The 115,343-nt window shown below is 48.8% G+C and carries 104 protein-coding genes (2 of these 104 only partly in view); 59 read left to right on the plus strand and 45 right to left on the minus strand.

All coding sequences use genetic code 11. The features are described from left to right. Nucleotides 1-234, plus strand: partial view of a PBP1A family penicillin-binding protein gene (locus tag ACES2G_RS15540; protein WP_347357638.1) — the final stretch only. 2,139 nt of this gene lie to the left of the window's left edge; 234 of the gene's 2,373 nt are visible here — the last part of the coding sequence; the start codon falls outside the window, past its left edge; its stop codon occupies nt 232-234. 130 nt (nt 235-364) lie between these two features. Then, a complete protein-coding gene (locus ACES2G_RS15545; RefSeq protein WP_374000696.1) occupies nt 365-1,198 on the plus strand; it encodes a DUF6279 family lipoprotein in 834 nt (277 codons plus the stop codon). Nucleotides 1,199-1,207: 9 nt separating this feature from the next. Here the strand turns inward: ACES2G_RS15545 and ACES2G_RS15550 are convergent, their stop codons facing one another. Then, nucleotides 1,208-2,149: an MBL fold metallo-hydrolase gene (locus ACES2G_RS15550; RefSeq protein WP_347357640.1), complete on the minus strand. Its 942-nt coding sequence runs from the start codon at nt 2,147-2,149 to the stop codon at nt 1,208-1,210. An 86-nt stretch (nt 2,150-2,235) separates the two neighbouring features. Next, entirely contained in the window at nt 2,236-2,496 is a 261-nt protein-coding gene (locus ACES2G_RS15555) for a 2Fe-2S iron-sulfur cluster binding domain-containing protein (protein ID WP_347357641.1), read from the minus strand. Nucleotides 2,497-2,691: 195 nt separating this feature from the next. Here ACES2G_RS15555 and ACES2G_RS15560 point away from each other — a divergent pair, with 195 nt between their 5' ends. Continuing rightward, entirely contained in the window at nt 2,692-4,662 is a 1,971-nt protein-coding gene (locus ACES2G_RS15560) for a hypothetical protein (RefSeq protein WP_347357642.1), read from the plus strand. Between the two features lie 57 nt (nt 4,663-4,719). Here ACES2G_RS15560 and ACES2G_RS15565 read toward each other — a convergent pair whose 3' ends face one another. Further along, the gene (locus ACES2G_RS15565; RefSeq protein WP_374000698.1) at nt 4,720-8,436 is read right to left on the minus strand and encodes a DPP IV N-terminal domain-containing protein; all 3,717 of its coding nucleotides are present in this window, start codon (nt 8,434-8,436) and stop codon (nt 4,720-4,722) included. Nucleotides 8,437-8,553: 117 nt separating this feature from the next. After that, nucleotides 8,554-10,800, minus strand: a complete 2,247-nt coding sequence (locus ACES2G_RS15570) for an ATP-binding protein (protein ID WP_374000699.1) — start codon at nt 10,798-10,800, stop codon at nt 8,554-8,556. A 211-nt stretch (nt 10,801-11,011) separates the two neighbouring features. Here ACES2G_RS15570 and ACES2G_RS15575 point away from each other — a divergent pair, with 211 nt between their 5' ends. The 5 genes from ACES2G_RS15575 (at nt 11,012) to lspA (ending at nt 17,263) form a co-directional block, all read left to right on the plus strand. Then, a complete protein-coding gene (locus ACES2G_RS15575) occupies nt 11,012-12,295 on the plus strand; it encodes a radical SAM/SPASM domain-containing protein (protein WP_347357645.1) in 1,284 nt (427 codons plus the stop codon). Nucleotides 12,296-12,511: 216 nt separating this feature from the next. Beyond that, nucleotides 12,512-14,317, plus strand: a complete 1,806-nt coding sequence (locus ACES2G_RS15580; RefSeq protein ID WP_374001909.1) for an ATP-binding protein — start codon at nt 12,512-12,514, stop codon at nt 14,315-14,317. Beyond that, a complete protein-coding gene (locus tag ACES2G_RS15585) occupies nt 14,310-15,833 on the plus strand; it encodes a sigma-54-dependent transcriptional regulator (protein ID WP_374000700.1) in 1,524 nt (507 codons plus the stop codon). Before ACES2G_RS15580 ends, ACES2G_RS15585 begins: the two co-directional genes overlap by 8 nt. Before the next feature lie 335 nt (nt 15,834-16,168). Next, complete coding sequence (locus tag ACES2G_RS15590; protein ID WP_347357647.1) at nt 16,169-16,696, plus strand: hypothetical protein; 528 nt, start codon at nt 16,169-16,171, stop codon at nt 16,694-16,696. Nucleotides 16,697-16,756: 60 nt separating this feature from the next. Continuing rightward, the gene (lspA, locus tag ACES2G_RS15595) at nt 16,757-17,263 is read left to right on the plus strand and encodes a signal peptidase II (protein ID WP_374000701.1); all 507 of its coding nucleotides are present in this window, start codon (nt 16,757-16,759) and stop codon (nt 17,261-17,263) included. 9 nt (nt 17,264-17,272) lie between these two features. Here the strand turns inward: lspA and ACES2G_RS15600 are convergent, their stop codons facing one another. Further along, nucleotides 17,273-17,803 (minus strand): response regulator, encoded by a 531-nt coding sequence (locus tag ACES2G_RS15600; RefSeq protein WP_347357649.1) that lies wholly within the window; start codon nt 17,801-17,803, stop codon nt 17,273-17,275. A gap of 1 nt (nt 17,804) precedes the next feature. Beyond that, nucleotides 17,805-19,025: a sensor histidine kinase gene (locus ACES2G_RS15605; RefSeq protein ID WP_374000702.1), complete on the minus strand. Its 1,221-nt coding sequence runs from the start codon at nt 19,023-19,025 to the stop codon at nt 17,805-17,807. A gap of 240 nt (nt 19,026-19,265) precedes the next feature. Here ACES2G_RS15605 and ACES2G_RS15610 point away from each other — a divergent pair, with 240 nt between their 5' ends. The 4 genes from ACES2G_RS15610 to ACES2G_RS15625 are packed head-to-tail and all read left to right on the plus strand — an operon-like array spanning nt 19,266 to nt 22,596. After that, complete coding sequence (locus ACES2G_RS15610; protein ID WP_374000703.1) at nt 19,266-20,339, plus strand: hypothetical protein; 1,074 nt, start codon at nt 19,266-19,268, stop codon at nt 20,337-20,339. Between the two features lie 9 nt (nt 20,340-20,348). Beyond that, nucleotides 20,349-21,221 (plus strand): metal ABC transporter substrate-binding protein, encoded by an 873-nt coding sequence (locus tag ACES2G_RS15615; RefSeq protein ID WP_347357652.1) that lies wholly within the window; start codon nt 20,349-20,351, stop codon nt 21,219-21,221. After that, nucleotides 21,218-21,787, plus strand: a complete 570-nt coding sequence (locus ACES2G_RS15620) for an ATP-binding cassette domain-containing protein (protein ID WP_347357653.1) — start codon at nt 21,218-21,220, stop codon at nt 21,785-21,787. The genes ACES2G_RS15615 and ACES2G_RS15620 overlap by 4 nt, the downstream gene beginning before the upstream one ends. Continuing rightward, nucleotides 21,784-22,596 (plus strand): metal ABC transporter permease, encoded by an 813-nt coding sequence (locus ACES2G_RS15625; RefSeq protein WP_374000704.1) that lies wholly within the window; start codon nt 21,784-21,786, stop codon nt 22,594-22,596. The genes ACES2G_RS15620 and ACES2G_RS15625 overlap by 4 nt, the downstream gene beginning before the upstream one ends. Here ACES2G_RS15625 and ACES2G_RS15630 read toward each other — a convergent pair. Then, nucleotides 22,581-24,008 carry a cyclic nucleotide-binding domain-containing protein gene (locus tag ACES2G_RS15630; protein WP_374000705.1) on the minus strand — a complete coding sequence of 476 codons (1,428 nt, stop codon included), beginning with the start codon at nt 24,006-24,008 and terminating at the stop codon, nt 22,581-22,583. The two genes, ACES2G_RS15625 and ACES2G_RS15630, sit on opposite strands and share 16 nt — an antisense overlap. Before the next feature lie 105 nt (nt 24,009-24,113). On the opposite strand from ACES2G_RS15630, the gene ACES2G_RS15635 reads away from it, so the two are divergent. Next, on the plus strand, nt 24,114-24,878 hold the full coding sequence (locus ACES2G_RS15635; RefSeq protein WP_347357656.1) for a prolipoprotein diacylglyceryl transferase: 765 nt from the start codon (nt 24,114-24,116) through the stop codon (nt 24,876-24,878). Here the strand turns inward: ACES2G_RS15635 and ACES2G_RS15640 are convergent. The 5 genes from ACES2G_RS15640 to ACES2G_RS15660 are packed head-to-tail and all read right to left on the minus strand — an operon-like array spanning nt 24,834 to nt 30,386. Beyond that, nucleotides 24,834-25,649: a hypothetical protein gene (locus ACES2G_RS15640; RefSeq protein ID WP_347357657.1), complete on the minus strand. Its 816-nt coding sequence runs from the start codon at nt 25,647-25,649 to the stop codon at nt 24,834-24,836. The two genes, ACES2G_RS15635 and ACES2G_RS15640, sit on opposite strands and share 45 nt — an antisense overlap. Continuing rightward, on the minus strand, nt 25,643-25,909 hold the full coding sequence (locus ACES2G_RS15645) for a hypothetical protein (RefSeq protein WP_347357658.1): 267 nt from the start codon (nt 25,907-25,909) through the stop codon (nt 25,643-25,645). The genes ACES2G_RS15640 and ACES2G_RS15645 overlap by 7 nt, the downstream gene beginning before the upstream one ends. Beyond that, complete coding sequence (locus ACES2G_RS15650; RefSeq protein WP_347357659.1) at nt 25,906-27,477, minus strand: hypothetical protein; 1,572 nt, start codon at nt 27,475-27,477, stop codon at nt 25,906-25,908. The genes ACES2G_RS15645 and ACES2G_RS15650 overlap by 4 nt, the downstream gene beginning before the upstream one ends. Beyond that, a complete protein-coding gene (locus ACES2G_RS15655; RefSeq protein ID WP_347357660.1) occupies nt 27,474-28,634 on the minus strand; it encodes a hypothetical protein in 1,161 nt (386 codons plus the stop codon). Before ACES2G_RS15655 ends, ACES2G_RS15650 begins: the two co-directional genes overlap by 4 nt. A gap of 3 nt (nt 28,635-28,637) precedes the next feature. After that, nucleotides 28,638-30,386 carry a hypothetical protein gene (locus tag ACES2G_RS15660; RefSeq protein ID WP_347357661.1) on the minus strand — a complete coding sequence of 583 codons (1,749 nt, stop codon included), beginning with the start codon at nt 30,384-30,386 and terminating at the stop codon, nt 28,638-28,640. 266 nt (nt 30,387-30,652) lie between these two features. On the opposite strand from ACES2G_RS15660, the gene ACES2G_RS15665 reads away from it, so the two are divergent. The 11 genes from ACES2G_RS15665 to ACES2G_RS15715 all read left to right on the plus strand — a co-directional run bounded on the left by ACES2G_RS15665 (nt 30,653) and on the right by ACES2G_RS15715 (nt 41,765). Then, nucleotides 30,653-31,393 carry a hypothetical protein gene (locus ACES2G_RS15665; RefSeq protein ID WP_347357662.1) on the plus strand — a complete coding sequence of 247 codons (741 nt, stop codon included), beginning with the start codon at nt 30,653-30,655 and terminating at the stop codon, nt 31,391-31,393. 46 nt (nt 31,394-31,439) lie between these two features. Beyond that, nucleotides 31,440-31,661, plus strand: coding sequence for a DNA gyrase inhibitor YacG (locus tag ACES2G_RS15670; protein WP_347357663.1), 222 nt, complete (start codon nt 31,440-31,442; stop codon nt 31,659-31,661). Nucleotides 31,662-31,821: 160 nt separating this feature from the next. Beyond that, nucleotides 31,822-32,094 carry an HU family DNA-binding protein gene (locus ACES2G_RS15675; protein ID WP_374000706.1) on the plus strand — a complete coding sequence of 91 codons (273 nt, stop codon included), beginning with the start codon at nt 31,822-31,824 and terminating at the stop codon, nt 32,092-32,094. 91 nt (nt 32,095-32,185) lie between these two features. Continuing rightward, nucleotides 32,186-33,175, plus strand: coding sequence for a 6-phosphofructokinase (pfkA, locus tag ACES2G_RS15680; protein ID WP_374000707.1), 990 nt, complete (start codon nt 32,186-32,188; stop codon nt 33,173-33,175). 86 nt (nt 33,176-33,261) lie between these two features. Next, entirely contained in the window at nt 33,262-34,383 is a 1,122-nt protein-coding gene (locus ACES2G_RS15685) for an ABC transporter substrate-binding protein (protein ID WP_374000708.1), read from the plus strand. Nucleotides 34,384-34,398: 15 nt separating this feature from the next. Next, a complete protein-coding gene (locus ACES2G_RS15690; RefSeq protein ID WP_374000709.1) occupies nt 34,399-35,301 on the plus strand; it encodes a branched-chain amino acid ABC transporter permease in 903 nt (300 codons plus the stop codon). After that, complete coding sequence (locus ACES2G_RS15695; protein WP_347357667.1) at nt 35,301-36,272, plus strand: branched-chain amino acid ABC transporter permease; 972 nt, start codon at nt 35,301-35,303, stop codon at nt 36,270-36,272. Before ACES2G_RS15690 ends, ACES2G_RS15695 begins: the two co-directional genes overlap by 1 nt. Then, complete coding sequence (locus ACES2G_RS15700) at nt 36,253-37,029, plus strand: ABC transporter ATP-binding protein (RefSeq protein ID WP_374000710.1); 777 nt, start codon at nt 36,253-36,255, stop codon at nt 37,027-37,029. The genes ACES2G_RS15695 and ACES2G_RS15700 overlap by 20 nt, the downstream gene beginning before the upstream one ends. Next, nucleotides 37,026-37,739, plus strand: a complete 714-nt coding sequence (locus tag ACES2G_RS15705; protein ID WP_374000711.1) for an ABC transporter ATP-binding protein — start codon at nt 37,026-37,028, stop codon at nt 37,737-37,739. The genes ACES2G_RS15700 and ACES2G_RS15705 overlap by 4 nt, the downstream gene beginning before the upstream one ends. A gap of 417 nt (nt 37,740-38,156) precedes the next feature. Beyond that, nucleotides 38,157-38,426 (plus strand): hypothetical protein, encoded by a 270-nt coding sequence (locus ACES2G_RS15710; RefSeq protein ID WP_374000713.1) that lies wholly within the window; start codon nt 38,157-38,159, stop codon nt 38,424-38,426. A 168-nt stretch (nt 38,427-38,594) separates the two neighbouring features. Then, nucleotides 38,595-41,765, plus strand: a complete 3,171-nt coding sequence (locus tag ACES2G_RS15715) for an RCC1 domain-containing protein (RefSeq protein ID WP_374000714.1) — start codon at nt 38,595-38,597, stop codon at nt 41,763-41,765. Here the strand turns inward: ACES2G_RS15715 and ACES2G_RS15720 are convergent. The 19 genes from ACES2G_RS15720 to ACES2G_RS15810 all read right to left on the minus strand — a co-directional run bounded on the left by ACES2G_RS15720 (nt 41,757) and on the right by ACES2G_RS15810 (nt 63,375). Further along, nucleotides 41,757-42,998, minus strand: a complete 1,242-nt coding sequence (locus ACES2G_RS15720; protein ID WP_374000715.1) for a hypothetical protein — start codon at nt 42,996-42,998, stop codon at nt 41,757-41,759. The two genes, ACES2G_RS15715 and ACES2G_RS15720, sit on opposite strands and share 9 nt — an antisense overlap. Further along, complete coding sequence (locus ACES2G_RS15725; RefSeq protein ID WP_374000716.1) at nt 42,982-45,138, minus strand: hypothetical protein; 2,157 nt, start codon at nt 45,136-45,138, stop codon at nt 42,982-42,984. Before ACES2G_RS15725 ends, ACES2G_RS15720 begins: the two co-directional genes overlap by 17 nt. Nucleotides 45,139-45,222: 84 nt before the next feature. Next, the gene (locus ACES2G_RS15730; protein WP_374000717.1) at nt 45,223-46,635 is read right to left on the minus strand and encodes an ATP-binding protein; all 1,413 of its coding nucleotides are present in this window, start codon (nt 46,633-46,635) and stop codon (nt 45,223-45,225) included. Between the two features lie 3 nt (nt 46,636-46,638). Then, complete coding sequence (locus tag ACES2G_RS15735; protein WP_374000718.1) at nt 46,639-47,289, minus strand: response regulator transcription factor; 651 nt, start codon at nt 47,287-47,289, stop codon at nt 46,639-46,641. Between the two features lie 261 nt (nt 47,290-47,550). Then, nucleotides 47,551-48,834, minus strand: coding sequence for a flagellar hook protein FlgE (locus tag ACES2G_RS15740; protein WP_374000719.1), 1,284 nt, complete (start codon nt 48,832-48,834; stop codon nt 47,551-47,553). A 184-nt stretch (nt 48,835-49,018) separates the two neighbouring features. Further along, nucleotides 49,019-49,450, minus strand: a complete 432-nt coding sequence (locus ACES2G_RS15745) for a TIGR02530 family flagellar biosynthesis protein (protein WP_374000720.1) — start codon at nt 49,448-49,450, stop codon at nt 49,019-49,021. Continuing rightward, nucleotides 49,450-50,454 carry a flagellar hook assembly protein FlgD gene (locus ACES2G_RS15750; RefSeq protein ID WP_374000721.1) on the minus strand — a complete coding sequence of 335 codons (1,005 nt, stop codon included), beginning with the start codon at nt 50,452-50,454 and terminating at the stop codon, nt 49,450-49,452. The genes ACES2G_RS15745 and ACES2G_RS15750 overlap by 1 nt, the downstream gene beginning before the upstream one ends. 62 nt (nt 50,455-50,516) lie before the next feature. Continuing rightward, nucleotides 50,517-52,337 (minus strand): flagellar hook-length control protein FliK, encoded by a 1,821-nt coding sequence (locus tag ACES2G_RS15755; RefSeq protein ID WP_374000722.1) that lies wholly within the window; start codon nt 52,335-52,337, stop codon nt 50,517-50,519. Nucleotides 52,338-52,370: 33 nt separating this feature from the next. Next, nucleotides 52,371-53,183 carry a magnesium transporter MgtE N-terminal domain-containing protein gene (locus ACES2G_RS15760; protein WP_347359265.1) on the minus strand — a complete coding sequence of 271 codons (813 nt, stop codon included), beginning with the start codon at nt 53,181-53,183 and terminating at the stop codon, nt 52,371-52,373. Between the two features lie 3 nt (nt 53,184-53,186). Continuing rightward, nucleotides 53,187-53,636, minus strand: a complete 450-nt coding sequence (gene fliJ, locus ACES2G_RS15765) for a flagellar export protein FliJ (protein WP_347359266.1) — start codon at nt 53,634-53,636, stop codon at nt 53,187-53,189. Nucleotides 53,637-53,656: 20 nt separating this feature from the next. Continuing rightward, the gene (locus ACES2G_RS15770) at nt 53,657-54,985 is read right to left on the minus strand and encodes a FliI/YscN family ATPase (RefSeq protein ID WP_374000723.1); all 1,329 of its coding nucleotides are present in this window, start codon (nt 54,983-54,985) and stop codon (nt 53,657-53,659) included. After that, nucleotides 54,985-55,770 (minus strand): FliH/SctL family protein, encoded by a 786-nt coding sequence (locus tag ACES2G_RS15775; protein WP_347359268.1) that lies wholly within the window; start codon nt 55,768-55,770, stop codon nt 54,985-54,987. The genes ACES2G_RS15770 and ACES2G_RS15775 overlap by 1 nt, the downstream gene beginning before the upstream one ends. Beyond that, nucleotides 55,757-56,791 carry a flagellar motor switch protein FliG gene (fliG, locus tag ACES2G_RS15780; RefSeq protein ID WP_374000724.1) on the minus strand — a complete coding sequence of 345 codons (1,035 nt, stop codon included), beginning with the start codon at nt 56,789-56,791 and terminating at the stop codon, nt 55,757-55,759. Before fliG ends, ACES2G_RS15775 begins: the two co-directional genes overlap by 14 nt. Beyond that, on the minus strand, nt 56,791-58,440 hold the full coding sequence (gene fliF / locus ACES2G_RS15785) for a flagellar basal-body MS-ring/collar protein FliF (RefSeq protein WP_347359269.1): 1,650 nt from the start codon (nt 58,438-58,440) through the stop codon (nt 56,791-56,793). Before fliF ends, fliG begins: the two co-directional genes overlap by 1 nt. A gap of 25 nt (nt 58,441-58,465) precedes the next feature. Continuing rightward, nucleotides 58,466-58,801, minus strand: coding sequence for a flagellar hook-basal body complex protein FliE (gene fliE / locus ACES2G_RS15790; protein ID WP_262552912.1), 336 nt, complete (start codon nt 58,799-58,801; stop codon nt 58,466-58,468). Between the two features lie 79 nt (nt 58,802-58,880). After that, complete coding sequence (flgC, locus tag ACES2G_RS15795; RefSeq protein ID WP_347359270.1) at nt 58,881-59,324, minus strand: flagellar basal body rod protein FlgC; 444 nt, start codon at nt 59,322-59,324, stop codon at nt 58,881-58,883. 3 nt (nt 59,325-59,327) lie between these two features. Further along, on the minus strand, nt 59,328-59,741 hold the full coding sequence (flgB, locus tag ACES2G_RS15800) for a flagellar basal body rod protein FlgB (RefSeq protein ID WP_374000725.1): 414 nt from the start codon (nt 59,739-59,741) through the stop codon (nt 59,328-59,330). Next, on the minus strand, nt 59,738-60,580 hold the full coding sequence (locus ACES2G_RS15805) for a sigma 54-interacting transcriptional regulator (protein ID WP_347359272.1): 843 nt from the start codon (nt 60,578-60,580) through the stop codon (nt 59,738-59,740). Before ACES2G_RS15805 ends, flgB begins: the two co-directional genes overlap by 4 nt. Nucleotides 60,581-60,588: 8 nt before the next feature. After that, nucleotides 60,589-63,375, minus strand: a complete 2,787-nt coding sequence (locus ACES2G_RS15810; RefSeq protein ID WP_374000726.1) for a tetratricopeptide repeat protein — start codon at nt 63,373-63,375, stop codon at nt 60,589-60,591. Nucleotides 63,376-63,783: 408 nt separating this feature from the next. On the opposite strand from ACES2G_RS15810, the gene ACES2G_RS15815 reads away from it, so the two are divergent. The 8 genes from ACES2G_RS15815 to ACES2G_RS15850 all read left to right on the plus strand — a co-directional run bounded on the left by ACES2G_RS15815 (nt 63,784) and on the right by ACES2G_RS15850 (nt 71,884). Beyond that, nucleotides 63,784-64,269 (plus strand): hypothetical protein, encoded by a 486-nt coding sequence (locus tag ACES2G_RS15815; protein WP_347358257.1) that lies wholly within the window; start codon nt 63,784-63,786, stop codon nt 64,267-64,269. Then, a complete protein-coding gene (locus ACES2G_RS15820; protein WP_347358258.1) occupies nt 64,269-65,057 on the plus strand; it encodes an ABC transporter permease in 789 nt (262 codons plus the stop codon). Before ACES2G_RS15815 ends, ACES2G_RS15820 begins: the two co-directional genes overlap by 1 nt. After that, nucleotides 65,054-65,800 (plus strand): ABC transporter ATP-binding protein, encoded by a 747-nt coding sequence (locus ACES2G_RS15825; protein ID WP_347358259.1) that lies wholly within the window; start codon nt 65,054-65,056, stop codon nt 65,798-65,800. The genes ACES2G_RS15820 and ACES2G_RS15825 overlap by 4 nt, the downstream gene beginning before the upstream one ends. Next, a complete protein-coding gene (locus tag ACES2G_RS15830; protein ID WP_347358260.1) occupies nt 65,800-66,615 on the plus strand; it encodes an MlaD family protein in 816 nt (271 codons plus the stop codon). Before ACES2G_RS15825 ends, ACES2G_RS15830 begins: the two co-directional genes overlap by 1 nt. Nucleotides 66,616-66,744: 129 nt before the next feature. Next, nucleotides 66,745-67,041 (plus strand): hypothetical protein, encoded by a 297-nt coding sequence (locus ACES2G_RS15835; protein WP_374000727.1) that lies wholly within the window; start codon nt 66,745-66,747, stop codon nt 67,039-67,041. Between the two features lie 101 nt (nt 67,042-67,142). Continuing rightward, nucleotides 67,143-67,982: a trypsin-like serine protease gene (locus ACES2G_RS15840; protein WP_347358262.1), complete on the plus strand. Its 840-nt coding sequence runs from the start codon at nt 67,143-67,145 to the stop codon at nt 67,980-67,982. Between the two features lie 101 nt (nt 67,983-68,083). Beyond that, the gene (locus tag ACES2G_RS15845; RefSeq protein ID WP_347358263.1) at nt 68,084-69,301 is read left to right on the plus strand and encodes a hypothetical protein; all 1,218 of its coding nucleotides are present in this window, start codon (nt 68,084-68,086) and stop codon (nt 69,299-69,301) included. A 12-nt stretch (nt 69,302-69,313) separates the two neighbouring features. Next, complete coding sequence (locus ACES2G_RS15850) at nt 69,314-71,884, plus strand: hypothetical protein (protein ID WP_374000728.1); 2,571 nt, start codon at nt 69,314-69,316, stop codon at nt 71,882-71,884. Between the two features lie 7 nt (nt 71,885-71,891). Here ACES2G_RS15850 and ACES2G_RS15855 read toward each other — a convergent pair whose 3' ends face one another. Then, the gene (locus ACES2G_RS15855; RefSeq protein ID WP_374000729.1) at nt 71,892-72,287 is read right to left on the minus strand and encodes a DUF721 domain-containing protein; all 396 of its coding nucleotides are present in this window, start codon (nt 72,285-72,287) and stop codon (nt 71,892-71,894) included. 23 nt (nt 72,288-72,310) lie between these two features. On the opposite strand from ACES2G_RS15855, the gene trmFO reads away from it, so the two are divergent. Further along, nucleotides 72,311-73,633, plus strand: a complete 1,323-nt coding sequence (trmFO, locus tag ACES2G_RS15860) for a methylenetetrahydrofolate--tRNA-(uracil(54)-C(5))-methyltransferase (FADH(2)-oxidizing) TrmFO (RefSeq protein ID WP_347358266.1) — start codon at nt 72,311-72,313, stop codon at nt 73,631-73,633. A gap of 31 nt (nt 73,634-73,664) precedes the next feature. Here the strand turns inward: trmFO and ACES2G_RS15865 are convergent, their stop codons facing one another. Then, complete coding sequence (locus tag ACES2G_RS15865; protein WP_347358267.1) at nt 73,665-74,282, minus strand: thymidine kinase; 618 nt, start codon at nt 74,280-74,282, stop codon at nt 73,665-73,667. Between the two features lie 275 nt (nt 74,283-74,557). On the opposite strand from ACES2G_RS15865, the gene mltF reads away from it, so the two are divergent. Beyond that, nucleotides 74,558-75,937 carry a membrane-bound lytic murein transglycosylase MltF gene (mltF, locus tag ACES2G_RS15870; RefSeq protein WP_347358268.1) on the plus strand — a complete coding sequence of 460 codons (1,380 nt, stop codon included), beginning with the start codon at nt 74,558-74,560 and terminating at the stop codon, nt 75,935-75,937. A gap of 85 nt (nt 75,938-76,022) precedes the next feature. Further along, complete coding sequence (locus ACES2G_RS15875) at nt 76,023-76,532, plus strand: hypothetical protein (RefSeq protein WP_374000730.1); 510 nt, start codon at nt 76,023-76,025, stop codon at nt 76,530-76,532. 30 nt (nt 76,533-76,562) lie between these two features. Here ACES2G_RS15875 and glmS read toward each other — a convergent pair whose 3' ends face one another. Next, nucleotides 76,563-78,449 carry a glutamine--fructose-6-phosphate transaminase (isomerizing) gene (gene glmS / locus ACES2G_RS15880; RefSeq protein WP_374000731.1) on the minus strand — a complete coding sequence of 629 codons (1,887 nt, stop codon included), beginning with the start codon at nt 78,447-78,449 and terminating at the stop codon, nt 76,563-76,565. 8 nt (nt 78,450-78,457) lie between these two features. Further along, the gene (gene glmU / locus ACES2G_RS15885) at nt 78,458-79,852 is read right to left on the minus strand and encodes a bifunctional UDP-N-acetylglucosamine diphosphorylase/glucosamine-1-phosphate N-acetyltransferase GlmU (protein ID WP_374000732.1); all 1,395 of its coding nucleotides are present in this window, start codon (nt 79,850-79,852) and stop codon (nt 78,458-78,460) included. A 58-nt stretch (nt 79,853-79,910) separates the two neighbouring features. On the opposite strand from glmU, the gene ACES2G_RS15890 reads away from it, so the two are divergent. The 4 genes from ACES2G_RS15890 to ACES2G_RS15905 all read left to right on the plus strand — a co-directional run bounded on the left by ACES2G_RS15890 (nt 79,911) and on the right by ACES2G_RS15905 (nt 84,635). After that, nucleotides 79,911-80,606, plus strand: a complete 696-nt coding sequence (locus tag ACES2G_RS15890) for a M14 family murein peptide amidase A (protein ID WP_374000733.1) — start codon at nt 79,911-79,913, stop codon at nt 80,604-80,606. Then, nucleotides 80,606-81,286: an HAD hydrolase-like protein gene (locus ACES2G_RS15895; RefSeq protein ID WP_374000734.1), complete on the plus strand. Its 681-nt coding sequence runs from the start codon at nt 80,606-80,608 to the stop codon at nt 81,284-81,286. Before ACES2G_RS15890 ends, ACES2G_RS15895 begins: the two co-directional genes overlap by 1 nt. Beyond that, on the plus strand, nt 81,274-83,130 hold the full coding sequence (locus tag ACES2G_RS15900) for a histidine kinase dimerization/phospho-acceptor domain-containing protein (RefSeq protein ID WP_374000735.1): 1,857 nt from the start codon (nt 81,274-81,276) through the stop codon (nt 83,128-83,130). Before ACES2G_RS15895 ends, ACES2G_RS15900 begins: the two co-directional genes overlap by 13 nt. 101 nt (nt 83,131-83,231) lie before the next feature. Further along, nucleotides 83,232-84,635 carry a sigma-54 dependent transcriptional regulator gene (locus ACES2G_RS15905; protein WP_347358275.1) on the plus strand — a complete coding sequence of 468 codons (1,404 nt, stop codon included), beginning with the start codon at nt 83,232-83,234 and terminating at the stop codon, nt 84,633-84,635. Nucleotides 84,636-84,672: 37 nt separating this feature from the next. Here ACES2G_RS15905 and ACES2G_RS15910 read toward each other — a convergent pair whose 3' ends face one another. Continuing rightward, nucleotides 84,673-85,401, minus strand: coding sequence for a transporter substrate-binding domain-containing protein (locus ACES2G_RS15910; RefSeq protein WP_347358276.1), 729 nt, complete (start codon nt 85,399-85,401; stop codon nt 84,673-84,675). A 150-nt stretch (nt 85,402-85,551) separates the two neighbouring features. On the opposite strand from ACES2G_RS15910, the gene ACES2G_RS15915 reads away from it, so the two are divergent. Further along, nucleotides 85,552-86,049, plus strand: coding sequence for a hypothetical protein (locus tag ACES2G_RS15915; protein WP_347358277.1), 498 nt, complete (start codon nt 85,552-85,554; stop codon nt 86,047-86,049). Here ACES2G_RS15915 and speB read toward each other — a convergent pair whose 3' ends face one another. Beyond that, nucleotides 86,050-86,982 carry an agmatinase gene (speB, locus tag ACES2G_RS15920; RefSeq protein WP_347358278.1) on the minus strand — a complete coding sequence of 311 codons (933 nt, stop codon included), beginning with the start codon at nt 86,980-86,982 and terminating at the stop codon, nt 86,050-86,052. A 96-nt stretch (nt 86,983-87,078) separates the two neighbouring features. Here speB and ACES2G_RS15925 point away from each other — a divergent pair, with 96 nt between their 5' ends. The 5 genes from ACES2G_RS15925 (at nt 87,079) to ACES2G_RS15945 (ending at nt 91,395) form a co-directional block, all read left to right on the plus strand. Further along, nucleotides 87,079-88,062: an A/G-specific adenine glycosylase gene (locus tag ACES2G_RS15925; RefSeq protein ID WP_347358279.1), complete on the plus strand. Its 984-nt coding sequence runs from the start codon at nt 87,079-87,081 to the stop codon at nt 88,060-88,062. Beyond that, on the plus strand, nt 88,059-89,087 hold the full coding sequence (locus tag ACES2G_RS15930) for a TolB family protein (RefSeq protein WP_374000736.1): 1,029 nt from the start codon (nt 88,059-88,061) through the stop codon (nt 89,085-89,087). Before ACES2G_RS15925 ends, ACES2G_RS15930 begins: the two co-directional genes overlap by 4 nt. Next, the gene (locus ACES2G_RS15935) at nt 89,084-89,680 is read left to right on the plus strand and encodes a hypothetical protein (RefSeq protein WP_347358281.1); all 597 of its coding nucleotides are present in this window, start codon (nt 89,084-89,086) and stop codon (nt 89,678-89,680) included. Before ACES2G_RS15930 ends, ACES2G_RS15935 begins: the two co-directional genes overlap by 4 nt. 131 nt (nt 89,681-89,811) lie before the next feature. Further along, on the plus strand, nt 89,812-90,933 hold the full coding sequence (locus ACES2G_RS15940) for a hypothetical protein (protein WP_374000737.1): 1,122 nt from the start codon (nt 89,812-89,814) through the stop codon (nt 90,931-90,933). 123 nt (nt 90,934-91,056) lie between these two features. Then, nucleotides 91,057-91,395, plus strand: coding sequence for a hypothetical protein (locus tag ACES2G_RS15945; RefSeq protein ID WP_347358283.1), 339 nt, complete (start codon nt 91,057-91,059; stop codon nt 91,393-91,395). Nucleotides 91,396-91,446: 51 nt separating this feature from the next. On the opposite strand, the gene hemB is transcribed toward ACES2G_RS15945, so the two are convergent. Continuing rightward, nucleotides 91,447-92,433, minus strand: a complete 987-nt coding sequence (hemB, locus tag ACES2G_RS15950; protein ID WP_347358284.1) for a porphobilinogen synthase — start codon at nt 92,431-92,433, stop codon at nt 91,447-91,449. Between the two features lie 122 nt (nt 92,434-92,555). Here hemB and ACES2G_RS15955 point away from each other — a divergent pair, with 122 nt between their 5' ends. From ACES2G_RS15955 to hemH, 9 genes are read left to right on the plus strand one after another with little or no spacing between them, the layout of a single operon-like run. Next, a complete protein-coding gene (locus ACES2G_RS15955) occupies nt 92,556-93,467 on the plus strand; it encodes a hypothetical protein (RefSeq protein WP_347358285.1) in 912 nt (303 codons plus the stop codon). Further along, nucleotides 93,458-94,966: a hydroxymethylbilane synthase gene (gene hemC / locus ACES2G_RS15960; protein ID WP_374000740.1), complete on the plus strand. Its 1,509-nt coding sequence runs from the start codon at nt 93,458-93,460 to the stop codon at nt 94,964-94,966. Before ACES2G_RS15955 ends, hemC begins: the two co-directional genes overlap by 10 nt. Then, entirely contained in the window at nt 94,954-96,234 is a 1,281-nt protein-coding gene (locus ACES2G_RS15965) for a glutamate-1-semialdehyde 2,1-aminomutase (protein ID WP_374000741.1), read from the plus strand. The genes hemC and ACES2G_RS15965 overlap by 13 nt, the downstream gene beginning before the upstream one ends. A gap of 1 nt (nt 96,235) precedes the next feature. Beyond that, nucleotides 96,236-97,111, plus strand: a complete 876-nt coding sequence (locus ACES2G_RS15970) for a HAMP domain-containing sensor histidine kinase (protein WP_347358288.1) — start codon at nt 96,236-96,238, stop codon at nt 97,109-97,111. Beyond that, the gene (locus ACES2G_RS15975; protein ID WP_347358289.1) at nt 97,108-97,782 is read left to right on the plus strand and encodes a response regulator transcription factor; all 675 of its coding nucleotides are present in this window, start codon (nt 97,108-97,110) and stop codon (nt 97,780-97,782) included. Before ACES2G_RS15970 ends, ACES2G_RS15975 begins: the two co-directional genes overlap by 4 nt. Continuing rightward, nucleotides 97,779-98,798 carry a uroporphyrinogen decarboxylase family protein gene (locus ACES2G_RS15980; RefSeq protein ID WP_347358290.1) on the plus strand — a complete coding sequence of 340 codons (1,020 nt, stop codon included), beginning with the start codon at nt 97,779-97,781 and terminating at the stop codon, nt 98,796-98,798. The genes ACES2G_RS15975 and ACES2G_RS15980 overlap by 4 nt, the downstream gene beginning before the upstream one ends. Further along, entirely contained in the window at nt 98,795-100,144 is a 1,350-nt protein-coding gene (gene hemN / locus ACES2G_RS15985; RefSeq protein ID WP_347358291.1) for an oxygen-independent coproporphyrinogen III oxidase, read from the plus strand. Before ACES2G_RS15980 ends, hemN begins: the two co-directional genes overlap by 4 nt. Beyond that, nucleotides 100,141-101,358, plus strand: a complete 1,218-nt coding sequence (locus tag ACES2G_RS15990; protein WP_347358292.1) for an FAD-dependent oxidoreductase — start codon at nt 100,141-100,143, stop codon at nt 101,356-101,358. Before hemN ends, ACES2G_RS15990 begins: the two co-directional genes overlap by 4 nt. Beyond that, nucleotides 101,351-102,373 carry a ferrochelatase gene (gene hemH / locus ACES2G_RS15995; RefSeq protein ID WP_374000742.1) on the plus strand — a complete coding sequence of 341 codons (1,023 nt, stop codon included), beginning with the start codon at nt 101,351-101,353 and terminating at the stop codon, nt 102,371-102,373. The genes ACES2G_RS15990 and hemH overlap by 8 nt, the downstream gene beginning before the upstream one ends. On the opposite strand, the gene ACES2G_RS16000 is transcribed toward hemH, so the two are convergent. Together ACES2G_RS16000 and ACES2G_RS16005 are read right to left on the minus strand one after the other, a co-directional pair. After that, nucleotides 102,370-103,050 carry an LrgB family protein gene (locus ACES2G_RS16000; protein WP_374000743.1) on the minus strand — a complete coding sequence of 227 codons (681 nt, stop codon included), beginning with the start codon at nt 103,048-103,050 and terminating at the stop codon, nt 102,370-102,372. The two genes, hemH and ACES2G_RS16000, sit on opposite strands and share 4 nt — an antisense overlap. Continuing rightward, nucleotides 103,047-103,403, minus strand: a complete 357-nt coding sequence (locus ACES2G_RS16005) for a CidA/LrgA family protein (RefSeq protein ID WP_347358295.1) — start codon at nt 103,401-103,403, stop codon at nt 103,047-103,049. The genes ACES2G_RS16000 and ACES2G_RS16005 overlap by 4 nt, the downstream gene beginning before the upstream one ends. A gap of 105 nt (nt 103,404-103,508) precedes the next feature. On the opposite strand from ACES2G_RS16005, the gene ACES2G_RS16010 reads away from it, so the two are divergent. From ACES2G_RS16010 to ACES2G_RS16020, 3 genes are all read left to right on the plus strand, one after another. Next, entirely contained in the window at nt 103,509-104,423 is a 915-nt protein-coding gene (locus ACES2G_RS16010; RefSeq protein WP_374000744.1) for a hypothetical protein, read from the plus strand. 141 nt (nt 104,424-104,564) lie between these two features. Beyond that, nucleotides 104,565-105,872, plus strand: a complete 1,308-nt coding sequence (locus tag ACES2G_RS16015; protein WP_347358218.1) for a D-alanyl-D-alanine carboxypeptidase — start codon at nt 104,565-104,567, stop codon at nt 105,870-105,872. A 13-nt stretch (nt 105,873-105,885) separates the two neighbouring features. Continuing rightward, complete coding sequence (locus ACES2G_RS16020) at nt 105,886-106,557, plus strand: ankyrin repeat domain-containing protein (protein WP_347358219.1); 672 nt, start codon at nt 105,886-105,888, stop codon at nt 106,555-106,557. A gap of 77 nt (nt 106,558-106,634) precedes the next feature. On the opposite strand, the gene ACES2G_RS16025 is transcribed toward ACES2G_RS16020, so the two are convergent. Both ACES2G_RS16025 and ACES2G_RS16030 read right to left on the minus strand, forming a co-directional pair. Further along, complete coding sequence (locus tag ACES2G_RS16025; RefSeq protein ID WP_347358220.1) at nt 106,635-108,266, minus strand: DEAD/DEAH box helicase; 1,632 nt, start codon at nt 108,264-108,266, stop codon at nt 106,635-106,637. A gap of 65 nt (nt 108,267-108,331) precedes the next feature. Next, nucleotides 108,332-109,147 carry an alpha/beta fold hydrolase gene (locus ACES2G_RS16030; RefSeq protein ID WP_374000745.1) on the minus strand — a complete coding sequence of 272 codons (816 nt, stop codon included), beginning with the start codon at nt 109,145-109,147 and terminating at the stop codon, nt 108,332-108,334. Between the two features lie 152 nt (nt 109,148-109,299). On the opposite strand from ACES2G_RS16030, the gene ACES2G_RS16035 reads away from it, so the two are divergent. Both ACES2G_RS16035 and ACES2G_RS16040 read left to right on the plus strand, forming a co-directional pair. After that, complete coding sequence (locus ACES2G_RS16035) at nt 109,300-110,505, plus strand: poly(A) polymerase (RefSeq protein WP_347358222.1); 1,206 nt, start codon at nt 109,300-109,302, stop codon at nt 110,503-110,505. 145 nt (nt 110,506-110,650) lie between these two features. Further along, nucleotides 110,651-111,412, plus strand: a complete 762-nt coding sequence (locus ACES2G_RS16040; RefSeq protein WP_374000746.1) for a cyclic nucleotide-binding domain-containing protein — start codon at nt 110,651-110,653, stop codon at nt 111,410-111,412. A gap of 16 nt (nt 111,413-111,428) precedes the next feature. On the opposite strand, the gene ACES2G_RS16045 is transcribed toward ACES2G_RS16040, so the two are convergent. The 3 genes from ACES2G_RS16045 to ACES2G_RS16055 form a co-directional block, all read right to left on the minus strand. Beyond that, nucleotides 111,429-113,456: a prolyl oligopeptidase family protein gene (locus ACES2G_RS16045; RefSeq protein WP_374000747.1), complete on the minus strand. Its 2,028-nt coding sequence runs from the start codon at nt 113,454-113,456 to the stop codon at nt 111,429-111,431. 193 nt (nt 113,457-113,649) lie between these two features. Further along, nucleotides 113,650-114,711, minus strand: a complete 1,062-nt coding sequence (locus ACES2G_RS16050) for a chemotaxis response regulator protein-glutamate methylesterase (protein ID WP_347358225.1) — start codon at nt 114,709-114,711, stop codon at nt 113,650-113,652. 19 nt (nt 114,712-114,730) lie between these two features. Then, nucleotides 114,731-115,343, minus strand: the 3' portion of a protein-coding gene (locus ACES2G_RS16055; RefSeq protein ID WP_347358226.1) for a protein-glutamate O-methyltransferase CheR. Its footprint extends 257 nt past the window's final position; 613 of the gene's 870 nt are visible here — the last part of the coding sequence; its start codon lies beyond the right edge, outside the window; it ends in the stop codon at nt 114,731-114,733.

Raw genomic sequence — 115,343 nt, forward strand, 5'->3', positions numbered from 1 at the left:
TATGACAACAATCTGCCCCACAAATTGACCGGATCTAATGGTGCCGTGCCAGTGTGGACTCAATTTATGAAAAAGATGGGCACCCGTTTTCCAGCCGATGACTTCCCGTGGCCGGAAAATACCGTGAAAGTCACGCTGGATCAGCAGACGCTACAGTCGCTGAATGCTTACAAGGAAGGTGATCCTACGCAAGTGGAACTCATCTTTGACAAAGCCAAGTCGCCAGACCTTTGAACGGAAGTTTCTTTTAAGCACCCGGGCCGAACTCCTTCCTCTGATAAGATCGCAGGAAGGAGTAAAAAACAATCCGGGTCCCCCATCTTGATTTCATCATCTCCGAAGAACTCGCAAACAAAAATTTTCAATGAACAAAATGCTGGCTGTTTTGTGCCTTGGGTTTCTGAGTTTAACCGGATGCAATCAAATTGGCTTGGCCTTCCGCTGGGCTGACACCTACATCGCTTCAAAGGTCGACGACTATTTTGATATCTCCTCCAAACAAAGTGCTTCTTTGAAAAATGGACTCAAAAAAGATCTCAATGAACTAAAAACTGATCTCTTACCCCAGTGGGTGGCACGTTTTCGCGGCATTCAGTCCGAAGTTCAAAAGGGGCATCTGAATCCTGAACGCACGCAGTTTTACTTTGATCTATTCATGAAGGACATTGATCACATCAATGTCAGATTCTCAGATACAGCGAACCTCTTCATTTCCAACACCAACAATGAACAACTGGAATACTTTGCCAAAGCCTTCCAAAAGAAGACGCAAGACGACCTTCAAAAGTTTCAAAAAACCGCCCAATACCAGAAAGAAATGCGGGGAAAGTATCTGGAGTACTTCGAGATGTTTCTGGGCTCTTTAAACCAAGAGCAACAAAAGTTGATCGACACACACCTGGCCGACTCGCCCTTTCCAGGGGAACTGAAAGCCCGCAGCAAAGCCCACGTCATCTCCCTTTATCTTCAGGGCAATAAATCAACAGAGCACCGCCGGAAGTTTTTGAGAGAGTACTATAGCAATCCGACGGCTTTTAGCTTGCCCGAATACCAGACAGCCTATCAGGACTATCAACATCAACTGAAAAATCTCGTAATTAAAATGATGTCGACGATCACCGACAAACAGAAAAAGAACCTCATTGAAAATTTGAACGAAAAGACCGCTCAGTTAGAGCGCATTGCCAAAGCGGGATAACCTCCCGCCTTAGATTACTATCTCCAGACCTTCATGCGCAAAGTCCCATTCAACCTCGGGCAGAACACCCTTGTTCGCAGAGGCGAAACGCTGACGGGATTCATAGTATTCCCTGGTCTGGCGCTTAAGCTCCATGACCTGTTCAATACGTGCCCCAGGGTCGTGGTGAGCAAAAAGAACCTTTTGAATTCCTTCGCGAAGCGCAATATCCAAGCCCACCTGGGCAGCACTGTGTCCCCAGTTGGCTTTTTCCGCCAGCTCCGGAAGAGTGTATTGCGCATCGAAGTACATCAAATTGACATTTTGATAAAGCGGCAGATCCTCGCCCAGCTCTTCTCGAGTGATACGGGTTCCTTCCGTATCCACGCAATGAGCGTAGGCCTTTCCACCAGATTCCACCTTCAAACCCCAACATGGATCTGGATGATCCAGCTTAAACGGTGTCAGCGTCATATCGTCCAGTTGGAACGGCTTGCGCGGCTCCAGCACATGGAAGAAGATCTTGGCCTTTAGCGCTTCAAATGGCACCGGGAAGTACGGACGGCAGAAAATCCCCCGTATCAGCTTTTCAAGCTCTGGCTGAACCGCATAGTAATGAACTTCACAGCCCGGGATAAAGTGGGGAGTGAAGAAGGGCAATCCAATCACATGATCCCAATGGAAATGAGTCATGAAAATATGGAAAGGACCTTTCGCACGGCCCGTGGTCCCGGTCATGATCTGTTCACTCAGATTACGAATACCACTTCCGCCATCCAGAATGATCTGGCCTTTGCCGCTTTGGATTTCCACACACGTTGTCGCAGCTCCATAGCCACCAATATTCGGAATCTCCAAGCTTTGAATGTATCGAGAAATCTGTGAAGGGTCGCGATAGCCTGCCGAGAAGAAGTTTCGAAGAACTCCTTCTATGTGGTACGTCCAATCCATCGGTGGAGGAGCGGAGGGCAAAGACCCCCGTACGCCCCAAAATTTAATCGTAAGAGACATATGTAGATAACAGAATGAACTGTTTAGAAACACGAATCAAATACATATTATTTGGTCGGGCTTTTGTCGTAATTCACGATCACCCGTTCAGACGATGGTTGGGCCTGACAGGTCCGAACAACTCGACTTCCCTCGTGGTCTTCCGTGGTGGACCCTTCTTCTATCACAGCTTCGCAGGTTCCGCAGTGACCCTCCATGCAGGAGTAAGGGGGATTCAGTCGGTTGATCAGCGCAATGTCCAAAAGACTGCGTCCAGCCTCCCCTTCGACCTCGATCTCTTTTTCCCCGATTATGTAGGTAATCTTCATGTAAATATCACAACACCCCCCTCCCGCGGGGACAACCTCTTTCTAGTGCTGGGCATAATTTAGGCAAAACCCCCTTCTAGTAGAGTTTTTGCTTTGTGTTTTATGGGAATCTTTACTATTTCTCTTGCGGCGCTGTAACCCGTTTTTTTTCGAACGGTCCTGACAGCCTTGTTCATGGATGTAAAAGGAGAGCTTATGATGCTCAAAAAAAGTTTCCTGACGGCAGTCTTGGCCGCTGGATTTTCTGTTCTGACCGCAGTTCCTGCCTCCGCTGGCTGGGAAGTTCTAAAGCCTGCAAATGCCTGGGAAAAAATTAAGAAAGAAGTCGCCAAACAAGAAATCGGCGGTTCTTTGACTTTGGTGAACGCCGATATCATCGATGGCATCTCCACTTCTCTTCGCTACAAAATTGAATCTGAACCATCCTATGTGGACGGCTACTATACACGCATTGATAAATACATGATGAACATGGGTGTGAATGTCGGCGACCTAATCAACGACATGGACAGCCCTGTCAGCTTTGGAATTGATAAAGGCACCGAGATCATCTTTGCCCGTCAGTTCAAATCTCAAAAAGATTCCCTTCTGTCCCTGCCCTATACGATGAGAAACCTGCCCCTGACCGCTGAAAAAGCCATCACTCGCCTGGTTCCCGGCGACTTTGTGGCTTTCGAAGGCAAGTTGAATGTGGTTCTGTCTTTGGGCTATGACACCCTTAAAGGTTCCTTTGAAGCGGGTGCTTCCACGCACGCGTATCTGTCAGGTAACTTCATGGTTCATATGTTCCGTATGGCCGACAACAAGATGCGCGTAAAACTTATCGCCGTTCGCGGTGAAGGCGTCGGCGCCAATGCGGGCGTTGAAATCGAGGACTTTGAAGTTCTGGGCATCAGCCTGATCGACAGCCGCCTTGAAAAATGGCTCAGCTTCACTCCGCTTAAAGCTTCCGCTGGCCTGGGTAAGAACGACGTGATCATGCTGGATTATGTGTTTGATCTAAACAACCCGCAGGCCGCTCAAGCTTACGATGGCTTGCTTCAAAATAAAGTGATGTTCAAGGACGTAAAGATCCTGAACCCTCTGGCGTCCCGCACTGATCTGCAAAACCAGCTTCTGGCGGACCTGTCAGATGTGGAACAGATCGCTTTGGAAGACTCTACCATTCCGGCACAACAACGCCGTATTGATCGTATCTTCAAAGGCTCAACAGCCGGCATTCACCGCGATGCACGCACCAAGTTCAGCCTGACTCTTTTGAAATTCGAAGCCGGTCGTGCCTATGGCGAAAACAAGGTTCTTTCCTTCGACAAGTACGATCAACAGCAGCACTTCCTGCTGGATACTTTCTCCAAATACAAAAAGAGCAAAATCTTGTTTGGCCTGTTCGGGGAACAAACCCTGAATTCATCCAACCTTCTTTTCACTGCTGACAGCAAATGGGCTCCTGCGCGCTTTGTGACCCTGACCTCCAGCAATGAAATGAAAATGCGTGATGTTTCCAAACATGACTTCCGCGAAATTCAAAAAATCGTGCAAGAGACTATCGGCGACAAAGAGTTCAACAAAATTCCTTGGAACAACTGGTCCTTTGCCAACGGCAAAATCGTGAACGGTTACTTCAAGCAGGAAGTCTTCTTCAACCCTGAAGCATTGAGCATGCTTCCGCACCTGAGCAAAGAAGCCCTGTCTGCGCGCTTTGAAAAGTACATTGCCAGCAAGACCCGTCCTCGCTCGGGCCCATCCATCCGCGCCATCATCCCTAAAGGCTCTATCGCCAACTGGATGGCAGCGTTCACTGGCGATATTCGTCGCGTAGGCGCACGTCTGGCGGTGGTTATTGATCCGAAGACCACTGTGGAAAAGCGCTTTGAAGCTTTTGACGATCTTCAGGAAATGGGCATCTGGAGAGAGCGTGGCATTGGCTTCCTGATGTCTTTGATCCCAGAAGCCTCCCAACACCAGCTTCTGCGTTATGAGATGATCCTGTCTGCCAAAGGAGTGACACCAATTCAGTATGGCTTTGGTTCTTTCGCTGAAGAAAAGTTGTACCGTTCTTTGATGTACATCCAGAACATCATCCACAACCGCAGCTTCGACCTGCGCCTGTATGCTGATGAAAATGGTGAGTTCCGCACTCACACCAAGCCAGCTCCTTTGATGTAATCTGAACTTTAAAGTAGAAAATAAAAATCCCGGCTGCTATGCAGACCGGGATTTTTTTTAGAAGGAATCAACAAACATCTCCAACACCTGAGAGTTATAGGCGTCACTGCTGAACATGACATGATTCGCGGTGGCGGCAACACTGTTCCAGACGCCGGTATTTCCTTGCAGGCCGGGCATATGATTCTTCAAACCGCTGCCATCGCCTTTCACAGAGTAAAGGCTCATCACCCCATCCTTATCGTGGTCAGCCCGGAAGAACACCCGGTCCGCCAAAGGCCACACATACGTGTCATAGATATCCGCATGAGTGTTCAAGCTGATCAGCTTGCGGCTTTGCGTTCCATCCCACTTCACCGCATACAGATCCCATTTGCCAACAGTCTCTATCAGGCCCGTGTACACAATGGTCTTATTGGTGTCATTCAGGAACTTCACGGCCGTGCCATTGTTGGCATTGACCTGGCCCCCAGCATACGGAGCCTGACTGATCTTGCGCAAGTCCGACCCATCCAGATTCATACTGTACAGCTCGTAGATCTCTGGGGAGGACTCACTCAGTGCAATCAATCGTTTGTTCGCCCCCTCAACCAGAGTTTGATACAGCGACGTGTGTGATGTCGCCGGAAGTGCCGGATTCATATCAAATACCGTCTGATCAGAAATACGGAAGCTTTTTAAAACTGTTCGCCCGTCGGTAACAAAGTCACCGGCAACAATCACATACTCCGAATCCTCAGAGAACTGGCAGTTCGTTACCATGCGGGTCGTATTCACACCCTGAGCAGCCATATAGTTCACACCGGTTGGATTCGCCACGGACACCACCTTGGCGTCATTGCGACTATCAAGTGCCGTTTCACCCCAGTAACAGACCCATTGTGAATCCGGAGAAATAACAAAGTTGGCCATATCCAGGGAACCACTGATATTGGTATTGAGCTTGGTCACCGTCCCGCTGCCATCCACCGCCAGCTTATCCACTTCAACCTGCTCATCCACCCGATAGTCCCACCGGACCACGGCGTAGCTGCCATTCGGGGCCACATCCCACACGGAAATAACGACATTATGCGAATAATTCGGCGTCAGTTTTTTGCTGTCTGTTCCATCTAAATTCACAGAATACATGTCCTGAACTGAATCCGTCGTGATGTCCCCGATATAGTAGATCTTCTGCGTGGCCTCGTTAAACTTCACAGCTGTGACAGCTCCGTTTGGATTGGTGATCGGGACACTGACTTTTAATGGAGACCCACCACTGGAGTCGCCAACATACAGCTCCGACACTCCTGCCGTATCCTGGTCCGCGATATAAATGACTTTTGCACCGTTGGCAGTAAAGACGAACTGCCCAAGCTTACCACCACCAGAGACATAATCCTTGGTCACTCGCTGTAAGTTGGAGCCATTGGCATCAGTCGCATACAAATGCATCTCTGCATCCACGGACGGATTTCCCCGGAAGAGGAACTTCGTGCCATCGACTGAAGGGGTGGCCCCCGCATAGTCGCCAGAGCGGACCACGGGCATATTGACCTTAACAGGCGCACTGACCACCAAAGACAAACTGGACTTATACAAGCCATACACCAGATCAATGGTATCATCTGAAAGCATCAGAACGGTATTGCGATTCCAGTCAAAGAAGTATTGCAGGTTTCCAGAAAGAACATCTCCTTCGACGTTGCTGATCGGAGGACTCAACTTACGCGTAGAACTTCCGTCCACGGCAGACAAATACATTTCGTATTTGCCGTCGACCTCCATATCAGAAATATATGCCACCCGATCACCCTGCGGACTGACCTGCAAGATCGGATAGTTGCGAATGATTGAAGGTATCGACTGAGTCGTCAAAAGCACAGGACTTCCAGATCCGTCGGCATTGCTCGCATAGAGATCAAATTTCATCTCACCAGCAACAGTCGGCGTCACTCCAGACAGATCGGCTTGATAAATCACCTTCTGACCGTTGGGAGTAAACATCATCGCCGTGTCATTGTATCCCTGATAAAGCCCGTTGCGTGTGACTGTCGCCGTCGTCAGACGCACCAAGTTGCTGCCATCGGGATTTGCAACATGCAAATCAAAACGAGTCGCAACCAAAGCCTGGGAAAAGGCAATTTTTGTGGAATTATCAGACCAGACAAAACTGCCTAAGTCCATCGAGGTCGATGCACACGGCACCGTCACGCGGGAATCGGTACGAGTCTGCAAGTCATAAACAAACAACTCCAGACACGTCGCCATGGCCCGATCCGTGCGATAAGCGATGTAGCGCGAGTTCGGGCTGAACAGACCGATCATTGACATCCCGTTGAACGTGGATCCTGTCAGGTCAATCACTTCCCCCGTGACCAGCGACGCCACTGCCAGTGCCATTCCTCCCGTAGAGAACGTTTTGTTCTCACGATAAATGACCCACTTGCTATCAGGGCTGATCGTGTAATCCGACTGCACCGCCTGAGCCGCAGCCATCGCAGGCCCTAAGCGACGCAGATTGGTACCGTTCACATTAATTGCATAAAGGTTGATGGCTTCATCAATATCTTTATCCATACGGAAGACCACGGTGGAGCTGTCTGGCGAAATTTTGAAGTCCCGCACATCTCCTCCTGCGACCATGGCTCCATTCAATTTTGTCTGGGCGCCATTCACAACGTTGATCGAATAAAGATTAAATTCATTATCCGTGGCTTCAATATCCCCCATGGCAATAACCGTGTTTTCATCTGGAGTCAGACTGTAGGTGGTCACCCCACCGACGGGATTGATGGCCGTCGGTCCCAGCAGAACTCTGTCGCCGCTGCCATCAAGCTTGACGGAATGCAGTTCTTTCAGCTGAACACGGCCCACAGAGGATCGGACGTACAAAGCCCGATTGTGCTTGGGGACCGGCGTGATAACTGCCCCCACATCTACACCCCATTGTCCAGACATGGGATTTAGTCGGGTTAAGCCCGTCCCATCATAGTTCACGAGCCCCAGATCCCCGAGATCATCGTTTCGCAAAGGCGACACTAGCAGAACTCGCCCGGAATCCCCATAACGAGTCATCAGTCGTACGGCCGGATATCCTGTCGACGTCACGTCAGCACTGATGCGCTGCCATTGTGGATAGCGAATAGACACGGACTTGGTTTCAGAAATGTTCCCAGCAGAATCAAAGTGCTGAATATAAAAATCAATGGAGCTTGCCGTCTGTGAAGACAGATCCAGACGCAGTTCCCACTGCGAAAGCGAAGAGCACACGGCAAAATGTTCGGAAGGAAGAGATGTTGCAATCTTCACCAGATTCAACGGCTCTGAACATGCCCCGCTGATAGGATAGTTGGCTCGCAGGGATGATGCCACATAGTTGTCAGCGCTGTCGGGTGCATTCACCGTCACCGTGGGCGGTGTCAGATCCACAACGATCGTCTTTGAATCCAGGGACGTCCTTCTGATCTCAACTTCATTCTGAGAGACTGTCATTAAAACAGATCCCTCGCCCAGGCCATCCAAATCCACAATCAGTTCAAAAGTTTTCGTCGCATCACAAAGAGCTTCAAAAGTTCCTCGCCCTTCGATTTCAATTTGCACCGGATCGCCGACATGCTGACACTGACCTTTGATAGGATAAGAGCGTATATTTGAAGAATTAATTGCCTTGTTCATATCATCCAGAACAAGGAAAAGCTGGTTACGACTGGTCAAGTCCTCCAGATTTGCATCCAAAGAACAACCACTAAACAGAAACAACGCAAGTACGTACAAAGTCCAATTGTTCATCTATGAACTTATCGGAGTTTGGACGCAATTCTAAAGAAAAATGTCCCCCATTTGTCTCGCTTTAATATATGAAAAGCACACCAAGAACCATCACTGTCCTCGAAAACCCTCAAAAGCTCATTTTCTCAAAGAGAATTTCATATATGACAATCGGCTCTTGCTAATACAAATAGCATTATGTCTCTCAAGAAGACTTTTCATCTCTGGAAAATCATCTAAAGAAGTAACAAGAACAATCTTCACTGCACAATTTGGGTCAATTTTCTCCAGCAGATCCAGACCAGTTTCGTCATCTGAGTTAATGGATAAGTCGATAAATACAGTCCATTCTTGAGAGGCCCGTCTGATTTTATCAATATATGACTCCGCATCTTTTAAGCTCTGGCAACGTATAAAGTTAATCTGACCATTGCCATCAGTGCTAGCCAGATGACGATACAATTCTCCACCTTCTTCGAAGACAAGTACATTTTTGGACGTCTTAAATGTAACGCACGGAACCTCTAGAGGTAAGGCTATCTCGAAGACTGCTCCTTCTGATGAGCTTGAGAACGCCACAGTTGCCCCATATACATTCAATTCCTCTTTAACCTGGTATAAACCAAGCCCTGTTCCAGATTTCTTGCCATGGGTCACCCCCTCTTGAAAGAGCCTTCCAGCAATCTCAGCAGATATTCCTGGACCATTATCTCTAACTACAAGAGCGATAGAGTTCACGTCTGATTCGGCTGTCAAATTGATCTTTCTGGACCTCCCCATCACAGCCGGTGCTTCCAGCGCATTCATAATTATATTCGACATGCATCGCTGAAGAGAATACTTCGGGACAAAGCATTTTAGATCCTCTTCTAGATCGACCTCAAATACACAGTACGGATATAGCTGACGGAAGGATTCTACCAGCTCCTTGGTCGCCAAAGAAATATCTGTTTTTCCTTCAACACTTGAAGAGACCTCCTTATAGGAAGTCAACGCACTATCCGCAATTCCCTGCAGGCGCAGGGTTGACTCTCGCATTAATGCTTCCAAATCTTCGGAGACCTGCCCCTTGATAAAGCGCGTAGCCATTTGTAATGCCATTAAAGGATTACGAATATCGTGTGAGATCTTCGCCGCAATTTTTAGGCTGGCATCGGCGCGGGCAGCTCTCAGTACAAACCTGTTCTTAATTTTCTGTTGTTCAATATAACGAATTTGCTCCAATTTTATCTGATCTGCTTTTCGCAAAAATCGTAAAAACAGAAAAGGAACTCCAATATACTGTAGTATTATTATACCTAGTGCAGCTCGGGCAAAATCCAGCATCACACTGAATACTGCAAATGACACTATACTTACAATCCAAGTCACGGCTAAGGCTCCAAAAGAAGCACAGAGATATGCCAGAGGCCTTTCTGAAAATAGCCACAAAAGGACTAGCTGTGTAAACAGGACAACCATCAACCACAATTGATTCAGAGGCCTTCCTGGAAGCTTCACGTAAGAAGCGGCTTTTAAATTTGAATACACCGTCGAAAGATAAGATGGTTCCGAATAGTAATGCTCCGTCGTCTCATCAGGGAAAAAGTCAAACCTGCTAAAGGGATGAATCCCCAACAAAGAGGAATGCGCATCCCGAGTGCCAACAAAAACAATTTTACCTTTTACCCTCGACAGCTCTTCTCTGGAAACTTCCAAATCCTTCATTGATGATTCAGAATAGAATCTGAGGTAGACCTGAATAGAGTTGAAAAGCTTAAAGCTCCCTTCCATGCGCTCCAGTGCTGGCAACTGCAGCCCCATAACGTCTGAAAGCCCCACAAGCTCATCATCATAGTCGACACCATTCATACTAAGAACCAAGCGTCGACTCTTATTGTCTTTTCCGCCGAGCTTAGTATCAATGGCGTATTTATTCCCTATTTGCCGACTAAACGCACTGAATGGTTCAGTATTATTGAAAGCTCCTCCAGTCGGCTGCCCCCACCTTGAATAGTAGAAAAGATTTGGAATCTTCTCACTTTCCTTTACAAACAAATCCAATGCTTTGCGGCTTCCCTTAATCTCCGGGGTGCCAAGAGCTAAAACTATAGCTCTTGGCTTCTCTTTAGAGATTTCTTTTAGGGTGGCAGTAACATCTTCAACGGCCAATCCCTCATCGCCGTTATGGCCCCGCTTGTAAGAAGAAAGGGTGACTTCGACGACTTCGCTTTTGAATGGATATTCCGGTGCAGTTAAATAGCCGCTCAGGTCTAAGTTAAGGCTATCAAGGGAATCCATTTTAATACTCAACAAAGCCAAGGCACCGAGAGCGGAGAAAAGCAAAAGGCTTCCTCCTATGACGAGGAGCTTGAATGGGGGATGAGAAAATGATCTATTTTTCACATACGTCCTATCGGATCTTTGCAGGACTGGATTAAGTCCTCTACCTACCAACTAGACAACTCTGAAATAGTTTCCTTTTGCCCCCACCCGAGGGCCCTTGGGGCCCAAAATACACCACCGAGCCACAACGTAAGATATTGAAATTACAGGACATAATTACAGACCCCCGCTGCCTCATTATGGAACACTTATTGCAAATACCCGAGTGACTATGGAACAAAGACGATACAAGGACATTGTGGCATTTAAATGGGGACAAGGATCTCCGTTGGCATTCCATGCCCGAAACCTCGAAGTCGCCGAAATTTCCGAAGACACTTGGAATGAAATGTCCAATTCTGAACCTTCTTTGTCCGGGGCCTACAATGCGCTGACCACGTGGGAGATTGAAAACAACCCCGAAGTAAAATCGGGCAACGTGTCCGTTGGTATTCGCAGCCTTACCATCAACGTTACTCAAATCTGCAACCTGAAATGTACCTACTGTGCTGCGGGTGGAGATGGCACTTATGGTTCGGCACAAACCAAAATTAATGTCGAAAAAACTCTGCCTCAGATTAAACTATTCCTGGAGCGCCTCCCCGAGGGCAGCAGCTTCAATATCACATTCTTGGGTGGCGAGCCTCTACTATATCCGGATGGTATTCAGGAAATCGGCAACTATGTTCAACTGATGACAGCTGGTCGTGACATTACAACTCGCTTTTCCATCGTGACAAATGGAACTCTTTTTAATGAAAAAACTCTGAATATACTTAAACAGCTCAAAGCGAACATCACCGTAAGCCTTGACGGACCAGCTGAAATCAACGATAAAGCACGCCCAACTAAAAACGGTGTCGGTAGCACTTCTCTGATAGTTGAAGGATTAAAACTGCTGGAGTCCTCCAGAAGTGATTTGGGCTCTTTGACATTGCACGGAGTTTTCAATCGCAACAATCTGGAAATTGTAAGGGCCCATGAGTTTTTCCAGTCACTAAATGCAGACCGCTATGAGTTCACATACTCAGTTGAAGAAAACGACGACGCCAGCAATCGAAACTATGTTGAGCAAATGAACAGCATAGCCGCTAAGGCCTACTCTCTAGGCGGCGAAACCGAGCTGCGCAAGATCGCTCTCTTCAACCAGTATTTCAACGCCTTGGACAACCAGCAACAGACTGAAAACTTCTGCGGTTCAGGAAAGTCATTTCTGGTCATGGATGCCAAGAACAACCTTTTCACCTGCCCTTGGGAAGTTGGGAATAAAGAAGAAAAAGTGGGTGAAAACACCAACGTGGACTTCGCTCGCATGGAAAATGAAAGCGCTCCTTTGATTGAAAAGAACAACTGCCAAAGCTGCTGGGCACGTTTTATGTGCGGCGGCGGATGCATGTTCATTCACAAAAAAGGCACTGGCAACAAGCATCAAAAGGACGGTCAGTTCTGCTACCGCACCCGCACCTTGCTTGGAACTACTTTTATGTATTATAAACTAAGCAGGGCCTCCTGCTAGAGGACTATATGGAACAACAGACTCATATCAAAAAAATCAAACCTCAAAAGCCCAAGCCTAACACAAATCCAAAAGCTGGGCCAGGGGGCGGCGACACTAGTGGCGGCGGCTGTATCCCGGTTCGTTAAAAGACAGGATATCATGGCTCTCCCTCCCTCTCTTGACGAGAAATCAGGAACTTCAACGAAAAGTTCACTTAAAGCTCTTGCGCTGCGAATGCTCTTTGCAGTGGGGATTTCATTTTTCATTGCGCAGACAAATCTAGAATATATCGAGTCATACCTCTATGATCTTCGGGTTCGGGCCAAAATTGGCGACACCGTTTCCGACAATGTTGAACTGATTTACATCACACCACAGACGGTACAACTCTATAAAGGTTTCCCCTCCGCCAAAGAGCAAATAGCCCTCCTTCAAGCGTTAGCCACCCACCGAACTAAAGCCATCGCATATGATTTCATTCTCGATGAGACCCCGGGAAGCATTAATGACAAGAACGCTTGGGAAGCTGCCATCATTTCTACGCCCCACGTATATGTTGCTGGACGCACTACCCAGATGAAGGGGGAAGAAGATCAACTCTTCCTTGCGGATCCTTTGGAAAAGGTAGCTACGATTCCTGCGCCGAAAACAACTGACCTAGTAAACTTCGCCAAAGACGGGGTCACGCGGCGTATGATTCTGACCTACCAGGATCAAACGATGTTGCCAGTCCGCTTGGCAGCACTTGTAAATCCACAGGCCGCCGATCTTCCAAGCTTAAGAGGGCTATTTGATTTCTATGGAACAGATCAGGCATACATAGACTTCCACGCGGCAAAATCCTATCCGTCGACATCATTCGAGTCCATTCTCAACGGACAGGCAGACCTTTCCCGCTTCAAAGACAAAATAGTCATTGTCGGAACAGACCTTGGCCTGAACGAGGCCGAATACATCACTACGCCATTCAGCCGTGACGTAATGGCCATGACCCGCATCGAGATGCAGGCCAATATCATCGACACTTTGATTAAAAACTCCGCCCCTATTAAAGTCTCCAAATACATTAGCTGGCTCTTCATTCTGATAGCATCGATCTTAACGACTCAGGTCGTTCTAACAATGAAGCCAACACGAGGTCTTCTGGTATTGGGAGCCACACTAACTGGCTTCATCCTTATCTCCGCTATTGCCTTCTGGACTCTGGGTTTGTGGCTTCCTATGGCAGCCCCTCTCTTGACCATCCTCTTGTGCTATTACTTCTTCATCCCCTACCGCCTGATCGTCGAAAACCGACGCAGTTGGGAGTACTACCAGAAGAATAAACTGCTAAGTCAGGTGGAAGAACTTAAGACGAACTTCATTTCAATGATGTCCCATGACCTGAAGACACCGATTGCGCGTATTCAGGGAATGACCGATGTGATCCTGTCGGACAATATCGCATTGAGCACCCAGCAGCGCGAGGCTGTCGATACGATCAAACATTCTTCCGATGATCTTTTGAAATTCATCAATGCGATCTTAAGCTATGGCCGTATTGAAAGTCAGGGTGTGCAACTGAACCTGCAAAGCAAGGACATCAATAACCTGCTTCAAGAGGTTATCCGCAAGCATGAGTTCCTTGCCAAAGTGAAACGTATCCAGATCGTGTCTGAGTTGGAGCCGATGTTCCCGGTGCCGGTGGACCCTGAGCTGATGAAACAGGTCTTCTCAAACCTGGTTGAAAACGCCATCAAATACAGTCCTGAAGACACGAAAATCATGGTTAGCAGCGAAGAGACCGACACCAAGGTCATCGTTCAAGTGGCCGATCAGGGCCCTGGCATCCCTCAGGATGAGTTACAAAACATCTTTATGAAATTTTTCCGCTCTAAGAACGTGAAGTCCTCGCCGATCAAAGGCTCTGGCCTTGGATTGTACTTGGCGAAATATTTCACGGAACTGCACCGGGGAAGTATTTTTGTAGAATCTTCCCATGGTAATGGATCGACTTTTACGGTAGAACTACCAATCGAGCAAGGGGGTACACATGCTTAAGGTTTTGGTTGTTGATGACGATCAGGGCTTAAGACTTTCAGTAAAGTCCGCTTTATCAGTCACACAGCGCTTCGAAGTTGATGAAGCTTTCGATGGCGTCAATGCCATGGAGAAAATCAAAGCTGGTGATAAGAAGTATGATGTTGTGATTCTGGACGTGGACATGCCTCGCATGAACGGTTTGGAAACCCTTCGCCAGATCAAAGAGCTTGATCCAGGGACGATTGTTCTGATCATGACTGCGCACGCAACCCTGAACGACGCTATCCAGGCAGTTAAAGACGGCGCCTTCAACTATCTGCAAAAACCAGTAGCTGGTGATGACCTGATCGCCTTGATCGACAAAGCCGTTAATGCACACACCCTGATTTCCAATATCGCAGCTTCTGCACCTGTCATGGTTGAAGAAGGCCGTAAAATCATCGGTCACACTTCCCAAATGCAGAAAGTCTTCAACATTATCCATCGTCTGGCTAAAGTTGAAACCCCGGTTCTGATCCGTGGCGCCTCCGGTACGGGTAAAGAATTGGTGGCTAAAGCCATCCATTTCAACTCGGCCCGTAAAGACGAAAAGTTCGTTGCGATCAACTGTTCTGCCATCCCGGAAAACCTGTTCGAGTCTGAATTGTTCGGACACGAAAAAGGTTCTTTCACTGGCGCTGATCAACGCAAAATCGGTAAATTCCAATTTGCTGAAGGCGGCACCTTGTTCTTGGACGAAGTCGGCGACATGCCACAACTGATGCAGGTGAAAATCCTGCGTGTACTTCAGGAAAAGCTGTTCACTCCCGTCGGTTCCAATCGTGAATTCCCAACCAATGTTCGTATCATTGCGGCCACCAACCGTCCGTTGGAAGACATGATCAGAGCAGGAACTTTCCGTGAAGACCTGTTCTATCGTTTGAACGTTGTACCTATATTCCTGCCTGCTCTGGCTGAACGTAAAGATGACATGGAACACATGGTGAACATCTTTATCCGCAAGTTCAACCAGGCTCACGGTAAACGCATTAACGGCATTGCTCCGGATGCGATGGCGGTTCTGAAAAAGCATTCCTGGCCGGGAAATATCCGTGAACTTGAAAACGTGATCGAACACGCTTTCGTTCTGGAAATGACCAACATCATCACGATCGCTTCTTTGCCGGAAGCTTTGTTGATGGCGACAGGTACGAATCTGATCGATATTCCTCCAGCTCAGGAGACAGCCCAAACCGTTGCGGCAGCAGGCCTTGGATCTGCGGCTCAGGCACACGCCACGCTGGGTGACGACGAGGACAGTGACTTGAGTCTGGACTCTGATGATATGGAAGATAGCTATATCGTTCCATACTCTGGTGAAAATCTGGATTTCAACGCGCAGAAAGAAGCCTTTGAAAAAGAATTTATCATCAAGGCTTTAAAGACCTTCCGCGGACGCATCAACCAGACAGCATTGCATGCGAACATTCCCAAGAAGACGCTTCTGCGTAAGATCGAAAAATACGGAATCGTTGCCAAAGACTATTCCAACTAAGTTCACACACAAAACTGCCGGGACCTCCCGGCAGTTTTCTTTTAAGCTGGGTTTCGCGCGAAACACATCTGCCCGGCAAACTTCAGAATTCCAAAGACAAAAAGGCGAATCTCTCTTGCGTTCCGCTGAACACGAAAAGACTGAAATCAAGAAAAAGTTTTTCATAAACAGAGCCTTTCTGCGTCGCCTCTAGTTTTGTAATAGGCAGACAGGCCCCCTATCTAGAGGTGCGTATTTTTTGAGCACATAATGTTTGGAAATAGCCCCTAGTCTGCATTGACTCAAAGTTATGAACTCTGTAGTTTGGGCTCCCTCACCCGCGGAGTTTTTAATTAATGACCATGAATCCGTTGCCACCACAGGCATACACGAAAGAGACGATGCTCAAGGCCTACCAGTGGCTTATGGTGCAGAATAGCTCTATCAAGGAGATGGCAACGACTCCGGATATTCTGGTCAGTTTGTATCTGAAAGCCACTCGCGATGGTGATCATTCTTTGGAAAGACCTTCCATTCAGAATTTCAAAAATGAGCTGAAAAGTCTGGCAGGTATGATGGGCGAGCTCGACAGACCTGTCATGACAGCCGCCGCCGCTGCTGCCGTTCAGGCACAACCGATGATGACTCCTGCTCAACAGATGGTCGTGGCAACACCGGCACCTGTTGCTCAAACCCAAGTGTCCTACACCGAAAAGACACTAACGACGATGTCTCACACCCAGGATCTTGTCGATCTGCTGGATTGCGGCTCCAAAGCCATGATTCAGGAAGTCAAAGGTGAGTTCAACCTGAGTTCCGATCTGGAAGCCCTTCGCATGCTGATCAAAGTCGGCTACAGCCGCTCCAAAGCCCTTCTGAAGTAAGCTTATATCTCTACGAAATCATTTAATATCCGGCAGGAGTTGGGCTATACTGCCCCCCATATGAAGAACAAATATATTTGGCTTGTGCTTATTTCCGGCTTCTTGGTAGCCATGGATCAACTGGTGAAGGTGTACGTACACACCCATTTCCACCTGGGTGAGTCCGTGATCGTAATCCCGAATTTCTTCAATCTAACATATGTAAGAAACTTCGGTGCGGCCTTCGGGTTCCTGGCTGAAAGCCATCCTTCCTTCCGTGAGATCTTCTTCCTGTCCATGCCACCGATCGCACTGGTGATCATCCTGGGCATCCTGCGTGGAGTGAAAGACACTGACACAAAGCAAATCATCGCTCTTTCCAGCATCTTTGGTGGTGCGATTGGAAACTACATCGACCGCGTGCGCTTCCGTTACGTGATCGACTTCCTGGATTTCCATTTGTACAACCGCTGGAGCTGGCCTGCATTTAATATCGCAGACATGGCCATCGTTGGTGGCGTAGGACTTCTGCTTCTGTTGATGTTCCTGGAAAATAAAAAGAAAGAAAAAGAAGAAGGCGCCACATAGGCGCCTTTTTTATTTGCGGGGGATGTTTTTGCGGAGCTTTCTTTGCAGGCTCTGACGATGCAGGCCCAGCTTCTTCGCGGCTTGAGTGATATTGCCTTCAGAACTTTGCAGAACATAGTCGATATATTCGCGCTCCATACGCGCCAAAGAGATCTCTTCTTCCGGCAGCTCCGTTTCACTTCCCTGCTCAGCGAAAGCTCGCAGAATCATTTCAACGGTCACAGGCTTGGCGATAAAGTTGTGCGCCCCTAGTTGCATGGCTTTCACTGCCGAAGCCACACTGCCAAAACCACTCATCATAACCACTTTGACTTCAGGGAAACGACTTTTAAGCTCTTTCAGAAAATCCAAACCGTTTTCACTGCCCACACGCAGATCCAACAACGCCCAGTCCAGACGAGGAACTTCCGACCATTGCGGGGTTTCGGCAAAGGCTTTGACTTGAAAACCGCGCTCTTGCAGTTCTTCTGTCAGGACCTCACGAAGGCCCTTGTCATCTTCCACCAGCAAAATTGTTTTAGCTGTATGCAGTTGTTCCATCTTATCTCTCCTCCAAAGGCAGGCGGATTTGTGCCGTTACGCCTTTTCCAGAAGTGTTATTGGCAATCGAGAAATCTCCCCCCGAAGCCTGCGCCATCATTTGCGCGGAATAAATACCCAGTCCGTTACCGGCCTCTTTACCAGTCACAAAAGGCTCTCCCAAGCGGGACAGAATCTCTTGCGAAATTCCAGACCCCTTGTCGACCACTTCCAGCACTGCCCACGCGTCCTTCTGATACAGGCGAACATACAATGTCGCCTCAACTCCAGAAGCTTCCAAGGCATTGTCCAAAAGATCAAATAACGTCTGAGAAAAAGCCAGGGTCTGCAATCGACATGGCAAGCTGTCTGTTGTCAGGTGCGTTTCCACTTTAACCACAGGATTTTCTTTTTCCCAGACAGCCACCAGATCTTTCACCAAAGTTTGCAACTCAACATGTTGCAATTCACTTTGCGAAGAACGGGAAAAGACCGAAGCCATGTGCTGAAACACGTCCACGCATTCATCCAAAGAGCTTTGCGCCTTTTGCAGTTCTTCCCGCGCGGAAGTCACGTCTGTGTCCAGCTTACGAAGGCCCCTTTCCATACGAAGCTTCAGGGAGTTCATCGGTGTTGCCAACTGATGCGAAAAACCCGCCGTCAAGGCACCCAAAGATTTCAAACGATCCGCCTGATGCTGACGATCCTGAAGCAGGCGAATACGACGTTCTTTTTTTGCCAACAGCGCAGAGAAATAATGACTGACAAACCAAGAAGCCGTGATCAACACCCACTGCGAAAGAAAGCGCAATGACAGCTCCGAGAAATCAATGCCCACAGTGTTTTGCGCATCCAGATAAGTTTCATACTGCAAAATCAAAAGTAAAAATAAGACGGATGCCCCAAACAGGTAGGAGGCTTTTTTTCTAAGCAGCATTCCACCCAAGAAGGAATGAATGCACAGAATACTGACAAACGGATTATTGGCAGAGCCACTTACAAACAACAGCCCCACCGCCGCCAGCAGATCCACCCACAAGTGAACCAGAACATGCTTCTGACCATATTCTTCTTTTTTCGGCCAAATACCCTGCCCCAGAACATTTAAAACTCCCAACAGCACCAACACGGCGATGATGTATGGGAAGTGCCGCTTATCTAAATAACCCCACTTCAAGAGTGGGATCGTTCCAAGCAACAAACAGACAATGGCAATCCAGCGAAAACGAATCAATCCAGGCATGCCCCCGTTGTAGCTGAGGCCCCTGAGGTCCGCAACCGCAGACTCTGAAATGCAACGATTCGCTGCCCCTCAATATGCCACGCTCAATTTTAGTAATATTTAATAATTTCAATACCTTAATTTCCATCCCCAGCGGTTCAGTTCTCAGTCCACTTTCTAAATGCAAATATATTGCATTTAGAAAGTGGCGATGCTAGAAGCTGAATAACAGACAACTTTACTCATCAAAGGATGCCCCGAATGAGATCTTTAGTACTTATCCTTTTGCTAGCTTCGGCCCCCCACGCTCACGCCCAAATTCTGCAGAACATGCAGTCAGCGGCAGCCTTGGACTTTGTCGCCCCTTTGCACTTTGAAGATTCGACAGAAAACAAATTGGATGTCCGCTCTGCTGAACTGATTTTCTTCGGCCCACTTGATCCGACCTTTGATGCCACTTTGAACTTTGCGGCTCACAATGAAGAAGGTGAGTTCGTTGCCGAAGTGCATGAGGCCTATGTCGGCTCCAGCAAACTTATTCCCAACTCAAGATTCCGCGCCGGAAAGTTCTTCTTGGGTGTCGGTAAATTGAATCAGACCCATAGACACGATTGGGCCTTTGTCTCCGCTCCCCGAGTACAATCAGATTTCTTTGGCGAAGAAGGCGTTGCTGACACCGGAGCGGAGTTTTCAACTCTGCTGCCGACAGAAGCCTATTGGGACATCACAGTCGGAGTGACCAACGGATACACCTATGGAAGCCATGACCATCACGACGAACATGGTCATGGCGGAAGTGAAAAACCTCATGTTCCCACGCACTATCTGCATGCTGTGAATTTTGTAGATATGGGTGAAAGTGGAGCCTTACAGTGGGGCGCCAACTATCTGGGCAGAACCGACGCTGAGGAACTAAAAACCCAACTGTATGGTTTTGATTTCGTATTTAAGAAGACTGAAGGAAAAACGACCCGGCTTCTGGTGCAATCAGAACTCTGGTATCGCAATCAAAGCGGCCCGGGCCTTGAGACGACAGAAGAGATCGGCGCCTATGTATTCCCACAAACAGCTCTTTCCGAACGGCTCTTCCTGGGTCTGCGTATGGATCTTTTCTCAGAGCTCAACCGCACATCTGTCAGCGATGGTTCCCGACAAGGAAATCTGAACTATGCAGTCGTACCGACTTTGACATTTAAAAACAGTGAGTTCTCGTTGTTACGTGTGGCTTACACTTATGATAATCAAACTTATCAGGGTGAATCCGATACGATCAACCAGAAGCTTGAATTCCAGTGGGTCGCAATTCTGGGTGCACACCCGGCGCATTCCTTCTAAAGGACATCTATGAAATATCTTATTTGTACACTTTTCAGTCTTGCTCTTTCCGCCGAAGCCAAAATCAAAGTTGTCACGACAACTCCGGATATTGCCCAGGTGGTTCGCGCGATTGGCCAGGATCAGGTCGAAGTGCAAAGCCTGCTGAACGGTTCCGAAGATCCTCATTTTGCCGAAGCTCGTCCCGATTATATTCTCAAGGTCAACCGGGCTGACATTGTCTGCGCTATGGGATTGGAGTTGGAAGTGGGCTGGCTTCCCAAAGTGCTCAGTAAATCCGGAAACAGTAAAATTCAAGACGGTGGGGCCGGTTCCTGCTTTCTTGGAAAAACTGTCAAACCTCTGGAAATTCCCAAAGGAATTGTTGATCGCTCTTTGGGGGATGTTCATGCCCACGGCAATCCGCATTTCAATCTGGATCCATTGAAGCTGGCCGAAGGCGGTCAGGAAGTTGTGCGTGTACTATCAATAGCGCTGCCTTCACAAGAAGCCTTCTTCCAGAAGAATTATGATACGTTTAAAAAGACCATGGCAGATCTGCACGCACAAGTGGCCAAGAATCTTCCCAAGATCAAAGTGATGGAATACCACAAAGAATTTACTTACTTCTTCAAATCTTACGGACTGGAGTCTGCGGGTTCTCTTGAAGACAAGCCCGGAATGCCACCGTCAGCGGCCCGAATGGCTCTGGCAGCCAAAATGGCCAAAGAGCAGAACGTAAAAATTTTGCTGGCAAGCCCTTCCGCTCCCCACAAAACTCTGGAAAGATTCCAGGAACTGTCCGGAGTCAAAGTGGTGACTGTTCCCTCTTACGTGCAAACAAAAGGTGAAGCGGTCTCTGTCGAAGCTCTGCAAAAGATTTTAGGAAATGCGATTCAATGAAGTCCTTGCTGCAAGTTGATAAAGTCCGGGTTCTGAGCCCTGAAGGCAACTTCCTTTCTCCCGAGATCAGTTTTGATCTTGGGGAAGGTGAAGTGTTGCTTTTAAAAGGTGAAAATGGCTCCGGCAAAAGTTCTTTTTTGAAAACTCTTCTGGGTCTGCATAAGCCGTTCAAAGGAACATACAACTTCCATGTGCCCCTGCAAGAGGTGCAGTATCTGCCTCAATTAGGAAATTTACATTTTCACCTGCCACTGACCCTGCAGGATGTTCTGGGCACACCGTCCCCCAACGAAGGACTGCTTAAAAATCTGGATCTGAATAAAAAGTGGAATACAGCCAGCGGCGGGGAAAGACAGAAGATCCTTCTGACCTCGGCCCTGGCTAAAAAACCTCGTCTGCTGATTCTGGATGAACCGTTCAACCACGTCGATCAGGAATCCGGGCATATTCTGGAAGAAGCTTTGAACTTCTTCTTGAATGAACACCCACAAAGCTCACTGATTCTGGTGTCTCATCGCCCTTTGAGTTCCGTCTGGAAAAACCTTCGCTCTTTGGAGATTCGATGACATCGCTTCTGCCTCTTTTACAAATCTATAAATGGTCTCTGCCTTCCTCTGTCATCATGGCAGGTGTTCTGGCATTGATCGGGGCACAATGGACCGCCCGGGAAAAAAGCGCGCAGATCTTTGTTCTGGGACAAGGAGCTTCCTTGGGAATTGTCCTGGGGCTTGTCATCAACATTCTGCTGGAAACTGATTTTCATGGTATCAGTCTGCTGATCGGACTTTCTTTGGGTTGGGTCACACTGTTGTTGACTGATTTATTTATTAGATCCAAGTCCGACCGCAATCATATCTATCTAACCTTGTTCGTCTTCTTTCTGGCACTGACCTATCTGATCAGCTATATGACCCCAGCATTGGAAAGTCATATTGCGGCCTCTTACTTTGGTGATCTGGCGGTGATGAGTGACGCCGGTGCCATCGGCTGTCTGCTGGGAGCATCGCTTTTTGGAGCTTTCCTGCTGAGCAACTGGCGGGATCTGTCGCTGCGATCCTTCCAACTTGCAAATCACAGTGCCATTCACCGCAATTGGAAGAACCATCTTTTTGATCTGGGCACTTTACTGCTGACCACAATGGCCATTCAGAGCATGGGCTACCTGTACACGATGGGAAGTCTGTTCATCGCAACCAGCTTCGCCGCTTCACGCAGCCACAATCTCAAGAGCTATCTGGTTAAAATGTTAGTCATTGCTTTGGTTGGCAGTGGTTTGGGATTTGTTGTTTCTTTGCAATCCACAAATCTACCCACAGTGCCTTGTGTTTTGCTGGGGCAGATGCTGATAGGATTGCTGCTTTATACGAAGAAATAATGGAAAGAAGGCTGTGCTTCACGCTTTTGTCCGTCGATATTAAACAGACAGATCACTTCGGTGCGCACGCCTTTTTTTACATTGAATATAGTTAGGTCTGCATTTTCGATAATCTGATGCAGCCCACGCCCAGCGCCGCCTTTGTCAGCATTCATGCTACCCGCCTGACCGCCATAACAACTCATAAGATAGTCGATGATAATATCTTTGGTCAGAGATCCAAATGGATCTTTTACCGCAACAGCCAAAAGCACTCCATCGCTGGCATAACGCAACTGGGATTGCTGGTGGGTATCCAACTGCACTTCTTCTTTACGGGAAACATGATTGAAGATGGACTTCCCCTGGGAATCCACAGGGGCATCATAGATCGCATTCATCAGCATTTCTTCAACGACTGTGTTCACCCGATCCAGGACCGTCGAGCGCACACCCATTTTTTTGAAATACCCATAAAGATCTTCACGCAGACCCTCACGTTGGTTAGAGCAGGACACCAGCTTATTCTGGACCTCTACCCCCCAAGTCAGATATTTTTCGATACCAAAAAGGTCTTTATTCAGCAATTTTCCTAAGGCAGTCAGGATATAGCGAATCGTGACATTGCGATCTTCGGCATCCCGGGAAACAATATGATCCACATGGCGGTTCGTCTTAAGGATCTGCAGGTTTCCTTGCACATCCTTACTGGTCAGCAGAACAGAGTAATTAGCGGCCTTCTTGTCGTGGACCTCTTTTAAGATCTCAACACAGCCTTCTTCGCACAGAACCAGATCGTATTTATTCTCAGCCAGGAATTGACGGGCTGATTCCGAGTCATTGGCAATATCCAAATGGACACCCGTGCCCCCCAATGCCATGCGCACTGGAAGCTGCTGTTTTTTATCCGGTTCTACCAACAAAACTCGTCCACCGACTTTTTCAATTTTCTGCTGAGCTTCGTGAAGTTCACGATTCAGAATTTCAAACAGGCGGGCCTTTTCATTGGTTTTCACCAGGCGCTCGGTCAGCACATTGCAATAGATCTGAAAAAGAAGAGCTTGAAAACGGTCTTTGTCTTTCGGATGCACATGGGCAAAGTCTTCTGTACGAATAACAAAGCATTCCACCGCAGTCAGCGCCTTCACCGTAGTCGAGGTCGGATTTTTAGTGATGACACTCATTTCACCGAAAACTTCACCCGGTGTGTCCAATGTGGCAATCACTTCAGAGGCTAGCGAAACTTCCACTTTGCCTGTTCGCAGAAAGAACAAGGAACTGTTTGTTGCACCCTCTTGCAAAAGAACGGTTCCGGCCGCAAATGACTCGGTATGAATCATAACAGACGTTTGCAAAAGCAAGTCATCCGTAAAGGATTTGAAGAAAGAGAAATCCCGAATTTCTTTGGCAATTTCAGCCGGATGCAATTTCATATAGGAACTATTATGTATTTAGTTACAGCCCCTTGACTAGAATCGTCTTGAATATTTCCTGTAATGAAAGAAAATTAAGTCTATCGTCGGTATAGCGGAGGAAGCTTGTTTCCCACCATCTCAATTTCACCCAATCTTTCCATTCCGACCTACTATCTCATTCTGAGTCTCACCGTTTGCCTGGGGCTTCTATGGGTCACTCGCCGCGCAGATCAGCGTGAGCTTTCCCGCAAGGTGGCTCTGGACCTTAGTCTCATCATCATGGTCAGCGGCTTTATTGGCGGACGACTTTTCCACGTCTTTTATGAAAGCTTCCCTTATTATCAGGAAGACTATCTTCGCATTCTCTATTTCTGGAATGGTGGCTTTGTCTTCTATGGTGGGGCGATCCTGGCCACCTTATGCAGTGTTATCTATTTAGTCTTTATGGCTCGGGTTCGCCTTGAAGATTATCTGGATTTATTTGCACCCGTGATGTCACTCTCCTATATGCTAGGTCGAATGGCCTGTCTCCTTGCGGGTTGCTGCTATGGAAAAACCTGTGAACTTCCCTGGGCTGTTGCCGGACGCCACCCCACTCAAGCCTATGCTTCTTTGTGGGAACTGGGTGTCTTGTTTGTTTTATTGGGAACAGAATCTATTGCCAGACCTCTTCGCCCTCGTTGGCTGCAAAATCCGGGCAGCATCTTTTTCCTATGGATGGTTTTGCATGGACTGGGTCGACTGCTGATGGAGTCCTTCCGCGATGATTTCCGGGGTCCTTCACTGGGGCTTTCGGTTTCAAGCTGGATCAGTGTGCTGATTGTGGTTCTGGGATTATTCCTGCTAGTTCGGAAGCCAGCAGACCGGGGGACGACAGGTCCCGCCTAACTGACATTGTGCCCCTGCCGTATAGGTATCCAGACGGCATTGCACAGATGGATAGACATTACGTAAAAGCTCCTTCGAAGCAGGAGCTGGCGTCAGCAACGAAACTGGAGCCGATTTTTGAGAATCATATTTCTGAAAGAATCGAACCATTTCCAAACCCACTTGGGCTGTTCTGGCACAAAGTTGATTGCCTTCACAAACAGACAGCGCTTCGGTACTGACCTTTGTCGCCAACTCGGGATGGGCCTTTAGAAATTCAGGAATGCATGTTCTGCCCGCGAAGAAGTCGGACTGCCCTTCAGAAGAAGACCACTCAGCACCTGTGAATGTTTGGCGGGGCTCTTCCCCCATCGTGTGCCCGATCTCATGACATAAAATACCAGCCAGAACTTCCAAAGAAGCCCCTGGTGCCCGCACAAGTCCACCCCATAAGATCACCTGAAAGTAAGTGCCTTTATCCATCGAGCCACCCGCAAAATACGGATTCTCCCAGTCGTAAGAGATCACCAGAGGTTTTCCTGTCGTATTATAGACAGGCATTATGTACTTGCTTTGAAATTCTGCGATCAACTGACGATATTGATCTTCTGTCACACCAGAAACATTTGGACTGCCCGGTGGAAGATAAAAGTACCCCGCATCCTGCGCAAACGAAACGCTGGAAGATCTGGCCTTCAACGGCTTTTGCGTTTGCACCATCACAAAAAGAGTCACCAGAAGTACCACAGCAAGAATATAGGGATTGATTTTTTTTGATTCCTTACTCAACACTTTTGATCTCCGTACAATGACTGTAGTAAGTCAGGTAAATCCAATTGCAATACCTGAGAGCTGACATTATCTCCAAATCTCTCACGCAACTTCACAAGAATCATCTCATCGTCATAGGGTGAATCAAGATCGGTCAAAGATGCATCATCAGAAAGATAAAGGGGTCTTAAATCCTCATCAGGACACAAGAGAAGCACGAGCTCTTCAAGCTGCATGGACCGCTCGCTCAATTTTTTATCGCTGCTTAATGAGAATTTCATTTCCACTCCTTAGCGGCAGACGGATTTAGAGGAATGTCACGCCCCTTCTTCAAACGGTTACGAATTTCATTGTCGCTCAATCTTCCTACAGAGATAATCTTATAAGAGTCCGGCTCAACAGATATACGTAAATTCAAGTCACCCATATCTTTATAGATATTGATGCGACCATTATACCCCCGGTGAGCATTCAAGTCCCAGACAACAAAGGCCTTTGGATCTTTGGCAATCCTGTTCAGGTCATCGACTGTCAACTTACCCTTGAGACCTTCAAGCCTATCCAAAGACAATTGCATGCTAGCACGGTCAATAACCTTAAAGTCCACTTCAGACTGATTTCGAATGATGCTTTTAGCGACTGGCGAATCGGCCAAGCCGTCGGCACCTTTGATAAGCGTCTTAACCTCTTCAACTCCTTCGCCGACCATTCGACCCATTTTTGACCAAAGCACCCGATTTCCAGCCAGCATACCAAGCGCAGACAAAACACGTTCGCCAGTTCCAAGGTTCCGCCCACCCGGCATGCAGTTTTCTGCTCCAGTGACTGCCTCACAGGCGTCAATCAGGTCTCCTGCAGGTGTAAAACGAATCCCCATCGCCAAAGCTTCCTTGAAAAGCTCTGGATGCGTAAGAAGATAACGCCCCACCTTTGCCGCAGACATATCGGACAGAAGATCACCAAGATTTTCAGTATCCGCCGACTCCAAGGCCTTTCGTTGCCGTTGTTCTTCTGCAGAAAGCTCGGCCAAGGTTGATGGATCCTGCAAAGACTCCCGTAATGCGCTGGCTTCAGCCGGCAAAACACCGTCCAAATCAGTAGCCTGCTGTTGTGCCAAGTCCTTATTCGTCTCAGCCAACAACTGCTCTGCGACTGTCTGTGGAGTCAGTACCTCGTCAACACCAGACCGAGTATCGAGTCGATCTTTAAGCTCCTCAAGCTCAGCAAGTTGCTTTTTACTTATCTGTTCTGACTCAAGATCAGCATGCTCATTCTGGCCACGCGGACCTTTCAACAAACTGGACTCGGCAGCCTTCTTCCGAAGAGAATTCTTAAGATCAGCCAGACGCCTACGACTGTCTTCCAAATTATTCCGAGCGTTACGGATTTCCTGCCTACGCAGATCGAGACGCTGCTGTTCAATCCTAGTTTGCAAACGACCATCCGAAGAGCACACCTCACCATCGCAAAGGCCAATTGGAATTGTTGTGCGATCACCCGTGTTCGGAGCTGAAAAATAACCGATACTTGTCCAAGATGACCCATTCATCGAGAATTCTACGGAATATTGGAATTTGCAAGTTTCGCCATTATGGAACTCACGGTAGCTGGCGCTGATTTCGGTCGTACCACGGTTAGAATTTAAATGCGACCTTGACAGATCAACAACCAACGGATGACCTAAAGCGTGCGAAAATTTGACCAATGAGGTGCCGTTGGAAGACATATTGACATTCCAATGATGGGCCGTGTTCGGTTGCTGAACCGTGATACGCACTCGCCCGTAACTTGAAGCCCACGTTACAGCGCCGAAAAGCACAATCAAAAGGAAGATGAACATCTTCTTCACTTTTTCACCTTGCTGACCTTCTGCAGAGACAAGACTTCAAGGTACAGAATTTCACCCTTCAATTGCATCGGAAGGCCCGAATGCTTTTCTGTGTCTTTCAACCATGACTCTAGCTTCTGCATAGTCTGACCAGCCCCTGGTTGCGCTACCTTCTTCAGCCCGCTTAGCTGTGCACGCAAAGCCGTTTGAAGCGCTCTATAGCTGTACACTGACTCGGACTTCGCGGCCAAAGCGCTGGCCTTTTCCAGCAAAGCGAGATCTCTACCAAGCTCTTCCTGGACTAGCTGAGCATTGGCCCCTAGCTTCGAAGCCAAAGCCTTCAGACGCAGGGCTTGGGTATTCAAATCATCTTTTACGATTAGATAAACTCCCTGAGCCAATAAAATACGGTACGTCCTTAACAACTCCGTGAGCTGACTTTCGTCACGGAACTTGGAATACACCGCTTGAATCTGCACAGCCGTTACTTTCTCAGACTTTACCTGCGTCAGATTTTCGTAAAAATCTACGCCGCTTTTGTCCAGGCGCAACCGAGCCATTGCCATTCCAGATTGCACATTACGAGCTACCTCCTGCATGTCACGAAGAGACTTCCAATCCGGCTGACTGGATAGATAGAGAGCATCTGGATACTTTTCAAGATAATCAGCTACAAGAGTACGCACCTCTGCGGATCGAGACTGTTTAGCAAGATGAAACAGCTTCTTTAATGGATGGTCCTCGGGAAGAACCGTTTTTGTCCGAAATGAAAGCTCGAGACGAGAGATCTCTGTCGTCAATATCGTTAGACGGCTGCTCCAATCAATAAAGGCCTTGCTCTCCTCGTCAAAGGAACCCTTGAATCTACTAATATCCGACGTCAAAAACCCCAGACGTCTTTTAATGTCCGAAACACTTTGATATACGTCATGGTAGTCTTTCAAGAAGGACGAAGACTTCTTTTCAGTCTCCACAATCAGATTTTGAATTGCTGCCAACTCCTGAGTTTCGGCCTGAAGTTCCAGTATCTGCATACGGCAATGATCAACAACCTCTGCCTTGGCTCTTTCACCATGTTTACCTTTTAATGTCCGCTCATCCGGATCAGAATAGCAGTCCGCATGCGCATGCAAAGATCCAGCAAGAACTAAAAAGAGTATGCGCGAAATAAGCTTCATGAACTACCTCGACCTAGGGGCTGGAATCGGCATAGGCCCACCAGAGGACGGAGGTGCCGGAATACAACCAGGACACGGCAGGTGGACAACAACTTCTGGTGGTGGAATCTTATACACCTCATCAATTTTAGACAATTCTTTCATCCCTTTACGGATATCTGTAAGAAGTTGCTCCAACTTTGTACGGTAGTGGCTCTTCACCTTGCGAAGAACTGCAAGACGATCTTCGGTATCCTGGAACAATGAGTTTGTAAGTTCGCTAAGGAGGTTGCCACGCAAGTCCACACTAACAAATTCTGAATTCTCACTGAGGAATGAAATTAGGGATTCTACAGTTCTATCAATATTAGCCGTATCGCTCAATTCAACATCGTCCACAGCCCTTAATAGTGCTCCGATACGGCCCTGATAAATACGCAGCTCTGGCAAATCTCTTTTGAGCATGCGATACATATCTTCGCGATGACGGGCATATGGCAACTTTTGGATCGCATGTGCAGATAGCTGCACGAACTGCCCCCCCTGCCCACTCCAAAGCAAAGGCTTCAAAAGCAATGCAGCTCCATCCACATCGAAGCTTGCTGCCAAGCCCATCATTCTTTTTAAGTGGTCTGATAGAGCCAAGTCGTTTTCAAGAGCGACACCTGTAATAGCTCTGTTTAAATGTTGTAACATAGACTGCTGTGAAATCTGCCCAGACTGTGAATCCATTTCCAACAGCTCTTCGATTTTGGCGCGATGTCTACCAAGACTTTCAAGAGTTTCCACAGAAAGACGCAGGCCACCTTCTCCTTTTATGACTTTCATGCGCATACCCTGAAGCTCCTCCTCGCCCGCAATAGAAGCCTTGATCCTTTCAAGAACTCCATCTGAATAGGCATGTAGTATCCATAAGCTTCCACCAAGGTATCCTCCTTGGCTTTCGAGAGCCCTTTCGACATCGATATAGTTCCTTTTAACCATGTCACGGAAAGAAGGTGACTCGCCAAGAGCCCTTGCAACCTCCTCACCAAAAGACCACCCTTGAAGTATCTTCTTCAGCATTCCTTCTTCTGCTATTTTCTTTTGCGAATCCGGCAATGTAGCAAAGTACTTCTCAAAGACCCCTGGCCGAAGAAGCATTACATGATCAACAAAAATCAAAGTGCGATATGGCTCCCTAAACCATAAAGTGGCATCCGGTTCTGTCGAAAAGGAGTATACGCCAGCACTTCCATCAATATTATAGAAGGGAGGCCGAGCCTCCGAGCGGAATGCTCTTGCATAAGAAATATAGTCCGGATCATAGCTCTTATCCAAAAGGTTAATCTCAATTGTGTTCAACAGAAGCGCCTGATAGAAGTTTCCCGCACCGCTGTACCACTTTTTATTCTTAATAGTGGACAATCGCGATGCTTGTTCTCGCAAACAGCGCAGTTTCTGATCCGCGGTATCTCCAGAAGAAATATCGATAGAGTCACATGTCACGCATTGCTCAACAGCACGACGACGCCATTGCCCACGATCATTAAGATCTCGGGCATTTTGGATCTTTCTGTCCACCTCTTCCATATCTAGGAGGCCATCAGCTGCCACCGCGGCAGTGGGGTTAACGACGTAACTTTTGCAGCGAATTAGATCCCTCACCAGTCCAAAAGTTACCCCTGAGTTTACCGAAGGAATAGATGGCTCAGTACGAGACATGGGCCGGTTCGCAAATGAAATAGTACTAAATCCACTAACTGCAATAAGAAGCGCCAACGCATTTTTCATCTAAACCTCTCCGTCTCAAAATAGGACAGAAAAAAATCTCGGTTTCCATTGAACTCAGCAATAGATGCGCCAACGTACAGGCCCGACTAATGGGTTTAAAGGCGCTTACGTTGAGCCGAAGTGACGCAAAGTGGCTGCACCAAGAAAAAATGTAAACACCTCAAAAGCTTCAGATGCTCTTAATTTGCTCCTCACCACGCGGTGCCGATGGCACGACTCCTGTATTGCATCCTTAGTGAAGAGAAGTATCGAGAGAGAGGTTTATTATGAAAAAGCTTTTAGCTTCAATGATCGCGATCTCCACAGCGCTGTTTATGGTGGCGTGTGGAAAAAGTGGTGGTGATTCCAATAACAACACTCCGACTTGTGCTAACGGCACGATCTGGAATGGCAGTGCTTGTATTTTACCTAATGGTGGCACCGGTGGTGGCAACATAGTAACTACAACTGTCGGCTTTGCTGATGGCAGCACACGCTATACCATAGCTAATAGAGATTTTGCTGGAAGCCTTAGAATAACAAATAGAAGTGGGTATAAAGAATTCCTTAGAGAGGCCTTAGCAATTTGCGACAGAAACAGTCACATCTGGGGTAGAGACTATGGCCTTGCTAATTGCGACACATGGACATCAGGAACTCTCTTCTTGAGCTTCACAATTGGTCCTAATATGATTCCAGCAGTTGTTCTTAGAGCTTATCCCCCAGCAGCTTCGTACTTTAGCTATGGCTTTAGCTTTGGAATCGACGCAGCTGGCATGGCGCACAACCCACTGTATTTGAATAACCAGAATACATTTAGCCTTATTCCCGATAAAGAAGGTAATCATAGCCAAGCTTTTGAGATTCGGGCAAATGGCGCTGCAGACAACTTGTCTGGTAGATACCTAATCCAAATCCAGGCTCATAAGGGAACTTTAGCCAATAGCGAAATTCAGTATGACCTGGCTTACAAAAATGGAAAACAGAACGCAGTATTTGCTACTGGAACACTTAAGCGTTTCCAATAAACTCTGCGTCTTGCTTCAATAGCAGGACATGGAATAAATTTCGACTATGACCGAATCTCAATCTCGACAGGTCAAATGCCCGCAGTGCGGGCGTTTGGCTTTGTACTCAACAGAAAATCCTTTCCGCCCTTTCTGCTCTGAAAGATGCAGACTGATTGATCTTGGTGAATGGGCCAGCGAATCCTACAGAATCCCAGCCAAAGACTCTTCAAGTGATGCTTTAACTTCCCTTGATGACGATGACTATCCAGGTGAAGACAAACACTAGAATCCGCACAGAGAGCCGCAGTCAGAGAGCTTTTCACATTTTGCTATTGACGAATTTGCCTTTTTGTCTTTTCATGAGGCTGTCATTGGATGACGAAGAGTTATCATCAAGATTTTAATTACAACGAGAGACACACAAATGTGTCCAAAGAGGAGTTCACATGAACAAAGCACAACTCATCGAAAAAATCGCTGGCGAAACTAAAGTTTCTAAAGCTCAAGCAGAAGCTATCCTTGATTGCGCAGTAGAAAACATCAAGAAAGCTGTTAAAAAAGGCGACGACGTTAAACTTGTTGGCTTCGGTACTTTCACTAAAGCTAAACGTAAAGCTCGCACTGGTCGCAACCCACAAACTGGTAAAGCGATCAAAATCCCTGCTGCATGGGCTCCGAAGTTCCGCGCAGGTGCTGAATTCAAAGCTATGGTTAAGTAATTAGCCAGAACTTTCGATTTCCTAAGAAGGCGTCCCACAAGGACGCCTTTTTTATTTTGTCTATAGCTCAAAGCTCCGGTAGCCTCTTTTCATGGCTCAATTTCAAAAGCAAATTCAAAAAATTGGTGTGTACACAAGCGGTGGCGATGCGCCCGGAATGAATGCGGCGATTCGCGCTGTGGTTCGTGTCGGTATCTCTCAAAAACTTGAAGTTTACGGCATTCACAATGGTTACGTTGGAATGATGGAAAATAAAATCGAGCCTCTGCAGCTTCGTGATATGGCCAACATCATCCAGCGCGGCGGCACCATTCTTAAAACAGGCCGTTCGACTGATTTCATGCGCCCCGAGGGACGCGCACGTGCCGCGGCCAATGTTAGGGCTGTCGGGATTGACGCCTTGGTCTGCATCGGCGGTGATGGTTCATTCCGCGGAGCTCACGCACTTTGGGAAGAACATCAGGTTCCTGTTGTGGGTGTTCCTGGCACTATTGATAACGACATCTTCGGCAGTGATAAAACGATCGGATTTGATACAGCTGTGAACACAGCACTAGAGGCGATTGACCGCATTCGCGACACAGCCGCCTCTCACGATCGTCTTTTCATCGTGGAAGTCATGGGCAGAAACTCGGGCTTCATTGCTTCTCATGTGGGACTTGCTGGTGGTGCTGAAGAAATCTTCACTCCTGACGCCAACACCACCGTGGATAAAGCCATTGATCGCATCGTTGATGCCAGAGCCCGCGGAAAAACCAGCAGCATTATCATCACCGCTGAAGGGCAAAAACCGGGACGTGCTTACGATCTCGCGGATGCTATTCGCAAAAAATCCGGCATGGACGCGAAAGTCTGCATCTTGGGACACCAACAGCGTGGAGGTTCTCCGACGGCGGCGGATCGTATCCTTGCAAGCCGCATGGGAGCTGCTGCTGTGGATACGCTTTTCAAGGGCTACTGTGATGTGATGATCGGAACTGAAGGTGAACGACTTATTCAGGTGCCTTTGGATCTTGTGACGAAGAACGAGAAGAAGAATCAGTTGGATTTGATTTCTTTGGCCAGCGTTCTGGCGACTTAAAACTTCCTCACGTTTTATCTTGACCTCTGCTGTAGATGTTTGAATTCTATAGGATATTCCGTTCAAGCAACCACAGCGAGGTCCTCATGAAAAATCTTTTCCTAGCATTGCTTTTGACTCTTCCGCTTCTTAGCGGATGTACCAAAAAAGAAAATGAAATTGTTATCGGCGAATACGACTCCCTGACCGGAAGTGATGCCACCTTTGGTTTGAGCACCAACAAAGGAGTTCGCCTGGCCTTGGATGAAGTCAATGCCGCTGGTGGAGTTAAAGGCAAAAAAATCAGCCTGATCACTTTGGATGATCAGGGAAAAAATGAAGAAGCTGCTTCTGCCATCACTCGCCTGATCACACAGAATAATGTTGTTGCGATTCTTGGCGGCGTTGCCAGCGGTCGCTCTAAAGCCGCTGCTCCGATTGCACAGTCTCACGGTGTTCCGTTTGTCTCTCCGGCCTCGACAAATCCTGATGTCACTAAAGTTGGCGACTATGTCTTCCGCGTTTGCTTCATTGACCCCTTCCAGGGGTTGGTGATGGCGAAGTTTGCCAGCGAAAATCTGAAAGTGAAAAAAGCCGCGATTTTGCGTGACGTGAAAAATGACTACAGCGTCGGTTTGGCTGATGTGTTCTCTGCTGAATTCAAAAAACGTGGTGGCGAAATTGTCACCGACTTGAGCTATCAAGCCGGCGACATCGACTTCAAAGCCCAACTGACACAGATCCGTTCAAAAAATCCTGATGCGATTTATGTGCCGGGGTACTACACCGAAGTGGGCCTGATCGCCCAGCAAGCTCGTCAACTTGGCCTGAAAGTTCCACTGATGGGTGGAGACGGCTGGGACTCTGACAAACTTTACGAGATCGGCAAAGAGGCTATCAACGGCAACTACTACTCCAACCACTACACAACCGAATCCACCGATCCGGCAGTGACTGAGTTCATCAAGAAATTCAAAGCTAAATACAGCGAAACGCCAGATGCTTTGGCCGCTTTGGGTTACGATGCTGCGAAAATCCTGGTTGCAGCGATCGAACGTGCTCCCGACTTGTCAGGCAAAGCCATTCGTGATGAACTGGCTAAGACAAAGGACTTCCCCGGTGTGACTGGGAAAATCAGCCTGAATGAAAACCGTGACGCCGTAAAAAGTGCCGTGGTGATTCAGGTGGACGGTAACAACCGCAAGTTCATCACCACCATCAACCCGTAACCCGTAAGGACAGACATGCAGGATTTCATACAGCATCTGATCAATGGAGTGAGCCTGGGATCTATTTATGCCTTGATCGCTCTGGGTTACACGATGGTCTATGGAATCCTGAAAATGATCAACTTCGCCCACTCTGACGTATACATGGTGGGCGCCTTTGCCGCGTACTACTTCGCTCGCTGGATCGGAATTGAAAATGATCCGGGCTTGAGCACCCTTCTGACTCTGATTGTTGTTTCCATGATCTGCTGCAGTCTTCTGGGACTGGTCATTGAACGTCTGGCTTATCGGCCTTTGCGCAACTCTCCAAAATTAAATGTTCTGATCACTGCTATCGGTGTCAGCTTGTTCCTGGAATATTCCGGACAGGTTATTTTCGGTGCCGATCCCAAAGTCTTTCCTGAAGTCATGAAAGATTTTGTGATCTTCAATATCGGAAATGTTGAGGTCCGCTCTTTCGACATCACGGTTCTTGCCGTGGGCATTGTCGCCATGCTGGCTTTGCAATTCCTTCTGTTTAAAACCAAAATCGGCCGCGCCATGCGCGCGGTCAGTGCCAACCCTATGGTCGCCAGCCTGATGGGTGTGAATCCGGATCGCATCATTGCCTTCACGTTTGTGGTGGGATCTTCCCTGGCCGGTGTCGGCAGCGTTCTGGTCGGCATGAAGTATCCGAAAATTGATCCTCTGATGGGAATGATGATCGGACTTAAGGCCTTCGTGGCTGCTGTCCTGGGTGGTATCGGCAATGTGGGTGGCGCTGTCATCGGTGCCATGATCATGGGGCTTTCCGAAGAAATGGTTGTGGCCTATCTTTCAAGCACCTATCGTGACGCCTTGGCCTTTGGAATTCTGATTGTCATCCTGATCTTCAAGCCCGCTGGCCTTTTGGGCAAATACTCTGTGGAGAAGGTGTGATGAAAGCACTCAAGAATCCTGCCTTGGCTCTGTTGGGTTTGTGTCTTCTGGGTGTCGCTCTGAACTTCAGCGTGAATGCCTATATCCAGTTGATTCTTTTGTTTGCAGGCGTGAACTGTCTTATGTCGATGAGTCTGAATCTGGTGAATGGTTACACCGGTCAGTTTTCATTGGGGCACGCAGGCTTTATGGCTATTGGCGCCTATTTCTCAGCCTATGCTTCCACTCGCTGGAGTTTTGCTCCGCCTTCCTTATTGATCGTGCAGTACTTTGTTTTCACTTTGGGTGCGGGCCTTGTTGCCGCTGCTGCCGGTTTTTTAGTGGGCCTGCCTTCTTTGCGACTGAAGGGTGACTATCTGGCCATTGTGACTTTGGGTTTTGGTGAAATCATCCGTGTGGCCCTGCTGAATATGGATTTTTTAGGTGGTCCTCGGGGTCTTTCTGGGATTCCTGGATTTGGTTCGTTCCTTTGGTCGTTCTCGTTTGCTTCTTTGTGGATTGTGATTTGTTTCTTCACCATCTGGCGAGTCATGAGATCCAGTCACGGGCGCGGCTTCCTCAGCGTGCGTGAAGACGAGATCGCGGCTGAAGCCATGGGAGTCAACACCACTCGCATGAAGGTGAAAGCTTTTGTGCTATCCAGCTTCTTTGCCGGTGTGGCCGGGGCCTTGTTTGCGCACTTTACTAATTTTATTAATCCGTCCTCCTTCACCTTCCTGCAAAGTGTGAATGCCGTCATCATGGTGGTTCTGGGGGGCATGGGCTCCATGACCGGATCTATTGTGGCAGCGATTATTATTACGGTGCTGCCGGAAGCTTTGCGCCCCTTGCAGGAACTGACCGGTGTGGATTTACGTATGGTGATCTATTCCCTGTCTTTGATTTTGATGATGATTTTGCGACCAAAAGGTCTTTTCGGCGATATGGAACTCGGCGATGTTTGGAGAAAATATGTCAGACGTTCTGCTTGAGGCCCGCAAGATCACCATGCGTTTTGGCGGTTTAAAGGCCGTTGATTCGCTGGAGTTCCAAATCAAAAAAGGTCAATTGGCGGGCTTGATCGGTCCAAATGGCGCTGGCAAAACCACTGTGTTCAACATGCTAACTGGCGTGTATCAACCAACTTCGGGTGAAGTTCTGCTGGAGGGGCAAAGCCTGCAAGGTTTGGCACCTTATGAAATTTCCCATCGTGGCATCACCCGCACCTTCCAGAATATTCGTCTTTTTAAAAATCTGACTGTTCTGGACAATGTTCTGATCGCAGGCCATCAGCATGTCAAATACGGACTTTTCGATACACTTCTACAGACCGAAGACTTCCGCACCGATGAAAAACGCCTGCAGGACAAAGCGATTGATCTTCTGAAGATCTTCCATTTGGAAGAAAAAGCCCACAAGCCCGCAAACTCCCTGCCTTATGGCGAACAGCGCAAGCTGGAGATTGTCCGAGCGCTGGCAACAGATCCCAAGATCATCCTGCTGGATGAACCTGCTGCCGGGATGAACCATTCAGAAACCCACCACCTGATGGAAACCATCGCCAAGATCCGTGAAGAATTTAAGCTGACAGTGCTATTGATCGAACATGATATGAAACTGGTTATGGGCATTTGTGAAAACATCATCGTTCTGGATCATGGCGTGAAAATCGAAGAGGGAGCTCCGGCCCAGGTGCAAAGCTCTGCGAAAGTGATTGAAGCCTATTTGGGCGTGGAGGAAAAAGAATGAGTTCTCCAATTTTGAAAGTCGAAAATCTGGATGTCTTCTACGGGTCCATTCATGCCCTGAAGGGCATTAGCTTTGAAGTCAACCAGGGTGAAGTTGTTTCGTTGATCGGCGCCAATGGGGCCGGCAAAACCACCACTTTGCGAGCAATTTCAGGAATTGTCCCAAGCACTGGGAATTTGCACTTCAAGGGTCAGGACCTGAAGAAGGTCGCCACCTTCCAGCGTGTAGGACTTGGAATCGCCCAGTCCCCGGAAGGCCGGGGCGTCTTCCCACAAATGAGTGTTCTGGAAAACCTGGAAATGGGCGCGTATTCACGCAAGGACACAGCTCAGATCAAAAGTGATCTGGATATGTGCTTTGAACTTTTCCCTCGCATGAAAGAACGCATCTCACAAATGGCCGGAACCCTCTCTGGAGGCGAACAGCAGATGCTGGCAATTTCGCGCGCCTTGATGGCGAAGCCTCAACTCTTGCTGCTGGATGAGCCTTCTTTGGGATTAGCTCCTCTGATTGTCGCGCAGATTTTTGATATCGTTAAAAAGCTGAATCAGGAAGGCATGACCATCCTGCTGGTCGAGCAGAATGCCAGAATGGCGTTAAAGATATCGCATCGGGCTTACGTCTTGGAGTGTGGTCGCGTCGTGATGCAGGATCTCGCCAAAAATCTTTTAAACAACGACGATGTTCGCAAGAGTTATTTGGGAACATAAAGATTGTCTTCTAATGAGACAGTGACGAACCGCCGTTAATCGGTCTCTGAATAAAACCGAATAAATATACATGAGTATATTTTTATTCTTTTTCTCAGCGCTTCTCCTTTGCTCCTGCGTAAACAAAAATGCTGTGTCATTGACGTTTTCCAGTGGCAATACTCCCACCGCATCGCTGAAGCTGAATAACGACCTGCCGTACACAACAGATCGATCCATCTCTGTACAAATTGATTCCTCTCAAGAAATTGAACTTATGAGCTTCGCTTTGGGGTCCACTGCTTTGCTGGGGGTCGGACAATGGTATTCTAGGCACCGCCCCCACTGATACTGCCGTCCCCGTGTCCATGGACACCATCACCGACTCAGGAAAAATTGAGCTCAGCATCGGTGAACGACAAGCCTGCTACACCATGAATGGGGGGGGCACGCTGCTGGGGCGCCGATACCTTTGGACACTTCTCACCCCCACTTTCACCCCCTGTTCCTTCCGTAATTCCCAAAGACGTCTTCGCTTTTGCAAACGGTAAAGTAGTACAAATCTCTGTCTCAAGAAATTATGCCTGTGCTGTTACGTCCATGGGCGATCTGCGGTGCTGGGGTCGAAACTCGCACGACCGTTCCGCAACCCTGTTCCATAACCATGACACCTTCTATCAGTCAGAGCCTGGCTTTGTTTTAAAGTAGCCCTAATCCTGGTCCAGCCCTAGGTCATCAAAAAGGAGTCTCAATACAAGACATTCGCAAATTAAGACTTAACACCTCCCCCTGAATACCGAAAAGACATATATGATCCAGGGCGTTCTCGTAGTCATCTTTGCAATGCTTCATCTCTCTTGTACAACCAAGAATGACATGTCGTTAATTTTCTCAAGCGAAAACACGCCTACTGTCGCCCTGGTTTTCAACGAAGGTAACGCCTATACCAGCCAGACATCCCTTCCACTAAAGATCACAGCATCACGCGAATCCTCGGAAATGACTTTTGCCAACAGCGCCGTATGCTCTGACATCTGGGAACCATTTGCCTCTTCACGCACGGTAACCCTGCCAAACGTGGAGGGTGAGCATTTTGTATCGGTTAAAATTCGTACCAAAGATGGTTTCACCAGCGCTTGTGTGAAGACCAAAGTGGTTCTGGATAAAACAGGTCCGACAGTCAGCGACTCCATGACTTTGTTCAATAGTCGCTCTTTGACGACCCAGTCGCCTCGACTGCTGCCGCCAGTGACAACGGATATTCATTCCGGAGTCGCAAAATATGAAATCAAACTTGTTAAAACCACCGGAACAACTGTCATCAAAGACTGGGCCGTCAAAGATAAAGAGGCTCTTTATTTCGATGGTCTCACGCTGCCGGATGTAGAAGGTGACACCTACTACTATCTGATCCGCGCTACAGATAATGTTGGAAACGTCAGTCTGGAGAAACAATCACCCAACTTTATCGTTGGCCCGATAGTCACCTTCGGAGGAACCAATTCCTACAATCAGACAAACTCCATGGGTGAGACAACCCTGCAGCTTTCACGAAGCAGCACCAGCAGCACAACCATTTCATTGAAGGCCGTCTCGGGCTCTGCGATTGCCGGCCTGGACTTTCTTTACCCGGACATTATACCCACAGAGGTTACGATTCCTGCGGGTGCCACGACTGCGAAAACTTATTTTTCGATAATGACTTCGGTTTTACCTGGACCAACCAAGAGCTTTGATATGCAGGTCACAGCTGCTGTGAATGCGGTTGCTGCCACACCTTCTACCATGAAGGTTGATTTGACGAATACCAACGCTTCTGTCACAGCACAAATTGCCTCGGGCTATCGCGCCGTACGTGGCGCCAGAGGACATATGTGTGGCGTGCGCACAGACAATAAAATGGATTGCTGGGGCTCGACAATGTACGCCACCGGTTCCACTTTCCTGGAACTCACGGCAAAAGAAATCACCGGGGCAGCTAACATCAAAGACATCGCCGAAGGGTATGCCGATCATACTTGCTATATCGACACCGCCAACAACCTCTTCTGCTTTGGTCCCAATGGGTATCGCCAACTTGGAAACGGCACAACGACTCCTTCATCCACCCCTGTTCAGGTACCGGGCAGTAACTTTAAAAAAGTAGCCGTTGGTGTGAACTTCACCTGTATCATCGATTCCACCGACAAAGTTCAGTGTTTTGGAAGCAATAGCGAAAGTACCGCCGGACAACCCGCATCGACCTCTGTCAACACTCCCACGGTCCATGCTTCAATCACAAAAGCTCTGGATATTGCCGCTGGCTATCGAATTGCCTGTGCTATTGATGAAGTTTCCGGAGTCCGCACAGTCAAATGCTGGGGTAAAACTGAAAGTGCATCCAATCATATTCCTGTAACAATCACGGGGTTGCCTGCCGACATTTCATCTCTTTCTGTCAATGGCAGTGTAGCTGCTGATGTTCGACACGGCTGCGGATTGTCTGAGCAAGGATTGGTTTACTGTTGGGGCAGCAACTTCCGCTCCCGTCGGGGACTTGCAAGTGGTGCTGTGACATGGACATCCGCAAACCCCGTCAGCCTGCCAGTCAAAGCCGTCAAAGTTCAGGCCGGCACTGATACTAGCTGTGCTGTAGGCGAAGATAAGAATCTTTATTGCTGGGGGTCTGGCCTTCCCTCTACACAAAGTGCCAATCAATACCAGGAAAGCTACGTCCCGGTAAAACTGAACATCGCCGGTGACCTGGTCACAGACCTCCAACTGACTGAAACCAGCAGCTGTGCTGTGATCACTTCGTCTCGGATAAAATGCTGGGGCGTCAATAAACGCGGCGAAATGGGCAACGGGCAAATGGCTGACACCTCCCGCACAACAGCCTTAAATGCCGCAGCTTCCTTCGACAAATACACTCAAGTTGCAACGGGTCTTTTCACCACTTGTGCTCTAAAAGCAAATAAAACGGTCACATGCTGGGGCAATAATGATTGGGGGCAATTGGGTAATGGCTCTCATAGTACCTATTCTCGTCCACAGTATACACTGCCCATCTCAAGTATTAAAAAAGTTGTCGGCCACTCTTCTCACTTCTGTGCGCTTACAACTGGCGGGGGCGTTTACTGCTGGGGTGCAAACTCTAACGGCCAAATCGGAAACAATCTCGCCACAACACCTACTGATAAAGTTTTAGCGCCATTTCTAATTCCGGCAAACTACACCAATGGCGGCACGGGATTGGCTGCAGGGGTCAGGGATATCGCCGTGGGTTACAATCATAGCTGTGCCATCACGGCCCTCGGAGGGCTTACTTGCTGGGGGAATAATTCTCGCGGAGAAGTGGGTCATACCGACACCGCCAACTCTTTCAGTTTTCCTCAGAACATTGCCAGTCTGTCTTCCGGGATTGAAAGCGTCGCATTGGGCATCAACAACTCTTGTGCAGTCAAAAATAGTGGCGCCACCAAACAGGTCTATTGCTGGGGAGTCAACCAGAACAACATGCTTGCGGGAACAATTCCTGCTGGCACCTTTACATCAACTCCACAGCTGATTGATACAATCACCACCACAAAGGAAATAAAAATCTTTATGGGCTATGAAGGTGGCTGCTATATTCACGACGGCACAACAAAGTGCTGGGGCTATCGCAATATCTTTAAAGCCATGCCTGTCGATGTTGCCTATGATACCTATATCAATGTCCCGACGGCGGTTCCAACTCTGAGCGGAGCCACCGATTTAGCGCTGAATCTTTATACCGGCTGTGCGATATTCTCTACGGGCAAGGTCAAATGCTGGGGAGCAGATCACAGTGGTATCGTAAGGCCAGGACTGGATTCATGGGCCTGGATTGGAACTCCGGAAGAACCTCCGGCAACTCAGTATGGTCAGGTGACCGCAATGGCCCTGGGTATGACACTGAATTATACAATCCCTATACACGCTTGCGCCGTGACTTCTTTAGGAGATCTCAAGTGCTGGGGCTCTAGCACCTATGGAGAAGGCCATGACCGCTACTTCCATCAGGATCCAGGTTACGTTCTAAAATAACCATCCATAACGAACTTCCACATGGGTTTCAAAGATAGAAACATTGGAATTGTCTTTATCATCAGAACCCGTGTGCTTCCCCTGGAAGAAACTGCCATAGGTATAAACACCCACGGATCTTTCATATCCCAAAGGTCTGGCTAAGCCTAAAGATCCAGAAACCCCAAAGCCACTGTAGGTATGATCCAACCCCATATAGAGCGGATGCACACGCAGCGAAACATCTGTGTACCATTTGTTATTATGCGAAAACAGCTCTGCATAGCCACCCGCTGTGGCACTGATATGCTGCCCGATTCCGATGGCACCTTCTGTTGCGCTCTTCACGAAAGAATAAGGTCGACGTTCAAAATCACCACCCAGCAAATACCCATATTGAACCTTGAACAGCGGATTGCGATAGGTCCAATGACGTTTGGTGAGGGCCACATCCCCTTTGATATCATAAATCCGCTCTGTTCCGGATGTTCCCAATAAATTACTGAAAGAAAAACTACTGGTATAGCCCATAATCCGGATAGACCGCTCCACCTTCCAGTTCCACCGGCGTTCAAAGGACAACGTATCAAACGTAAAGGACTGCTGATCCAAGGTTGTGATGATGGGACTGGTGTCTTGCTTTTGCGCCGCACCCATCAATCCCAGACCGGCCCACATCAGATTGCGTGAGCAGAAATCCTTGCCGACCTTATCCAGAATCGGCATCGCAGTCACTTTCATTTCCTGATTAATACCCTTGATGGTGATCAGATAGCGGAATCTGTCCGTCCCAAACAACTCCAGAGGCACGGCAATTATTTGCGCATTCAAAGGGACGTTCAATGAAATCAGGAATTTCCCAGCGTCCCCTTTCAAAGGAAGATTCACCAACGGCAGGATCACCGGCGCCAACGGTTTCTTGTCCTTGTCGTAAAGAAGAATGCGACGACTCCAGAAGCGGATATCCAGATCTTCCTGAAGCTCTCCGGAAATCTTTAACTGCATGACTTCCTGATTCGGCATCTTAATAATTTCAAACTGGTCCCAAGCCGCTTTGGGCTCGCGCAAAATATTACGGCAGTCAGTTTGGAAAGGATGAATATGCTTCTGCAATGAGGAAAATGGAATGACCTCGACCGCCGCTTTATCCATCATAATTTGCTCGGCTTTTACAACCTTGCGAGCCTGCGCCCCAGCCGCACCACCTGCCAAGATGACCAGGACCGCTACAAAGTACTTACTTAGAGACGCCAAAGTAGAACACTCCTGTTTCGCTCCAAGCAGAGGCCCGGTATTGATTTCTTCCTCTCACCCTGAAATACCATTGTCCGTTGGTGATCGGTTTTTTTAAAACATATTCCTGAGCTTCCACCTTGATATGGGTTGCCTTGGTAAACTCAGGATTCTGTGCCATTTCCAAAGAATACCATTCATTTTCCGGAGACTCTGTCCACGAAAACTTGATCGAAACGGGAACCCCGCGTGGAATCAAGAAGACTTCGTTCCTCTTTGGAGTCTGCAAATTAGGTGTAATCAACGGTCCCGGCTTACCGTAAGTCACCGCCAGAATCGGTGTCGGTACCGAGAAGTACTTACTCTCATCCCCGACAGGCCACACCCGGAAATAGTACCAGCCTTCCTCTGCGACGCTGTGGAAGAACTCAACATTTTCGGTTTCAAGCATCTTCGAATTCGCCATCTTGGGATCACGGCTCAACTCAACCCGATATTTCCTGGCCGCTTCACGATGAGTCCACAATAAATGGAATTGCGGAGTGCTATTCGGCTGCTCAAACAGCGGAGGCAGGACTTCTTTCTTTTCAATAGACGGCCCCCGCAGCAGTCCTTTGACCTGATAGATATCCGAAGGCGGAGAGTATTCTCCCTCCGGAGACCGCGCCACCACACGCATATAGCCGGGAACAGTTTCACTGTGTTTTAGAACGTACGGGGATTTTTCCACCACGACATTTTTCAAAACCTTGGTGAACTTAGGCCCTTCCCCAATTTGCACAAGATAGTCCGATGCATAGGGAACAGAGGTCCAGGAAAGACCCATTTCAACTATACCGGCATCATTGACCTTTTCATCGGTTTTGGACAGCAGAGGCGCCGTCAGTGGCGGGCGCACAAAGATCTTCTTTTCATCGGACCAGTCTGAATAAAGGTTGCTGCCATAGGCTTTGCGCGCACGAACACGATATTCCCCCGGGGAATCAATGAAGCTTTTCAAAGGCTCCGCACCTTCGTATTCATCAAAGAGATCATCAAAACCTTTGTTTTTACCGACCTGCAAATGGAACTTTTCTCCGGATTTCGCCCCTTCGACAGGCACATTCATCTGCCACTTGCCGCGCTCTTTAAAGTTCAAAACCGGATCGCCGATCTTATTTCCTTTCAAACTTTCCAGGCGGAAGCTGCGTATTTCAGAAAACTGTGGAACTTCTTTATCTTTAACAACCAGGCGCCAATAGTACTCACCAGAGCCCATGTCCTTGGGAAGAACAGCCTCCTTCATCCCGGTCACATCCTCCTGACGTGTCTCGGTCAGGAAGTCTGAGGTGCGACTGACTTCCAAGGTCACTTTCTTTTCCGGAATCTCTTTCCACTTAAAGAATTCAAGATTCTGACCATAGATGATTTTTTTTGCCGGTGGTTCAAGCAGAACAATCTTGTCCAGCTCGACGTCCTTCATCTCAATCTTCGGGGTCGCGGGACCCTTGAAAGCCGCAGAACCGCCCGCATCAGAGCCCTTACCGGTAGCACCTGCGCCGCCCGAGCCAGGAGATACCTCAGGAGCTTTTTCAGTTTCAGAAGGTGTGATCGGTTTCAACTCAATGGACTGGCCGGCGCTTAGGGACTTTTTAAGACCTTCGCCTTCCAAGATGACTTGCCCTGAAGACAATGACAGGGCCACCTGCCCTGAAGCATCTTTCTTGGCAAAAAGACCAAAGGGAGAGTCCGCCTTCAACGTAAGATCCGATGAACCCACGCGAAGACTTAATGGCTTTCCGGAGCCTCGGCCTTCCAGCTGAATCTGTCCTTGTTCCAGATTTAATGTCAGACTTCCGCCGTCACCACTGTCCGTAATTTTCAAAAGTGTTTTTTCGGGAACAACAACGACATCCTTATTGCGCATTTCAATCCGCGCTTCAGAGGAGCTGCCCGTAAAAATCTCTGATCCATTATAAAGCTTCTGAGATTGAGCCGCATCGGTCCAAAAGAAGCTGGTGACATGCTTATAGCGCAGTTCGTTTTTTACATTGCGTACTTCGGCCAGCGTCGGGCCAAGATTTTCATTATTCAGCTCTGCCTTAAACAGAAATTGTTTCGCCAGGAAGAAAGACAAAGCTGTGACAACAAGAAGACATCCGATGAGAATCTTTTTTTTCATAGAAGTGATTCTATTATGTCTGACTTGAAATAGACGAGCCAGACATTTCACGCTTTCTAGACACTGCCGGAACTCTGACCTTCGTCAGGACATCTTCTGCAAAAGAACTTCAAATTCTGTTCCCCGGCCGTCTTTTACGGGACTGCGCACAGAAACTTTGCCATCGTGAGCTTCGACGACAGCTTTAACAAATGTCAGGCCTAAACCCATACCATATTCAGAGCGGCTCTTATCACTACGATAAAGCTTCTGCCAAATCATGCCGTGTTCGTCCGCAGAAATACCCGGCCCTGAATCCGTCACTCGAATAATCACGTTTTCCGTCTGATTAATTGTTTCAATGGTCACCTCACCACCCGATGGTGTGTACTTGTGAGCATTGTCCAGCAGATTCGCAACAACACGGCTGATCAGTTTGGCGTCCACCATTGCCCAGTCATGACTATCAAGCTTCTGAATAACTTTGATGTCCTTTTCCTCAAAGGCCATCTCGTACAGGCTCATGATCTCTTTCACCAGGTCACTGATATATTTCTTTTCCAGCTTCAGTCGCTTACTGCGATTCTCGGCCTCTGTAATATCTGTCAATACTTGAAGGAAGTTCAAAATTTTGTCCGAGTTTTCATAGCAACTCTGCAAGGCTTCCCGATAAGTCTCCACATCACCTTCGCTGGTCAATGCCAATTCCGCACGGCCGCGAAGACGGGTCACCGGCGTCCTAATATCGTGGGCCAAATGGTCAAAAGCTTCTTTCAGACCACTGACCAAACCTTCGATCTTATCCAGCATCTTATTGAACAGGACTTTAAGCTCTTCCAGCTCATCATCGCTGCCCCCGACGGGAACACGGGTGGAAAGAGAACCACCTTCGATTTTTTTCATCGATGTGATCAACTCCCGCACGGGACTCAAGGTCCTGTTGGAAAGGAACAATCCCCCGAGGAAGCCAATCAAAGCCACCGGCCCCAGAAGCCACCAGAAGATCTTTTGCAAATTACGCAACTGCTGACTTAAAGCCTCTCGGCTTTTTCCGACAATCAGACGGCTGCCATCCTTCAGAGTTGTCCCCACAACATAGACAGCATCCCCACCATGCAACTCCTGCATGATGAATTCAAAGTTCTGTCCGCGGTGAATACCCAGTTCCCTTTTCAAGTCCTCTTCATCCAACTTAAAGTTGGGAAAAGGTTCGTGGAAAAAGCTGACTTGGCCTTTTGGCGCGAACACCGTTACCAGCAAAGCTGCATCACGGTCATAGTTGGGAATATAAAGAAAGTAGTCGTTAAATTCGCTCAGACCACGAACTTCGATGCGGTTTCGATATTCTTCCAACTTGGAGGTCAGAAGAACTCGTTCCTGTTCTTGAAGCCCATGACTGATTTGAAAATAGAGAAAACTGAAGATAACGGTGGAACTAAGAATCAGCACCAATGAGTACGCAAGCGTTAACTTGGTGCTGATTCTGAATAGCGTCGGCTTAAGACGACTTGAGAACATATCCTACACCTCTAACCGTATAGATAAGGCGTGTAGGGAAATCTTTTCCAGCTTGTTTCTGAGTCTGCATACAAGAACGTCCACCACGTTGGTTTGAGGGTCAAAATCATAGTTCCAGACTTCCTTCAGGATCGTCTGCTTACCAATGATTTTATTAGGATTACTCATGAACAGGTCAAGAAGAACAAATTCTCTTTCCTGAAGGTCGAGCTTGCGACCCGCACGAACCACATCGCGATTCAAACGGTTCAACTTCAAATCCTGGAACACCAACTGGGTCACTTCGGAAGCCTTTTGAGATCTCTTCAAAAGATTTTTTACGCGAATCTGAAGTTCAGCCATTGCAAACGGTTTAGTCAGGTAGTCGTCGCCACCCATACTTAAACCTTTAAGGCGGTCATCCAACTCACGCAAAGCACTCAGGATCAGAATTGGGGTATTCACTTCTTTTTCACGCAATGACTTTGCGAAAGTGTAACCATCCATTTCCGGGAGCATGAGATCCAATACGATAATATCGTAATGATTCGTGAGAGCACGTTCGAAAGCACGACGTCCGTTGGACTCTACCTCGACATCGCCCTCCAGCTCCCCCAAGCCTTGCTTCACTATCGTTGCAATTTCGTTATCGTCTTCGACTACCAAGCATCTCATCTCGAGTCACCTTTGTTTCGGGTTCCTAATGTTATATCTGTAAGCCAATTTATAGCAGATTTGTTTCTAAACAAAAGGATGAATATTCGTATTGTAGCCCGAAAAGCTTATTATTACATAGATTTAATCGGTCCCCGGAGATGGATTGCCGAGATGAAACAAATCCACCCGTGAAACCTCCTTGCAAAGCAAAAAAAACAGGCTCCTGGTCAGGGAGCCTGTGACATGGTCTTTCTATGGTTTAGATCAGATTATCAAGAATTAACGTTTAAGCTGGATAACCTCGTTCAAAAGTTCGTCTGTCGTCGTGATTGTCTTCGCATTGGCTTGGAAACCACGTTGATTCTGGATCATGTTTACGAACTCTGTAGCCAAATCCACTGTGGATCTTTCCAAAGATTTCGCGAACAATTTACCGCGGCCGGCAGCGCCTGGAGCACCTACGGAAGCAGTACCGGAGTCTCTGGATTCTTTCAAACGGTTGTTACCAACTTTGAACAGAGCTTCAGGGTTTTCGAACTTAGCCAAAGCGATCTGGGCAAGGTCATTGGCTTGACCGTTGGAGTATACCGCTGTCAATGTACCTTCGTCATTGAAGGACAAGCCAGTGATTGTACCCGCAGCCGCGCCGTCCTGGTGCCAGGAGATCAGGTCAGAGTTTTTACCGTACTGTTTAGTACCGTCCAAACCTTTACCGCCATCCTTGATCGCATCACCGAAGTTCAGCTTCACTTGCTGGTCCTGCAAAGCACCACCTTTGAAGTTGAAGTTCGTGGAAGTTGTTTCCTGGGAATCAAGTTTACCGTCAACAGTGAACATCAGTTTACCAGCAGCAACTTCAGACATTTTGCCTTCTTCGCCACCAGAAATCTCTTTACCGTCAACCAAACCTTTGAATTCCCATTCACGGTCGTTAACTTTGTTGAAGAAGAAGCTGACAAGGTGTTTGTTACCTTGAGAGTCATACATCTCAACACCAGTGGAGTAGTGAGAAGTGGAGTATGGATCAGCTGCATCGAATTTCTTGGTTGGCTCCATGCGGGAGTCCAAGTTCAGATCCAATTTCAATTCTTTAGTTGCTTTAGCCGGGATCAGGGCGCGAGGGAACTTGATATCCGTCATTTTGTTAACGATATTGCCCTTCTCGTCAGTCGAGAAACCTTGAACTTTTTGATTGTCGTTAGTTACTAGGTAACCTTCACGGTCAAAGTGGAAAGAACCGTCACGAGTGTAAGATTCACCGTCAGAACCTTTAACTTTGAAGTAACCGTCACCAGAGATAGCAAGGTCCGTCACTTTTTCAGTGGCGTCGATGTTACCCTGGGAAAGGATTGGATTTACTGCACCGATCTTCACACCGCGACCGATTTGGTTACCACCAACAATACCTTTTAGATTTTTGGAGATGATGTCCTGGAACTCTGCACGGCTTGCTTTGAAACCGATAGTGTTCGCATTGGCGATATTGTCCCCGATAACACCCAGAGCCTCGCCCTGCGCTGTCATACCGGATACACCAGTGTACAATGAAGAAAGAATACCCATGTGACCTCCATGTCGTTGGCAGAATTAGTCGAATTCCGCCGTTTTGGAGGGCCTCCTCTACGAGGACCAGCCCTAATATTTAGTTTTTAAAACCAGCTGCTATCTGTCTCGTCGGGACAGCTTCACAGTTCAACCTACGAGCCTCCGGCTCTTCGGTCTCTTCGGCTTCCACCGAAGCTTTGCGCTACAGAACCACTGTTGAGTCGATGTTCGTGAACACATTTTCTTTCAATGCATTCTTGTCCATCACAGTCACAACTGTGTTGTTCTTCACGCTGACGATCAGTGCCGATTCATTCATCAGAATCAATGAATCCTTGGAACCTTTCGCCGCCGCTCTCGAAACCGCTTCAGAGAGTCTTGAGATATCTTCCGGTGAATAGTTAATTCCCCGAGTTCTCATACGCTCAATCGCGTGGTTCGAAAACTTCACCCCTTCAACAGCTTTTGCAAGCCCCGGAGGTTGCATCTGTCCCAGGTTCTGAGGCTTGACGCCGCCGACCTGATTCAGAGTCTCCTTGAAGGAGGGTCCCCCAGCCAGATCCGGTTGCTTCACCTTCCCTGGTTGCTGCGGGATGAGTTGATCAAGAGTTTGTATCTTTTTTAAATCCACCATTACTTCGCCGTCTCCTTAGCGATCTTTTCCATCATGTCGCGGGACAAGCCCACATTGTTCATGATGTTAGATTTTGCTACAGGAGCGGGATTCATGGAAGAGTTTTGTAACTCTGCATTCCCCTCTTTCATAGTTTGTCCTTTAGCATCATCTTTCTTCAAGTCTAGGTTTGTAACATCATTTACTTTCTGGTCGGTGGTCATAAGACGTGGGTCTGTAATCTTCTTCACGTCAGAGAAACGAATCGCCTGATTTCCCACGTGAAGCACAGGGCCTTCATTGGAGTAGCTCACACCCGTGATCATGCCATCGAAGTCTGTTTTGATTCCCAGCTTTTTTCCATCCGCAGTTTTGGCTTCGGCGATGAATTGGTATTCACCCGGCAAAGCTTTCATTGCTTTTTCGTCTTCACCATTCCAAGTCAGCTTGTTCGCGCCCTGCTTCAGGGATTTCAGATTGTACGTGCGCACAATATTCCCCTCTGTATCACGAACTTTCACTGTCACTTCACTTGCGTCCATTGGAAGGTTGAATTTGAAGTCATGCTCTTTGTCATTCACACCACGCACCACTTTGGAAGAGTCACCTGCGACTGCTTTGCCGATCAGATTCAATGCCTGGAAATTTTCCGAAGGCTTCTGACCGTTCTTCATTTCATCAAGTGATTTGTTCATGTTCTGCATCTGCTCCAGAGAGGAGAAGCTTGCCAACTGTGCCGCCATCTCATGGCTCTTCAATGGGTTCGTCGGATCCTGATTTTTCATCTGCGTCAGCATCAACTTAAAGAACGCATCCTTGTCCAAACTAGGGTTACCAGCGGTACGAACTTTCTTGGATGGATCTGTCCAGTTGGCATCGACAATTTTATTCAGAACTTCGCCGACGTTTTCACCGCCAAGCTTTTCTCTGTCTGTCACGCTCATGTTGGAAGCCCCGGCCGTCTCAGGTTTTGTCTGAGTCGTTCCAAATGCATTCACCCCAAGTTTCGCGTTTACCATTGTCATTTATGCTCCTTTTGCTTCAGCTTACGCCCCTCCCGGGGCTTCAGCTCTACCGGCTGTCGCCGTTACGCAACCAAGTTAAGTCCACTGCCTTTGCCTTCAACTTTACGAGCTGGCGCTGTAGAGCGCGTCTCGATCGGCTGAAGTGGATCACGACGTCCGCCATAACCTTTCAACGAAGGCATGTCGCTCATAGATTCGCGTCGTCCTTGAGAACCAAAGTTTTCATTAAACTGGTTCCAGAATTGACGGGCTTGATCTCTTTGCTGATTGCCGTTCATGTTAGTCTGGTTTTGCGTCGCTGTATCCGCGGAAGTCGTGTTCACAACGTCCACCTTTACATTTTCCATGGAGAGCTTGTGAGCAGCAAGACTGGTTTTCAGTTCAGCTAGACTAGACTCAATTGTCTTCTTTGCTTCCTGAGTATCCGCCGACATCTGCATGTTCACTTTGCCGTCTTGAAGCATCACTTTGAGGTGAATCGTTCCCATACCCTCGGGGGTCATCTGAACCTTCATTTCGCCACCGCCGCGCTTAATCAGATACTGCGCCTGATTCATCAGCTGCTTCACCGCCGCTTCATTTTCTGCGGGGTTGGCCTGCCCTTGTGGAGCCATGCCTGCAACTGGAGCTGCGCTCGTCGGCATACCTAAAGTTTCACCCTTGATCGGAGCACCGTGAACACCTTCAAGGCCCTGCAGACTGTGTTTGAAGTCTGCGGACTTGATATTCATTTTATCTGCGACTGCTTCCTTTTCAGAGCCCGTCCCCTGCTGCATGAAATTGTTGGATTGTTGCTGCATCATGGAACCTTGCGATTCATTGCGCATCAGATCCTGCATTTTCGCCTGCACCTGCAAAGGATTCAAAGCCTGGGAGGTTGGCACCTTCGGAGCCTCCGGCGCTTTTAACGCCTGAGAGAACTCTGCCATCAACTCAGCCCCCTCTTCAGAACTTACTGCAGTCTCTGCCGCACCTGCCCCTTGAGCTGCCTGAGCTTCTGCCGCCTTCTTGGCCGCCAAAGCCGCTAAGAGGGCCGGAGACATCGCTTCCTGCATCTGACCTTGCAGATGTGGAGGCAACTCCGGAAGTTTTGCCATCGGTGCCTGAGGCATTTCCGGCAAAGCCATTTCCTCCACCATCGGAAGATCCGCCGGCGTCTCAAAGGAAGCTTCATCCAGATCCATCTTCTGCATTGTGCCCGCATCAAGATGGGACATCGCCGCTGACTGTGGCTGAGGAGACTTCCAGAATTTCTGATTCAAACGGTCGACCGTGGCCCCCAGCATATCCTGCTTGGCCTGTGCCTGATCCACGCGCATCTGCATGCCCTGCTGGGTCACGCCGGTGCCTACCGTGAACTGTGGCGCTTTCGCAGGCGCAGGATTCTGCTGCAATTGCATTAACAGGGAAGCGTACATCGCCTGAGCTTTGTCAGCGTCTTCCTCTGGCAGTCCCAATTGCGCGATCACAGCTTCTGCCGTGTCTTCCGGGGATTGTACTAGTTGGGTGTCGTCCAGCTGGGCCATCGCCTCCACGAGTCGCGTGGGGGATATTTCGAATTCACTCTCGAAGGAGTCCATGAATTCTTTGATTTTTTGCTGTCGAACCGTTCCCTTTCGTTCTATTTTCCCATCGTTTTGGCTGACCTCGGGTTCTTTTTCCTTTTTCGCCGCAGTCTGTTCAGGCTTTTCACTTTTCGCCTTCACTTCCCGTTGCGGTGACTCTTTCGTTTCTTTCGGGCTTTTCGATATTTTCTCTTCGAGAGCCTTTCCGAATGAAGAATCGGAGCCGGAACCTTTGAAATCCTTGTCCACCGTTCTGTCAGGTGGTGACTTCAGCTCGGTCGCACCCACCATGGGGGGGCCTACGATACTTTGTAACAAACTTTCCTCCTTCCCTGGAAAAAATCGTTGTTACTATTTCGTGCTCGCAGGAGCACGACGCTTGTAGCCTGCAAACATCTCAGACAAGATCTGAGCTTTTTCAGGCTTCAACAAATTCATAATATCAGCAGCATTCTTCTTTTTCATACGGCCAAGTATCTCAATTGCCAAATCCTCGTCCATTGTCTCAAAGACTTTGGCCGCTTGTGGAGGCTTCATATTGGTGTACATCTGTACCAAGGTATCGACTTTTTCAGCATCCGCCTTCACGCGCTCTTCCAAGATCGAGGAAATACGGGTGCGCATTTCTTCCAGATCCTTCAGGCGCTTTTCCAGCTCCACCTTCTGGGTTCCCAGTTCGGTTTCCATACGGTTGAGTTCTTCCTCGCGCGCATCGAGTTCTTTCTTTCTTTCATTAAGCTTTTGCAGATGATCAATTTCCACGCTGCTCAGGGCCGCCGGAACTTCGACTTTTTCCAGCTGAGGACCCGCATCGCCAGGAGCTGGTGCCGCAGGTTGTGCAGGAGTCTGAGCAATCGCTTCGCCTGTCATCTGAACTTCAACACGCTTAACAATGTTTTCAACTTCTTCGTAATTCTGGAATCCCCAAATAGCCACCAGCAATCCCACGAATGAAAATATGATCATTTTCCACGGTACCGGAGCTTTTTTGGATTTTTTTGGAGCCGACATTTTCATGCGGCGGCGGATCTGTTGCTCAACATCTTCAGAAGCCAAATCAAGATGAAGTTTTGCAGACTGAGGTCTTTTTTGAAACTTCACACCCGACTTGTTGTCAGCCACCTGACGGGCATTCTTAAAGAACTGATCGTATCCGCTTTTCATCGACTATGATTCCTTCACAGCTTTGAACCTCAGAATGGACTGTTCATCCATTTCCTTCTGGTCATTAGAAAGACGCTCAGCCCGATATTCTTCGAACTTGTTTTCACGCATCTTCTCCATAATTTTATATTCCAGAGCGGCTTGTCGCAAAATTTCTCTCTTCGACTCGACCAATTTCTCGATTTCTTGTACTTTTTGCCTTTGGCGCTGGATGCGGACTTCCTGACCCTTCAGGAATTCGTGAATCTGACTGAGGGCTGGACCTTGGGCCCCACCCATCTGTGACAGGCTTCCCGCCTGCTGATGGGCGTTCTGAACCTGCCCCGTCATCGCCTCCAGACGCGCCTGCTCCTCGGTCAGCAGGGTTACCACCTCTTGAAAATCCTTTTGCGCCAGATTTTCCTTAATCTTGCGGTGCTCAAGAACTTTCTGCAGTGGAAACTTAAACTTCATGGGGGGACCTCATCGGGACATTAAGCGTTCATTAGGATTTGCTGCATTTGGCGGATTGTCTGCGTGAAGTTGGTCGGATCTTCCACACGCTGCTTTAGGAAGTCATTCACAGCATCAATGACCTTCACAGCCTTATCAATTTTCGGATTTGATCCCGGCTTGTAAGCACCAATATTGATCAAATCCTCGGCGTCTTTATAAACCGCCAAGGTTTCACGCAGCTTTTGCGACAGCTTCACATGTTCTGGAGAAGACACCGCCCGCATAACACGGCTGGCACTTTGCATGATATCAATCGCCGGGAAGTGACCCTTCTGCGCCAAGGCACGACTCAGAACAATGTGTCCGTCCACGATGGAACGGACAGAGTCCCCGATCGGGTCGTTCATGTCATCGCCTTCAACCAGGGTCGTATAGAATCCCGTGATACTGCCTTCCCCTTCAAAGGAACCCGCACGCTCCAAAAGTTTCGGAAGCGTCGCAAATACACTCGGAGTGTAACCTTTTTGAGACGGCGGCTCTCCCGTGCTTAGACCGATTTCACGCTGAGCCATAGCAAAACGAGTCACCGAGTCCATCATCAGCAGAACATTCTTTCCTTGAGCGGAAAAGTATTCAGCCAATGCGGTGGCGACATAGGCACCACGCATACGAAGCAGAGGACTTTGATCACTGGTCACACAAACAACCACGGATCTTTTCATCCCCTCAGGACCCAAATCATGTTCAATAAATTCGCGCACCTCACGACCACGTTCACCGATCATCGCAATCACATTGACGTCGGCATTGGTGTTACGGGCCATCATCCCCAAAAGGACAGACTTACCCACACCAGAACCCGCCATAATAGCGACACGCTGACCAAGGCCTGCGGTTAATGCGCCATTAATCGCCCGAATCCCAAGATCAATAGGTTCGCGAATAGGTCGGCGAGCCAGGGGATTACGAACTTCACTGTATAAAGGAACCTCTTTGAAATTTTCAACCTCACCCTTGTCATCCAAGGGGCGGCCCAAGCCGTCAACAACACGACCCAAAAGCTCTTCACCGGCACGAACCGTGGCAATCTGGCGGGCCAAAACGATTTTGGACCCCAAAGCCACGCCTCTCATGTCGTTCAAAGCCATCATCAGGACATGTTTGTCTTTAAAACCGACGACTTCCGCCAGGAAGGATTTTTCCGTCCCGCTGGGATTGATAGACACGATACTGCCAACGCTGGCACCAGGCAGATAGCCCTTGATAAGCATCCCGTTCACTTCCGTGACCTTGCCGCTGTCCTTCGTCAGATGGATGGACTGAATCAGTTCATTATACTTATCCAGATTCAGCTCAAGCTCACTCATCAGCCGGCAATCCTGTCTTTAACTTTAGGCATGTTTTCAGAAAGTACGGACCACAACTGCTCTATGCGCTGTTCAATGCGGGCATCGACTTCACCATAGTTGGTTTCGACGATACAACCACCTTCAGCCACTTCAACGTTGGGCTCGAAATTGATTTTTTTGATAAATTCAAACTCGCGGCCTGTTTCCTGTTTCAAAGTCTCCAGGAAATCAAATTGAGCCTGCGACACATGAACGGTGATTTCCTCTTCATCCTGCGCCAAACCAACGGCATCACGCAAAATGCCCACCATCGCCTCATTGTTGTTTTGAAGTTCCGTTTTAGCCAGACGAGCGGCCATTTGGAACATCAGCTTCAACAGGTGCGACTCATTGAAGGCCGACATATCTTTTTTTAGCGCTTTGATCGTCAGCAGCAAAGCATCCAAAGAAGACATCCGCTCTGCAATCTCGGAAGAGGTCTGCTCAAAGGCCTCTTTGCGACCCTCTTCCAAACCCAGCTTATAAGCTTCCTGATAAGCGGATTCCTGGATCTCTTTCAGTTTTTCCAAAGCGGCAACTTCAACTTTTTCCTCTTCGCTGCCCTTTTCCACTTCATCGATGCCTGTCTGCACACGCACGGCATCGTTCATGCGGAAATCTGAACCCTTCTTCTTTTCAGCAAGATAGTTCATAGCCTGCTCGGGAGTCCCCAAGTCAAAGCGCATGGGAACGAACTCAAGAACTGTGTTCTCGGCCATTTCCTTCGGCAAAACAGATTTAGACGCGCGATTAGACCATTGCATCTTCTGAACCACCTCTTGCAATCAGGATCTTTCCTTCGGCTTCCAGACGGCGTGCCACGTTGACGATCTCCTGCTGTGCCGACTCTACGTCGGACAGACGAGAAGGTCCCATGTTCGACAGATCTTCACGCAGCATCTCGGCCGCACGGGCAGAGATATTCTTGAAGATCTTCGTGCGAATCTCTTCGCTGGACGTTTTGAGCGCCAACAGAAGCTTTTCGTTCGCCACTTCCTTGAGAAGAGACTGAATACCACGGTCGTCGATTTTCACGATATCGTCGAAGACGAACATAAGCTTGCGGATCTCTTCCGCCAACAGAGGATCTTTTTCTTCGAGGCGGGACATGATCGCTGTTTCCGTGTTCTTGTCCATAACGTTGAGCATTTCCGCCACTGGATGGACACCACCCAGAGCCGCTTGTTCAACAGTCGCAGTGTTCGACAATTGATTTTTCAAAACGCGGTCGATCTCGGCGATCAATTCCGGGTCCACGTGCTCCAGATTGGCCATACGCAAAACCACTTCGGCTTGCAAAGCCTCTGGCAGACGTTTCAAGACCTCACCTTTTTTCTCTGGCTCCAAATGCGCCAGGATCACGGCCACCGTTTGCGGGTGCTCGTTCACCAGGAAGGTTGCCAAGGATTTCGCATCGACCATTTCTAGAGATTCCAAAGAACGGGAACCACCGGAAGTGATATTCAAACCCCCGAGGATACCACGGGCTCTTTCTTCACCCAAAGCATCCACAATGGTGTCTTTGGCAGAAATACTTTCGGAAAAGATATAATCTTCCGTCTCAGAGATCATTTCATAGTATTCTTCCAGAACACGTTTGGTCACATGCACTGGCACAACACGCAGCTTGCTCATTTGATTGATCAGCTTGCGGATATCTGAGTCATCCATGCGGCGAAGAAGCACTTTTACGGCGTCCTTGCCCAGATAGTTGATCAGGATAGCGGCTTTATCGAAGCCCTTGAGATTTTCGTACTCAATATTATCTGACTTATGAAGTTTCATTAGCCATCCTTCCTAACCAGCCACATTCCAAATGCATTGGCTGCTTTTTCCTCGTCGCGACTCATGGACGACAAGATACGATCTTTCAGCAATTCACTTTCGGCCTTCTCTGGATCAATGGATTCCTGAAGAACCGGCAAAGCTGTCGACATACCAGGAAGGGTATTATCCACGGATTGAAGCTCTTCAAGCTCTTCGATCGTGCGCGGAAGCATTTCTTCCACAGAATCCTGGAAGCTGTCGGTAATCCATTGCATGAACGGACGAACCACGATGAAGAAGAACAGGGCCAAACTGAAGCCCAACAACGCCCATTTAAACAAAGCGTGGATCAGCTTTTTTCTTTCCAGTGTCGTCAGGATCTTTTCTGCTTCAGAGAAGTCTTCTGGCTGGAACTGGATATTTTCGATTTTAACACTGTCACCGCGAGCGGTGTTAAAGCCGATCGCATTCTTAACCAGATCTTCGTATTTTCTGAGCTCTTCGGCAGAACGAGGCTTCCAGGAGGTTTCCGTCGTGCCATCCGCTTTTGTTGTTGTGGACATCATACCATCCACGACAACTGCGACACTCACACGCTCCAGATTCCCGGCAGATTCACGGATATTGCGAACTGTTTTAGGAACATCATAGTTCGTTGTCTTGATCTCTTTTTTAACATCCTGACGGAATCCAACAGTTCCTTGATCTTCTGCACCCGGCAAATTAGAGCGGGAGCCCGGAACCCCGGCTGGGTTCGTGCGGGAACCATCCAAGGATTCCTCTTCGGACTGCTGAGATCGAATCGCTGTTTTGTCAGGATCCACAGATTCTTCCACAGAAGAAATCACGCGATGATTCAAAGTCGCATCAACCTTGGCAACCACCTTGGCATGTCCGACAACTTTGGAAAGAATGTCTTCGATACGATCTTCAAGGTCGCCTTCGATTTTCGCTTTCAGATCCAGAAGTTCATTAGAGCCACCAGTAGTTCCATCCGCCACGCGAGTCAGAACCTTACCGCGCTCATCCAGAACCGTCACTTTGTCGGCGTCCATGCCTTCCACAGAGTTCGCCACCAAATAGCGAATACCACGAACTTGTTCCGGTGCCAGTTCTTTACCCTGATGCAGTTCGACCACAACAGAGGCGGAGGCCTGACCACCCTCTTCAAGGAAGGTTTTTTTGTTTGGCAAAGCCAAAATTACTTTAGATTGTTTTACAGCTGTCAAAGTGTTGATGGCGCGCATAAGCTCGCCCTGCAACGCCCGTTGATAATTGATTTTTTGTGCGTAAGAGTTCATGCCGAAATCTTGCTTATCGAAGATCTCAAGACCGATAGAACCCATTTTCGGAGAACCGATTTCCGCCATCAAAGTCATTTGCGTGGAATGCAAAAGTTCTTTTGGGATAGCAACCGTTTTACCGCCATCACGCAACTGGAAAGGCACGTTCTTTTCATTCAGTTTTGCCACGATTGTGGAAACCTGTTCGGTCGGAATGTTAGTGAACAGAGGCACATAGTCTTTACCCGAGGCCATAAACAGCATCGTGAAAAGTGCCACCGCCGCAATAACAGTAACCGCAATTACTGAAAGTCTTTTGGTCGGACCCAGGTTTTTGAAGAACTCGCGAAACTGGACAACCAATCCACCAAAAATCTTATTCAAGGAAACCCCTCCAGCCTAAGAAAAACTAAACCTGCATCTTCATAACTTCTTGGTACGCATCAATAATCTTGTTGCGCACTTGCACCATCACCTTCAGGGCGATGTCTGCTTTTTCCGCGGCGATCATCACATCAGCCACGTTGTCCGTTTTACCAGTCGCGAGATTCTGCATGGCTTTATCTGAAGCCTTTTGCATTTCATTCACGCTGCCTACGGCGTCTTTCAGGGTGTCGGCGAAGCTCTTGCCCGTATCGGATGTCGAACTTGTTGAAGGGGTGTTCTCGATGCTTAACGACTTGGAATCACGAACGATCCCAGTGTCGAGAAACCTGTTTGCATTTGATACAGTAAAACCCTCCATGGCTTCACCTTCTCCTTATGAAAATTGTAATAAACTAAAACAAAAAAGTCCCTAAATTTTGCCGGGGTCTAGGAAGGAATTACCTGCCTATTTCCAGCGCGGAAAGGGCCATATCCTTGGACGCCTGCACCGCTGTTACGTTGGCTTCATAGGAACGCGAAGCCTGTATCATATTGGTCATTTCTTCCATCAGATTAATATTCGGATAGGCCACATAGCCATCCGCATTTGCATCAGGATGGTCCGGTTCATACTTCAGCAAAGGCGCTTTTCGATCCGAGATCACATCGGTGACCTGGACTCGCTGGAAGCTTCCTGCCGGATCGGTTGAAGAAATGATTTCACCGAAGTTCTTCGCGTCGGGCATGGACTCGAAAACCACATCCTTGCGACGATACGGACCGCCCTCGGGGGTCTGGGTCGTATTAATGTTGGCGATGTTGCTGGCAATGGTATTCATGCGCATTCTTTGCGCCGCCATACCACTGCTGCTGATTCTCATGCCCGTCAAAAAATCAGCCATCTATTACCGCCCTTCAGTGGCCGCATACTTCAATGCCGCCATCTTCTTGTTGATAAGTTGCAAAGCTGTTTTGTAAAGGATCGCATTCTCGGACAATGCCGACATTTCTTTTTCCACGTCCACGGTGTTGCCGTCGTTGTTCACAGCCCCTTCCGGATCATCATAGATATCCGGGCGGGTCTTAGAAACGGAAACACCACCGACTGAGAAATGTTCGGGATTGCTTGTGCTCAAGCCATTAGCGCCGTCCAAATCCAGAGCTCTTTGCAAAGCTCCTTCAAAGTCCATCTTCTTGGCGTGATAACCTGGAGTTTCCGCATTGGCGATATTCGACGACGTCACATTGTGACGAAGCTGCCTCATGTGCAATGAGGTCGCCAGGGCGTTGGTTGTTTTATCGAAGAGTCCATTACTCATAAAACACCTTCTTCCTTGTATTCATTCAGTTTGTTTCTCAATGTACGAATACTGATTCCCAGCATTTGGGCCGCACGAGTGCGGTTCTGGGCTGTCAGCTCCAAGGTCTGCAAGATAAGACGCTTTTCGACCTCAGAAAGGGACATGCCCGGAGCAAAATCCAGGTCCATATCCGAAAATTCAGCCTCAAATTGAATACATTCAGGGCCGATGTCTGAAGTTTTTGCAAGAACCACAGCTCTTTCCAGAACATTTTCAAGCTCGCGGATGTTTCCAGGCCAGTTCCAGGCATTCAAACGCTCATAGGCTGCCGCCGTCAAACGCAGGCCAGACTTACCATGCATGATCTGGGACACTTCCAGAACAAAGTTCACAATATTCTGGAAATCCAGATTGCGGTCTTCCAATCTTGGAATTTCAAGATGAACCACGGCCAACTTGTAGAACAAATCCTGACGGAACTGTTCTTGCTTCACCAAAGAACGAATGTCGCGGCGACTGGTGGAAATGAAACGAGGGCGTGTGCCGTCAGTTCTTTCCACAAGCTTCATCAAATCATTTTGCAAAGCCACAGAGGCACAATCCAAATCCTCAATCAGCAAAGTGCCGCCATCAACGCGGGCGAAATCAAAGCCCCCGGCATTCTTGCAATCCAGGCAGTACAAACGGGAAGAACGGCTTTTCGTATAAATATAACGAGCCAAACTTGTTTTTCCGGAACCGGCTTCCCCCACCAACAACAGACTTGCCTGTGTCGCAGCCAATTGAAGACTCAACTGCTTCACTTCATGCATTCTTCTATCTTCGATGTGTAGGGCATCAAAATCAAAGTACGACATCCAAACTCCTATTGGCCTTGCTCGTTCTCAGACATAGCTGGAATTCTTTTGATATATTTTTTGTATCCGTCTCTCCAGTCCGAGTTCTGAAGTTGCTCTTGAGCCAGCTTCTTCCAGAAACCGCTCTTGTCACCTTTGAACTCGTTCCAGACCTCCGCTGCTTTCTGGATCTCACCTTCTTTGAAGTAGATCTGACCCAGCTTGTAGCGGATGGAGGAAAGAGGACGGCTGTTTTCGTAGGTCTCAAGCAGCTTTTCATAGGAACCTGTCGCCAGATCCTTCTGCTTTTTTTCCAGATAAATATCACCCATGGTTTCCAGTGCTTTTGCATGGATCACCGGAGCAATCTTGCCGGAATCTTTTTGCAACTGATCAATCATTTCCAAAGATCTCAGCGCTTCCTCTGGCTTATTCTGTTTGATCTGAAGTTCTGCCAGTTTCAAATACGGCTCGGCCACCAACTGAGGCTGACCTTTCCAGGTGCGCAGCAGCTCGCCCAGATAACGAACCGCGGAATCATTGTCTCCGCGTTTTTCCAAAAGACGAACCGCCACATTCACGCGTTCGATCTGAGCATTTTCATCCATCTTTTCTGGATTCTTGATATTTTTCAGATAGTCATAAGCCTGATTGTACTTTTGTTCCTGAGTGAACACCGTCGCCAAACGCAGATTCAGCTCGTCTTCACTTGGGGCTTGTTCTTTCACCTGAACTTCTTTGGCTTCCGGAGTTCCACGGATCGCATAAGTGCGATTCAAAACATCTTTGTAATAACGTTCCGCTTCGACCGGCACCCCGGCCATCTCAAACGCACGGCCCACATTGTATTTCGTGTCCAGTCGCTTGGAGTTTTTAAGCCAGTTGTCAGCATATTGACTGTGAGTTTTCAGAGCTGCGATAAAGTTTCCCGCATTCACTTCAGACTCAAGCTTGTCATTGATGTTAGAGACAATACGATTGCTCAACAAAGGCACATCCACAGATGTCGGGTGCTCTTTATAATACTTTGACAAAAGATCCACAGCCTTTTGATGCTCTCCACGATTGGTATAGCCATCTGCTACCATTACCGTCGCAAACTGTTCGATATTCGGAAGATCAATCTTTTTCGCCAAAGACATGATTTCTGCCACCGCATGGTTTACTTCTTTTGGCTTCATGCCTTTCATTCGCGCACTGAGCAAACGCAAACGGGCAATCACGGCATTCGGAGTTTCGCCATAACGGAAGTAGGTTTCCAAATAAGCTCCCATCACGCGGGACTTATCAGCGCCAAAGATCTCAAGCAATTCCCCCATACGAGTCATTGCGAAAGCTGAATGGTTGTTGTTCGGGAATTTCTTAACGAATTCTCGATAAGTATCCAAGCTTTGCTGATAATTATTGGTCATGAACAAAGATTCTGCCTGATTAAAGAAAGCATTCGGGTATAGCCCCTGACCTTCCGGGTATTTCTTCAAAGCATTTTGGTATTCAGCGATCGCCTTTGGATAGTTTTTACTGCGAACCCAAACATCCCCACGACGGTAAGCGGCTTCCACTTTCAAATCACGGTTGAAGGCCTCTTTTTCAACCTGATTAAAGTGTGCAATGGCGTCGTCCCATTTGTTCAGCTTCATGAAATCCAAGCCCATTCCCAAACGAGCCAGATCCTTGGACAAGGATTCTTTTTCCGCGAAGTTTTTGTTTTCAATGTGCTCTTGGAAGAAGCGCAGTGAATTCAGATAGTCACCTTTTTCAAAGGCCAGGTAACCCAGCTTCAAAGAGGTTCTTTCCGCCAAAGGAGAACGCGGATATTTCGCCACGGCCTCTTTATATTTTTGAATCGCCTGATCGTAATCCTTAAGGCGGCCTTCTTCCTGCCACATAGCCAGATGAACGTCGGCTGTCATAAAATCGATCACTTCATTATATTCAGACTGGGGATACTTATCCTTAAACCATTGTTGAGTTTTCAGATAAACGCCATAGCGTTGCTTTTCAAACAACGTCAGAAGCAAGCGAGCCTGCTTGTTTTCCTCAGAAGATTTCGGCGTGATCTGATAGATCGCCGGAGTCACCTTCATCTTTTCCCAATAACTGACCGGACTTTCCAACATCGGGAACGGAATATAATAATTATCCTTCGCACGAATCAGGGCATCTTCTTTGATTTCATAGTCTTTAATAGAGAAGCGTTCATACTCTGGATCGCCCCCATCAAAAATCCCTGACTTCACGCTGTCGTTCTGAGCCACAGACACGCCTTGCTGGGCAATCGTCAAAGTGTCCGCTGTCGCAGGCTTTCTGTTCTTGTCAGTTTTGGTTTTCGCTATAGGTTTTATCACTTTAGCGGGCAGCTCGGTCGGAAGCTGTTTTTCTTTTTCTGCCACAGTTTTCTTAGCAGTTTTAGAGGCTTTCGCCGATGGATTCACATAGAAATCCATGATCAAACGTGATGGCTGATCGGTCAGATAATCAAAGGTATCAATATCTTCACCAGACAAGGTGAACTGGATCACGTTCTTGCCATCCGGACCTTTGCGATCCACAGCCACAGAAGTCACGAAATCACTTTTAAAAGAGGAAAGAGAACCAATAGTGGACTCATCAAGAGCAGGCACCGTCATCTCAACAACAGTCTGACCCTTTTTATCCAAGCGCTTTACATCATAATCCCAGTTCTGCTGACCAGTCAGTTCCAGGTGGACCGTGTCCCCCTGAAAATTGATCACGCCATTGACCTTATTAGCCTCTGCTGAAGCTAGACCAAAGAACAGGCATCCTGCCATTATCACAAATCGTAAAGTGTTCACTCCTTGAACCCCTTCTTTTCCCTTCGCTTTGCTGTTGCACATACGGTGCCACCCCTTTCAAAGGCCTGATGGCAAATAAGTTCAAGCTGGGCAAAAAGTTTCATAGAATTTCCAACACCTCCGCCAAAACAATGACGGCTTGACGACCCGGCCCTTGGCGGAGGGGCTTAGGGAGGCCGCCGCTTCGGACAGTCCTCGCTGACGCGCCCTTCGGGCTGCTGCTGCGGAACTTGCGTCGGACTCCCTAAGCCCCTCCGCCGAGAGCCTGGTGTGCCGACATTTTTTTGCGGGATCGGGTGCACGCGGGGCGTGTTCTAGTGCCGCCCTCCCCGTTCCTCCTAGACCGAGGCACTGTTTCGACGGACGGGCTCTGGATTTTTCCTCAATTTATTCCGATGGATGGGTGCTATGAGAAACTTCTTTGGTGTTTGCATCTTGAGTGTGCTGCTTGTTAGTTGTGTGTCGGTGAATTTGCCGGGCCGGAAATCTGTGCCTGCAAAGGGTGTGGAGTTTTCAGCTCCGCGGGCGCCGTTTAAATCCATTGATTCCGCCTCTTCTGACAAGGCCTGGTTGAGTGAATCTACTGGCAATACCATTTCTTTTGTTTCTGATTGTGGTGGCGCGGACCCTTCTTTGCAGCAAATGGAAACGGAGTCCTTGGCGGCTCTTTCCAATCTCGATGTCAAAACCACTGATGGAGTGATGTTTAATGGCCGTGAGGCTCGTCAATCGGTGGCGACAGGCACGGTTGATGGCATCCCTGTTCAGTTGTCTCTGGTGGTCTTTAAAAAGAACAACTGCAACTACACTCTGAGCTATGGGGGCGTTCAAAAGCAATTTGCTGCAGAACAAAGCTATTTCGAAGAGTTTAAAACACAGTTCAAGGCTCCCTGATGAATAATCTCGCACTTCCACTGACAGTATTTATGATGGAAGTCTTCCACTTTATCGGTGGAGTGGGCTTGCTAAGCCGCGATGTTTTCCGTGAAACCATCCATGGCCGTATTTACTTTAAACTGATTGCTGAACAGATTTATCAGATCGGCATGCGTTCTTTGCCGCTGATCGTGATCACCGCTGTCAGCATCGGAATGGTGATGTCCCTGCAATTTGGTTTGGGATTGGAAAAATTCGGCGGAAAACTCTATGTGCCAAAACTTCTGGCGGTCACGATCTTGCGTGAAATGGGGCCGGTCTTTACCAGCTTGATGCTCGCTGCCCGTGTGGGCGCCGGGATTGCCAGTGAGATCGGCAGTATGGTCGTAACTCAACAGATTGATGCCATCCGCGCTCTGGGCACTTCGCCGATCAAAAAAATTGTCATCCCACGTGTCCTGGCGTGCCTGGTCACTTTGCCTATTCTGGTCTCTATCGCGAATCTTGTCGGAAACCTGGGGGGCCTGATTGTCGGTGCGACCGAGTTGAATCTGGATCCTAATTTTTATTTGCTGAAAGTGATGACCACGTCTTCCATTCAAGATTATCTGTCTGGATTTGCGAAAACCTTCTTCTTCGCCCTCTTCATTGCCATCCCCTCCTGCTACTTTGGTCTGAATGTCAAAGCCGGCACTAAGGAAGTGGGTATTGCAACCACCAAAGCCGTGGTCGTTTCATCCATTCTGATTGTGGTTGGCGATTTCTTCCTGTCGAAACTTTTCTGGATTGTGGAGAAAATGATATGAGTAACGAAAGAAATGGCGTTATCGAAGTCGTTGATTTCCATAAGTCCTTTGGCAGCAAGAAAGTTCACCAAGGCGTCAGCTTCTATGTTCGCAAAGGTGAATGTCTGGGATTGATTGGCGGCTCTGGAACAGGCAAGAGCGTTCTGCTGCGCAGTCTGGTTGGCTTGGAAAAGCCTGACAATGGTCAAATTCTGATTAACGGCACCGACATCACCCCAATGAATGAAACTCAGCTTATCGAAGTTCGTAAGAAGGTGGCTTATGCCTTCCAGGGCGGAGCTTTGTTTGACTCGATGTCTGTTTATGAAAATCTGGCATATCCTCTCAGAGAGCACTTCAAGTTTTCAGAACAGGAAATCGCCAAGCAGATTCACGATCAGTTGCAGGAATTCGGCTTGCCCGGTTCGGAAAACCTTCTGCCCGGAAACCTGTCCGGCGGCATGCAAAAGCGTGTGGGTCTAGCGCGGGCCATGATGATGCATCCGGAAGTGGTTCTGTATGACGAACCCACCGCGGGACTTGATCCCTACAACACCAAACGCATCCAAGAGTCCATCTTAAACCTCAAGGCCAAAGGTGTGACCTCCATTCTGGTCACCCACGACATGCCGACGGTATATGCCGTTTGCGACAAAGTGGCGTTGCTCCTGAATGGAAAAATCGGTGAACAATATACTATCGAAAAACTCAAGCAGGAACCTGCTGGTGTTATGAGTCAGTTTATCAATGGAGAAAGTGCTTAATGGAATCTCACTTCAGCACCCAAGTCAAAGTCGGCATCTTCCTGACCATCGGGATCTTCCTGATCTTAGCCTCGATCTTCTTCCTCGGAGCTGACAAGGCGATTTTCACTTCTTACGTTCGCGTTCACGCCCATTTTGATCAGGTGCAAGGCCTGGCTGTCGGCAGTGTCGTGTCCCTGTCCGGTGTGACGGTCGGAAATGTCGAATCCATCACCTTCCTGCCCGAAAAAAACTCGCTGGATGTTAAAATGAAGATCAACGAAGACTATATTGATCGCATTCGTCAGGGATCTCAGGTGGAAATCCGCACGCAAGGGGCTTTAGGGGACAAATTCGTCTTTATTATTCCCGGTGATCCACGCGCAGAAAACCTGAAAGAGGGCGATATTCTGTCCGTGGCCAAGCCCACAGATGTTTTGGGAATTATCGCTGAACGCGGCAATGAGACTTCTCGCATTTTTGATATCATCAACGAACTTTACAAGATCACCCACGCCATGAATGTCGACAATCGTATGATGCGTGTGATGAACAATCTGGATACGGTGTCCAGCAGCCTGGCTCAAACCAGCAAAGACAGTCAGAAATTTGTTGCCGGACTAAACTCGCACGGTGGCGGTGAAAAACTGGCCAAATCCATCGACAAGCTGGATGCCATTTTGTCCAAGATTGATCGGGGCGAAGGCAGCTTGGGGGCCTTGATCAACGATCCCTCCATTCACAACCGCCTGAAATCCATGCTGGGCGGCTCAAACCGCAAGAACCACGTCGAATCGCTGCTGCGAACTTCGATTGAAAAAGAAACCAAAGACTAGTCTGAAACTGGCCCTAGGAAATGCTTCTGGGGCCTTCTTCATTTTAATTCTGCAAGCTTCCTCCACTTGGTCCGGAATCATGCAGAACCTGAGTGGAAAATCACTCCCCGCCTCTCTAATCTCGAATTCATGGAAAGATCAAAAACACTCGAAGCAATTTCAATAGGCGTCACCCTTCTTCTGGTTTTAGCCGGCACTGTTCAAGCCAAGGAACATCGGATGGAAGTCCCCCTGGAAGGACTTCAGGAAAAGAGATTTGGCACAGAGCTGATCTATCACGATGAAGAAAATGCCGAAGACGAAAAAAGAGAGGTCCGTTTTTCATGGACTGAAACCTTCAAAACAGCCCCCGTTTCTCTTCAGGTTTCCAGCCTGATGAACACGGAAAGCATTGGAGCTGCCGCACAGATCCGCTGGGCTTTTTAAGTCTTGGTCGGTCATTTCACGGCACTATCTAACTTTTTGACAGGCCCAGAGCGGTTTTCTTCAATTTGAGGTGTGTTGCTATTTTGCATGAAAGCCACCTTATGAGAAAACTGCTTATTTTCGGACTTCTTCTTCTGACAGCCTGCCAAGAAAACCTGCAAGAGGGTGAGATCTCTCCTTTGACGGACGATGCAATCGTCGGTGGCCGTCAGGTGGAGGACGCTGACCCCGTTGCCAAGCAAGCTTTAAACTTCCGTGTTTTCCATTCGCCTACCACCAAAGAAGATGCAGAAAGCATTACAACTTACTATAAGGTGGCCCAGTGCACAGGCAGCGCCATCAGTTCCCGCCTGATTCTGACGGCGGCCCATTGTATTATTCAAAGAGAAGACGCCACTCACCGCGTGGATATCAAAAATAGTGAAGGGCAAAACATCACCTACAAGGCTGCCCAAGTAGCCGTTCATCCTAAATATCTTGAGGGCGACAAGAACTACGATGTCGCTTTGGCTCTGCTGGATACCGATCTGCCGTCTGATGTCCAGATTCTAAGCCTGCCCCAGAAAGAAGTTCCCATGCTGCTGACCTCTGTCACAGCTGCTGGTTTTGGCAGAATGGATGGTCGTCCCGCACAACCAGGAAATACTGGTATTCTGCGCACGGTCGATCTGAATGTTTCCAAATACGACCCAGCCCTTCCTTACTTCATGGTGAACCAAGCCGAAGGCAAAGGCTTCTGCCAAGGAGACTCTGGCGGCCCGGCCATGGCCGTCATCAACGGCAAAAACACCGTCGTGGGTGTGGCCTCCAAGACCACTCATAAAACTGAGTGGGGACCAAATGAAGAAAAGAATCTTTGCATCCTGGAAGGTCAGTACATGAATGTGCAATTCCACTTGGATTGGATTTTGACAGAGTCAGCAAAGTTCATCATGCAATAGCTCAAACTGCTGGCACAAGTTTTTCAAGAGTTTTACTTTAATTTCAAAAGGCGCTATAAAGGCGCCTTTAATATCAATATAACGTTCTTGAGGATGATGCTGTGAACTTTAAGGCATTGCTTGTAACATTTTGCGGAATGCTGAGCTCAATTTGCGCTCATGCCCTGATGTCCACAAGCACATTGCCAGAAGGTATTAACAGCCCCTCATTCCGCTTCGGTATTATTGATGGCCTCAGCCAAAAGTACACAGAATCCGGCAGCCTTATGAATCTTGGAGATTACAAGTCTGTAGTCTTCGACGCAAAAAATCTGGCCAAATTCAACGCTGATGCAAAAAGGCTGATTGATGCCCTCAACCGCTTCGGTGGTCATGCTCTGGGGGATTCATTCAATCTCGGCGTTCTGCGTGTGGATACCCTGCCACGCGTTCAGTATTCTGCGCCGGTCTTTGCCCGCGGGATCACCAACAGATGGACGGTCGGTGTTGGCGTGCCCATCATTTCTTACACCAACAAGATTTCTCTTTCGCAGGAATTTTCCAATATCGAATACTATCGTCAGCAGTTCTCGGGTCTGAATCCGGAACTGGATGATGCTTTGAACACGGACTTGAGCAAAGCCACCAACGAAACTTTGGCTGGCAAGGGCTACAAAGCCCTGGGCAACCGCGATGAGTCTTTTGTTGGAGATATCCAGGTCGTCAGCATGTACAAGCTGTACGAAAAAAATGAAAAGGTCCTGACTTATCAGGCTCAATTGAATCTTCCCACGGGACCGAAGTTCGATCCCGATGATCTGGCCTCTTTGAATGTCTTCGGTCGTACCAATATCACCAACTCTTTGGCGTACTCGCAGTATCTGATGGGTCGCCTGTCCATGGTGCCGTATGTTTCATATCTGATTAACATTCCCGACACTGTCACGGCCCGCGTTCCCTTGAACGAAGACGACACATTGCCAGACGCCAACACCAAGGAAGACGTCACGCGCACCCTGGGTAATATCGCCACAGTGGGTGGCAATTTGTTCTATGAAATGACCGACAGTTGGATGATCGGTGGCGGCTATGACTATTCCACGAAAGAAGCTGACAAATACGCCGGTGAACGTGCCACCCGCTATGACCTTCTGGCGACCAACTCCTCTTCAACCGCCCACCGCATGAAGGCCGAGATCACCTACAGCTCAGTCAAATCCTATTTCAAAAAAACGGCTTTGATCCCAATGATGGTTTCTTTCCAGGTATCGGATACTTTCTCAGGTGTGAATATCGAACGTCAAACCACTCAGGAAATGAACCTGATGCTGTTCTTCTAGAAAGGAGGGCGTATGAAAAAGTCTATAAATATTCTGCTGTCGTCCGCCCTTGTCCTGAGTGCCTGCGCGCCCAAGGTGGAAGACCGCGTCTTTGAACAACCCAAGACCACGTTCGGACCAAAATCCAAAGACACCCAGCTCAATCTGCGCCTGCGTGAATTCGGCCAGGCGGCTCCGACACTGACCTGGAAAGACACTGTTTCTTCTGCCACATACTTTGAACAGGCCGAAGCCTTGATTGAACTGGGCGAAAAGACCGAGCAGGAGCAACTCAAGACCACCGGCCTTTCCTGGATACGCCAGTTCTATAAAGCCCCTGAATCCACTCTTTCTATCGAGCTGGCAAAGTCCCCCTTTGCCGCCTTAGCCACAGGACAAACGCAAGAACAAGTGCGCACGACACTCAGTGAAGTTCTGGAAGAGCTGGATGCCTCTCGTCCAACGATTCGCTCTCATATCATGAACCTCGGCGGAGGGCTGCCGCAAACACCGGTCACGGGTCTGGCGGCCATGCTGACTCGGGCTGAAATGTTCACAAACATGGTTCTGGCCGAGATTCCACGCATGGAGCTGACCCCGACAATCGAAGATGGTTTGAAAGTCGGTTTGATCGACACAACCAAGCCTCTTTTTGTGGATGCCCGTGAGTTCCTTCAACGCCTGATGGCTACGAAAACTCTGACTCAATCTCTGACCTTGATTGAAGAGGCCGTTAAAAAATTTGAAATCGAACTAGATCCCGAATTGCAAAAAAGCATGAAGCAAGGTCGTCAACTCGCCAAGGGCCTTGACGGTATCAACGGACCTCAGACTTCCTTGGCGGTGCTGGTGGATATCTGGCGCATCCTGACACCGGAAGAACGCGCACAGTATTTCAAACCCGTGAATGAAGACCTGTATGATTTCCTGAAGAAGCAGGATGAAAAAGAACTGGATTGCCTGCAAGCCGACGGCTGTCTGGGAGGCATCGTCAATGGCATTGCCAAGAAGCTTTTCATCCTACCGAAAATAAAAAAGTACGGAATCGACAAACTTCGTACAGAAATGAACGAAGCCACCCGCGGCTATGTCATCAGCTCGATTGAGGCCTTTGCTTCCGAGTTTGTGAAAACAATGCCACAGACCTTCGCTGACAATATCGATACAGCCATCGTGGATAAAGCCGCGGCAATCACCCGCGTTCGTGATGGTTATGGCAACTATGTTTCCAATCTCTTCAACGTCTGGCAGAAAAAAGTGCTGCCAGAGTCCGAGGGACGCCTGTCTGGTTTTGAAACCAGCCGTGTGGCAGTGAATATCGCCTCTGGAAAAAGGTTCGAACTGAAAGCCCTTCCAGCTTCCTTGAACGTTGCTGGTGAAGCTGTCGGTGCGGGGCTTTCTGCCAGCGCCGAGCTTCTGATGAAAGATAGCAGTCTGGGGTCTATGGCTTTTTCTCACATGTTGGCTCAAGTCAATAAACTGGTCGCTGTGGGTGGCTATCGTGATATCGACAACAATCTGATCCCGCCTCTTTTAGCACCTGTAAATCATCGAGGAAAACTGCTGGATATTATGAACTTCGATGAATCCAAGGATCTGGATCTATCCTTCCGTATCCCTGACTCCCTTGCTTTGCAGGACCCTTATCATGCCGACCCGGCTATGATCTATGAAAGGGATTTCTCGGCCTCGGCATTTGCAGCTCAGGTGCGCGGATTGAGCCGTATGATGCGTCTGACTCGTGACTGGGAAAAAACCGTCATGGATCAGCAACTGGGTCACATCATGGCTCAGGATCTGACCACCGATGCAGAACATGACGACTTGAAGCAGCCTTTATTCCCCAAAGACATGCTCTTTGCCCTGAATTTGGGAAATGCCGCAGTTCTTCTTCAAGACATCACCAAGAAAGCCACACCGGTCTTCCTGCTGACCACAGAAAACAATCTGATCTGGGCGGACAGCTATGGCAATACTCCGGAAACGGCTATCATGGCTGGCATCGTGGACATCAAAAAAGGGGAACGCCTGAATTTCGTAACCACCAAGGACACAGCCCAGTTCCTGCTGGCGATGACTGAGTTCCTTGAATCCACAGAAGGCGTGGAAAAAACCAAATCTTCTATTCTTCTGACCAAGGATGCCAACAATGAAGCACCCCTGGATGTCTTGCAAGCTGGTCGCAAAGACATGAAGCTGCTGGCATTGGCTGTTGCCAACTTCATTTCCAACCAATTAATTCAGGATAATAAATTGGCTGTCACACAAATGAGCCTGAGTGATCGCAAAGGTGTTACAAAAAAACCGTTTATGGTTGTACAGCAAGCCTATGCCATGCGTGCGCTTCTGAAAGCTTATCAATTGACCAACATTGATTCTTATTTGTGGTCAGCGCAGGAAATTTACTATGCGATGAACCGGACACTGTTCAATCCTAAAGAGGAGTTCTACACCAACAGCGATGGCACTAAGCTGAGCTTCCCCGAGCGTCTGCAAATGCTGCTGGCCTTGCAGGACCTGAAGGCCCATCTGCCAACAGAAAGCCGTCCCCAATTGGACCGCTTGATGGCACCGTGGCTGGAAGCCCTTAAAAATCTAAAATAGAATCCCTCTAGTCGTCGTCACTTTCGGGGGCGATTTTGGAGATCATCTCTTTAAAGTCTGTTTGATCCTGAGTTGGAACTTCCCGACGATCCAGAGTGAACTTGATATATTTTACAAAATTATTCTCAAATTTCTGATTGATGGTGTCGCGGATGGGATCTTTCATAAAGATCATCTGCTGCATCCAGGTGGAGTTTCGCACCCAAACGTACAAAACACCCCTCTGAAACCCCACAGGTTCGGCGTTTTTGGCAATCGTAGGGCCCACGACTTCTTCCCATTTCGCCCACAGTTTCCAGCGCATAAACTGCTCGGACAATGGCGACTTGCCATTTTCGAAAAGACTCTGTAGTACTTCCGAGCCGATAGATAATTTGCCTTTGGGCTTCTGTTTGGGATCCATGTAAGAAAAGGTCTACCACAAAGATGACAAATTTCACTCAAAATCAAAAAATTACAGTGGTTGGAGCAGGCCTTGCGGGCTCAGAATGCGCTCTACAGCTTGCTGACATGGGATACAGTGTCGTCCTTTACGAAATGCGCGACAAAACCATGACCCCAGCGCACAAAACACACAAATTCGCAGAACTTGTGTGCTCCAATTCTTTTGGCAGCTTGGGTGAACATTCCGCTCCGGGACAACTGAAGTGGGAAGCCAAAAAAATGAACTCTCACATCCTCAGTGCTGCTTTTGAGGCGCAAGTTCCCGCAGGGCAGGCTTTGGGCATGGACCGCGAGGTCTTTTCTGCCATCATGACCGACAAAGTGAAAAATCATCCCAACATCGAAGTACGCAATGATGTGGTGAAATCTTTGAACGACATTCCCCGCCCGGCGGTCATTGCCACAGGCCCTTTGACCCATGATGATCTGGCGGAAAGCATGCGCCAGCATTTTGGCGATGAGTTCCTGTACTTCTTTGATGCCATTGCGCCGATCATTGATGCGGATTCCATCAATACAGAAATCGCATGGAAAGCCGACCGCTATGACAAGGGCACTGGTGACTATTACAACTGCCCGATGAACAAAGAAGAATACAACCGCTTCATCGAAGAGATTCAAAAAGCGCGCAAGATCGAACCGAAAGACTTCGAGACTACTGAGTTTTTTGAGGGCTGCATGCCGATTGAAGTGATGGTGGATCGCGGTCCGCAGACTTTGCGCTTTGGCCCGATGAAACCCATTGGTCTGGATGATCCTCGCACGGGCCGCTATCCATGGGCCGTGGTTCAGCTTCGTCAGGACAACAAAGAAGCCACCGCTTACAACATGGTCGGCTTCCAAACCCGCATGGCTTACGGCGAGCAGGTTCGTGTTTTCCGTATGATCCCGGGTTTGGAGAATGCCGAATTCCTGAAGCTGGGAAGCATTCACAGAAATCTGTTCATCAATTCTCCGAAGCGACTGAACAAGGACCTTTCCAGCAAGAACGATCCTTGGTTGTTCTTCGCAGGACAAGTCACAGGTGTGGAAGGATACTTTGAATCCACTTGCACGGGCTTGATGGTTTCCCGCTTCCTGAATCAGAAGCTGAAAGACCAGCCGTTCAATCCTCCGCCAAGAGAAAGTGCCTTTGGCTCCTTGCTGGAAGCCATCACCGACCCCACTCGGGCCGAGCACTTCCAACCAACAAACATCAACTTCGCGCTGCTGCCACCTTTGGCAGAAAAAGAGCGCGACAAAACTGTGCGTAAGGAAAAACAGATCAGCATCGCCCGTGCGGCAATGGAGCAGTGGAATCCTTAAAAAGAAAAAGGCCCTTCAACAGGGCCTTTTTTTATTCTGCCAATTCCATTTCTCTTTTTAGCTTCCAGTCCATTGTGGGAGCATCGACTTCCGGTTTGAAGTGCTGACGGCAGCGAGCTTCGTAAGCATCGTGAGTTCCCACCAAAACCTGTCCATCCCCGCCCGCCGTTCTTTGGGTGCGACTGGCCGGTGATCCACAGACCACACACACCGCATGCTGCTTGGTCACACTTTCGGCGATCGCCATCAAAGTCGGCATCGGCTCAAACGGTTTCCCCTGCCAGTCCGTATCCAGACCCGCGATGATCACCCGCAGACCACGGTCCGCCAGATCCTGGGAAATCTGCACCAGATTTTGGGAAAAGAACTGCCCCTCATCGATACCGACAACTTTTGTACCCGGCTTCAACAAAGACCAGATTTCCTCGGCATCGTGAATAGGAGTCGAATTAATGGTCGTCAGATCATGAGAAGTCACGGCCATGTCATTGTAGCGTTTATCTATAATAGGTTTGAAAACCTGAATCTGCATACGGGCAAATTCGGCACGACGAAGGCGGCGAATCAGTTCTTCCGTTTTCCCGCTAAACATAGATCCAACAACAACTTCAATCCATCCACGGCTGTGAACATAGGAAAACTCAGACACAAAATCCCCCTCAGTGACCCTCTTAAATTCACGATTATGGAATCTGACAAAGCTGTCAACGCCCGATCTGGCCTAATTTTGACAGTCATGCGTTAGAAAAATGAGTGAACGGAGGCTTTGTGACGCCCTCCTGTAAGCGCTGTCGGAGCCTGTACTTTTTTACAATTCAGCGACGATTTTGTGCAAGATCCGTAAAGTTTTCGCATTTAAAGACGGAAATGCGGTGCTTAATGCTTGCACTGGCACCGCGCCAAAGGATACCAAAGCCCCACGCTATGGGAACGATTTTAAGATTTCGACAGAAAATCGCCCGGGCTCTTTTAGTAGGAGGCCTTGGGTTCACGACCGTCGCCATGAATGGCTGCGACGCCATGATATGGGACGAACAGGAGAGCCTGACTCAGGTTCAGTCCAAAGGTGAAATCGTTGTCCTCACCACGCAAAGTCCTCTTATATATAGTAAGCCCAAACGTGGCGAAGCCTTCGGGATCGACCATGACTTGCTTGAGAACTTTGCCAATCATTATAAGCTCAAACTTAAATATGTGATTCTGCCGGATGAAGACTCGGTGGTGCGGGCTCTCTCCAAAGGTGAAGGAGATATTGCAGCGGCCCGCTTGAGGACCCCTCACAATACCACGGGCGCCCTGACCGGCCCGGCTTACGAAGAAACTTATCTGAGTCTTTACTGCCAAAAGAAGGCCCAGATCCAAAATATCAAAGATTTGAACGGCAAAACCATCTCGCTGCTGAACAAAGACAACTATCTGGGGCTGTCCCAGCGCTTAAACCAGCTTTCCCCACAACTGCGTGTGGAAATTCTGGAAAACACCAAGACCCAAGATCTGATGGCCAATCTGGCTCAACGTAAATCAGACTGCGTGATCGCCGAAAACTTCAGTGGCGACTTCTACGCCCGCTATCACACCTCGATCGAAAAAGTGACAACGCTGACTTCGCCTTATTCTCTAAGCTGGATGCTGTCCCCGGACAACGCGGCTTTGTTGCACCTGATGCAGTCGTGGTATCAACAGGCTTCGCGCGAAGACGAAATCATGCAAACTCTGGATCGTTACAAAACATATCTGGCCCAGCTGGATAAACGTGACATCACCCAGTTCTTCAAAAAAGTTCGCACGACCTTACCTATATATAAAGACACCTTCCGTGATGCCGCTCGGGAACACAATCTGCCATGGCAGTTGATCGCTTCCGTGGCCTATCAGGAATCTCACTGGAATGCGGAGGCTCGCAGCTACACAGGTGTGCGCGGTCTGATGCAATTGACGACAGACACAGCTTTGCATGTCGGCGTCGAAGACCGCACCGATCCAGTTCAAAGTATTTGGGGTGGGGCAAAGTACCTGCGCTATTTGATGGATCGTGTTCCTGCACATTTGAATCCAAAAGACCGTTTGGCCTTGGCATTGGCCGCTTACAATGTCGGATCTGCCCATCTTAAGGATGCGCAAAAGCTGGCGGAAAAAATGGGACGCAATCCTCACTCCTGGAGGCACATGCGCGAGATTCTGCCTCTGTTGGCAGATCCAGACTATGCGGCTGACTTGGAATATGGCCCAGCCCGTGGTTATGAGACCGTGGACTTTGTTGAACGCGTGAAGTCCTTCTATAATCTAATGAACTCTGCGGGATAAGTACCGCACGCAAATCACCCTGCATTTAGTTTTCTTGCCCATCTAAAATTTGCACTTTGAAATTCAGAAAATAAAATAGTCAACAATGACCGACCGTCTGCTGAATGTGACTATTTTCATCACCGTCCTCTTTGTGGGCCTCTTCGCTGGCTTCGTGATGTTCTTTGTCACCGTTGTAAACCCCACGCTGCAAGAAATGCAGTTGCGTCAGTATATCGAATTCCATCAGGTGGCCGTGCCCGTCTTTGAACCCCGAGTCCGCGCACTTTATATCATCATGACGTTCAGCACGTCTGTGTGGCTGATTCTGCGCTATAAATACTGGAAAAGCTTTGAAGCCATCTGTATCGCTGGGTCCTTGTTCTGCACGCTGGATGAAATCATCCTGTCCTACTTGGGACACTATAAGCTGAACGAGATCCTCTACCGGGTAAATCCCTCGGCCCCAGAGCCGCTGTTTTGGATGTCGATACGCAACGAGTGGATTCAGTTCATGTATCTGCACCTTATAGTCACCTGTGCGGGATTCGTTCTGATTCTGATGGCCCTTTATTTCAATCGACAGACAGTCGGCCAAAAACAAAAAAGCCGGTAAGTTTCCTCACCGGCTTTCATTTCATACTTATTATTCCACCGTCACTGACTTGGCCAGATTACGTGGTTGATCCACATCGTATCCCAAATTGCAGGCCAGATGATAAGACATCAACTGCAACGGAATCACGGACAAGATCGCATTAACAGTCCAGTGGGCTTTAGGAATCGCCAGATAGTATTCACTGATACCACGAAGCTTTTCGTTCTCACCTGTCCCGATGGAAATCACTTTACCACCACGAGCGCGCGCCTCTTCCAGATTGCTGATGGTTTTTTCGTACAGATGATCTGTCGGAGCCACCATGACAATGGCCATACGCTCATCAATCAAAGCCAAAGGACCATGCTTCATTTCGCCAGCGGCATAGCCTTCCGCGTGCATATAGGCAAGCTCCTTCAGTTTCAAGGCGCCTTCCATCGCAATAGGGAAGCTGGTGCCACGGCCCATGTACAAGAAACCACGGAAAAGCTTCAGCTTGGAAGCCGCTTCTTCAAAGTACTTGTCATAAGCCAGCACGCCTTCCATTTGGCTTGGAACCGCCAAAATGGACTTAACCAATTCTTTTTCTTCTGCCTCAGTCATCACGCCACGCGTGCGAGCCATGGCAATAGCCAGCGTATTTAGAACAGCCATCGTACTTGTGAAGGCTTTCGTGGACGCCACCCCAATCTCTGGACCGGAATTCATGTACAAGTGTCCGTGAGCTTCACGGTCAATTGTCGAATTTCGCACGTTACAGATGCTCAAAGTCGTCGCGCCCATTTCTTTAGCCATGCGGATCGCAGCCAAAGTGTCGGCGGTCTCACCACTTTGAGAAACAGTGATCACCAAACTCTTTGGTGGAATGACCGGATTGCGGTAACGGAATTCACTGGCAATATCCACCTCGACAGGGACTTTGGCCAATTGCTCGATCAGATATTCCCCGATCATGCCCGCATAATTGCTGGTTCCACAGGCGATAATGAACACCCGCTCAATTCCTTTAAGAACTTCCTGAGTCTTCGCCCAGTCCGCTTTGCTGTCCAGCTCTTCCAGTTTTTGAACCGGCTGGCCACCGAAGCCAATATTTTTCATAGCCACAGTGAAAGTCTCTGGGTTGACGTGCGGTTCAATCGCCGCCGCCACTGCGCGCGGCTGTTCATAGATTTCTTTGAGCATGAAATGCGCATAACCCTGCTTTTCCACCATTTCAGGATTCCAGTTCAGCTCCACGATCTTTTTCTGAATCGGGAAACCATTGGCAGAGAAGAACTGCACATCTGTTCCTTTGATGGACGCCACTTCACGGTCTTCCAGATACACAAATTTCTTTGTGTATTGAATCAACGCCTGGACGTCGCTGGCGACAAAGACCTCTTTTTCCGCCAGCCCCACAACCAAGGGAGGACCATCTTTAAAGGCCACCAAACGATCCGGCTCCTGTTCCCACATCACCAAAATCGAAAAGGCTCCGCGGATCTTTTCCAGAGTGTTCTGAACTGCCTTAAACAGATCCTTTGTGATTTCCACTTCTTTGGCAATCAAGTGAGCTACCAGCTCAGAATCTGTATCCGAAGTGATCTCTGCACCTTCAGCCAAAAGATCTTCACGGATTTCCAGATAGTTTTCGATGATACCGTTGTGTACCAGACTGATGCCCCGAACCTGATGAGGATGGGCATTGCGCTCAGAAGGTTTTCCGTGAGTCGCCCAACGGGTATGGCCGATACCGATATGACCATCAAAAGTTTCTGTCGCCAGCTTTTCTTCCAGAGCTTTCAACTTGCCCGGCGCACGTACGCGCTTGGTTTTGCCTTGGTTCAAAATGGCTACGCCCGCACTGTCATATCCACGGTATTCAAGTTTCTTTAGACCGCTGACAATCACATCTTTAGGGTTTTGTGGTCCCAAATAACCGACAATTCCGCACATAATCTCACCTACTCTTTTTCTTCAGCCACTGGGGCTTTCGCAGTATAATTTTCCTTTACAAACTGTTTTCCACGCGCCACTGCCAAAGCATTGGCTGGCACATTCTTCGTGATCGTGGAACCGGAACCGATGATGGCATCATCGCCCACTTCAATCGGCGCCACGAACTGCGTGTCACTGCCGACGAAGACGCGGTTGCCGATCTTCGTTTTATATTTCTTTTTATCCGCAGCATAATTGCAAGTGATAGTTCCGCAACCCACATTCACTTCTTCGCCGATTTCCGCATCACCCAGATAAGTCAGGTGACCTGCTTTGGATTTCTTGCCGAACTTCACTTTCTTCATTTCAACAAAGTTGCCGACATGCGCTTCTTCAAAGATCTCTGTTTCCGGGCGCAGACGGGCATAAGGACCGACAGACACTTTGTTGTGCAGCTTGGAGTTCTCCAGATAACTGCCACCACGCACCTGCACGCTGTCACCAATTTCAGAATCAGAGATAAATGCGTTGGATTCAATCACGGTGAAAGAGCCAATCTTACTGCGACCACGAATAAACACATTCGGATAAATCACAGTTCCGGCACCGATTTCCACGCTGTCTTCCACATACACTGTGCGCGGATCAATCATTAGCACGCCTTCTTCCATCAGGCGCAGGGCCTTGCGTCTGAACAACAGACGAGTGGCCTTCGCCAGCTCCACCTGATTGTTCACTCCCACCGCCACTTTCGGTGTGGACTGAATCGCCTGCACACGGCACTGATCCTGAATACACAGGGAAATCAAATCCGTGATGTAGAACTCTTTTTTGGAATTGTTGTTCTGAATTTTAGGCAGGTACTCACTCAAGACCGAGGCCTTCACGATATAGATGCCCGTGTTGATTTCGCGGATCTTCAAAGTTTCCGCAGAAGCATCCTTGGCTTCCACAATGGCTGCCAGGTCCCCTTTGTGGCGAACAATACGGCCGAACTCTGCCGGATTCTTAAGTGTGGCTGTCACCACCGCCAGATCACATTTTTCATCGCGGAAAATACGTACAAAGTCCATGATGTCAGAAGCTTCAATCAGCGGGTGATCCCCATTCATGATAACAACGATGCCTTCGATGGTTTCAGGCTTGGCGCAACGAACAGCGTGGGCTGTTCCCAATTGCTCTTCCTGCACGTAGCAGGCTACACCCATTGGTTCCACCACCTGGCGCACCAGACTCTGACCGTGCCCGACAATCACGCGCACTTCGGCGGCGCCCGCCTGCTTGGAGGCTTGAATCACTTTTTCAATCATTGGACGACCCGCTACGGGATGAAGGACTTTGGGAAGAGGAGATTTCATACGAGTCCCTTTTCCTGCCGCGAGCGCAATAACCGTCAACTTCTCAGTTGCATTTGCAGACATGTTCTAAACTTCCTTTTAAAAGCTTTTCTTCTCTGAAAAAAACAGGCTTAATTGTCTCATGCAAGGAGAAATTTTTCATCAAACTTCTTGGGCCACAACAATTCGGGGAACTCCCATTGAGCTGTATAAAAAAACACACAGTCTCAGCGGTTTTTCCGAACGCCCACTGCTCTTCATTGGCGGCGTTCACGGCGATGAGCCCGAAGGCGTTCGTCTAGCTGAAGAATTTCTGCAATGGCTGAAGCAGGCTGAAATCACTCACAGTGCGGAAATCCGCCCTTGGATACTCATTCCCTGTATCAATCCCGACGGCTACTCTCAAAATCAGCGCACCAATGCCAATGGCGTCGACCTGAATCGCAACTTTCCCTGCCGTGACTGGAGTGCCGAAGCCAAAGCCCCTCGATATTATCCTGGCCCTTCGCCCGGGAGTGAAAAGGAAGTTCAGGCTTTGGTAAAACTCATTGAGGACGAAAAGCCACAGCTTATAGTACACTTTCATTCATGGGAGCCTTGCGTTGTTTACACCGGTCATCCCGGAAAAACGGCGGCGGAAATTCTTGCAACCGGCACCGGCTACGAAGCCCGCGAAGACATTGGTTACCCGACCCCGGGCAGCCTTGGACAGTACGGCTGGCTTGAAAAACAAACGCCGGTTGTTTGCATTGAAGAGCAAGAGCATATTGATCTGAATCTGGTATGGCCTCACTTTAAAACAGGTCTGGAGATGCTGATCACAGGACGGAATTCTTGATGAAATACAAAAGTCTCGCTTTCGACTTGGACGACACACTTCTGGACACCTCAGGCCTGCTGGTCCCTTTGGCATCACGACGTGCGTGCGAGGCCATGCTGGCTGCGGGCTTGCGCTGCACACTGGATGAATGCATGCAGGCGCGCGCCGAACTGGCCACCGAACTTTCCCACACAGAAATCTTCACCCGTATCGTCAATCGCTTCGGCACAAATCAACAAGGCAAAGCCGTGCATGACGCTTTGGAAGAGTTCTATAATCCGCAAGTTCCGGATACTCTGCCATTGATTGCAGGTGCTCTTGAAAATCTCACAACGCTGAAACAGAAATACAAACTTTTCCTGGTGACCATGGGCTCAAAGCCTTCTCAGGAAAAAAAGATCAAGGCCTTGAACATCTCTCATTTCTTTGATGGCATTTACATCCTGAACGGATTTATCGGAGAGAAAAAAGACAGCGCCTTCCGCGATATTCTGCGCACTCAGGGTCACGACCCCAAACATCTGCTCAGTATCGGCAACCGGCTTTCCAGCGAAATTCGCGACGGAAAACGTATCGGCGCAGACACCTGCTATTTTGCCTATGGTGAACATGTGGGTGAAAAACCCCAGTATCCTGAGGATCACCCCGACTTCACAGTGTCCCATCATAAGGATTTGATCACGACATGCGGACTTTAAAAGCCGGCTTCTTGTTAATAGGTCCCTGGGATGCACGCCTGCAAGAGCTGGGTGCGCATATCGCCACGGACTTAAATCAAGCCTGGCATTGGATTCAAGATTCCACTTATGACGTGGTGGCCCTGTCGGTCACTTTGATTCTGGGAAAAAAGTTTCGCGAGTTCCATGACGAAATCAAACGCGCCCATCCCGCAACCCAGTTTATCGCCGTGGTCCCGGCGGATTTTTCCGCCAATCAACTGGCCATGCTGCACGAGGAATACTCGTTCCTGCGAGTGATGGAAAGCTTTCAGGATGCCGACCTGGAACAACATCTGTTTGCCGCCCTGGAAGAAGCCAATCAGCGCAAGCAGGATGAAAACCTGGCCCTTTTGATCCGCGAACAGACATCACAACTGAAACGCCTGCAAATCGAACTGGAAGAACGTGTTCAGAAAAGAACCAAGTTCCTGACCGAGGCACGTCGCAAGCTGTTTATGACCAACTCCCGCATCGAAGGCTTTAAGCGCGCCCTGATGGCCGTGCATGAAGCCAGCTCCGTTGTGGAGATTGAACATCTCTTGAATGATTCACTGGCGGCGACCGTACAGACTTCATGGATTCGCCTGTTCTTCCACCCCCAGGACGAGTTGTTCGCAAGACAGGTGCAAAGTCAGTTGAACTTTACGCAGTATCAGGTGCCTTTATTCCGCCAACATGAAAAGGTCGGATCGATCTTCTTCCTGCGGGCTCCGGACCATCCCTTTTCCCGTGAGGAAAGTGATTTCCTCAATCGCGTGGCCGAAGCGGTCGCCCTGGCTCTGGATCGCATTCAGAAACTGAAAGAATCCGAATCCCTGAAGGAGCAATGGGAAGCCACGTTCAATTCCATGTCCGACCCGGTTGTTTTGATTGATACCAACTATGACATCATTCAATCCAACAAGGCTCTGGAAGAGCGCCTGGCGGAACAACCGCATCAGGAAACTTCACGCAAATGTTACAAGGTCTTGTACAATCGCGATGAGCCTTGTCCGGGCTGTCAGCGTGGCAGTAACTTCCGCGTGCAATCGCGCAGCTCCTCTCCTCGTACTTTTGAAGTCTATTCACAAAGTCTGCTGCTGGATTCAGAAAAGCCCCCGGTGTTTGTGAATCTGTATCACGACATCACTCAGCAGCTCAAAATGGAAAGACAGATTTTGGAATCGGCCAAGATGGCAGAGCTGGGAACCATCGGCTCCAGCATCGCGCACGAACTGAATAATCCATTGGGTGGTATCTTGTCCTTCACTCAGCTGATCAAGATGGACATGAACCCACAACATCCGCTTTATCCTGATATGGTTGAAATGGAAGCCGGTGTTCAACGCTGCAAAGAGATCGTGCAAAATCTTTTGGGCTTCACTCGTGATCCCAACGCGGATCGCGAAGGCGAAGTCAGCGTAAAAGAAATCTGTTTGCGCGCACTTAAAATTGTCGAGCTACAAACAAAGTCGCAGGGTATTGAAGTGAAACTACACTTCCCTGCCGACGATGTTGTTGTCAGAGGACATCTAAATCTGTTGGCGCAGGCTTTGAAGAATATTCTGCAAAATTCCATCGACCGCCTGACAGATAGAATCCGCCAGGAAAAAGGATTTCGAGCTTTTCTCGACATTGAGATCTCTCTTGAAACCGACTTTGCCGTTATTTTAATCAAAGACAATGGCTCGACAGATAAAAATCCAAGTCTTCCTATGGGCTTAGGAGTTTCCGTGGCCTCTCAGATCCTGCGGGATCACGAGGGCGAGCTCGAATTTTCCTCGGCTCTTGGCCAGCCGTATATGGCAAAAATTTCCTTCCCCCGTCCAGTTTTGAGGTCCTGAAAGCCTTACCAGGCGCGGATTTTTTGACAGTACCGTCAAAAACCCTCTATCCTAATTTAAGCAGGCAACCCCTGTAAGAACCCACCATGGAAGGAAGGTTCATGCGTAATCAACGTGTGCTTATATTAGATGACGAATCCTCGCTCCGCACGGCTCTGTTCAGAGTGTTGGATCGCAAAGGCCTGAATGTCATCACTGCCAACAAAATCGAAGAAGCCAAAGTTCTTTGCCAGGGTGACACCCCGGTGGATCTGGCGATTGTCGATTTGAATCTGCCTGATGGCGATGGCATTGAGTTCATGACTTATCTAAAGTCCCTGACCCCTTCCACTGAAGTCATCATTCTTACAGGTCACGCCACGATTGAGTCTGCAATCCGTGCGACTCAAAAAGGGGCTTTCCACTTCGTGACCAAGCCTTTCAATCTTGAAGAGCTGATGAGCTTGATCGAAAAAGCGCTGACTCACAAAAAACTGCAGCAGGAAAATCAGCAACTGCGTTCTGAGTTGAATAAGAAATATAAATTTGACCAGATCATCGGCAGCAGTGATCAAATCCAGAACGTCCTGCGCATGATTGAGCGTGTGGCTGATTCTGATTCCACCGTGCTGGTCACTGGAGAGTCCGGGACTGGTAAAGAGCTGATTGCCCGTGCGATTCACTACAATTCCCCGCGCGCTCAAGGAGCTTTCGTACCCATCAATTGTGGCGCGATTCCGTCAGAGCTTCTGGAAAGTGAATTGTTCGGTCACATGAAAGGCGCCTTCACAGGGGCGATTGCCAACCGTGTGGGCCGCTTTGAAATGGCCGACGGCGGAACGATCTTCCTCGATGAAATCGGAGATCTTGAGCCCTCCCTTCAGGTCAAACTTCTTCGCGCTTTGCAAGAGCGCAGCTTTGAGCCTGTAGGTTCCACGAAAACTGTGACCGTCAATGTGCGCGTGATTGCCGCTACAAATCTGAATCTGGAAGAGGCTGTTGAAAATGGCAGGTTCCGTGAGGATCTGTTCTATCGCCTGAACGTGATTCCTATCACAGTCCCGGCTTTGCGCGAGCGCAAAACAGATATCCCGATGCTTTTGAATCACTTCATGGACATCTTCAATAAATCCAAAGGCCGTGGTTTGACCGGAATCACATCTGACGCCTTGGACTGCCTGGTGAATTACCCTTGGCCAGGAAATATCCGTGAGCTTGAAAATCTGGTTGAGCGTATGACCATTCTTAAAGGTCAGGGCCAGGTGGATATTTCTGATCTGCCTTTGAAGTACAAATCCGGCAAGACAGCTTCCGCCGAAGTCGGTGGCCTGGAAATCCCGGATGCAGGTATGGACTTCAACTCGGCGGTCGATGCCTACGAGAATGCTTTGATTCTGAAAGCTTTGGAAAAGACCGGCTGGAATCGCAACCAAGCTGCGGCCCTTCTCCGACTGAACAGAACCACGTTGGTAGAGAAGATCAAAAAGAAAGGTCTGACTCCTCCGAACGAAATCACACTTATCTAAAAACAAAACCCGCTGTCTTTGCAGCGGGTTTTTTCTTTTAAGGATTCTTGTTCAGACTTTCGATGATCAGCGGATACTTGCTCAGATCCCCGGCGAGGGCTTTTCTGACGGACGCCTCAATCCGCGGGATGTCGGGCTTGAGCTTCTTATGAAAGGTCAGGAATAGCGGAAGCTCCTGAAAAGTCTTCTTCGCCATGACCACCTTTCCCTTCGCTATGGGATAGGCTTCAATGGCACTCAAACCCACTGTCTCAATCGCCACAAAGTAATCAATTGTTCCATCCACCAATTGCACCACACTCTGCAACGGACTGGCCGTATGAATGAACTTCAGCTTACGGCGGCTGGCCTCGAGCACCAGGGCATGATTGTTGATTGAAATGCCGCCCTTAAGGTCTTTCAATTTATCCTCATTGAACTTCGAACTGCCACTTAGATAGAAGACCCGCCCCCGGACATGAACGACCGGAAACGACAAGGACACCGTCTGATCCCTTTTTTCAAGGAAGGACTTGTCATCGTAGATGATTAAATCCAGCTTGCCTTGAACAAGCAGCTCATAGGGTCTTTGCGCCGGGGTGTTCTGAATCATCACCTTGAATCCCGCCTCCGCCAGCGCCTGAGTGATAAAATCCTGAAACTCCATGATGGCTTTGACTCGTTTGACCTGAAAAGGCACGCCCATAACCAAAGACTTCGGTGGAGAAGCTTCTTGGGCACCCGCTACAGAGCACAGACAAAACAAAAATATAATTAGTCGTTTCATATGTCCATCCTAGCAATGCCACCCCCAACTTTCAAAGCACGATTTCATTCTGCCCCCGATCCAGCCTTCGGACAAAACACAGCCTGAACAACGTCCCTGAAAACCTTCACGCGGGAATCCAACTTGCAAACACCGCCCGTGGAGGTGTCTATGAGATACGTGAGCATAATTGTATTTGTCTTGAGTTTCTCCGCGCAGGCGAGCGCGTTGACAGGGATCCCACTTAATTCCGAGCACGCCGCCTTGCGAGCCGAGTGTGACCGCATCGAAGAATCCTATCCGGATTTTGCCTGCCTGCGTTTTGAACTCTATCAAAGCTCATCGGAAAACCTAGTTCGGGATCTGAAGGAGCTCAAAGAGCTGAATGACTGGCGCTTGCAGCAAGCCTCGTGGGCGCTGTTGATTGAGACTCTGATGAGTTCCATGAATCATCAGATACATCGCTATGAAGATCCCGCAGATCGGATGATGATGGAAAAAACAAAAGCCAAAAATCATTGGCAGCTGCTGCAACTCAAACAGGGGTTGGAGCATTTTTGGGTGGATCCGAACACCTACTGGTTCCCCAGTGTGAACGCCATCAGTTTTGTCGCCGTGAATATCACTCAGTCACAAATTTTGGTGATCTCCCACGGCGAGCGCAATTAATTATTTTTTCGGAAACAGATGTAACATTTCAAAAAGAGCATCCATCCCCGCCAAAGCTGTGATGTCCGCATGATCAAAGGGTGGAGAGATCTCAACAACATCTCCCCCGACCAGATTGGGAATCTTCAAAGCACGGAAAATGCGCTGCACTTCGTAGGTTGTCAGACCACCAGGGACCGGCGTGCCTGTTCCTGGCGCACAACTTGGATCCAGATTATCAATGTCGTAGCTGATATACGTCGGCGTTTCATCAAACGTCGGCAGCGTGCGCAGGAAATCATTCAGCGGCTGATTGCGAATCTCATCCACCGTGATCACACGGATGCCGTGTTTGTTCACAAAGTTCAAATCATCACCACCGGCCAAAGGACCGCGGATGCCGATCTGAACCATTTTTTTAGGGTCCACCAAGCCTTCTTCCACGGCGTGACGGGCGAAAGCTCCGTGGTGATATTCCTGCCCCCAGGCCGCCGGATAGGTATCCAGGTGCGCATCGAAGTGAACAAAGGCCAAAGGTTTTCCGTACTTTTTGCGCAAAGCCCGCAAAACCGGAAGCGTTGTGGAGTGATCCCCGCCCACCGCCAGGAAGCGTTTGTTGTGACTTAGAACTTCACCGACAAATTTTTCGATGCGCTCATAAGTCTGATGCTGATCAATAGGAACTGTCGGACAGTCCCCGATATCGGCGACCTTGAGGTTTTCAAAAAAATTCTCCATACGGGTCATATGAAAACCGCGCCCCAGACTGGAGACATCGCGCACTTTCGCCGGAGCAAAGCGCCCGCCCGGACGATAAGAAACCCCACCATCATAAGGGATGCCGAAAATACCGACTTCGTAGTCCGCGTCTATAGAAACATAGGGCAATCTGAAGAAAGTTTTAATTGCAGAAAAACGCGGGAACTCGCGTCCACTAAGAGGCTTGTATTCCATGTGAACTCCTCAATCGAAAGTATGCCCCATCCTACCCCTCTGTCACGGCTTCGGCAATGCTTGACTCAGCCTTGGCCCGACGACTAAATTACGCGCATGACGGCCCAATACGATTATAAGAATGACCACAAACAACTGGTACAATGGTATAAAAAGAATCAGCGCCCCCTGCCTTGGCGCGAGAATAAAAATCCGTATCGTATCTGGCTTTCCGAAGTCATGTTGCAACAAACCACGGTTGTGGCCGTGATTCCCTATTTTGAAAAATTCCTGAAAACCTTTCCAACCGTTCATGATCTGGCCAAAGCCCCTGAAAGTGACGTGCTGGAAGCTTGGGCCGGACTGGGATACTATTCCCGCGCCCGCAATCTTCACAAGGCGGCCAAAGCTCTATCTGAAAATGGCTTCCCACAAACTGCGGCAGAGCTTTTGGAACTTCCAGGATTTGGTCCCTATACATCCCGCGCGGTTGCCAGTATTGCCTTCGGTGAAAAAGTCGGTGTTCTGGATGGCAACGTCATTCGTGTGCTATCCCGCCGCTACGGATTGAAACTGGAGTGGTGGAACAATAAAGGCCGTGATCAATTGCAAAAGATCTCGGATCAATTGTCCTTGCTCGGGCAGGCCGATGTCGTCAATCAAGGCTTGATGGAACTTGGCGCCACCGTATGCACACCTCAAAAGGTGACTTGCATGCTGTGTCCTTGGGCGGCGACCTGTGTGTCCCGCGAAAAAAACCTGGTGGACAAGTTACCACTAAAAAAACCGCGCAAAGAATCCGAGGTCTGGGTCTGGAAGCCCCTTGTCGCGATCAAGGACCATAAGGTGGCTTTGGTACAGAATGACTATGCTCCCTTCCTGAAGGGCCAGATGATTTTCCCTGGTGAAATCAGCATGGAAAAAAACAAGCCCAAAGCCTATGATGCCAAACACAACATTACCCATCATGATATCTTTATTCAAATCACTCAGAAGAAGTCTCTGGCAGGCAAAAATCTGCAGTGGGTGAATTTGAAAGAACTGAAGAAGGTGAATCCTTCTTCACTACTCCAGAAAGTGTTACACAAGGTAGAGATATGAAGTTGTGGTTCAGTCAGGCAATCGGGGCGCTTTGTTTTCTTTCCGTGGGGTGTTCCCACCTGAGTGTGACCAAAGATGTTCTGACCCCGGATTACCTGCTGGCCAAGGGCTCCAAACAAGTCACGTTTCTGGGGGACAACAACCATCCCCGCTTTTCCAACGATGGCAGTAAACTGCTTTACAGCAGTCGCAGTCGCAACAGCCATAAGGGCTCTCAGATTTACGAAATCGATCTGGCGAAAAATAAAGAACGCCGAATCACATTTTCTGACGGTGATGCTTTTGATGCGATCTACATCAGTCCCGCTGAAATTCTTTATTCGTCCACAACAGATGAAATTAAAGAAAGTCCTTTGCTGAATAAAAGCTTCGATAAAGAAGCTCCCCCTTCAGATCTGTACATGAGTGATCTGTACGGCACGCAGATTCTGCGCCTGACCCAGCAGCCAGGCTTCGATGGACAAAGCGACTTCCTGCCTCACCCCAGCAAGCCCGCCATCTTGTTCACTTCGCGCCGAGGCAGCCTGACGGGGATCTATCGCCTGGATATGAAAAACCTGCCGGTCAGCCTGATCTCTGCCGAAAAAGACAAAGAAAAACGTTTCCCGGCTTTGACCCCCGATACAAAACAGGCCGCGTGGGCTGAGAAGAATCTTAAGACCAACGAAGAAAGTCTGGTTCTTTTTAAACTGAAAGAAAAAATCCCCGTGGTCCTCAAATCCGGTGAAGGCGAGTATCGCGATCTGTTCTTTACTCCCCGCCCCCCACTGCGTCTTTTCTACAGCATTGTGCGCAAAGGGGAAAAACACAGCCAGCTTGAGGTTTATGACATCGAAAAGCATTGCACACAGGTTGTTTTCAAAGGAAATGACTCTTTGGCTGCCCCTGCTGTGTCGGATGAGTCTAACGAACGCCTGGCTTTCACGCGTAATTTCCAGGATAAGAAACAAATTTACATTGTGACTTTGCCATCTGATTTAGGCCCTTGCTTGGAGCCACCGGCTCAAGCTACCATTAAAGAGTGAAGAAACTCTTAGCCCTTCTTATTCTAGCTCCTGTCACAGCCTTGGCGGCGCCTTATCCGGCGACCAGTTCATCGGCTTTGACCAATCCCGAAAAAGGGCTTTATTTCCTGCACAAGGGCTTCACACTAAAAACCGAAGGCACGTCCTGGGTTCCTCAAGCCAACTCAGAACAGAGCATTCTAGATACTGTCCGCTTTGCTGCCAAAGACAACGGCAAGGGCACCCTGAGCATCCGCACGGACAAAATCGCCAAGAATGCCTCCTTGGATCTTTACACCCGCAAATGGATGCGTGATTACCCGAACTATGGTTTCGAGGTGATCTCGGCCAAGAACTTTGAATTGAATGGCAGCCCGGCCTTGGTTGTCGACATGCTTTCCCGAGCGAAGAACAAACAAATCCGCCAGGTGATTCTGAAGCATGAAGACCGCGTGGCCGTGATGACCTGCCTTGATGACAAAGCCACGTTCAGCGAGTCTTTGAAGAACTGCAATCAGATCATGAAGTCCTTTGCCTGGAGCAAAGAGGACGATAAAAAGACAGCCACAAGCACACCCGCCCCAAGTGCTCCCACCCCGACCCAAAAACAATAGTTCCGGAAAAACCCAGTCGTTCCGCAATGTTCCGCGAGTTTTATCGTGGAAAAAAGTGAATCTATCAGAGTCCGTCTTGTGAAAACGCGAGTTGCGCTTTAACTCTAGCGCATCAAACACAAGGTGGTCTTATGAAGCTCTGGAGTTCTTTGGTCCTTGCGACGACTCTGACCCTTTCCTCTCTGGCTCAGGCCGAGGATTTCTGGGTCTATCAAAACTTCTATGCAGAAGAGGCACCGGATATGTTCAGCGTATCGGCTCGCTACGCCCATGTGCTTGCCAAGCCTGACCAACTGGGAGGAGTGATCCGCATCCAATTCGAGGATGGCCGTGACGTTCCCCACATGTTCAGACAATTCCTTCCCGGAGAAAACTTTGATCGCCCCCGTGGCATCAGTGTTTATCTTGCTGTGACGAATGACTACAATGTTTTGAATCCTATCGCCGTCGGCGCGGACACCGACGACCACGGCTATACTCATGGAGCTAAAATCGCTATCGGTGGCTTTCTGCCAAGTGGGCACTATCTGACCTTCGACTACAGCACAGATCTTTTCACAAAACCTGTGGACGGCACCACGAGACAGCTCGAGGATGGCGGACGTCACATGGATCAGTACTTCACCAATGAAACCGTCCTGAAGTTCGTTTTGGACAATATCGATAACGCCCGCTCTAAAACTTTCTACTGGAAAGCCGAAACAGGATGGCAGCAGTTAAAATCTGACTCCCGCGGGGGCTTCTTCCACGGGGCGACTCATCAGGAAAAATTCCATGAGCTGGTGAACAGCATGAAGCCCGGCCAGACAAAAACACCTCACAATATCAGTGACGGCGAGAAGACCCGCAATGGCGTCATTCTGGGATTGTATGTCGGTATTGCCAAAGAATATATCAACGCTCGCAACACCTGCCGAGCCCGTGCGTTTTCTGAACTGGGGTCTCGTGGCAGCACGATTGACGGAGCCAGCTTCGTGGCCGCCAATGTCGGTGGAGTTCTTTGGTGTCAAAAAGGTCCACGCACGCTGACTTATCGGGCGGAAGTCGGCCATGAATCCAAAGGTCATCAGAAGGGCTATCAAGGCACTGGCTATGCAGATTTCTCGACGGGAAAAGGCAACTGGCGCATTGGTTTCCGCATCGAACAAAGCCACGGAAATCTGATCAACTATGTGAACTATAACAACAAAAACTACGATAACGGCAAGATCGACACCATTTTCATGATCTATTACCGCCACTTCTTCCGCTAGAACAGAAGACGTCACCCTGCCTGTGGCCTAAACAGGCGCCACGCCATAAGATCAAACCTATTCGAATTCACATCTGGCACAATCTGAGCACTCCAAAGTTTTCGTAAAACAAAGGAGTCCCCTATGAAAAAGCTACTTTTCCTGACCGCTTTGCCCTTTATGTTCGCCACTGCCGCACAGGCTAAGCAACGTCCTGCTATTATCGTCAGCGCCTACAACGAAATTATGATTATCGACCAAGCGACAAAAATCCCCGCCAATGTTCTTATCACGGACAAAATCTGTTACATAGGGACCCTGGAAGAGATTGAACAGATCGTTCAAAAGACCATTAAAAATAGAGGCGATTTTGTACTGACCGGCATCAAGACCCTGGAACTTGCCACCAAGACCCTCATCATTGCTCAGATCGACACGGGCATACGGGTTTACGACATTCAAATGGCTCCTTGCAGCCGATAAAAGCGGGAGAACCAAAAAAGAAAGGGAGTCATTCCGACTCCCTTTCTTTTTCTAATTCTGATTCTTTCGAAGCCATTCCGCCATCGGCAGAGCAAAGTACGTGAAGATCACATCCGCCCCCGCACGACGAATGGAGTAAAGTGTTTCCACCATCCCACGAGTTTCATCCATGATCCCGGCTTTGTGACCGGCCTTGATCAAACTGTATTCACCACTGACATTGTAAGCGGCCACCGGCAAATGCGTGTGGGCTTTGACTTTGGCAATCACATCCAGATAACTCAAAGCAGGCTTCACCATCACCATGTCTGCACCTTCAGCAACATCCAGGTCAATCTCGCGAAGCGCTTCGCGGGTGTTACGATAATCCATTTGATACGTTTTCTTATCACCAAACTTCGGCGCGGAATCCAAAGCATCACGGAACGGACCATAGAAGCACGAGGCATATTTCACAGAGTAAGAAAGAATGCCCGTGTTGATGAAGCCCTCGTTATCCAAGGCTTCACGCATCGCCCCCACACGGCCGTCCATCATGTCGGACGGAGAAACAATGTCTGCCCCCGCGCGCGCGTGAACCACCGCCATTTTCGCCAGAAGCTCCACCGTTTCGTCATTTAGAATTTTGCCATTTTCCACAACGCCATCGTGACCGTCAGACGAATACGGGTCCAAAGCCACGTCAGTGATCAAAGTCACATCCGGGAATTTGTCGCGAATCATTTTGAGAGTCGTAGGCACCAAGCCGTTCGGATTCAAAGATTCTGTTCCGTATTTGTCCTTCTGTGTTTCAGGCAACGCCGGGAACAGATCGAAAGTCTTAACTCCCAAATCCACCGCTTTGGACACTTCTTTCAAGATCATGTCAGGGCTCAGGCGGAAAATGCCTGGCATTGTCTTAATCTCTTGCTGTTCACCCTTTCCATCGACTAGAAAGAGCGGCAAAACAAGCTGGGAAACCCTTAATTCGGTCTCCGCCACCATTTGGCGCAAGGCTTCAGTATTACGATTTCGTCTCGGTCTTTGAGTGAGCTTCATATATGGCCTCCACCCTGGGGTCTTATTTTGGATCATTGCCTATTTTTTAGGCTCCATTTACGCAGGGTCTATGACATTTCGATGACACTTTAATGAAAGGTTAGTGATAAACCTATCGTCACATGGAAGATATACTTCTCGTTCACAGAAAATCCAATAGAAACTTCGCAGAAGGTTTTTCGGCTTCACTTCAAGACGCCGCGATCTTTAAAACCTGCCTCCGTAAGATTTTGTTCTGCACCGAAATGGAGCTGAACAACTATGCGGATATTATTGAACCGCAAGATACTATTCTTCGTGGCGAAAATGCTTTGAGCCTTTTGCTTGAGATTCTCTGCGGACTGCATTCTCCAATCATCGGTGAAACGGAAGTCTTTGGCCAATTCAAACTCTTTATTGAGTCTCGCAAACAAGCTCAAGACCCTCTCTTCGGTGACCACCAAAAGTGGCTGAACTTTGTCATGGCCGAAGTGAAGAAGACCCGTTCCCAACATCTGGTGGGCCTGGGGTCGCAAAGCTATGGCAGTCTTTTGCGTCGCTACACCAAAGACATGGACTCTGTGACCATCTGCGGTTCCGGCCATCTGGCTCAGGAAATCCTGCCGTGGTTGGCGCTGAAAAAGTCCAATCAGGTGATCTGCCGTGATCCTGCAAAAATGCAGGTCTTTGCCGATAAGTACGACAACCTGGCTGTTTCCACTTACAATGACACTTATATTCACGGCGAAGCTTTGGTAATTGCTGCACCTCTTACTGATGAGCGCATTGTGGAGCTGATGAACAGACAAGACACTCGCCCGACAGCGGTCTATGACCTGCGCGGTGAAGACAACCGTCTTGCTGAAATCGTGGCAACACAATTCCCTCATGTGGCTTTCATGGGTCTTCACAAGTTCTTTGCGGAGATCGAGGAAACCAAGAAAGATACAACAACAAAACTGGAGGCCCTTAAAGCTGCTCTTCTTGAAAGAGCCTTGGCCTTCACACAAAGGACAGAGCTTCGCCCACTTGGTTGGGACGACATATGCGCTTAAGAATTTCCGCAAGGAAAAGTGATCTGGCCCGTCTTCAGGCCTACATGGTCGGAGATGCTCTAAAAGAAAAAAATCCAGAAGTAGAAATTGAATACCGCTTCCGTGAATCCCTGGGGGATAAAAACCTCACGGATCCTCTGTGGAAAATTCCTGAAAAAGGTGTCTTCACAGAAGACTTCTTCGGCGAACTTCTGCGCGGTGAAACCGATCTGGTGGTTCATTCGTGGAAAGACCTTCCGACCGAACACAAATCTGAAACGGTGATTGCCGCGACTTTGCCGCGCGCCGATCAGCGCGATCTGTTGCTGGTGAAAAAATCCCACTTCGACAAAATCAAAAGCAGCAAAACGTTGAACGTTTTCAGCTCCTCCCCACGCCGTGAATACAACCTGACAGGTTTCTTCAAGGAACACCTGCCGTTTGGTCTTGAGCACGTGAAGTTTGAAAGTGTGCGCGGAAACATGCTGACTCGCGTGCGCAAGTTGATTGAGTCACCGGAAACAGACGGCCTGATTGTCGCCAAAGCCGCTTTTGACCGTTTGTTCAGCGCCACGGAGCCTGAGTTCCTTGAAGGTCAGCAGCAGTTGCGCCAATACTTCCAGGAATTAAACTGGGTCGTGCTGCCTTTATCCATAAATCCGAATGCGGCTGCCCAGGGTGCCTTGGCGGTGGAAGTTTTAAAGACTCGCACAGATCTGTTGGATGTTCTAAAAACAATTCATGATCCCGAGACATTCCATTGCGCTCAAAAAGAACGTGATGTTCTTTCCAGCTTCGGTGGCGGTTGCCATCAAAAAATCGGTATCGCCGTGCTGTCCCGCCCTTATGGTCGTATCACGATCCTCAAAGGCCTGACCGATGGCGGCCAGGTTCTGGATAAAAGGGAGCTTGAACTGACCTCTGCGGCACCACGGTTTGCTGCGGACGAGCTATGGTCTGCTGACGTCACTGCCGAGCGCGAAGCGCTTAAAACCTATCAGATTCCAGCTGGCACCAAAGGGCTCTTTGTTGCTCGCAGCGAAGCTTGGCCCGCCGACCTGAAATGGTCGGATTTTGTATGGACCGCCGGTCTAAAAACATGGAAAAATCTCTCTCAAAAAGGTATATGGGTGCACGGATGTGCGGAAAGCCTTGGAGAGCAGGAAGCAGCCCGCCTGGATATTCTGGCCGGTGAAAAACTGACCTGGGCGAAGTTGAGCCACGAAGACGGTTATGACTCTGCTCAAGAGAACATGACCCTGGTTCCGACTTACACGCTGAAAGCGCAACAGGATAAGAGCTCTTTGCAAGGCAAGAAGTTCTTCTTCTGGAGCAGTGGCAGCCAGTTCCTGAAGGCAGCGGAAGAGAATCCTGAGATTCTGTCCCAGCATCACGCTTCAGGCCCGGGTAACAGCCATCAGGTAATCCGCGCTTACTTGGAAAATAAAAAATCATACGATCCAAAAAACTTACATGTGTTCTTGGATCAGGAAGACTGGAGAAAACAATGCACAAAGTAACCTCGGAAGAATTATTCCAACGCGCTCTGAAAGTCGCTCCTGGCGGTGTTCATTCTCCAGTTCGATCCTTCAAAGGTTTGGATCGGGCTCCGGTCTTCTTTAAGCAGGCTGAAGGCGCCTTCCTGACGTCTGTTGAAGATAAAAAGTATATCGACTTCTGCCAAAGCTTTGGCCCCTTGATTCTGGGTCACCTGGATCAAGAGGTGAAAGAAGAAGTTCACCGCATGGTGGACACGGCGTGGACCTTCGGGGCTGCCGAAGTTTATTCTTTGGAACTGGCTGAATGGATCACCAGCACTTTACCATTCATGGAAAAGCTGCGTTTTGTATCTTCCGGTACAGAAGCGGTGATGAGTGCCTTGCGTGTCGCACGTGCGGCTACGGGCCGTAATAAAATCTTGAAATTTGAAGGTTGCTACCACGGTCACGTGGACAATCTGTTAGTCAAAGCCGGTAGCGGTCTGGCAGGCACAGCCGCTTCTTCCAGCGCGGGGATTCCTGCGGAAGTGGCCGCGCAAACTGTTGTTGCCCCATTGAATGATGAAGCTAAGCTTGCTGAAGTCTTTGCCGCCCAAGGAAAAGACATCGCGGCTGTGATCATTGAGCCACTTCCTGCGAACTATGGACTGTTGGTTCAACGTCCTGAGTTCCTGCGTAAAGTCGCTGAATTGTGCGAAAAGAATGGCAGCTTGCTGATCTTTGACGAAGTGATTTCGGGCTTCCGTGTGGGCTTGGGTGGCATGGTTGAAAAGACCGGCATCCGTCCTGATCTTGTGACTTACGGTAAAATCATCGGCGGCGGCTTCCCTGTGGGTTGCTACGGCGGTAAAGCAGAACTGATGAACATGGTAGCCCCAAGTGGTGACGTTTATCAGGCGGGAACTTTAAGTGCGAACCCGATTGGTATGCGCGCGGGCCTGACCACGCTTAAGAAAATGCAACGTCTGGATGGCTGGAATGTTCTTGAGAAAAGAACTGAAAAGTTCGCACAAACACTGAAATCCGGCTTCGCGAAGAAAGGTCTGAATCTGGAAGTCAGCCAAGTGGCATCCCTGTTCTGGATTCACGGTCAAACTCCTGCTCCGATCCGTTCTATTGATCAGATCCCACAAAACCAAGGTGGCACCTTCAAGAACTTGTTCTTGAAGTCCCTGAACAACGGCGTGTACTTGGCACCAAACGCTTACGAAGTGGGCTTCGTATCCATGGCACATTCCGAAGAACTTCTGGATCAAGCAGCACAAATCATTATTGAGGCGGCGGAATAGCATGACCAAGTCCTTCATCAAACCTCATATCAAGACGGCATTGGCGATCATCTGGTTCGCCTTTACCTTCTCGCTGGTGGGTTGGTGGTGGATTTATTTTCTGGTCAAACTTACGCCCGAAAACGCCACCATGGATGAAATGAAATTCTCCCACCGCATGTTTGCGTGGGAGGGTTCTATTCTGCTGGCTGCAATCTTGTTTGGCGGCATCGCCCTGGTGATTTTCACTTATCGCGATCAAAAACGTCACCAGCGTCTGCGTTTCTTTTTCTCCACTTTCAGTCATGACATCAAAACCTCCATTGCACGTCTGCGTTTGCAGGCCGAGGTTCTGGAAGAAGATCTCAACACCAATTCCCATCCGGTGATGAAACGTCTGATCCAGGACATTCAGCGCCTGGATCTGCAGCTGGAAAATTCCTTGCTGCTGGCGAATCTGGAGGCCGGAACTCTTCTGAAAGAACAAGTGTCTTTAAGTGAACTTCTTTCCAGTCTGCGCAGTGAGTTTTCGGAACTTACTGTGGAGCTTGAACGTGAAGCCAAAATTCTTGGCGATCGTCGTGCGCTTCTGAGTGTTTTGCGCAATTTACTGCAAAACTCAGTTCTGCATGGAAAGGCCACCACTGTTAAAATCAAAGTCCGTCCTCACGCGGAAGGCCGTATCGAACTGACTTTGCAGGATAATGGCCTGGGCTTTAAGGGCATTTTGAAAAAACTGGGTTCTGAAATTCTGATGTCCCAGGATGTTCGCAGCAACGGCATCGGGTTGCTATTGACCAAACGTCTTTTGGAAAAGATGAAGGGCGACATCTGGTTTGAATCCAAAGAAAACGAAGGCTTCACTTCCCACATTGAACTGCAAGGAACTTTGCCATGAGAAAAATTCTTCTGGTTGAAGACGACATTTCCCTGGGTGAAACCCTGAATGAGCGCCTGAAGCGTGATTACGATGTCGCCTGGGCCAAAAATCTTTCCGAAGCATGGTCTTTTTTCACTAAAACCAAAGACTTTGACCTGGCCATTCTGGATGTGGGCCTGCCTGATGGCAGCGGTTTTGAACTGGCTGATAAAATCCGCCAAACCTCCCCGATTCTATTTCTATTTTTGACGGCTCAGGCGGATGCAGAATCCCGCCTGAAAGGCTTTGAGCTGGGAGCGGAAGAATACATTCCCAAGCCGTTCCACCTGAAAGAGCTTCTGATCCGCGTGAAACACGTTTTGGATGCCCATGCACCGACCCGTGAATTGCAGCTTGAAACCTGCACCGTGAACTTCACACAGATGTCCGTAACAAAAAAAACCGGACAGATCGAATATCCACCAGTCACGGATCTGAAAATTCTGCAGCTTTTGATTGACAAATCGCCCCGCGTTTTAAGCCGGGATGAAATTATGAATGAAATCTGGGGCGTTGATAAAAACCCCAGCCATAGAACTATCGACAACATTATTGTGCGCTTGCGCCAGCTCCTGGGCGATGACGGAGAAAAACACATCCGTTCCGTTCGCGGGGTCGGCTATCAGTGGTCTACAGAGGAGGCAACATGAATCCATTATTCCAAAACGCTCTTAAGAGGACTCCTCAGGCCGTGCCGCCTGTCTGGTTTATGCGTCAGGCAGGTCGTTACCACAAACACTATCAGGGCATGCGTGCTAATCATTCCTTCGATCAGCTTTGCAAAAGAGCCGACCTTGCCGCAGAGGTCGCTCGCGGTCCCGTGGCAGAATTTGACTTTGACGTCTCTATTTTGTTCAGCGACATCCTGTTCCCATTGGAGGCATTGGGTATGGGCCTTGAGTACACAGACCACGGCCCACAACTGGGCTTCAAACTGAATCCAGAAACTCTGGGTCAGTTGGGTGGCGTGGAAGAAGCAGTCAAGTTCATGCACTTCCAAAAGGAAGCCGTACAGGCGACCCGCGCAGTTCTGCCTTCCAATAAGAGCTTGATCGGCTTTGTCGGCGGCCCTTGGACACTGTTCGTTTACGCAGTGGAAGGTTCCCACGCGGGCTCTTTGATTCAGTCCAAAACACTGGCTCCGATGTTCCCGCAATTCCTGGAAAAAATGTATCCGTTGCTAAAAGAAAACATCCGCCTGCAACTGGAAGGTGGCGTGGAAATCGTGATGATCTTTGACACCGCTGCGGGCGAAGTGTCTCCGCTGTTCTTCAAAGAATGGATTCAGCCGGTTCTGACTCGTTTGTCTCAAGACTATCCGGGCAAGATTGGTTATTACTCCAAAGGTACGCAGGCTGTATTCTTTGATGAGGCCTTCCGTGCTTTGCCATGGGCCGGTCAGGGTTTTGATCACCGCTGCTACATCCCTGAATGCTTCAACATCCAGAACAAAGGCTTTGTTCAAGGAAACTTTGACCAAAGTTTGTTGTTCATGGACGAAGGCAATTTCAAAAAAGCCGTTCAGACCTTCTTGAAACCAATGAAAGACATGAGCATTGAACAACGTGCGGGCTGGGTTTGCGGACTGGGCCACGGGGTTCTGCCGAAAACTCCTGAAAAACATGTGAAAATGTTCGTGGATACTGTTCGTGAGGTGTTGTCATGATAAAAGATCTTTTGGCCAAGTACGACGTCCCTGCTCCTCGCTATACGTCCTACCCAACTGTTCCTTACTGGGAGACCAACCCGACGACAGATCAATGGGTGCAGCACTTGCGCGCAACCTTGAAAGAAGGCACTGGTGGATGGTCTTTGTATCTGCATATTCCCTTCTGCGAAAGCCTTTGTACTTTCTGTGGCTGCAACAACATCATCACTAAGGATCACAAACGTGAAACTCCTTACGTGGATATGGTGCTGAAAGAATGGCAATTGTACCTGGATCAGGTGCCAGAACTTCTGGAAAAACCCCTGAAACACATCCACTTGGGCGGCGGAACTCCGACCTTCCTTTCTGCGGATGCTTTGACTCAACTATTGAAACCTATTTTGTCTCGCGTGAAAATCGACACTCATGATTTTGAAGGCTCTATCGAAGTGGACCCTCGCCGCACGAACGCAGAACAGTTAAAAGCTTTGCGTGAGCTGGGCTTTAACCGTGTGAGCATGGGCGTACAAGACTTCAACCCGGAAGTTCAGCGCCTGGTGAACCGTATTCAGCCTTTGGAAATCACCAAAAATCTGACCGATGAAGCCCGCGCGATGGGTTACACTTCCGTGAACTTCGATTTGATCTATGGCCTGGCGAAACAAACTCCGGAATCCATCACAGAAACAGCCAAGGCCACAGTGGCCCTGCGCCCGGATCGTATTGCTTTGTACAGCTTTGCCCTGGTTCCTTGGATCAAACCCGCTCAGCGTTTATTCAAGGATGAAGACCTTCCAAAATCTGCAGAAAAGCGTGAGCTTTACGAAATCGCACGTGGCATTCTGCTGGACGGCGGTTACGTCGAAGTGGGCATGGACCATTTCGCACTTTCTACAGACAATCTGTGCATTGCCATGAACGAAAAACGTTTGCACCGTAACTTTATGGGTTATACGGATCAACGCACCGATGTTCTTTTGGGCATGGGGGTTTCCTCCATTTCTGAAACTCCGTACAGCTTCCATCAGAACGAAAAAGTTTTGCCACTGTACGAAGCGGCCCTCAATGACGGCCGTTTGCCGACCTTGCGCGGTCACATCCTGACCGACGAAGACAAAGTTCGTCGCGATCAGATTCTGCAGCTTATGACAAACTTTGAAGTGCCATTCATCAATGACGATCAAGAAGCCAAGTCCAAAGAGTTCCTGGCTGAAATGATCAAGGATGCTTTGGTGGAAGTGAAAGACCACAAGCTGGTTGTCAAAGAAGAGGGTCGTCCCTTCCTGCGCAACGCGTGTGTCTTCTTCGATGAACGCTTGAAAAACAAACAACCTCAGACAAAGATCTTCTCTCAATCCATATGAGAACAGTGCATGTTATCGGCGCGGGCTTTGCGGGACTGACAGTTTCGCTAAGGCTCGCCCAAAAAGGCTTTCAAGTAGAACTCTATGAATCCTCGTCCAGGGTTGGTGGACTGCTGGGTACGGACCAGACAGAATACGGCATCGCCGAGCGTGCCGCCAATGCCCTGATCCGCACCGAGAAAGCCGAGCACCTGTTTCAAGAGTTGGGACTCACCGCCAGCCTGCCGTTGGAGTCCTCAAAGAAAAGATTTCTTTTCCGTGGTTCCCCGACATCCTGGCCTTTGAGTTTCCTTGAAACTGTTCTGACCATTGCCAAAGTTCTGCCTCAGGTTCTGCTTCACGGAAAAAAAGGATTCAAACCCCAAGCGGGAGAAACTCTGCAAATGTGGGGTGAGCGTCATTTGGGCAAAGCCCCGACAAGGTATATTGTCGGTCCGGCGATGCAGGGAATCTATGGCAATGAAATCACTGATCTCAGTGCCAGCCTGATCCTGGGCCCCCTCTTTTCCCAAACAAAAAAAGGGAAATACAAAGGCCTGCTGACAGGTCCCGGTGGAATGCAGGACCTGGTAGATCATCTTGAGCAGCGTCTTCGGGATTTGAAAGTGAACATTCACCTGAACACCCCAGTTTCAGTCGAAAGCTTGCAAGGACCCGTGGTTATCGCGACCTCTGCCAAAGCCGCCTCTGAACTGACGAAGGTTCGTTATCCCAGCATCGCCCAAGTTCTTTCGCGCATTCAAATGTCATCCTTAATGAGTGTGACCCTGTTCTTTGCCAAAGCTCAGGACAAGTTCAAAGGCTTCGGCTGTCTGATCCCACGCGGTTTCGAATTGAAGGCCTTGGGGGTTCTGATGAACTCTTATATCTTCAAAGACCGTGACAAGACTTACAATGAAACCTGGATTCTGGGCGGCGCCAAAGAAGAACAGCTTCTGGACCTGAGTGATGCGGATCTCTTAAAGCTGATCGCGGAAGAACGCTTCCGTATTCTGGGCCAGAAGGACACGCTACTGGATTATCGAATCAACCGCTGGAAGAAGGCCCTGCCTTATTATAATCTGCAATTGGAAGAATCTCTGGCCGATCTTCAGGAAGTTGAACTTCCGAAAGAGCTGCATCTGCATGGCAATTACCTTAGCGGTATTGGCTTAAGCAAAATCCTGGAACGCAGTGACCTGATTGCCGAAAAGATCGCGAGTCAATATGAGTAAAAAAGGCCTTTTGCTGATAAATATTGGAAGTCCTCGTTCCTATGAAGTGGCTGACGTAAAAAAATATCTCACGGCGTTTCTGATGGATAAGGAAGTGATCAATCTTCCGTTCCTGCTGCGCTGGCCGCTGGTGAATCTCTTGATCGTGCCTCGTCGCGCGCCCTTTTCTGCCGAGAACTACAAAAAAGTCTGGATGGATGAGGGCTCCCCCATTGCGGTTTACACCCGTCGTTTCGCTGGTGAACTAAAAAAACATTTGGGGAACGACTACGTTATTAAAATCGGTCTGCGCTACAGCGAGCCTTCCGTGGAAACGGCCCTGCAAGAACTGGTGGACGAAAAGGTGGACGAGATTATCGTTGCTCCGATGTTCCCCCAGTATGCGGAAGCCACCAACGGCAGCTCTTTCAATCTGGTGGATGAACTGGTGAAGGATCGTAATATCCAGATCCCTTTGCGCCGCGTGCCTGCCTTCTTTGATCATCCAGCCTTTATCAATCCTTCCATCGAAATCACCCGTGATTCTTTGCAGGATAAAAAGGTGGATCACTATCTGTTTTCTTTCCATGGTTTGCCGGAAAGTCATATTCGCAAGAATCAAGGCTGCCTGGTTACTGAAGACTGCTGCTTTGAGAAAAATGCCTGTGCCAAGAACTGCTACCGGGCCCAGTGTTTTGCCACAGCAACCAAAATTGCCGAATCTCTGGATTTATTGCCAAGTCACTGGAGTGTATCTTTCCAATCACGTTTGGGACGTGCGGAGTGGTTGAAGCCAGCCACAGATCATAGCCTGGAAGTGCTGGCTCAAACCGGGAAAAAGAACATTGCGGTGATCTGTCCTTCCTTTGTCGCTGACTGCATTGAAACCTTGGAAGAAATCGGCATTGGTGGTCAGGAGACCTTCCATGAATTTGGTGGCGAAAACTATTATCTGGTCCCTTGTGTGAATGAAAATCCACAATGGGTTCAAGGCTTCGCTCAACTGGTTCAGAACCTGCCGAATCAACGACCTTAGGGAATAAAAGATAAAAGTAATGGCACCAGAATGGCCGTCATCAGGCCATTCAACGCCATGGCAAGTCCGGCAAAAGCCCCGGCCATTTCACTAATCTGAAAAGCTCGCACAGTCCCCAACCCATGAGCTGCCAAACCCATAGCAAAGCCTTTGACCACAGGGTCCTGCACACGCACCAACTTCATCACCGTCGTGGCAACAATGGCTCCGGCAATCCCGGTGATCATCACAAACACCGTCGCCAACGAAGGAGCGCCTCCAATTTTTTCGGCAATACCCATGGCGATGGGGGTCGTCACCGACTTGGGAGTCAACGCCAACAGAACATCATGTGGAAGACCGAACAGAGCACCGAAAAAGACTGCGCTTAAAATTCCCACGGTCGAGCCAATCACCAAGGCCACCATCAAGGGAGCAAGAACCTTCTTTAATTTTTCCAGCTGATTGTACAAAGGCAGAGCTAACGCCACAGTCGCCGGTCCCAGCATAAAGTGAATCGGACGCGCGGATTGAAAGTATTCTTTGTAAGGAATCTTAAAGACCAGCAACATGATTATCACGGCCAGAATCGTCAGTACCGGCGGGCTCAGCAAAGGATGATCCTTGCCCCAACTGCTGATCCGACGAGCCGCCAGATAAAAACCCAGGGTCATGATCAACGCCAAAAGCTCCATCATGCCGGACCTCCTTTAGATCCCACTTTCATCAGTTGATGAAAGATCAAAGCGGTCACCCCCAGCGTGATTACCGTGCTGATCAAAATAGTCACCACCATACCCACACCATAGCGACCAAAGAGATCAAAGTACTCAATCACACCAACTCCGGCAGGCACAAAGAACAACGCCAAGTGAGCCGTGATAGAGCGACTTAAAACTTCCACTTTTTCTTTCAAAGCTGGCTTCACAAGCAAGGCGACAAAGAACAACACCATGCCCAAGACGGGTCCGGGAATAAACAGGTTCAGGGAATGCACGACGGCTTCCCCTAAAAGTTGAAAAGACAGCAGGATCAAAAAAGCTAAAATCATGATCTTGGCAATATACCACTATCTCATTATGAGACAACTCCCCAGCCTTGCTCACGGTCTGTGATTTGCAATACTTGGAACAGCTATAAGAGAGTGAGTAGAACTATGATTAAGATTGGAAGATTCTTAGCATTCACCGCAATAAGCCTGACCTTTGCTGCGAGTGCCCTAGCGGCCTCTGCGGAAGCCCTGCTTGCCCGCGATCTTGGTGCTGCCAAGATCCAATTTGGCCAGGAACAACGCCTTTATCACTATTTTGATATTTACCGCGAAGACGAGAACTCCACCCAAGCCCTGCTCAACTCCCCCACGGGCCGACATCAACTTATTTGGGACCGCATCTCTTATGCGACCTCCAAATTCTGGGCCCCGGCCTCTGGCTCCAAGGGACTCTTTGCGGGCGAAGGGCTCTATCTGGCCATCGACCCCAGCATTTCAGAAAGCTATGGTAAAATGCTGATCGAATTCAAAGTGAAACCCTCCACCTTCTATATCAATCTGGCGCGGGGAATTTACCTTCAGCCCGATACCATCAAAGCCATTTACGAGGAACACCATCTGACCGCAGATCCCGACTATGGCATCCCCGAATCCATGCGCATCTCCGAGATGACTCTTAATATGATTCTTCAACCAGAGAACGCCCGTTTCCGCCTGCTTTTACAGAAGGCCTTGCAGGCAGAAAATATCATGATGGCAGAATACGTCTGGCGCTCAGACCTGGATGTCATCTGTGGAGAGAATTCCCTGCAAACAGCCTTTGTCTATATTGGGACCAATCCGCATCTTCCAGAATTCAGCTCTGTTGAGATGGCCGATGTTAAACAGGCTTATCCCGCCATCTCCCTGACCGCCCCGGAAAAAATCGCGTCTGTCGAGGCCCAAAAACTGATTTCCCTGATCCGGGTGAACCAGAATGCCAGCTCCCACCCTGAAAAGATGCAGAACGCCCTGACTATATATAAGTCCGAGCAAAGTCTGCAGCGAGCCCTGGGAACGCTCCACGGGTGCTCCCAATAAGCACCCCTCCCCAAGTGCCGACAAATTGGGGCACCTCCGTCAACGGAATGAACAATCCACTTGATTCTGAGGTAACTGAGGAAGGTCTCATGTTGGTACAGATTGTGAAAGAAAGGCAATGTCTCAAAGGAGAGGTCGTTGATGATTACAGCTCTAACCAAAAAAATACTGCACGTATCTGTTGGTACACTCCTTATTAGTTCCGCGGCATCTGCCAAGGTCTATTTGAATTCCATGTGCCACATGGCTGCGAATTCAACTCAGGGTGTGGTTCAAGGTGACAAAACTAAAGATGACAAGTTCCCACTGGCATCGATTTCAAAAGTCGTGACCACTTTGTGGGCCATTGATCGTCTTGGACCTGACTATCGTTACGCAACGAAACTCCATATCACACCAACCGCAAATGGCGCCGTGGATATCCACATAGAAGGCAGCCGCGACCCGATGTTCGGCCGCAATCTGGGCTACTTCCTTATGTCAGAACTCAATCGTATGAAAATCAAGAAGATTGAGAAAATGACCTTCGACGAAAACTTCCTTCTTACCTGGAGAGCAGAGGAAAAACCTCTGATCGCCGGGACGACTCCAAAATATGAAACCATCGAAGAGCAGGCTGCCGTGGTTCGCAGCACTCTGATCAACGCCTTTGGAACCGGGGTCAATTCACTGTTGTATAAAAATCTTCGTGCGAAGGCTGCGAAGAACGGCGTGCAAATGGTTGAAAGCCCAAGCGTCTCTATTCGCAATGTGGCCTTCACTCCGAAAGCCAGCTTCCAAAAGGCCGCGAACACTCAGACTGCGATCTTAAGATCCGCTCCACTTCGTTCCATTCTGAAAAGAATGAACAATCAATCCAACAACTATATCGCCGACACCATGTTCTGGAATTTGGGTGGTACAGAGAAGTTTGAACAATATGTAAAAACAACTCTGGCAGCAAGTGACGAAGACATTGTCTTCCACAACGGTTCTGGTAACAACGAAGGTTCTGTAGCGAAGCCGATCTATAACGAAGCCACTTGTGAAATGATGGTCAAGATTCTGTACCGTCTGGATAAAAATCTGTCTGTAAAAGGCTATGACCTCAGTGACGTGATGGCTGTTGCGGGCAAAGACCGTGACTCTACCGTCAGAGGCTACGGTGGCAATATGGCAGGATCCACAATCGCAAAAACAGGAAGCGTGAACAAAGCCAAAACTTTGGCGGGCAGCATCTCCACCAAAAATGGCGAGATCTATTTCGCGGTTCTTATGCACACCGATCAGGATCAAAACCGTTCTGACTGGGGTGTGGCAAGTCAGCAGATCAAAACAAAAGTGGCTCAGTTGATCAGCACTAACGGTGGACCTAAGAAGGTCAACTACACGGAACAACTGCCTCTGCCATTCGATGCGAAGTCTTATCTGGTGTCTCCGACCGTACCTGCTGTGGTCGCAAAGAAATAGAGAAGGGTGACTTATGAGCAAGAAATCCTATGTCCTGGCCGCGCTGATCTTCTTCCTTGCCGGACTTCTTCACGGAACTGCCTTTGCCGGAACGGGCAAGGCTTCCGCAGCCCTGAACGAAGCTGCGGAGCAAGGCGATCTTGCCAAAGTGAAGTCCTTGCTGACTAAAAATAAGATCGACCTGAATGCTCAGGACAGTACAGGCATGACCCCGCTGATGATGGCCTCGATGGGTGGCAATCTGGATATCGTCAAATTCCTTCTTACAAAGAAGGCAAAGTTGGAACTGAAGAACAACGGCGGCGAGACAGCTTTGGCTTTCGCAGTCACCAATGACAACTTTGAAGTGGCTCAAGCTTTGATCAAGGCCGGAGCCAATGTGGATATTTCCGTCGCTGGTGATGAGCAAGACACCTTGTTCATGCGAGCTGCTGCCAATGACAAGAAAACGGCGGAAATTATTCTGGGTAAAAACAAAGCCCTGATCAACAAAACCAACAAACTGGGTGAGACCGCTTTGTTCTCTGTAGCTCGCTATGGCACTCCGGAAGACATTCAGTTCCTGATCAAGCATGGTGCAAATCTAAAACTGAAAAATTCCAAAGGCCAGACAGCTCTGGATGCGGCAAAAGAAGCCAGCAATGCAGACACGACGGCTCTTCTTGCGAAAAAAGTTAAAAAGTAATTTTGTCAGATCTCTAAAACAAAAAAGCCTGCTTCCAGAAGGAGCAGGCTTTTTCTTTTTTGAATCCTGATTCAGGATTAAGAGAACAGTCGTTTAATGAATCCAACCACCTTTTGGCCGACGGATTTCTGAGCTGCCACTGGAACTCTTTTCTTGGCAGAAGCTCCTTGGCGTTGTGGCTGCTGACCGTGCGGCTTACGAGCCTGTTGGTCATGTCTTGGTTTCTGATCGCCACGTTTATTGTCGTGAGGACGTTTCGGTCCGCCTTCATGCTGTCTTTTTGGACGGTTGTCCTGACGGCCCTGTGGACCTGGTCCCTGACCCGCCTGAGCTGTTTTCGGCTGACCCTCTGGACGAGGACCACGATCCGGACGAGGTCCGCGATCACCGCGTTCACGGCGAGGACCACGATCACCACGTTTATCACCGCCACGACCGCCTTCACGAGGCGCACGAGCGCGATCCAAAGATTTCGGATAGTGACCTTCGAAGTGAGAAGACATCGGTTTGAAGTCTTTCACCAACTGGTCGTTTTCCATATAGCCAACGTCAATTTTGTGTTTCAGATAGTCTTCGATACGAGCCAAAGATTCGATATCTTTATCGCCCACCAAAGAAAACGCCTGACCTGTTGTACCCGCACGGCCGGTACGACCGATACGGTGAACATAGGATTCAGAATCCATAGGAAGTTCGAAGTTCACAACCATGTCCACACCCTTGATATCCAGACCGCGAGCTGCAACGTCTGTGGCCACAAGAATGTTCATGTCGTTTTCAGCCTTGAACTGCTCAATCACGCGATTGCGTTGAGCCTGCGTCAAAAGACTGGAGATTGCCATCGCCGGAATACCATTTTCCGTCAGGAACTTGGCAATTCTTTCCACGCTCATTTTAAAGTTCGTGAAAATGATGGCTTGTTTCGGATTATGCACTTTCAACACCGACAAAAGGTGCTGAGGCTTTTCATCACTGCCCACGTGGAAAATCTGATCTTTCACGTTGTCAGCTTTGGCCTGGTCACGGCTGATGTTGATTTCCACCGGTTCAGAACCAAACTGATAGATGGTATTCAAAACATCAAAGTTCAAAGTCGCACTGAAGACCAGCAATTGGCGCTCACGAGGAACACGTTGCAGGATGTACTTCATATCGTCTTTGAAGCCCATATCAAACATGCGGTCCGCTTCATCGAAGACAATCGCACGAACTTGTTTCAGGTCAACAAGGTGTTCTTTGTACAGATCAATCAAACGGCCTGGAGTTGCGACGATAAACTCGACGCCATTTTTAAGCGCCTCTTTTTGTTTGTCGTAACCCGTTCCACCGTAAATCGCAAAACCACGAAGGCCGGATTCAGTGCTGAGCTTGTTGATGTTGTCCTGAACCTGTTCTGCCAATTCACGCGTTGGAACCAAAATCAGAATAAAATTCTGTGGTTTCCAGTCCGCGAAAGCGCGTTTTTCAATCACTGCTTTTTGCTCTTCAGAAACTTCACCCTGAGCCGGGCGAGCGCGCAAGATACGTTCCATCAGAGGAATCAGGAAGGCTGCTGTTTTACCAGTGCCGGTTTGTGCAAGACCTGCAACGTCTTTACCATCCAGAACAGGAGGCATTGCCTGTTCCTGGATCGGGGTGCAATCATCGTAGCCGATTTTCTGGATTGCAGATACTAATAGGGAATCTAAATTCAATTCTGAGAATTTCAACTTTCATTACTCCGGTCTGAAGCCTCCAAGCTACTTAGCAGGAGGCTAAAAGTCAAAGCAGGGGCTTAAAAGCCGCCCACAAACATTTTCAGCGCCTCTGTAAAGGCCTGAGGTTGATCTGAGTGGACCCAATGTCCAGCTCCGGGGATTACGACGCCCTTAATCATAGGGTTGCTAGCCAGCATCTTGTCGTAGTTTTCCTGCGATAGCTCCTTGGAGTTGGCTCCTCTCACCAGCAGGGTCGGCATTTTCAGGGACTTCACCTCGTCCCATCTCTCATCCGTTCTTCCCAAGAGAACAGAATCAATAATGCCTTTTTTAGAAAAGCGCCAATCGACAGTGCCATTTGGCTGCTCAGTCATATTCGAATAGAAATAGTTGGCCATCACCAGGATGTCCTCGCGGGTCTTTGCGGTTTTTACAAAGTCCTCAAAGAAATAGCGCTTGGCCTCGGCCCGGGTCGCAAACGGCGCCGGCACCAAATTCAATAAATATTCGTAATACTCGTGAGCCTGTGGGTTGGCTTCTGGTCCAATGTCCTCAATCACCAACTGGGACACACGCTCCGGGAACCGAGAGGCAAAGTTCATAACATTGCGTCCGCCCATGGAATGACCGACCAAAACGAACTGATCCCACCCCAACTCGTCCACAATCATTTTGAGGTCATCGGCGTAATCTTCAGGACCATAACCTTCAGCCGGTTGGAAAGACCGGCCATGGCCCCGTTGATCGAACGCCAGACAACGCTCGGTCGTCTCAAGTCCCTGAATGATCTTGCGCCAGTTTTGCCCATAGCCCATAAGACCGTGAACGAAAACCCATTTGCGCCCGTCTTCAGGGCCATAGAGATGATGGTAGAAATTATTGAGGTAAGACATAACTTTTTATACTCCTCCAAATCCACTCCGTCATGTTGATTTATTCAAAAGACCCTCAATTATTTCAAGGACTTAAGATCAAAGACTTGTCCTGCGGGTCTTTTATTATTCACGTTTGAATTTTGATGCGAAGGGATGTAGATTCAGCCTCAATGACTGCCCAACAAAAACCCCAGCTCCACGAGGACTGGATAGACTCCTACGCATTAAGAATTGTTCGGAACCTTCAAGACGCCGGTTTTGAGACCTACCTTGTCGGTGGTTGCGTTCGAGATTTGCTTGTAGGGATTCATCCTAAAGATTTTGATATCGCCACCAGTGCACATCCCAATCAAGTGCGCAAAAAAGTTCCCAATGCTTATGTCATTGGTCGCCGCTTCAAGCTGGTGCTTGTTAAGCGTGGTGATCAACAGTTCGAGGTTGCAACCTTCCGTCGCAACGTAACCCAGGAAGAACTCGCCGAGCAAGGTGATGACACTATTGAAGGTGACAACTACTTCGGAACTGTCGAGGAAGATGCGGTTCGCCGCGACTTTACCTGCAACGCTGTCTTCTATGATCCGGGCGCACAGAAGCTGATTGATTATTGTGGCGGTATTCAGGATATCGAAAACCGCGTTCTGCGCATGATCGGTGATCCGAAAGCACGCTTCATCGAAGATCCGATTCGTATTCTTCGCGCCATCCGTCTTTCTCACAAACTTCATTTCTCGATTGAGTCCGGCATGCGTGCCGCGATCGCGGATTGCAGTGGCGAACTGAAAAAGTCCGTTCTGCCTCGCCGTCGTGAAGAGTGGCTGAAGTTCATGCGCCTGAAAGAGCCACACCTGGCCTTCATGGAGCTGTTCGATCTGCATATTCTGGAACAAATCCTTCCGGGCCTGAACTCCGTTTTTGTGAATCCCGCAAAAATGGAAACCTTTGAATTGCATATGGCTCGCCTTAGTATCGCGGGCATCGACAAAAATGATCCCATGGAGTTGTTCTCTGCCTTCATGATGGGCTTTATGAAGGCTCAATACGGCGAAGACCCTTGGAATCATGACGAGCTTTCCAACGACTCGAAGCTGGCGTATTTCATGCGCGAAGAAATGGGCATCTTCAAACAAGAAGCGGCCATTTTCTTTAAAGCTCTTCATGTCATGCAGGGACTTCACCGTATCGAACAATACAGCCGTAAAGGCGAACGCCGTCAGGCGGCTTTTGTGATGAACGAAGCCTTCCCTCTGGCGATGAAACTGGCCATGATGGATTTCTCTTTGTCTCCGGCACAGATGTTGTTCTGGCATCAACAGTACGAGAAATTCACCCGCTCTGGCAGCTTTGCCCGTATCAAACACGAGGAAACCCACCACTAAATTCCCTCAGCGTCTCAATTCAAGCCATTTCAGTTTGAGTTGAGACCAAACATTGAAGCTCCCATTTGAAAAGCAGATAATAAAGGCAGTGTCACCCAGCGTGGTCTGCCTGAAAGATCCACGTAAAACGATGGAAGGTTTTGATATGGGACGGAACGACCAAAAGAAGAACACTTTCCTTATTATCAGCGGCGATAAAACCCGCATCCACAAATGCACCGAAGGCCTGCAGCGGAACTTTGAAAACTGCTCAGTCTTTCACGGGTCTGAATGGTTCGAAGCCAAATACAAACTCGACAACGTTCATCCCAAAGCGGTTCTGGTGGATGAGTACCTTCCCAAAGGATCGGGCTTCGATATCGTTTCGAAAATCCTAAAAGAAAAAAACAACGACGATATTGCCATCATCATCATGTCCTATGTCGCGGATCACGACATCTTCAAACATGAAGTGGCTTCTGGCCGGGTCCAATTCTTAACAGAACCGGATCGCGAAAAGGCCCTGGTGGATTGTGTTGCAAAAATCATTTCGCCGAAGGCCGACACCAATCAGCCGCAATATGAACTGAAACAACTGCAACCCGGGGATGTTCTGTTTAAAGAAGGCGACATCACAGAGGTGGCGTACATCGTAAAAAAAGGCAGTCTGCGCGCCTACTCCGAAGACAGTAACGGCGACAAAGTGATGCTGGGAGAAATCCTGCCCGGTGAATTTGTCGGGGAAATGGGACACTTTAATCACGAGCCCCGCTCCGCCACCGTGGAAGCGATCACCGAGGTAGAGCTGATTGCGATTCCCAATGGCTCCTTGGATAACGTGATCTTTGCCCGGCCATCCTGGGCCAAGGCTTTGGTAAAAACCCTGTCCCAGCGCCTGAAGAAAGCCAACAAAGCCCTCACTGGTTAGATAAGGGCTTTCAGATCTATTTCAGCTTTTCCCAGAGGTAGGTGTACTCCAGGGTATTCCACAGAATAGCTTGTTCGATGTTGGCGCTGCCCGCGTGGCCGCCTTCCATGTTTTCGTAATAGTAAACCGGATGCCCCAATTCTTTCATACGCGCCACCATCTTACGGGCATGGCCCGGGTGAACACGGTCATCTTTGGTGCTGGTCATGATTAACACTTCCGGATATTTCGCCTCTTTCTGCAAACGCTGATACGGTGAATACTTCAAGATTGCTTCGCGCATTTTAGGGTCTTCTGGATTGCCGTATTCATCCATCCAGCTCGCTCCGGCCAGAAGCTTGTGATAACGAAGCATATCCAGTAACGGCACCCCCACGATCACCGCATTGAACAGATCCGGACGGGTTGTGAATGTCGCTCCTGTCAAAAGCCCGCCATTGGAACGACCGGAAATACCCAAGTGCTGTGGTGAGGTAAAGCCACGACGGATCAGATCTTCGGCAATGGCAATATTGTCCTGATAAACCTTATAGCGATTCTCTTTCAGCACCGACTGATGCCAGGCCGGACCATACTCACCGCCACCTCGCAGATTGCTCAGCACATAGACGCCGCCTTTTTCAACCCACACCTTACCGATGTAATTCAAATAAGAAGGCTGCATCGGTGCCTGGAATCCACCATAGCCATAAAGAAGTGTCGGATTCTTTCCATCCATTTTCAGATCACTTTTGGAAACCACAAAGTACGGGATCTTTGTTCCGTCCTTGCTGACAGCTTCAAAGCGCTGGGTTTTCAATCCTTCGCTGTTAAAGCGCACTGGCGACTTCTTCAAAAGTTCCAGATGATTTTCCTTATCTGAAGCATTGCCAATATAGGTGGATGTCGGAGTCAGGAAGTCCACATACTGAGCCAGATAGGTGTCGCTTTCATCTTCCGTGGAGGTGACATAAGCCATGCCGTTATCCCCCAGCTTCACCGGCTCTGTCGTCCAGGAGTCTGCAGAGGTAAACGTCACTTTTTCAATGCGTGACAGAATGTCATCAGTCACATGCAGCAAGATATGATTCTTTGTGGGATTTAGGCCTTGAATGAATCTTTTTTCTGTCGGCACGAACAACGCACGCAAAGACTTCTGCGCAGCTTCCCCTTTGGAAATCTCACTCAATGGCATGAAGACAATACTGCCGCTTTTGAAGGAACCCAGGTCTGACTTCAACTCAAAGAACAGTTTGTCTGCGAAAACACCCCAGAACTCCGAATCCTCTGGCATCGGCAAACGGACTTTATGGCCGCTTTTATCCTCATACCAATTAGCGCTGCTATAGAATCCTTTGCGGATACTATGGAAGACATGGCGTTTGTCATTTTCATCCATGATGTAGCTATATGCAGACATGTCGGTGACAGATGCTTCCTGAACCGTTGTGGCTTCTGACAGCGGAGTTCCCCGCTTCCACATTTTCACAATGCGCGGATAGCCAGAATCCGTCAAAGACCCCGGGCCAAAATCAGTTCCGACAAAGACGGTGTTTTCATCCTTCCAGGACATATTGGTTTTTGCCTCTGGCAGACTGAAGCCACCTTTGACGAACTGGCGCGTGTTCATGTCGAACTCACGCACAACAGTGGCATCTTTTCCACCACGGGACAGATACACCAAGGCACGGTCGTGCTTGGGCCCCAAAGTGCTGGCCCCTTTCCACACCCAATTTTCATTTTCTTTTTTTGCCAGAACATCAATGTCCAGAATCACGTCCCACTTCGGCTCTGCTGTTTTATAGCTACTCAAAGAAGTTTTGCGCCACAGGCCGCGCACATGCTTGCCGTCCTGCCAGAAGTTGTAAAGCTCGCCTTTCTTCAGACTGACACCCGGAATGCGATCTTCAGCCAAAAGGATCTTACGAACACCCTGCTCCACTTCATGATAGGTTGCAGTGCCTTTAAAATGCTCCAGCGTGCGCTTATTTTCTGCTTTCGCAAATTCCAAAGCTTTGGGTCCTTCCACCTCTTCAAGCCACAGATACGGATCATTCAAATTCATAGCTTCAACCTCATTTCTTACCGGGGACGATTTGCAACCAATGAACAATATAGAAGACAAAAATAAAACCAACGACTTCGTAAGCACGAACCGCTCCTTGCAATCCAGACATTCTAGAAAGCAGGCACCCTGAAGCGCAATAAAAAACCCCCGCAAAAATGCAGGGGTCCTGATCTTATTTTGATAGTAAATTTTAGGCCGCGTTACGAGCCTGAAGATGATTCATCAGATCACCCGCGATACGATCCAATGGAAGAACTTTATCTGCGGCACCCAATGCCACGGCGGCGGCAGGCATTCCGTAAACCACGCAGGTTTCTTCGTTCTGCGCAACCGTGTAGGCCCCTGCATTTTTCATTTCCAAAAGGCCTTCGGCGCCATCCTTACCCATTCCAGTCAGAACAACACCCATCGCATTCTTACCGACATACTTTGCCACAGACTTCATCAGGTAATCCGCAGCCGGGCGAACACTGTGCAAAGCAGGCCCCTGATGCAGTTTTACGTAATAGAAGGCACCACTACGGGTGATTTCCATATGATAATTGCCTGGCGCAATCAAAACGCGTCCCGGAACCACCTGATCCCCTTCTTCGGCCTCTTTGACCTCGAACGGGAACATTTTGTTCAGATTCTCTGCAAAGGATTTCGTGAAACCCGGGGGCATGTGCTGCACCACCAAAGTTCCTGGGATATCCGCTGGCATTCCGCTTAAGAAAACTTTCAATGCCTCGGTCCCACCCGTCGAAGAAGCCACCGCCAACAACTGATGCGTGGTGCGCGCCAACGAAGTCGTTGTCTTTTTCACCGGAGCTGCCCCTGTCGGAACAGTCACTTTGACCGGATTGATACGAGCCTTGGAAACCGCTTTGACTTTTTCAATAATAGACTGGGAAAGCGTTTCCAGACTTTGACTGACGTCGATGGAAGGTTTTTCCATGATTTCAATCGCACCCGCCTCCAGAGCCCGCAGATAGGTCTCTGAACCTGTTTTTGCCAAGCTGGAAAAGATAATTGTTCTGGTTGGAAAATGCTGCATGACCTTTTCAAGGAAACTGATGCCATCCATACGCGGCATCTCCACATCCAAAGTCATCACATCCGGCTTCAACGCCACCAATTTATCGCGTGCAATATACGGATCTGAAGCCGTTCCCACCACTTCGATATCCGGGCAGGTAGAAAAAATCTTCTCCAGCAACTTACGAATCACCGCCGAATCATCTACAATCAGAACACGAATTTTTTGAGCCATAAGGGCCTTCTATTCTTTGTTAAATTTTTTGATAAACCGCACGTGACATTGGTTTTAAGCCAGGGTGTTTCACATTGCCTGATTCCGAGTGCCCCAGAATCAAGTAACCACCCGGCGCCAAACAGGACACCAGATTTTCGATCACCTTTTTGGTGGTCGGTTCATCAAAATAGATCAAAACATTTCGGCAAAAGATCACATGGAACTTGTGCTGAAATTCATACTTTGGATTCATCAAATTGAACGGAGCAAAACGGATCATGTCGTGAATCTGATCCTTGGCTCTCCAGTACTCGTCCCCGTTGGCTTTGACCTTCTCAAAGTAGCGAGTGCGCTGAGCCGGAGGCAGACCTTGCATTTCACGTTCTTCGTAAGTGCCGGTGGAGGCCTTTTTTAGAACCTGCAGATCAATATCCGTCGCCAGCAGACGAGGCTTTGTGGAAGGCATTTCCGGAGCCGCTTCACACGCCGTCATCGCAATTGTGTAGGGCTCTTGCCCTGTGCTGGCCGCAGCACACCACAGGCGCAAATCCGTTCCAAACTTTTTTGCCAGATCTGGCAAAACACTTTTCAGGAAATCAAAGTGATTGGACTCGCGATAGAATGACGTCATATTGGTCGTCAAAGCGGAA

This window comes from Bdellovibrio bacteriovorus, assembly GCF_041888015.1.
Taxonomy (GTDB): Bacteria; Bdellovibrionota; Bdellovibrionia; order Bdellovibrionales; family Bdellovibrionaceae; genus Bdellovibrio.

Coding starts and splice junctions, on each gene's coding strand:
- ACES2G_RS15545 (WP_374000696.1), top strand. CDS start 365: ATGAACAAAATGCTGGCTGTTTTGTGCCTTGGGTTTCTGAGTTTAACC.
- ACES2G_RS15555 (WP_347357641.1), bottom strand. CDS start 2,496: ATGAAGATTACCTACATAATCGGGGAAAAAGAGATCGAGGTCGAAGGG.
- ACES2G_RS15560 (WP_347357642.1), top strand. CDS start 2,692: ATGATGCTCAAAAAAAGTTTCCTGACGGCAGTCTTGGCCGCTGGATTT.
- ACES2G_RS15565 (WP_374000698.1), bottom strand. CDS start 8,436: ATGAACAATTGGACTTTGTACGTACTTGCGTTGTTTCTGTTTAGTGGT.
- ACES2G_RS15575 (WP_347357645.1), top strand. CDS start 11,012: ATGGAACAAAGACGATACAAGGACATTGTGGCATTTAAATGGGGACAA.
- ACES2G_RS15580 (WP_374001909.1), top strand. CDS start 12,512: ATGCTCTTTGCAGTGGGGATTTCATTTTTCATTGCGCAGACAAATCTA.
- ACES2G_RS15585 (WP_374000700.1), top strand. CDS start 14,310: ATGCTTAAGGTTTTGGTTGTTGATGACGATCAGGGCTTAAGACTTTCA.
- ACES2G_RS15590 (WP_347357647.1), top strand. CDS start 16,169: ATGACCATGAATCCGTTGCCACCACAGGCATACACGAAAGAGACGATG.
- lspA (WP_374000701.1), top strand. CDS start 16,757: ATGAAGAACAAATATATTTGGCTTGTGCTTATTTCCGGCTTCTTGGTA.
- ACES2G_RS15600 (WP_347357649.1), bottom strand. CDS start 17,803: ATGGAACAACTGCATACAGCTAAAACAATTTTGCTGGTGGAAGATGAC.
- ACES2G_RS15605 (WP_374000702.1), bottom strand. CDS start 19,025: ATGCCTGGATTGATTCGTTTTCGCTGGATTGCCATTGTCTGTTTGTTG.
- ACES2G_RS15610 (WP_374000703.1), top strand. CDS start 19,266: ATGAGATCTTTAGTACTTATCCTTTTGCTAGCTTCGGCCCCCCACGCT.
- ACES2G_RS15615 (WP_347357652.1), top strand. CDS start 20,349: ATGAAATATCTTATTTGTACACTTTTCAGTCTTGCTCTTTCCGCCGAA.
- ACES2G_RS15620 (WP_347357653.1), top strand. CDS start 21,218: ATGAAGTCCTTGCTGCAAGTTGATAAAGTCCGGGTTCTGAGCCCTGAA.
- ACES2G_RS15625 (WP_374000704.1), top strand. CDS start 21,784: ATGACATCGCTTCTGCCTCTTTTACAAATCTATAAATGGTCTCTGCCT.
- ACES2G_RS15630 (WP_374000705.1), bottom strand. CDS start 24,008: ATGAAATTGCATCCGGCTGAAATTGCCAAAGAAATTCGGGATTTCTCT.
- ACES2G_RS15645 (WP_347357658.1), bottom strand. CDS start 25,909: ATGAAATTCTCATTAAGCAGCGATAAAAAATTGAGCGAGCGGTCCATG.
- ACES2G_RS15655 (WP_347357660.1), bottom strand. CDS start 28,634: ATGAAGCTTATTTCGCGCATACTCTTTTTAGTTCTTGCTGGATCTTTG.
- ACES2G_RS15660 (WP_347357661.1), bottom strand. CDS start 30,386: ATGAAAAATGCGTTGGCGCTTCTTATTGCAGTTAGTGGATTTAGTACT.
- ACES2G_RS15665 (WP_347357662.1), top strand. CDS start 30,653: ATGAAAAAGCTTTTAGCTTCAATGATCGCGATCTCCACAGCGCTGTTT.
- ACES2G_RS15670 (WP_347357663.1), top strand. CDS start 31,440: ATGACCGAATCTCAATCTCGACAGGTCAAATGCCCGCAGTGCGGGCGT.
- ACES2G_RS15675 (WP_374000706.1), top strand. CDS start 31,822: ATGAACAAAGCACAACTCATCGAAAAAATCGCTGGCGAAACTAAAGTT.
- pfkA (WP_374000707.1), top strand. CDS start 32,186: ATGGCTCAATTTCAAAAGCAAATTCAAAAAATTGGTGTGTACACAAGC.
- ACES2G_RS15685 (WP_374000708.1), top strand. CDS start 33,262: ATGAAAAATCTTTTCCTAGCATTGCTTTTGACTCTTCCGCTTCTTAGC.
- ACES2G_RS15690 (WP_374000709.1), top strand. CDS start 34,399: ATGCAGGATTTCATACAGCATCTGATCAATGGAGTGAGCCTGGGATCT.
- ACES2G_RS15695 (WP_347357667.1), top strand. CDS start 35,301: ATGAAAGCACTCAAGAATCCTGCCTTGGCTCTGTTGGGTTTGTGTCTT.
- ACES2G_RS15700 (WP_374000710.1), top strand. CDS start 36,253: ATGTCAGACGTTCTGCTTGAGGCCCGCAAGATCACCATGCGTTTTGGC.
- ACES2G_RS15705 (WP_374000711.1), top strand. CDS start 37,026: ATGAGTTCTCCAATTTTGAAAGTCGAAAATCTGGATGTCTTCTACGGG.
- ACES2G_RS15710 (WP_374000713.1), top strand. CDS start 38,157: ATGGGGGGGGCACGCTGCTGGGGCGCCGATACCTTTGGACACTTCTCA.
- ACES2G_RS15715 (WP_374000714.1), top strand. CDS start 38,595: ATGTCGTTAATTTTCTCAAGCGAAAACACGCCTACTGTCGCCCTGGTT.
- ACES2G_RS15725 (WP_374000716.1), bottom strand. CDS start 45,138: ATGAAAAAAAAGATTCTCATCGGATGTCTTCTTGTTGTCACAGCTTTG.
- ACES2G_RS15730 (WP_374000717.1), bottom strand. CDS start 46,635: ATGTTCTCAAGTCGTCTTAAGCCGACGCTATTCAGAATCAGCACCAAG.
- ACES2G_RS15735 (WP_374000718.1), bottom strand. CDS start 47,289: ATGAGATGCTTGGTAGTCGAAGACGATAACGAAATTGCAACGATAGTG.
- ACES2G_RS15740 (WP_374000719.1), bottom strand. CDS start 48,834: ATGGGTATTCTTTCTTCATTGTACACTGGTGTATCCGGTATGACAGCG.
- ACES2G_RS15745 (WP_374000720.1), bottom strand. CDS start 49,450: ATGGTGGATTTAAAAAAGATACAAACTCTTGATCAACTCATCCCGCAG.
- ACES2G_RS15750 (WP_374000721.1), bottom strand. CDS start 50,454: ATGACAATGGTAAACGCGAAACTTGGGGTGAATGCATTTGGAACGACT.
- ACES2G_RS15760 (WP_347359265.1), bottom strand. CDS start 53,183: ATGAAAAGCGGATACGATCAGTTCTTTAAGAATGCCCGTCAGGTGGCT.
- fliJ (WP_347359266.1), bottom strand. CDS start 53,636: ATGAAGTTTAAGTTTCCACTGCAGAAAGTTCTTGAGCACCGCAAGATT.
- ACES2G_RS15770 (WP_374000723.1), bottom strand. CDS start 54,985: ATGAGTGAGCTTGAGCTGAATCTGGATAAGTATAATGAACTGATTCAG.
- ACES2G_RS15775 (WP_347359268.1), bottom strand. CDS start 55,770: ATGCAATGGTCTAATCGCGCGTCTAAATCTGTTTTGCCGAAGGAAATG.
- fliG (WP_374000724.1), bottom strand. CDS start 56,791: ATGAAACTTCATAAGTCAGATAATATTGAGTACGAAAATCTCAAGGGC.
- fliE (WP_262552912.1), bottom strand. CDS start 58,801: ATGGAGGGTTTTACTGTATCAAATGCAAACAGGTTTCTCGACACTGGG.
- flgC (WP_347359270.1), bottom strand. CDS start 59,324: ATGGCTGATTTTTTGACGGGCATGAGAATCAGCAGCAGTGGTATGGCG.
- flgB (WP_374000725.1), bottom strand. CDS start 59,741: ATGAGTAATGGACTCTTCGATAAAACAACCAACGCCCTGGCGACCTCA.
- ACES2G_RS15805 (WP_347359272.1), bottom strand. CDS start 60,580: ATGTCGTACTTTGATTTTGATGCCCTACACATCGAAGATAGAAGAATG.
- ACES2G_RS15815 (WP_347358257.1), top strand. CDS start 63,784: ATGAGAAACTTCTTTGGTGTTTGCATCTTGAGTGTGCTGCTTGTTAGT.
- ACES2G_RS15820 (WP_347358258.1), top strand. CDS start 64,269: ATGAATAATCTCGCACTTCCACTGACAGTATTTATGATGGAAGTCTTC.
- ACES2G_RS15825 (WP_347358259.1), top strand. CDS start 65,054: ATGAGTAACGAAAGAAATGGCGTTATCGAAGTCGTTGATTTCCATAAG.
- ACES2G_RS15830 (WP_347358260.1), top strand. CDS start 65,800: ATGGAATCTCACTTCAGCACCCAAGTCAAAGTCGGCATCTTCCTGACC.
- ACES2G_RS15835 (WP_374000727.1), top strand. CDS start 66,745: ATGGAAAGATCAAAAACACTCGAAGCAATTTCAATAGGCGTCACCCTT.
- ACES2G_RS15840 (WP_347358262.1), top strand. CDS start 67,143: ATGAGAAAACTGCTTATTTTCGGACTTCTTCTTCTGACAGCCTGCCAA.
- ACES2G_RS15850 (WP_374000728.1), top strand. CDS start 69,314: ATGAAAAAGTCTATAAATATTCTGCTGTCGTCCGCCCTTGTCCTGAGT.
- ACES2G_RS15855 (WP_374000729.1), bottom strand. CDS start 72,287: ATGGATCCCAAACAGAAGCCCAAAGGCAAATTATCTATCGGCTCGGAA.
- trmFO (WP_347358266.1), top strand. CDS start 72,311: ATGACAAATTTCACTCAAAATCAAAAAATTACAGTGGTTGGAGCAGGC.
- mltF (WP_347358268.1), top strand. CDS start 74,558: ATGGGAACGATTTTAAGATTTCGACAGAAAATCGCCCGGGCTCTTTTA.
- ACES2G_RS15875 (WP_374000730.1), top strand. CDS start 76,023: ATGACCGACCGTCTGCTGAATGTGACTATTTTCATCACCGTCCTCTTT.
- glmS (WP_374000731.1), bottom strand. CDS start 78,449: ATGTGCGGAATTGTCGGTTATTTGGGACCACAAAACCCTAAAGATGTG.
- glmU (WP_374000732.1), bottom strand. CDS start 79,852: ATGTCTGCAAATGCAACTGAGAAGTTGACGGTTATTGCGCTCGCGGCA.
- ACES2G_RS15890 (WP_374000733.1), top strand. CDS start 79,911: ATGCAAGGAGAAATTTTTCATCAAACTTCTTGGGCCACAACAATTCGG.
- ACES2G_RS15895 (WP_374000734.1), top strand. CDS start 80,606: ATGAAATACAAAAGTCTCGCTTTCGACTTGGACGACACACTTCTGGAC.
- ACES2G_RS15900 (WP_374000735.1), top strand. CDS start 81,274: ATGCGGACTTTAAAAGCCGGCTTCTTGTTAATAGGTCCCTGGGATGCA.
- ACES2G_RS15905 (WP_347358275.1), top strand. CDS start 83,232: ATGCGTAATCAACGTGTGCTTATATTAGATGACGAATCCTCGCTCCGC.
- ACES2G_RS15910 (WP_347358276.1), bottom strand. CDS start 85,401: ATGAAACGACTAATTATATTTTTGTTTTGTCTGTGCTCTGTAGCGGGT.
- ACES2G_RS15915 (WP_347358277.1), top strand. CDS start 85,552: ATGAGATACGTGAGCATAATTGTATTTGTCTTGAGTTTCTCCGCGCAG.
- speB (WP_347358278.1), bottom strand. CDS start 86,982: ATGGAATACAAGCCTCTTAGTGGACGCGAGTTCCCGCGTTTTTCTGCA.
- ACES2G_RS15925 (WP_347358279.1), top strand. CDS start 87,079: ATGACGGCCCAATACGATTATAAGAATGACCACAAACAACTGGTACAA.
- ACES2G_RS15930 (WP_374000736.1), top strand. CDS start 88,059: ATGAAGTTGTGGTTCAGTCAGGCAATCGGGGCGCTTTGTTTTCTTTCC.
- ACES2G_RS15940 (WP_374000737.1), top strand. CDS start 89,812: ATGAAGCTCTGGAGTTCTTTGGTCCTTGCGACGACTCTGACCCTTTCC.
- ACES2G_RS15945 (WP_347358283.1), top strand. CDS start 91,057: ATGAAAAAGCTACTTTTCCTGACCGCTTTGCCCTTTATGTTCGCCACT.
- hemB (WP_347358284.1), bottom strand. CDS start 92,433: ATGAAGCTCACTCAAAGACCGAGACGAAATCGTAATACTGAAGCCTTG.
- ACES2G_RS15955 (WP_347358285.1), top strand. CDS start 92,556: ATGGAAGATATACTTCTCGTTCACAGAAAATCCAATAGAAACTTCGCA.
- hemC (WP_374000740.1), top strand. CDS start 93,458: ATGCGCTTAAGAATTTCCGCAAGGAAAAGTGATCTGGCCCGTCTTCAG.
- ACES2G_RS15965 (WP_374000741.1), top strand. CDS start 94,954: ATGCACAAAGTAACCTCGGAAGAATTATTCCAACGCGCTCTGAAAGTC.
- ACES2G_RS15970 (WP_347358288.1), top strand. CDS start 96,236: ATGACCAAGTCCTTCATCAAACCTCATATCAAGACGGCATTGGCGATC.
- ACES2G_RS15975 (WP_347358289.1), top strand. CDS start 97,108: ATGAGAAAAATTCTTCTGGTTGAAGACGACATTTCCCTGGGTGAAACC.
- ACES2G_RS15980 (WP_347358290.1), top strand. CDS start 97,779: ATGAATCCATTATTCCAAAACGCTCTTAAGAGGACTCCTCAGGCCGTG.
- hemN (WP_347358291.1), top strand. CDS start 98,795: ATGATAAAAGATCTTTTGGCCAAGTACGACGTCCCTGCTCCTCGCTAT.
- ACES2G_RS15990 (WP_347358292.1), top strand. CDS start 100,141: ATGAGAACAGTGCATGTTATCGGCGCGGGCTTTGCGGGACTGACAGTT.
- hemH (WP_374000742.1), top strand. CDS start 101,351: ATGAGTAAAAAAGGCCTTTTGCTGATAAATATTGGAAGTCCTCGTTCC.
- ACES2G_RS16000 (WP_374000743.1), bottom strand. CDS start 103,050: ATGATGGAGCTTTTGGCGTTGATCATGACCCTGGGTTTTTATCTGGCG.
- ACES2G_RS16005 (WP_347358295.1), bottom strand. CDS start 103,403: ATGATTTTAGCTTTTTTGATCCTGCTGTCTTTTCAACTTTTAGGGGAA.
- ACES2G_RS16010 (WP_374000744.1), top strand. CDS start 103,509: ATGATTAAGATTGGAAGATTCTTAGCATTCACCGCAATAAGCCTGACC.
- ACES2G_RS16015 (WP_347358218.1), top strand. CDS start 104,565: ATGATTACAGCTCTAACCAAAAAAATACTGCACGTATCTGTTGGTACA.
- ACES2G_RS16020 (WP_347358219.1), top strand. CDS start 105,886: ATGAGCAAGAAATCCTATGTCCTGGCCGCGCTGATCTTCTTCCTTGCC.
- ACES2G_RS16030 (WP_374000745.1), bottom strand. CDS start 109,147: ATGTCTTACCTCAATAATTTCTACCATCATCTCTATGGCCCTGAAGAC.
- ACES2G_RS16035 (WP_347358222.1), top strand. CDS start 109,300: ATGACTGCCCAACAAAAACCCCAGCTCCACGAGGACTGGATAGACTCC.
- ACES2G_RS16040 (WP_374000746.1), top strand. CDS start 110,651: ATGGGACGGAACGACCAAAAGAAGAACACTTTCCTTATTATCAGCGGC.
- ACES2G_RS16045 (WP_374000747.1), bottom strand. CDS start 113,456: ATGAATTTGAATGATCCGTATCTGTGGCTTGAAGAGGTGGAAGGACCC.
- ACES2G_RS16050 (WP_347358225.1), bottom strand. CDS start 114,711: ATGGCTCAAAAAATTCGTGTTCTGATTGTAGATGATTCGGCGGTGATT.